Annotated in this window: 124 protein-coding genes and 1 pseudogene (2 of these 125 only partly in view); 64 read left to right on the top strand and 61 right to left on the bottom strand. The window is 65.7% G+C overall.

Annotated features, from left to right (window positions below):
• Window positions 1–496, top strand: partial view of an alpha/beta fold hydrolase gene (locus tag F4554_RS26885; RefSeq protein WP_179790161.1) — the 3' end only. Its footprint begins 542 nt before the window's first position; the window shows 496 of its 1038 coding nt (coding positions 543–1038); its start codon lies off the left edge, out of view; the stop codon is at window positions 494–496.
• A gap of 15 nt (window positions 497–511) precedes the next feature.
• Here the strand turns inward: F4554_RS26885 and F4554_RS26890 are convergent, their stop codons facing one another.
• A complete protein-coding gene (locus F4554_RS26890) occupies window positions 512–1234 on the bottom strand; it encodes a VOC family protein (RefSeq protein ID WP_179790162.1) in 723 nt (240 codons plus the stop codon).
• 56 nt (window positions 1235–1290) lie between these two features.
• Window positions 1291–1698 carry a VOC family protein gene (locus F4554_RS26895; protein WP_337796217.1) on the bottom strand — a complete coding sequence of 136 codons (408 nt, stop codon included), beginning with the start codon at window positions 1696–1698 and terminating at the stop codon, window positions 1291–1293.
• 93 nt (window positions 1699–1791) lie between these two features.
• On the opposite strand from F4554_RS26895, the gene F4554_RS26900 reads away from it, so the two are divergent.
• Window positions 1792–2319, top strand: a complete 528-nt coding sequence (locus F4554_RS26900; RefSeq protein WP_179790164.1) for an alpha/beta hydrolase — start codon at window positions 1792–1794, stop codon at window positions 2317–2319.
• Window positions 2320–2369: 50 nt separating this feature from the next.
• Here F4554_RS26900 and F4554_RS34170 read toward each other — a convergent pair whose 3' ends face one another.
• The 5 genes from F4554_RS34170 to F4554_RS26925 all read right to left on the bottom strand — a co-directional run bounded on the left by F4554_RS34170 (window position 2370) and on the right by F4554_RS26925 (window position 6091).
• Window positions 2370–2477 carry an SHOCT domain-containing protein gene (locus F4554_RS34170; protein WP_179791800.1) on the bottom strand — a complete coding sequence of 36 codons (108 nt, stop codon included), beginning with the start codon at window positions 2475–2477 and terminating at the stop codon, window positions 2370–2372.
• On the bottom strand, window positions 2474–4195 hold the full coding sequence (locus tag F4554_RS26910) for an eCIS core domain-containing protein (RefSeq protein ID WP_179790165.1): 1722 nt from the start codon (window positions 4193–4195) through the stop codon (window positions 2474–2476). The genes F4554_RS34170 and F4554_RS26910 overlap by 4 nt, the downstream gene beginning before the upstream one ends.
• A 112-nt stretch (window positions 4196–4307) precedes the next feature.
• Window positions 4308–4988 (bottom strand): DNA alkylation repair protein, encoded by a 681-nt coding sequence (locus F4554_RS26915; protein ID WP_179790166.1) that lies wholly within the window; start codon window positions 4986–4988, stop codon window positions 4308–4310.
• 34 nt (window positions 4989–5022) lie between these two features.
• The gene (locus F4554_RS26920; RefSeq protein ID WP_179790167.1) at window positions 5023–5511 is read right to left on the bottom strand and encodes an NUDIX hydrolase; all 489 of its coding nucleotides are present in this window, start codon (window positions 5509–5511) and stop codon (window positions 5023–5025) included.
• A gap of 76 nt (window positions 5512–5587) precedes the next feature.
• Complete coding sequence (locus F4554_RS26925; protein WP_179790168.1) at window positions 5588–6091, bottom strand: NUDIX hydrolase; 504 nt, start codon at window positions 6089–6091, stop codon at window positions 5588–5590.
• An 81-nt stretch (window positions 6092–6172) separates the two neighbouring features.
• On the opposite strand from F4554_RS26925, the gene F4554_RS26930 reads away from it, so the two are divergent.
• The gene (locus tag F4554_RS26930) at window positions 6173–6814 is read left to right on the top strand and encodes a GNAT family N-acetyltransferase (protein WP_179790169.1); all 642 of its coding nucleotides are present in this window, start codon (window positions 6173–6175) and stop codon (window positions 6812–6814) included.
• Window positions 6815–6818: 4 nt separating this feature from the next.
• On the opposite strand, the gene F4554_RS26935 is transcribed toward F4554_RS26930, so the two are convergent.
• The 5 genes from F4554_RS26935 to F4554_RS26955 form a co-directional block, all read right to left on the bottom strand.
• Window positions 6819–7655 carry an alpha/beta hydrolase-fold protein gene (locus F4554_RS26935; RefSeq protein ID WP_179790170.1) on the bottom strand — a complete coding sequence of 279 codons (837 nt, stop codon included), beginning with the start codon at window positions 7653–7655 and terminating at the stop codon, window positions 6819–6821.
• A 60-nt stretch (window positions 7656–7715) separates the two neighbouring features.
• Window positions 7716–8561, bottom strand: a complete 846-nt coding sequence (locus F4554_RS26940; RefSeq protein ID WP_202889480.1) for an AAC(3) family N-acetyltransferase — start codon at window positions 8559–8561, stop codon at window positions 7716–7718.
• Window positions 8562–8616: 55 nt separating this feature from the next.
• Window positions 8617–8952, bottom strand: coding sequence for a hypothetical protein (locus tag F4554_RS26945; protein ID WP_179790172.1), 336 nt, complete (start codon window positions 8950–8952; stop codon window positions 8617–8619).
• Between the two features lie 159 nt (window positions 8953–9111).
• Complete coding sequence (locus F4554_RS26950; RefSeq protein WP_179790173.1) at window positions 9112–9471, bottom strand: HIT domain-containing protein; 360 nt, start codon at window positions 9469–9471, stop codon at window positions 9112–9114.
• Between the two features lie 163 nt (window positions 9472–9634).
• On the bottom strand, window positions 9635–9793 hold the full coding sequence (locus F4554_RS26955; RefSeq protein WP_179790174.1) for a hypothetical protein: 159 nt from the start codon (window positions 9791–9793) through the stop codon (window positions 9635–9637).
• Here F4554_RS26955 and F4554_RS26960 point away from each other — a divergent pair.
• The gene (locus tag F4554_RS26960; protein ID WP_179785441.1) at window positions 9792–11186 is read left to right on the top strand and encodes a hypothetical protein; all 1395 of its coding nucleotides are present in this window, start codon (window positions 9792–9794) and stop codon (window positions 11184–11186) included. The two genes, F4554_RS26955 and F4554_RS26960, sit on opposite strands and share 2 nt — an antisense overlap.
• Before the next feature lie 152 nt (window positions 11187–11338).
• Here F4554_RS26960 and F4554_RS26965 read toward each other — a convergent pair whose 3' ends face one another.
• Window positions 11339–11779, bottom strand: a complete 441-nt coding sequence (locus F4554_RS26965; protein ID WP_179790175.1) for a hypothetical protein — start codon at window positions 11777–11779, stop codon at window positions 11339–11341.
• 89 nt (window positions 11780–11868) lie between these two features.
• On the bottom strand, window positions 11869–12696 hold the full coding sequence (locus F4554_RS26970) for a serine hydrolase (RefSeq protein WP_179790176.1): 828 nt from the start codon (window positions 12694–12696) through the stop codon (window positions 11869–11871).
• Between the two features lie 256 nt (window positions 12697–12952).
• On the opposite strand from F4554_RS26970, the gene F4554_RS26975 reads away from it, so the two are divergent.
• On the top strand, window positions 12953–13216 hold the full coding sequence (locus F4554_RS26975) for a hypothetical protein (RefSeq protein WP_337796218.1): 264 nt from the start codon (window positions 12953–12955) through the stop codon (window positions 13214–13216).
• A 44-nt stretch (window positions 13217–13260) separates the two neighbouring features.
• On the opposite strand, the gene F4554_RS26980 is transcribed toward F4554_RS26975, so the two are convergent.
• Window positions 13261–13791, bottom strand: coding sequence for a hypothetical protein (locus F4554_RS26980; RefSeq protein ID WP_179790177.1), 531 nt, complete (start codon window positions 13789–13791; stop codon window positions 13261–13263).
• A gap of 86 nt (window positions 13792–13877) precedes the next feature.
• Between F4554_RS26980 and F4554_RS26985 the strand changes: the two genes are divergently transcribed.
• From F4554_RS26985 to F4554_RS27020, 9 genes and pseudogenes are all read left to right on the top strand, one after another.
• Window positions 13878–14357: a hypothetical protein gene (locus F4554_RS26985; protein ID WP_179790178.1), complete on the top strand. Its 480-nt coding sequence runs from the start codon at window positions 13878–13880 to the stop codon at window positions 14355–14357.
• Window positions 14358–14428: 71 nt separating this feature from the next.
• Entirely contained in the window at window positions 14429–15925 is a 1497-nt protein-coding gene (locus tag F4554_RS26990) for an IMP dehydrogenase (protein ID WP_179790179.1), read from the top strand.
• A gap of 54 nt (window positions 15926–15979) precedes the next feature.
• Window positions 15980–16492 (top strand): HAD family hydrolase, encoded by a 513-nt coding sequence (locus F4554_RS26995; protein ID WP_179790180.1) that lies wholly within the window; start codon window positions 15980–15982, stop codon window positions 16490–16492.
• A 13-nt stretch (window positions 16493–16505) separates the two neighbouring features.
• Window positions 16506–17144 (top strand): hypothetical protein, encoded by a 639-nt coding sequence (locus tag F4554_RS27000; protein ID WP_179790182.1) that lies wholly within the window; start codon window positions 16506–16508, stop codon window positions 17142–17144.
• A 351-nt stretch (window positions 17145–17495) separates the two neighbouring features.
• Window positions 17496–18086, top strand: coding sequence for a GNAT family N-acetyltransferase (locus tag F4554_RS27005; RefSeq protein ID WP_238341418.1), 591 nt, complete (start codon window positions 17496–17498; stop codon window positions 18084–18086).
• A 222-nt stretch (window positions 18087–18308) separates the two neighbouring features.
• A complete protein-coding gene (locus F4554_RS27010; protein WP_179790190.1) occupies window positions 18309–19214 on the top strand; it encodes a formylglycine-generating enzyme family protein in 906 nt (301 codons plus the stop codon).
• Window positions 19215–19346: 132 nt separating this feature from the next.
• Window positions 19347–19832 (top strand): annotated as a pseudogene (locus tag F4554_RS34175) (aminoglycoside phosphotransferase family protein); the annotation flags it as partial.
• A gap of 68 nt (window positions 19833–19900) precedes the next feature.
• The gene (locus tag F4554_RS33295; RefSeq protein WP_272955915.1) at window positions 19901–20269 is read left to right on the top strand and encodes an aminoglycoside phosphotransferase family protein; all 369 of its coding nucleotides are present in this window, start codon (window positions 19901–19903) and stop codon (window positions 20267–20269) included.
• Between the two features lie 114 nt (window positions 20270–20383).
• Complete coding sequence (locus tag F4554_RS27020; protein WP_179790194.1) at window positions 20384–20956, top strand: GNAT family N-acetyltransferase; 573 nt, start codon at window positions 20384–20386, stop codon at window positions 20954–20956.
• A gap of 55 nt (window positions 20957–21011) precedes the next feature.
• On the opposite strand, the gene F4554_RS27025 is transcribed toward F4554_RS27020, so the two are convergent.
• Window positions 21012–21689: an HAD family hydrolase gene (locus F4554_RS27025; protein ID WP_179790196.1), complete on the bottom strand. Its 678-nt coding sequence runs from the start codon at window positions 21687–21689 to the stop codon at window positions 21012–21014.
• Between the two features lie 176 nt (window positions 21690–21865).
• On the opposite strand from F4554_RS27025, the gene F4554_RS27030 reads away from it, so the two are divergent.
• From F4554_RS27030 to F4554_RS27040, 3 genes are all read left to right on the top strand, one after another.
• Window positions 21866–22651 (top strand): class I SAM-dependent methyltransferase, encoded by a 786-nt coding sequence (locus F4554_RS27030; protein WP_179790198.1) that lies wholly within the window; start codon window positions 21866–21868, stop codon window positions 22649–22651.
• Between the two features lie 428 nt (window positions 22652–23079).
• Window positions 23080–23985, top strand: coding sequence for a hypothetical protein (locus F4554_RS27035; protein ID WP_179790200.1), 906 nt, complete (start codon window positions 23080–23082; stop codon window positions 23983–23985).
• 68 nt (window positions 23986–24053) lie between these two features.
• Complete coding sequence (locus tag F4554_RS27040; protein WP_337796311.1) at window positions 24054–24359, top strand: tyrosine-type recombinase/integrase; 306 nt, start codon at window positions 24054–24056, stop codon at window positions 24357–24359.
• Window positions 24360–24612: 253 nt separating this feature from the next.
• On the opposite strand, the gene F4554_RS27045 is transcribed toward F4554_RS27040, so the two are convergent.
• Window positions 24613–26739, bottom strand: a complete 2127-nt coding sequence (locus tag F4554_RS27045; RefSeq protein WP_179790202.1) for an ABC transporter substrate-binding protein — start codon at window positions 26737–26739, stop codon at window positions 24613–24615.
• A gap of 412 nt (window positions 26740–27151) precedes the next feature.
• Here F4554_RS27045 and F4554_RS27050 point away from each other — a divergent pair, with 412 nt between their 5' ends.
• The gene (locus F4554_RS27050) at window positions 27152–27436 is read left to right on the top strand and encodes a tyrosine-type recombinase/integrase (protein WP_179791804.1); all 285 of its coding nucleotides are present in this window, start codon (window positions 27152–27154) and stop codon (window positions 27434–27436) included.
• A gap of 972 nt (window positions 27437–28408) precedes the next feature.
• Here the strand turns inward: F4554_RS27050 and F4554_RS27055 are convergent.
• On the bottom strand, window positions 28409–29017 hold the full coding sequence (locus F4554_RS27055) for a hypothetical protein (RefSeq protein WP_179790204.1): 609 nt from the start codon (window positions 29015–29017) through the stop codon (window positions 28409–28411).
• Between the two features lie 1769 nt (window positions 29018–30786).
• Here F4554_RS27055 and F4554_RS27060 point away from each other — a divergent pair.
• From F4554_RS27060 to F4554_RS27075, 4 genes are all read left to right on the top strand, one after another.
• A complete protein-coding gene (locus F4554_RS27060; protein ID WP_179790206.1) occupies window positions 30787–31122 on the top strand; it encodes a hypothetical protein in 336 nt (111 codons plus the stop codon).
• A 217-nt stretch (window positions 31123–31339) separates the two neighbouring features.
• Window positions 31340–31750, top strand: a complete 411-nt coding sequence (locus F4554_RS27065; RefSeq protein ID WP_179790208.1) for a hypothetical protein — start codon at window positions 31340–31342, stop codon at window positions 31748–31750.
• A 329-nt stretch (window positions 31751–32079) separates the two neighbouring features.
• Window positions 32080–32427, top strand: a complete 348-nt coding sequence (locus tag F4554_RS27070; RefSeq protein ID WP_179790210.1) for a hypothetical protein — start codon at window positions 32080–32082, stop codon at window positions 32425–32427.
• A gap of 168 nt (window positions 32428–32595) precedes the next feature.
• Window positions 32596–33072 carry a hypothetical protein gene (locus tag F4554_RS27075; protein WP_179790212.1) on the top strand — a complete coding sequence of 159 codons (477 nt, stop codon included), beginning with the start codon at window positions 32596–32598 and terminating at the stop codon, window positions 33070–33072.
• Between the two features lie 223 nt (window positions 33073–33295).
• On the opposite strand, the gene F4554_RS27080 is transcribed toward F4554_RS27075, so the two are convergent.
• The 4 genes from F4554_RS27080 to F4554_RS27095 all read right to left on the bottom strand — a co-directional run bounded on the left by F4554_RS27080 (window position 33296) and on the right by F4554_RS27095 (window position 35502).
• Window positions 33296–33955: a hypothetical protein gene (locus F4554_RS27080; protein ID WP_179790214.1), complete on the bottom strand. Its 660-nt coding sequence runs from the start codon at window positions 33953–33955 to the stop codon at window positions 33296–33298.
• Between the two features lie 312 nt (window positions 33956–34267).
• Entirely contained in the window at window positions 34268–34591 is a 324-nt protein-coding gene (locus F4554_RS27085; protein ID WP_179790216.1) for a hypothetical protein, read from the bottom strand.
• A gap of 67 nt (window positions 34592–34658) precedes the next feature.
• Window positions 34659–35180: a hypothetical protein gene (locus F4554_RS27090; protein ID WP_179790218.1), complete on the bottom strand. Its 522-nt coding sequence runs from the start codon at window positions 35178–35180 to the stop codon at window positions 34659–34661.
• A 172-nt stretch (window positions 35181–35352) separates the two neighbouring features.
• Window positions 35353–35502: a hypothetical protein gene (locus tag F4554_RS27095; protein WP_179790220.1), complete on the bottom strand. Its 150-nt coding sequence runs from the start codon at window positions 35500–35502 to the stop codon at window positions 35353–35355.
• 139 nt (window positions 35503–35641) lie between these two features.
• Between F4554_RS27095 and F4554_RS27100 the strand changes: the two genes are divergently transcribed.
• The gene (locus F4554_RS27100) at window positions 35642–36010 is read left to right on the top strand and encodes a hypothetical protein (protein ID WP_179790222.1); all 369 of its coding nucleotides are present in this window, start codon (window positions 35642–35644) and stop codon (window positions 36008–36010) included.
• A gap of 161 nt (window positions 36011–36171) precedes the next feature.
• Here the strand turns inward: F4554_RS27100 and F4554_RS27105 are convergent, their stop codons facing one another.
• Window positions 36172–36393: a hypothetical protein gene (locus tag F4554_RS27105; RefSeq protein WP_179790224.1), complete on the bottom strand. Its 222-nt coding sequence runs from the start codon at window positions 36391–36393 to the stop codon at window positions 36172–36174.
• Between the two features lie 948 nt (window positions 36394–37341).
• Here F4554_RS27105 and F4554_RS27110 point away from each other — a divergent pair.
• The gene (locus F4554_RS27110) at window positions 37342–37686 is read left to right on the top strand and encodes a hypothetical protein (protein WP_179790225.1); all 345 of its coding nucleotides are present in this window, start codon (window positions 37342–37344) and stop codon (window positions 37684–37686) included.
• Between the two features lie 40 nt (window positions 37687–37726).
• Here F4554_RS27110 and F4554_RS27115 read toward each other — a convergent pair whose 3' ends face one another.
• Window positions 37727–38578, bottom strand: coding sequence for a hypothetical protein (locus tag F4554_RS27115; RefSeq protein WP_179790227.1), 852 nt, complete (start codon window positions 38576–38578; stop codon window positions 37727–37729).
• 328 nt (window positions 38579–38906) lie between these two features.
• Here F4554_RS27115 and F4554_RS27120 point away from each other — a divergent pair, with 328 nt between their 5' ends.
• Window positions 38907–39230, top strand: coding sequence for a hypothetical protein (locus F4554_RS27120; protein WP_179790229.1), 324 nt, complete (start codon window positions 38907–38909; stop codon window positions 39228–39230).
• A gap of 36 nt (window positions 39231–39266) precedes the next feature.
• The gene (locus F4554_RS27125) at window positions 39267–39698 is read left to right on the top strand and encodes a hypothetical protein (protein ID WP_179790231.1); all 432 of its coding nucleotides are present in this window, start codon (window positions 39267–39269) and stop codon (window positions 39696–39698) included.
• Between the two features lie 482 nt (window positions 39699–40180).
• Here the strand turns inward: F4554_RS27125 and F4554_RS27130 are convergent, their stop codons facing one another.
• Entirely contained in the window at window positions 40181–40345 is a 165-nt protein-coding gene (locus F4554_RS27130; protein WP_179790232.1) for a hypothetical protein, read from the bottom strand.
• A 648-nt stretch (window positions 40346–40993) separates the two neighbouring features.
• Between F4554_RS27130 and F4554_RS27135 the strand changes: the two genes are divergently transcribed.
• Window positions 40994–41596: a PH domain-containing protein gene (locus F4554_RS27135; protein WP_179790234.1), complete on the top strand. Its 603-nt coding sequence runs from the start codon at window positions 40994–40996 to the stop codon at window positions 41594–41596.
• A 145-nt stretch (window positions 41597–41741) separates the two neighbouring features.
• The gene (locus F4554_RS27140; protein ID WP_179790235.1) at window positions 41742–42230 is read left to right on the top strand and encodes a DUF3592 domain-containing protein; all 489 of its coding nucleotides are present in this window, start codon (window positions 41742–41744) and stop codon (window positions 42228–42230) included.
• A gap of 691 nt (window positions 42231–42921) precedes the next feature.
• Here F4554_RS27140 and F4554_RS27145 read toward each other — a convergent pair.
• The gene (locus F4554_RS27145) at window positions 42922–43386 is read right to left on the bottom strand and encodes a hypothetical protein (protein WP_179790237.1); all 465 of its coding nucleotides are present in this window, start codon (window positions 43384–43386) and stop codon (window positions 42922–42924) included.
• A gap of 465 nt (window positions 43387–43851) precedes the next feature.
• Between F4554_RS27145 and F4554_RS27150 the strand changes: the two genes are divergently transcribed.
• A complete protein-coding gene (locus F4554_RS27150; RefSeq protein ID WP_179790239.1) occupies window positions 43852–44097 on the top strand; it encodes a hypothetical protein in 246 nt (81 codons plus the stop codon).
• A 301-nt stretch (window positions 44098–44398) separates the two neighbouring features.
• On the opposite strand, the gene F4554_RS27155 is transcribed toward F4554_RS27150, so the two are convergent.
• Complete coding sequence (locus F4554_RS27155; protein WP_179790240.1) at window positions 44399–44587, bottom strand: hypothetical protein; 189 nt, start codon at window positions 44585–44587, stop codon at window positions 44399–44401.
• A gap of 204 nt (window positions 44588–44791) precedes the next feature.
• Here F4554_RS27155 and F4554_RS27160 point away from each other — a divergent pair, with 204 nt between their 5' ends.
• Together F4554_RS27160 and F4554_RS27165 are read left to right on the top strand one after the other, a co-directional pair.
• Window positions 44792–44980 (top strand): hypothetical protein, encoded by a 189-nt coding sequence (locus F4554_RS27160; protein ID WP_179790242.1) that lies wholly within the window; start codon window positions 44792–44794, stop codon window positions 44978–44980.
• Between the two features lie 333 nt (window positions 44981–45313).
• Window positions 45314–45838, top strand: coding sequence for a phosphotransferase-like protein (locus F4554_RS27165; RefSeq protein WP_179790244.1), 525 nt, complete (start codon window positions 45314–45316; stop codon window positions 45836–45838).
• A gap of 225 nt (window positions 45839–46063) precedes the next feature.
• Here F4554_RS27165 and F4554_RS27170 read toward each other — a convergent pair whose 3' ends face one another.
• From F4554_RS27170 to F4554_RS27190, 5 genes are all read right to left on the bottom strand, one after another.
• Window positions 46064–46573 (bottom strand): NUDIX domain-containing protein, encoded by a 510-nt coding sequence (locus F4554_RS27170; RefSeq protein WP_179790246.1) that lies wholly within the window; start codon window positions 46571–46573, stop codon window positions 46064–46066.
• 160 nt (window positions 46574–46733) lie between these two features.
• Complete coding sequence (locus F4554_RS27175; RefSeq protein WP_179790248.1) at window positions 46734–47096, bottom strand: hypothetical protein; 363 nt, start codon at window positions 47094–47096, stop codon at window positions 46734–46736.
• Between the two features lie 97 nt (window positions 47097–47193).
• A complete protein-coding gene (locus F4554_RS27180) occupies window positions 47194–48099 on the bottom strand; it encodes a phosphotransferase family protein (RefSeq protein WP_337796312.1) in 906 nt (301 codons plus the stop codon).
• Between the two features lie 718 nt (window positions 48100–48817).
• On the bottom strand, window positions 48818–49633 hold the full coding sequence (locus F4554_RS27185) for a phosphotransferase (protein WP_179790252.1): 816 nt from the start codon (window positions 49631–49633) through the stop codon (window positions 48818–48820).
• 353 nt (window positions 49634–49986) lie between these two features.
• A complete protein-coding gene (locus F4554_RS27190; protein ID WP_179790254.1) occupies window positions 49987–50862 on the bottom strand; it encodes an alpha/beta fold hydrolase in 876 nt (291 codons plus the stop codon).
• Window positions 50863–51548: 686 nt separating this feature from the next.
• Here F4554_RS27190 and F4554_RS27195 point away from each other — a divergent pair.
• On the top strand, window positions 51549–52115 hold the full coding sequence (locus tag F4554_RS27195) for a DinB family protein (RefSeq protein WP_179790256.1): 567 nt from the start codon (window positions 51549–51551) through the stop codon (window positions 52113–52115).
• 13 nt (window positions 52116–52128) lie between these two features.
• On the opposite strand, the gene F4554_RS27200 is transcribed toward F4554_RS27195, so the two are convergent.
• The 3 genes from F4554_RS27200 to F4554_RS27210 form a co-directional block, all read right to left on the bottom strand.
• The gene (locus F4554_RS27200) at window positions 52129–52977 is read right to left on the bottom strand and encodes a helix-turn-helix domain-containing protein (RefSeq protein WP_179790258.1); all 849 of its coding nucleotides are present in this window, start codon (window positions 52975–52977) and stop codon (window positions 52129–52131) included.
• Window positions 52978–53253: 276 nt separating this feature from the next.
• A complete protein-coding gene (locus F4554_RS27205; RefSeq protein ID WP_179790260.1) occupies window positions 53254–53757 on the bottom strand; it encodes a hypothetical protein in 504 nt (167 codons plus the stop codon).
• Between the two features lie 66 nt (window positions 53758–53823).
• Complete coding sequence (locus tag F4554_RS27210; RefSeq protein WP_179790262.1) at window positions 53824–54054, bottom strand: hypothetical protein; 231 nt, start codon at window positions 54052–54054, stop codon at window positions 53824–53826.
• A 705-nt stretch (window positions 54055–54759) separates the two neighbouring features.
• On the opposite strand from F4554_RS27210, the gene F4554_RS27215 reads away from it, so the two are divergent.
• The gene (locus tag F4554_RS27215) at window positions 54760–55602 is read left to right on the top strand and encodes a phosphotransferase (protein ID WP_179790264.1); all 843 of its coding nucleotides are present in this window, start codon (window positions 54760–54762) and stop codon (window positions 55600–55602) included.
• Window positions 55603–56681: 1079 nt separating this feature from the next.
• Here the strand turns inward: F4554_RS27215 and F4554_RS27220 are convergent.
• Window positions 56682–57164: a hypothetical protein gene (locus F4554_RS27220; protein WP_179790266.1), complete on the bottom strand. Its 483-nt coding sequence runs from the start codon at window positions 57162–57164 to the stop codon at window positions 56682–56684.
• Between the two features lie 345 nt (window positions 57165–57509).
• Between F4554_RS27220 and F4554_RS27225 the strand changes: the two genes are divergently transcribed.
• The 3 genes from F4554_RS27225 (at window position 57510) to F4554_RS27235 (ending at window position 59671) form a co-directional block, all read left to right on the top strand.
• Complete coding sequence (locus F4554_RS27225) at window positions 57510–57881, top strand: helix-turn-helix domain-containing protein (RefSeq protein WP_179790268.1); 372 nt, start codon at window positions 57510–57512, stop codon at window positions 57879–57881.
• 186 nt (window positions 57882–58067) lie between these two features.
• Window positions 58068–58553 carry a GNAT family N-acetyltransferase gene (locus F4554_RS27230; protein ID WP_179790270.1) on the top strand — a complete coding sequence of 162 codons (486 nt, stop codon included), beginning with the start codon at window positions 58068–58070 and terminating at the stop codon, window positions 58551–58553.
• 200 nt (window positions 58554–58753) lie between these two features.
• On the top strand, window positions 58754–59671 hold the full coding sequence (locus tag F4554_RS27235) for an aminoglycoside phosphotransferase family protein (protein WP_179790272.1): 918 nt from the start codon (window positions 58754–58756) through the stop codon (window positions 59669–59671).
• An 87-nt stretch (window positions 59672–59758) separates the two neighbouring features.
• Here F4554_RS27235 and F4554_RS27240 read toward each other — a convergent pair whose 3' ends face one another.
• The 3 genes from F4554_RS27240 to F4554_RS27250 form a co-directional block, all read right to left on the bottom strand.
• Entirely contained in the window at window positions 59759–60682 is a 924-nt protein-coding gene (locus tag F4554_RS27240; protein ID WP_238342429.1) for a phosphotransferase enzyme family protein, read from the bottom strand.
• Between the two features lie 908 nt (window positions 60683–61590).
• On the bottom strand, window positions 61591–62649 hold the full coding sequence (locus tag F4554_RS27245; protein WP_179790276.1) for a dienelactone hydrolase family protein: 1059 nt from the start codon (window positions 62647–62649) through the stop codon (window positions 61591–61593).
• 521 nt (window positions 62650–63170) lie between these two features.
• Complete coding sequence (locus F4554_RS27250) at window positions 63171–63401, bottom strand: hypothetical protein (RefSeq protein ID WP_179790278.1); 231 nt, start codon at window positions 63399–63401, stop codon at window positions 63171–63173.
• 40 nt (window positions 63402–63441) lie between these two features.
• Between F4554_RS27250 and F4554_RS27255 the strand changes: the two genes are divergently transcribed.
• Together F4554_RS27255 and F4554_RS27260 are read left to right on the top strand one after the other, a co-directional pair.
• Entirely contained in the window at window positions 63442–63756 is a 315-nt protein-coding gene (locus tag F4554_RS27255) for a transposase (protein ID WP_179790280.1), read from the top strand.
• Window positions 63753–64643 (top strand): IS3 family transposase, encoded by an 891-nt coding sequence (locus tag F4554_RS27260; protein WP_179790281.1) that lies wholly within the window; start codon window positions 63753–63755, stop codon window positions 64641–64643. Before F4554_RS27255 ends, F4554_RS27260 begins: the two co-directional genes overlap by 4 nt.
• Before the next feature lie 581 nt (window positions 64644–65224).
• Here the strand turns inward: F4554_RS27260 and F4554_RS27265 are convergent.
• Window positions 65225–66520 carry an alpha/beta hydrolase family protein gene (locus F4554_RS27265; protein ID WP_179790283.1) on the bottom strand — a complete coding sequence of 432 codons (1296 nt, stop codon included), beginning with the start codon at window positions 66518–66520 and terminating at the stop codon, window positions 65225–65227.
• A 10-nt stretch (window positions 66521–66530) separates the two neighbouring features.
• On the opposite strand from F4554_RS27265, the gene F4554_RS27270 reads away from it, so the two are divergent.
• The 4 genes from F4554_RS27270 to F4554_RS27285 all read left to right on the top strand — a co-directional run bounded on the left by F4554_RS27270 (window position 66531) and on the right by F4554_RS27285 (window position 70071).
• Complete coding sequence (locus tag F4554_RS27270) at window positions 66531–66845, top strand: hypothetical protein (protein ID WP_179790285.1); 315 nt, start codon at window positions 66531–66533, stop codon at window positions 66843–66845.
• A 730-nt stretch (window positions 66846–67575) separates the two neighbouring features.
• Entirely contained in the window at window positions 67576–68508 is a 933-nt protein-coding gene (locus F4554_RS27275) for an ATP-binding cassette domain-containing protein (protein ID WP_179790287.1), read from the top strand.
• Between the two features lies 1 nt (window position 68509).
• Complete coding sequence (locus tag F4554_RS27280; RefSeq protein ID WP_179790288.1) at window positions 68510–69283, top strand: ABC transporter permease; 774 nt, start codon at window positions 68510–68512, stop codon at window positions 69281–69283.
• A complete protein-coding gene (locus F4554_RS27285) occupies window positions 69280–70071 on the top strand; it encodes an ABC transporter permease (RefSeq protein ID WP_179790289.1) in 792 nt (263 codons plus the stop codon). The genes F4554_RS27280 and F4554_RS27285 overlap by 4 nt, the downstream gene beginning before the upstream one ends.
• 206 nt (window positions 70072–70277) lie before the next feature.
• On the opposite strand, the gene F4554_RS27290 is transcribed toward F4554_RS27285, so the two are convergent.
• On the bottom strand, window positions 70278–70922 hold the full coding sequence (locus F4554_RS27290; RefSeq protein WP_202889483.1) for a phosphotransferase: 645 nt from the start codon (window positions 70920–70922) through the stop codon (window positions 70278–70280).
• 615 nt (window positions 70923–71537) lie between these two features.
• On the opposite strand from F4554_RS27290, the gene F4554_RS27295 reads away from it, so the two are divergent.
• Together F4554_RS27295 and F4554_RS27300 are read left to right on the top strand one after the other, a co-directional pair.
• Window positions 71538–72455, top strand: a complete 918-nt coding sequence (locus tag F4554_RS27295) for a phosphotransferase family protein (protein ID WP_179790291.1) — start codon at window positions 71538–71540, stop codon at window positions 72453–72455.
• A 331-nt stretch (window positions 72456–72786) separates the two neighbouring features.
• Window positions 72787–73698, top strand: coding sequence for an aminoglycoside phosphotransferase family protein (locus tag F4554_RS27300; RefSeq protein WP_179790292.1), 912 nt, complete (start codon window positions 72787–72789; stop codon window positions 73696–73698).
• A gap of 626 nt (window positions 73699–74324) precedes the next feature.
• Here the strand turns inward: F4554_RS27300 and F4554_RS27305 are convergent.
• A complete protein-coding gene (locus tag F4554_RS27305) occupies window positions 74325–74855 on the bottom strand; it encodes a hypothetical protein (protein WP_179790293.1) in 531 nt (176 codons plus the stop codon).
• A gap of 389 nt (window positions 74856–75244) precedes the next feature.
• Here F4554_RS27305 and F4554_RS27310 point away from each other — a divergent pair, with 389 nt between their 5' ends.
• Window positions 75245–75580: a hypothetical protein gene (locus F4554_RS27310; RefSeq protein ID WP_179790206.1), complete on the top strand. Its 336-nt coding sequence runs from the start codon at window positions 75245–75247 to the stop codon at window positions 75578–75580.
• A 626-nt stretch (window positions 75581–76206) separates the two neighbouring features.
• On the opposite strand, the gene F4554_RS27315 is transcribed toward F4554_RS27310, so the two are convergent.
• From F4554_RS27315 to F4554_RS27330, 4 genes are all read right to left on the bottom strand, one after another.
• Window positions 76207–76866, bottom strand: coding sequence for a hypothetical protein (locus tag F4554_RS27315; protein WP_179790214.1), 660 nt, complete (start codon window positions 76864–76866; stop codon window positions 76207–76209).
• Between the two features lie 518 nt (window positions 76867–77384).
• Window positions 77385–78014, bottom strand: coding sequence for a phosphotransferase-like protein (locus F4554_RS27320; RefSeq protein WP_179790294.1), 630 nt, complete (start codon window positions 78012–78014; stop codon window positions 77385–77387).
• A 70-nt stretch (window positions 78015–78084) separates the two neighbouring features.
• Complete coding sequence (locus F4554_RS27325; RefSeq protein WP_179790295.1) at window positions 78085–78543, bottom strand: hypothetical protein; 459 nt, start codon at window positions 78541–78543, stop codon at window positions 78085–78087.
• A gap of 644 nt (window positions 78544–79187) precedes the next feature.
• Entirely contained in the window at window positions 79188–79469 is a 282-nt protein-coding gene (locus tag F4554_RS27330) for a hypothetical protein (protein ID WP_179790296.1), read from the bottom strand.
• A gap of 351 nt (window positions 79470–79820) precedes the next feature.
• Here F4554_RS27330 and F4554_RS27335 point away from each other — a divergent pair, with 351 nt between their 5' ends.
• Window positions 79821–80258, top strand: coding sequence for a DUF3592 domain-containing protein (locus F4554_RS27335; RefSeq protein ID WP_179790297.1), 438 nt, complete (start codon window positions 79821–79823; stop codon window positions 80256–80258).
• Window positions 80259–80615: 357 nt separating this feature from the next.
• Window positions 80616–80813: a hypothetical protein gene (locus F4554_RS27340; RefSeq protein WP_179790299.1), complete on the top strand. Its 198-nt coding sequence runs from the start codon at window positions 80616–80618 to the stop codon at window positions 80811–80813.
• A gap of 1393 nt (window positions 80814–82206) precedes the next feature.
• On the opposite strand, the gene F4554_RS27345 is transcribed toward F4554_RS27340, so the two are convergent.
• The 3 genes from F4554_RS27345 to F4554_RS27355 form a co-directional block, all read right to left on the bottom strand.
• Window positions 82207–82770: a hypothetical protein gene (locus tag F4554_RS27345; protein ID WP_179790301.1), complete on the bottom strand. Its 564-nt coding sequence runs from the start codon at window positions 82768–82770 to the stop codon at window positions 82207–82209.
• Between the two features lie 154 nt (window positions 82771–82924).
• On the bottom strand, window positions 82925–83314 hold the full coding sequence (locus F4554_RS27350; protein WP_179790303.1) for a hypothetical protein: 390 nt from the start codon (window positions 83312–83314) through the stop codon (window positions 82925–82927).
• A 270-nt stretch (window positions 83315–83584) separates the two neighbouring features.
• Window positions 83585–83824, bottom strand: coding sequence for a hypothetical protein (locus F4554_RS27355; RefSeq protein WP_179790305.1), 240 nt, complete (start codon window positions 83822–83824; stop codon window positions 83585–83587).
• 225 nt (window positions 83825–84049) lie between these two features.
• Here F4554_RS27355 and F4554_RS27360 point away from each other — a divergent pair, with 225 nt between their 5' ends.
• Window positions 84050–84331 (top strand): hypothetical protein, encoded by a 282-nt coding sequence (locus F4554_RS27360; RefSeq protein WP_179790306.1) that lies wholly within the window; start codon window positions 84050–84052, stop codon window positions 84329–84331.
• A gap of 83 nt (window positions 84332–84414) precedes the next feature.
• Here the strand turns inward: F4554_RS27360 and F4554_RS27365 are convergent, their stop codons facing one another.
• Window positions 84415–84639: a hypothetical protein gene (locus F4554_RS27365; protein WP_179790308.1), complete on the bottom strand. Its 225-nt coding sequence runs from the start codon at window positions 84637–84639 to the stop codon at window positions 84415–84417.
• 571 nt (window positions 84640–85210) lie between these two features.
• Between F4554_RS27365 and F4554_RS27370 the strand changes: the two genes are divergently transcribed.
• The 6 genes from F4554_RS27370 to F4554_RS33300 all read left to right on the top strand — a co-directional run bounded on the left by F4554_RS27370 (window position 85211) and on the right by F4554_RS33300 (window position 90501).
• Window positions 85211–85810 carry an aminoglycoside adenylyltransferase domain-containing protein gene (locus F4554_RS27370; RefSeq protein ID WP_179790310.1) on the top strand — a complete coding sequence of 200 codons (600 nt, stop codon included), beginning with the start codon at window positions 85211–85213 and terminating at the stop codon, window positions 85808–85810.
• 331 nt (window positions 85811–86141) lie between these two features.
• Window positions 86142–86819, top strand: a complete 678-nt coding sequence (locus tag F4554_RS27375; RefSeq protein ID WP_179790312.1) for a class I SAM-dependent methyltransferase — start codon at window positions 86142–86144, stop codon at window positions 86817–86819.
• Between the two features lie 219 nt (window positions 86820–87038).
• Window positions 87039–87908: an alpha/beta fold hydrolase gene (locus F4554_RS27380; protein WP_179790314.1), complete on the top strand. Its 870-nt coding sequence runs from the start codon at window positions 87039–87041 to the stop codon at window positions 87906–87908.
• A 28-nt stretch (window positions 87909–87936) separates the two neighbouring features.
• Entirely contained in the window at window positions 87937–88635 is a 699-nt protein-coding gene (locus F4554_RS27385) for an alpha/beta fold hydrolase (protein WP_179790316.1), read from the top strand.
• A 699-nt stretch (window positions 88636–89334) separates the two neighbouring features.
• A complete protein-coding gene (locus F4554_RS27390) occupies window positions 89335–90222 on the top strand; it encodes a phosphotransferase (RefSeq protein WP_179790318.1) in 888 nt (295 codons plus the stop codon).
• A 144-nt stretch (window positions 90223–90366) separates the two neighbouring features.
• The gene (locus tag F4554_RS33300) at window positions 90367–90501 is read left to right on the top strand and encodes a hypothetical protein (RefSeq protein WP_272955916.1); all 135 of its coding nucleotides are present in this window, start codon (window positions 90367–90369) and stop codon (window positions 90499–90501) included.
• A 425-nt stretch (window positions 90502–90926) separates the two neighbouring features.
• On the opposite strand, the gene F4554_RS33865 is transcribed toward F4554_RS33300, so the two are convergent.
• The 4 genes from F4554_RS33865 to F4554_RS27415 form a co-directional block, all read right to left on the bottom strand.
• Window positions 90927–93242, bottom strand: a complete 2316-nt coding sequence (locus tag F4554_RS33865) for a prolyl oligopeptidase family serine peptidase (RefSeq protein ID WP_179790320.1) — start codon at window positions 93240–93242, stop codon at window positions 90927–90929.
• A 945-nt stretch (window positions 93243–94187) separates the two neighbouring features.
• The gene (locus tag F4554_RS27405; protein ID WP_179790322.1) at window positions 94188–94502 is read right to left on the bottom strand and encodes a hypothetical protein; all 315 of its coding nucleotides are present in this window, start codon (window positions 94500–94502) and stop codon (window positions 94188–94190) included.
• Window positions 94503–94815: 313 nt separating this feature from the next.
• Entirely contained in the window at window positions 94816–95706 is an 891-nt protein-coding gene (locus tag F4554_RS27410) for an IS3 family transposase (protein ID WP_179790281.1), read from the bottom strand.
• Window positions 95703–96017: a transposase gene (locus F4554_RS27415; protein WP_179790280.1), complete on the bottom strand. Its 315-nt coding sequence runs from the start codon at window positions 96015–96017 to the stop codon at window positions 95703–95705. Before F4554_RS27415 ends, F4554_RS27410 begins: the two co-directional genes overlap by 4 nt.
• A 466-nt stretch (window positions 96018–96483) precedes the next feature.
• On the opposite strand from F4554_RS27415, the gene F4554_RS27420 reads away from it, so the two are divergent.
• The 3 genes from F4554_RS27420 to F4554_RS27430 all read left to right on the top strand — a co-directional run bounded on the left by F4554_RS27420 (window position 96484) and on the right by F4554_RS27430 (window position 98510).
• Entirely contained in the window at window positions 96484–96852 is a 369-nt protein-coding gene (locus F4554_RS27420) for a hypothetical protein (protein ID WP_179790324.1), read from the top strand.
• A 99-nt stretch (window positions 96853–96951) separates the two neighbouring features.
• A complete protein-coding gene (locus F4554_RS27425) occupies window positions 96952–97620 on the top strand; it encodes a hypothetical protein (protein WP_179790326.1) in 669 nt (222 codons plus the stop codon).
• A gap of 344 nt (window positions 97621–97964) precedes the next feature.
• A complete protein-coding gene (locus F4554_RS27430; RefSeq protein ID WP_179790328.1) occupies window positions 97965–98510 on the top strand; it encodes a hypothetical protein in 546 nt (181 codons plus the stop codon).
• Window positions 98511–98588: 78 nt separating this feature from the next.
• Here F4554_RS27430 and F4554_RS27435 read toward each other — a convergent pair whose 3' ends face one another.
• Window positions 98589–99062 carry a hypothetical protein gene (locus F4554_RS27435; RefSeq protein ID WP_179790330.1) on the bottom strand — a complete coding sequence of 158 codons (474 nt, stop codon included), beginning with the start codon at window positions 99060–99062 and terminating at the stop codon, window positions 98589–98591.
• A gap of 178 nt (window positions 99063–99240) precedes the next feature.
• Between F4554_RS27435 and F4554_RS27440 the strand changes: the two genes are divergently transcribed.
• Window positions 99241–99726, top strand: a complete 486-nt coding sequence (locus F4554_RS27440; RefSeq protein ID WP_179790332.1) for a zinc finger domain-containing protein — start codon at window positions 99241–99243, stop codon at window positions 99724–99726.
• A gap of 61 nt (window positions 99727–99787) precedes the next feature.
• Here the strand turns inward: F4554_RS27440 and F4554_RS27445 are convergent, their stop codons facing one another.
• Window positions 99788–100258, bottom strand: coding sequence for a hypothetical protein (locus F4554_RS27445; protein WP_179790334.1), 471 nt, complete (start codon window positions 100256–100258; stop codon window positions 99788–99790).
• Window positions 100259–101180: 922 nt separating this feature from the next.
• On the opposite strand from F4554_RS27445, the gene F4554_RS27450 reads away from it, so the two are divergent.
• Window positions 101181–101744 carry a phosphoribosyltransferase family protein gene (locus tag F4554_RS27450; protein WP_179790335.1) on the top strand — a complete coding sequence of 188 codons (564 nt, stop codon included), beginning with the start codon at window positions 101181–101183 and terminating at the stop codon, window positions 101742–101744.
• Window positions 101745–102820: 1076 nt separating this feature from the next.
• Here F4554_RS27450 and F4554_RS27455 read toward each other — a convergent pair.
• Both F4554_RS27455 and F4554_RS27460 read right to left on the bottom strand, forming a co-directional pair.
• Complete coding sequence (locus tag F4554_RS27455; protein ID WP_179790337.1) at window positions 102821–103432, bottom strand: DUF5956 family protein; 612 nt, start codon at window positions 103430–103432, stop codon at window positions 102821–102823.
• Between the two features lie 775 nt (window positions 103433–104207).
• The gene (locus F4554_RS27460; protein ID WP_179790339.1) at window positions 104208–104732 is read right to left on the bottom strand and encodes a hypothetical protein; all 525 of its coding nucleotides are present in this window, start codon (window positions 104730–104732) and stop codon (window positions 104208–104210) included.
• Between the two features lie 179 nt (window positions 104733–104911).
• Between F4554_RS27460 and F4554_RS27465 the strand changes: the two genes are divergently transcribed.
• From F4554_RS27465 to F4554_RS27475, 3 genes are all read left to right on the top strand, one after another.
• Window positions 104912–105130, top strand: a complete 219-nt coding sequence (locus F4554_RS27465) for a hypothetical protein (RefSeq protein WP_179790340.1) — start codon at window positions 104912–104914, stop codon at window positions 105128–105130.
• Window positions 105131–105310: 180 nt separating this feature from the next.
• Window positions 105311–105910 (top strand): AAA family ATPase, encoded by a 600-nt coding sequence (locus F4554_RS27470; RefSeq protein WP_179790342.1) that lies wholly within the window; start codon window positions 105311–105313, stop codon window positions 105908–105910.
• 199 nt (window positions 105911–106109) lie between these two features.
• A complete protein-coding gene (locus F4554_RS27475) occupies window positions 106110–106904 on the top strand; it encodes a nitrilase-related carbon-nitrogen hydrolase (protein ID WP_179790344.1) in 795 nt (264 codons plus the stop codon).
• A gap of 347 nt (window positions 106905–107251) precedes the next feature.
• Here F4554_RS27475 and F4554_RS27480 read toward each other — a convergent pair whose 3' ends face one another.
• A complete protein-coding gene (locus tag F4554_RS27480) occupies window positions 107252–107662 on the bottom strand; it encodes a hypothetical protein (protein ID WP_179790346.1) in 411 nt (136 codons plus the stop codon).
• A gap of 741 nt (window positions 107663–108403) precedes the next feature.
• Between F4554_RS27480 and F4554_RS27485 the strand changes: the two genes are divergently transcribed.
• The gene (locus F4554_RS27485) at window positions 108404–108742 is read left to right on the top strand and encodes a hypothetical protein (RefSeq protein ID WP_179790348.1); all 339 of its coding nucleotides are present in this window, start codon (window positions 108404–108406) and stop codon (window positions 108740–108742) included.
• A gap of 382 nt (window positions 108743–109124) precedes the next feature.
• On the opposite strand, the gene F4554_RS27490 is transcribed toward F4554_RS27485, so the two are convergent.
• Both F4554_RS27490 and F4554_RS27495 read right to left on the bottom strand, forming a co-directional pair.
• A complete protein-coding gene (locus tag F4554_RS27490) occupies window positions 109125–109610 on the bottom strand; it encodes a hypothetical protein (RefSeq protein ID WP_179790350.1) in 486 nt (161 codons plus the stop codon).
• A 1071-nt stretch (window positions 109611–110681) separates the two neighbouring features.
• Window positions 110682–111398 (bottom strand): DUF3592 domain-containing protein, encoded by a 717-nt coding sequence (locus F4554_RS27495; protein ID WP_179790352.1) that lies wholly within the window; start codon window positions 111396–111398, stop codon window positions 110682–110684.
• A 141-nt stretch (window positions 111399–111539) separates the two neighbouring features.
• On the opposite strand from F4554_RS27495, the gene F4554_RS27500 reads away from it, so the two are divergent.
• Window positions 111540–111900, top strand: the 5' portion of a protein-coding gene (locus tag F4554_RS27500; protein WP_179790353.1) for a hypothetical protein. Its footprint extends 311 nt past the window's final position; the window shows 361 of its 672 coding nt (coding positions 1–361); the start codon lies at window positions 111540–111542; its stop codon lies off the right edge, out of view.

Genomic DNA, 111900 nt, shown 5'->3' on the forward strand with positions numbered 1-111900 from the left:
CCCCAAGTCGCTGAGGGACTGGATCACGTTCTACCGGCTCAAGCCGCAGTGGCTGTACTGCCGCAGCTACTGGTTCGGCCGGCACAAGCTGCAGGACCCGGGCAAGCTCATCGACCGGGTCTACCCACCGCGGATGACCACCCGGCTGCGGCCGGAGGATCGCGACTACCTCGTGTACGAGTTCTCCCGGCCGGGCGTCGCCGAGGCGGTCGCGCGTTACTTCCTCGCCCGCAACTGGGACTTGCCTGCGGCCACGGACCGGATCGCCGAGGACACCTTCCCGTTCCCGATCATGCAACTGCAGGCGACAGAGGACGACTCGCAGCCGCAGTGGCTCTTCCGCGACGCCGAGAGCAGGTTCCCGAACGTGAAGCTGGAGTGGGTGACCGGCGCCGGCCACTTCGACAACCTCGACCAGCCGGCCCAGGTGGCCGAGGCCATCAACCGCTTCGTGCACGAGACCAGCGCGCCCCAGCGCGTCGCGGCACACGCGTGAGGGGGCGACTCGGGCCTATCGCGGAGTCAGTACGCAGAACTCGTGGCCGTCGGGGTCGGCCAATACCACCCAGCTGACGTCGCCCTGACCGATGTCGACACGTGTCGCCCCGAGGGACACGAGCCGGTCGACCTCCGCCTGCTGGTCACCGTCGGCAGGCGGAGCAAGATCGAAGTGCAGGCGTTCCTTGCCGGTCTTGGGCATCAGTGGCGGGCCGCCCCAGGTGATCTTCGGGCCGCCGTGGGGTGACCGGATCGCGGTCTCCTGGTCCTGGTCCCAGACCAGCGGCCAGCCCAGTGCCGCGTTCCAGAAGTAGCCGACCTCCTGCGAACCGTCGCTCGCGAGTGCGCCGACGAACCCGCAGTCGGCAAGGAAGTTGTTGCCCGGCTCGATCACGTCGAACTCGTTGCCCTCGGGGTCCGCGAGCACGACGTGGGTGGCGTCCGGCCCCTGGCCGATGTCGAGGTGCCTGCCGCCGAGTTCGAGCGCCCTCGCCACTGTGCTCTGCTGGTCTTCCAGGGACGTACTGGTCAGATCGAAGTGCGTCCAGTTCGGGCCGGCCTTCTGCGCCTGGGACGGCAGAAACCGAAGCCTGAATCCGGTGTCGTCACTCGGCAGCAGTGCAACGCCGTCCTGCGGGTCGTCGACCAGCTCCCAGTCCAGGACACCGGCCCAGAACCTCGCCAGCCGAGGTGGGTCGTTCGCGTCGAAGCAGAGCGCGTCGAGCTGACAGGTCATCAGCGAAGGTTAGGCCCCGAACCTCCACCGTGCAACGAGAATTCTCCGGGCGGCTCTCACGAGGAGCCGTGGTCCTGCCAGTACGACTCGGGAGGCTGGAGGACGCAGAACTCGTTGCCGTCCGGGTCCGCAAGAACGTGCCAGCCCCATTCTTCTTCGACGATGGGCTCCTCCGTCAGGACGGCGGCACCGAGCGAACGAGCGCGGTCGACCTCGGCGTCGAGGTCCCTGGTCCTCAGGTCGAGGTGAACGCGGGTCTTCTCCCGCTTGCCCTCCAGCACGTGCTGCAGCAGGATCTCGCAGCCACCGGCCGGAGGCACCAGACTCTGGTAGGGCTCCACGGCCGCGCCGGCACGCGTGTATCCCAGCAGGCCGGTCCAGAAGTCCGCCGAACGTTCGAGATCCGAGCAGTCGATCACGACGACGAGTTCACCATGGAGGTACTGCTGCGGGTGTCGAGTCACGACGCCAACCATGGCAGGCCGACGAGGTGCGCTCAAGGACCGGCTCGCACGAGCTCGTACACATTGCTACGCGGCAGGAGTAGCTTGCGCTCCATGGCTGACGCAGTGGTCATTCCTGGTGGAGCGTTCGGACCGGCAGCCGGCTTGCTGATGTACGTGTCCCTCGTCGCCGAACGCCGGGGCGTGACGATCCATCGCCACTCGTGGTCGCAGGACCGACCGAATCCGTTCGAGCCGGCCGTGGAGGGCTGGGTGCGCGGAGAGCTCACGCCCCTGCTCGACGAGGTGGGCGGCACGCCACTGCTGATCGGGAAGTCGTACGGCACGAACGCAGCGCTGCTTGCCGCCGAGCGCTGCCTTCCGGCGGTGTGGCTGACGCCTTTGCTCACCGCACCCTGGGTGGTCGCAGCGCTGGGTGGTGCAACCGCACCTTTCCTGCTGGTCGGCGGGACGGCGGACAATCTGTGGGACGGCAAGGCAGCTCGCCGGCTGTCGCCGTACGTACTGGAGGTCGACGGCGCCAACCACGGCATGGTGACACCCGGCCCACTCACGGACTCGATCGCGGTGCTCGGCCAGATGGTCGTCGCGATGGAGGAGTTCCTCGACGCCATCGGCTGACCGGCTCGAACGGCAACCTGAGGTTCCAGCGAGCCACCCAGCCGACCGCGTCAGCCGATGATCTTCTCCTTGGCCTTCTGATACTCGGCCTCGGAGATGTCACCGTGGTCACGCAGTTGAGCGAGCTTGCCGAGTTCGTCTTCGGCGCCGATCGTCAGAACTTGCGGTCGGCCAACTCGCCCAACGACTTCCTGACGAGCCGTTCCAGCTCAGCCGGGCTCAGCTTCTCGTAGGCCGGGATCATGTCCTTCTCCAGCCACTTCCACCGGTCCTCGAACCTCGTGATGTCGCCTCCGGGTACGACATCCGCGAACGGCTTGCCGCCCGGGATCGGCGACTTCGCCTCCTCGGACATCGTCTCGGGGATCATGTCGTTGTCGGGGATGTCCTGGATCTGCTTGTAGTAGCCGCCCTTACCGCCACCCTGCAACACCTGGTACTGCTCGCGTTTGAGCAGCGCCTGGTTTCCCTTGCTGACCCGGCTCGGATCGCCCGAGTCGATCTCCTGCCAGGCAGCGAGTCCGTCCTTGTCCAGTTCACCGCGAGCCGCGGCCGCCGCCAGGGCCTTGATCCCACCCTCACGGTAGGCCTGGTGCTGCCACGCGAGGTCCATGAAGATCGCCTGCTGCATCTGCAGGAGAACGATGTCCATGCTCCCGGAGTAGACCTGGTAGGCCCCACCGGCCAACTCACCGATCGAGATTTCTCCGTCGTCGCGTTTGCCTGCTCTCGCCAGCGCCTCGCCGAACTCCTCCGCGGGCACGATCTGGTCGCGGAATCCGCGGAAGACCTCGCCGCCCGCGAGCTTCGCCATCGCTGCCCACTTCAGCCGGTGGTCGGCCAGATAGAGCGAGGAGTAGTACGCGTAGACCTTCTCGAACACCGGCTTGCTCCTCCGGAATCCCGTACGCGGTTTCCACTCCTCGGGCTTGATTCCGGCGGCGGCGAGAGCCTTGTTGGTCCACGTTTGCCTCGACTGGCTGACCCAGATCTTCTCGGCCTGTCCGGTCGGGTCCTGGTAGGGCCAGGCCTTCGAGAACTGCTCGAGGCTGTGATAGTCCTCCGGCCTGATGGGCACCGGGATCGGCTGATTCGTCCGTTCCAGGAGCTCTTCGGAGACCCAGCCGCTGAGTCCGGCAGCCGGCCGCGGTTGGTTCGTACGGCCGTCCAGTGCGGTGCCCGAAAGCACGCGCACTCTCATCCAGTGACCTTTCCGGTCCTCGACGAGCAGCCGCGCGTCCTGCCTGATCGAGCCCACGAGGTTGTAGAACCTGTTGTCCACACGTCGGCCGCTCGGTGAGGAGCGAAGGGCCACCTCGTCCATCTTCGGGGCTACGACATAGGGCGCCGGCGGCTTGAGCGTGCGCTCGTCCTCAGGATGCTTGACCGGCTCACGATCCAGCCACCTTGGTGCGCCGGCAACCGCGGCCTGGTCGATCGTGTGCGCGAGCTCGTGTGCGATCAGTCGCCTGCCACGGTCAGTGCCCGGTGCGTACTGCCCCGCCCCGAAGACAATGTCACGTCCGACGGTGTAGGCGTGAGCGCCGACGTCGTACGCCGATCGCTGCGCTGATCCTCCGTCATGAATCCGGACACGGGAGAAGTCGTGGCCGAGCCGCCGCTCCATGTCCTGTCTGACCTCGCCGTCGAGGGGCCGGCCGGGAGCGCGGATCTCGTCCGTGACACTCGAGGGAACCTCGGTGGGCTCTCGCGCTGGGCGACGTGCGCCGTCCGGGCTCCATCGTTCGTGGGCGGCGTTACTGCTCCCGCCTTCGACGTCGTTCGCTACCCGGCGGGCGAGCTGCTCATGGCTGTCCGTGGAGTTGCTGACCGTCAGCCGGGTCTGCTCCCGCCCCGAACGCGCCAGCTCGTGCATCCGTTCCTCCACCCTGCGCAACCAGGCTCGAGGCCCGCCTGAGGAACGTACGCAGGCAGCGTCACCGCTTCGTCACCGTGTCGAGGAGTTCGGGCCGGGGTCGCTCGACTACTCAACCCTGTCGGCGCACCATCTCGTTGATCCAGATGGGCGCGTACGGGGATGTGCAGTTCGGCGGCGTCGGGTAGTCCTTGAGCACCCCCAGTCGCTCGCCGATGTCGAGCGCACGGGCGCGGTGCTCAGGGTGGTCGATCCCGATCTGGGCGAGGCACGAGTTCATCGCCCACTGCAGACGATCGGGGGCGTCCTTCATCTCCGCCTCGATGACGTCGAGCAAGCCTTCGAGGTCCAGGCTCTCCGGCTTCTTCGTCACGCGTTCGGTGGTCAGGGCCCAACCGGCGCTCGCGACAACCGGATCCGGATCGGCGAACCAGTCCAGGCGCAGCTCTTCCGCGTGCGGGCTCTTCTTGACCACGTAGCTCATGAGCCAGTCGTGCACCTTGGGCGTACGCGCCGCACGCACCATGACGTCCAGCTCGTCCCGGCCGAACGCCTTCGGACGGCAGATCAGCAGCGCCAGCAGCCTTGCCGTGGTGTCGCCTGTTTCCCAGAGCCGGCACGCGAGTTCCTGCTGCGTCTTCAGTCGCTTCGCCAGTGCGCGCAGCTTGCCGAGGTTCACCCCGTGGTCGTCACCGTGCTTCTCGTTGACCGCGCGTACCTGGGGGTCCTCGAGCGCGGCCAACTCGGCCATCACCTCGGCCACCGTCGGGTCGGTCAGCGTCTTCCCGGCCACCTCAGCCTCCTGTCCATGCCGTACGGGATTCAAACTATGACGGACGGCGTGCGGGTCGATCCACGCCGACCTGGGTGGCGCCAGTGCCTCCGCTGCTGCCGGTGCGGCCGGCCAGAAGCCCCACGCCGTAACGCGCGTGCTCGGAAAGGTCGAGCGCATCGGCCGCGTCGCGGGTGAACCAGCGAGCGTCGTCGGTGGTGTCGTCCCGCTCCGGTCGTGCGGCGGCATCGTTCGCGGTCACCTGATAGAGCAACCTGACGCCGTGAATGCTGTCCTCGGCGGAGCCGTAGACGTTGGAGTGGACACCGATCAGGCGTCGCACCACGCCCTTCAGGCCGGTCTCCTCCGCAAGCTCACGCAGCACCGCATCCTCGGGGGCTTCTCCATGCCGGAGCCCACCGCCTGGCAAGGTCCACCAGCCAGGAGTTCGGGTCCGCTGCGACATCCGGCACAGCAGGACTCGTTCGGTCCCGTCCAGCACCAGCGCGTACGCACCGACGCGCTGTCGTTCCCTCAAGCCCATCGCCACACCCTAGGGTCTGTCCTGCAACAGAACCTAGCCACGAAGTTCGCGGTCGCTCCCTCGCTGCGGGCCGGCGTCATAGCAGACGGCGGGCGAACGCCTCCTGCAGCGCGGCGTACGTCAGCGGTGTGAACGCGTCGGCGTCCTGCTCCAGAAGCCGCCGAATCTCGTCGACCGGCATCCACTGGGCGTCGCGGGCGTCGTCCCCACAGGATCGGGGCTCGCCATTGCCGACGGACAGGAAGATCATCAGCATCGAGGGATACCCGCCGGCGATCATCTGTACGCACAGATCCGGTTGCGACACCTGCACGACCTGTCCGTGCAACTCGTGCTCGTCGATCCGCTTCCCCACGACGAGATCACTGATCCCCGTCTCCTCCTCCACCTCGCGGCGCAGGCAGTCCGTTGCCGGCTCCAGTGCCCGCCACTTGCCGCCGGGCAATTCCCAGCGGCCGAGATTGTCGGGGTCGCTGTGCGGCTTCCACCGCTTCTGGATCAGTACGGCGGGTGCGGCGTCGCGGCGGCGTACCAGGCCATACACGTTGGGCACGACGAGAGTCTCCGGGGCTTCGGCCATGCTCGACTGTAGCGATCGCCCTTCGGCCCTCTCGAGCAAACCTTTTGAGTGCTCTGTGCGATGTCGCTAGCCTCCGGCGACATGGCTGTGTTCACGGAGCGCCTGCGGCTTGAACCAGTCGGCTTGGCCAACGCCGACGACCTGTGGCTTGTCCATGGCGACGACGAGGTGTGGCCCTGGTACGGCAACCAGAAGCCGAGCCGCGAGCAGGTCGACCGGTGGGCCGGGTCCATGGGCGAGTCGTGGCGCATGCACGGCGTCGGCAAGTGGATCGCGTACGACCAGGTGAGTGGCGAGGTTGTCGGCCGCGGCGGACTGGGCCGCACACCGGTCGACGACGACTGGGGTCGGATCTATGAGTTCCTGCCGGCAGAGCCGTGGGTGGGCGTCGCGCACGAGGTACGCGGCCCATCCGTGGTGCACGCGAACTGGCTCGAGCTCGGATGGGCGTTACGACACGAGTTCTGGGGCCGGGGCTACGCGGCTGAGATAGGTCGTGCCGGCCTGGCGTACGCGTTCGACGTGCTCGGGATGCAGGCAGTGGTCTCGTGTACGGATCTCCCCAACGTGCGGTCGCGTGCTGTGATGGAACGGATCGGCATGCGGTACGCCGGTGAGCTCTGGAACGAGGAGTTCGAAGGAAAGCTCGGCAACCCCCCGTTGACAGTCTGCGTACTGCTGCGAACGCACTGGGTGCGTTCCTCCGCGACTCCCGCGGTCTGAGCAGCTATCGCCACAGCCAGCGAAGGGCGTCGGGCAGCAGGACACCACCGTGGTTCGGGCTGTGGCCACCGTCGCCCAGCACGAGGCGAAAGTCGTAGCCCGCTTCGGCGAGCGCGGCCGCGACGCGCAGGTTGGCCGCCAGCCAGTTTCCTTCGGGTTCGCTCCAGTGCAGGTCACGGTGACCTGCCTGCAGGAAGACCCGCAGCGGTTTGGGGGAAACGCTGGGGATGAGTTCGGGGTAGGGGTTGCCACCGGGCATCTGCACGAAGCTGGACAGGTAACCGATGACGCGGCGGAACCTGTCCGGACGAAGCCATGCGGCCGTGAAGGCGCAGTTGCCCCCGCTGCTGCCACCGCAGATGCCCCATCGGTCGGGCTCGTCGGCGATCGAGTACCGGTCGGTGACCTGCGGGATGATCTCTGTCAGGAGGAAGTTGACGTAGCGGTCATCGAACGCGTCGTACTCGGCGTTGCGGTTCTTCGGATTCGCGGCACCGATGAAGACGCCGGGATCCACAAACACTCCGATCGTCACCGGGATGTCGCCGCGGTGGATCAGGTTGTCCAGAACGATTCCGCCGCGTACCTCCCCGTCGGGGTCGAGGTACCACTGTCCGTCCTGGAACACCATCAGCGACGCAGGCTCGGAACGGTCGTACTCCGCGGGCACGTGAACCCAGAACTTCCGTGACGTGCCCGGATAGGCCGTGCTGTCGTTCCATTCGAACTCGATCGTCTCACCGGCAGGGACGTCCGGCCGGACAGTCGAGTCGGGTCCGTGGACGTAACGAACGTCCGACTGGTCGACAGGAAGCGGCTGGTAGGGCACCTCGGCAGTCACGGCCGGCACGCTACGGGAGGGCGGACGGAAGCCACAAGAGGTTTCCCAGGTCTCACGCGCTCAGCCGAACTCGCGCTCCAGCCACATTCGTACCGCGGCAACCGTTGGCCGGGACTCGAAAAGCCAGGTGGTCGCCGCGCCGATCTGCGTACAGCGGCCGGCGCCCGCAGCCACCGCCTGTTCGGCCATCGTACGAGGCGGCGAGTCGATGCCACGCCCGTCCTCGTAGTACGGGAACGCGCCGTAGAAGGTGTCGATCATGCGGTACTCACGAAGACCCACGCCCGCGACCGGGGCACGAAAGGTGTGGAACCGGCGGCTCGGCAGGTCGGTCAGCGCTTCCGCGTGATGGCAGAGCGTCAGCCGACTCAAAGGCGCACCGAGCAGCAGGACCTGGCCGTCGCGCTCACACAGTCGTTCCAGCGGACTGTCGATCCCGAACGGGTCATCGTCCCGCTGATCGGCGAGCAGAAGTGCTGCGCCAGGTCCAAGAGCGGCGAAGCTCACCTCGGGATGAGCACTGCGACGCGAACCCGGCCAGGTGCGGAGTCGTTCGGGAAAGCGGCCGAAGTCGCGGCGAGCACTCGAGACGGCTGGGTCGAAGGCCGGTTGGTGAGCACGATAGGCGGCTTGCCATTCGGGCCAGTCATCCCACATCGGCACGTGGTAGGGGCTGTCCTCCCATCCGGTGAACGCAAGAAGAGTGCCGGACGGGCCGACCGCTTCGCGCAGAGCCTCCACGACGGTGTCGATCCCGCCGACGACCCATCGGAACGCAGACATGCGCACATGCACCATGAGCACCGCACCGGGCTCGATCCCGAGCCGCAGCAGGCCCTCGACAAGCCTGGGCAGGGTCATCGGGGTGAACGTGAGGTCGCGCATCAGGCCCGTCGGCGCCGGCATGTCCGGCATTCTGGTCGCACGCCGCTGGACGCGCACCCGGTTTTCCGCTGATCGATCACGCTGCGCCAGGTGCACCTGGCGGAGCCGGCACGACCGGACGCGCCACGTGCGTGCGTAAGGCAGGCGACAACAACAGCGCCACGTGGGCCCCAAAGACCAAGAACAACGGAAAGTTGTATGAAGTGAGGTCGCTGCTGACGACGAGCACGAACAGCATCCATACGCTCAGGGCAACCAGGACACGCCAGGCAAGGCGGCTCTGGCGCCACACAAGCCAGGCGAGTCCCACGGAGATCAGCATCGCGGTCGGCTGCACCCCGAGTGGAGAGTCGGCATCCAACACGGCACCCAGGACGCGTGCGTAGACCAGCAGCAACAACAGAAGCAGCACCTAACCAGCCAGCAACCATCCCGGCGATGAACGCCACATCCGGCCCACGTCCATACCGACACCTTCCCAAGGACCCGAGGCCACCGACCGGCCCGTGCACCGACCAATCGGTGAGTGCCGCTGATCGTATCCGGGTGCAGGTCCTTGCGTGCGTGTTACCTACGTGCAGTACGCCTCGACCTCGATGGGCTGTCGGATCGACTCTCCGGCAGCGACGTGGAAGTGGAGATGCTTGGAGTCCTGGTAGCGACCGAGGTTGGTCAGCACCCGGCAGGCCCCGTGCTCGGCCTGGACTCGGCCGGCGACCTGACGAACCACAGCCGGCACGCTGTGGAGGAGATTCTCGTCTGCTTCGCCGAGATCAATCAGAGACGGGACGTGTCGCTTTGGCACCACGACGATGTGCACCGGCCAGAACGGCCTGGTGTGGTGGAATGCCAGAACCTCATCGGTCTCGGTGACAACCTCGACTGGCGTTCGGCCGCTCAACGCCTCGTCACAGTAGAAGTCCTCGCTCACAGCCGTCTCCTTACTCGTGCATCGTCTGGACTGCGAACTCACCGGTGCCCGAGGGCCGGAATCCGATTCGACGCAGGACCGATCATCAATGGAGATGACCACGCGAAGAGTGCCGGCCTCGAACTCGTGCGGCCACTCGCCGCGCTCAAGCCCCCTGCGCGTTCTATGCGCTGTGCGGTCGGGTGACGACGTACAGGATGACCGGAGCCAGAGCGAGAGCCACGACGACCAGGAGCCAGGTCGGCACCCGTCGATTCAGTAGTTTGCCGATGCCGAGAGCCACTACCACCAGGACGAGGGCCAGAGCGACCAGTGCGAGCATGCGCAGACAGTACTGCCAAGTACTGCTCTATGGCTTGTCAGGAAGCGCCGCGGTGGTGGCGTTCGCCGTGGGCGTCCAGCTCACCGATGGTCGGTTCTGCTACCTCGGCGGCTTGTTCGCGATCGTCGGCGGCTTGTTCGCGCTGGTTGGCCTCACGGTCGCGCTGGTCAGCTTCGCGGTCGCGCTGATCGGCGTCGCGCTCGCGATCGTCGGCGATCCGTTCCCGCTGGTGGGCTTCGCGGTCGCGCTGGTCGGCGATTCCTTCCCGTTCGTTGGCGATTCGTTCACGTTCGTCGCCTTCGCGGTCGCGTTCGTCGGCTTCGTGGTTGCGCTGGTTGCCGAGCTGATCGCGTTCGTCGGCCCTGCGCGTACGTTCGTCGGCCTTGATGAATCGGAGTTCCTCGAGCCGCCGGCGGGCCTCTGCCTCCATGCCGCGGATGTAGGTCCTGCGCCGTCGTTCCTTGCTTGCCTCATCGCGTCGTCCGGTCGCGTCGGAGCGTTCGTCGGAGGCTTGACGGCGGCCTGTGGCGGCTTCACCTTCCTGCGCCGCGAGGAGTTTTCTTCGCTCCAACGCTCCCCTGCGCAGCCGTGCGGCGAGCGCACGCGTCTGGGCGGCTCGCTGCCGAAAGCTCAGTGCGATCCGCTGCCTTCGGGGGATTTCGATCGGTTCGTACTGCCGACCGTCATCTGCGGTGGGCATATTTCCAACGTAGCGCGGCATGGCGCGGCGATACCGCGGCCATCGCTTGGATCCCGCTGGACGGTTCTTCGGCCCACGGTCACATCGGGAGGGTTCGGGTGGCTTCGTACCCGCCGCGTCTTCGATTGGGCCGACATGGGGGGTCGATCATCGGTCCGTGACGTGCCTAGACTTCAGGGCATGGGCGCGGACCTGTCCCCCAATGGTGGTCCTGAGTACGACGAGACCGTTCGTCAGTTGCGGGACCGCGAGGACAGGCTGCGTCAGGCCGCCGCGAGGCTTCGCGATCAGTCTGCGCAGGAGTTCGATCGGTGCATCCAGGAGTGGCACTCCCCTGACCTGTGGCGTGATCGTGCCGCGACGTTGCGGCGACAGGACCGTGCCATCGCGGGAAGCGAACGTGAAGTTGCCTCGACGCTGCGTGCCCAGGCGGCGCAGGAGCGCATAAGGGTCGGCGAGGCTGTTCCTGTCGAGTTGGGGGCACGAGAACTGGCCGCGAAGGACCGTCAGCGGGTGGCCGACGACCGCGAAGCTGTCGCCGACGAGCGAGAACATATCGCCGACCGCCGGGAGGCCGACGCCGACGAGCGAGAAGCGGCGCTGAACCTACGTGAAGCAGATCTTGATCGGCGCGAGAAGTCGAGCCCAGAACAAGCGGGGACTCAGCCGCGGTCCACCTCGTCGGGGTCGTGAGCCATCCGGTAGAAATCGCGCTTGGTCACCTGGATGTCGTGGCCGTTGTCGGCTTGGACGAAACCAGTCCGGGCTTGATGCGCTCGATGGTGTCCAGCCGAAACTCGACCGGAGCGGTCGACCAACTGTTGTCGTTCGTACCGCCGGCAACGTCATAGACAATCCGACCCGATCCCGTGGTACGTGACGCCATGGCGCTCGCAGGCCTCCGCCAGGGCATTGTCCGCTGCCTTCAGGTCGACCCGGCCGAGGACCATGCTGTCGGCGAGGTGGCGGAAACCTCGCGGTGCTGGATCGGCTCGCGAGTCGATCAGCACATACGGGAGCGGCCCACCCTGCTTGCCGCTGCCGACTGTCCAGGGGATCTGGCGCACCCGCGACCAGCGCTTGAACAGCAGGTGCTTCAGGTCCTTCCAGGCGACGACCTCACGACGCCGGTCCTTGTACATCCAGACGAGGTGATCGCCGTCGTCGACGAGCTGTCCGGTGGCGCACACCTTCGCCCACCACAAGGCGCGCAGAACGCCGAGAACTATGCAGCCGACACCGAACAGCACAGGGTCGTCGGCGGATGCCAACGCGCCCGCCACCATGACAACGCCCAGCGAGCACGGCATCACGGCGCCTCGCCATGATCTGCGGGCAGAGGCCGCGACGTCTGCAGCTTCGGACGCCGGTCCGGTCAGCCGAGTCTCGGGACGATCTCCGACCAGATCGCGTCCAGGATGTCGGTGGTCTCGCCCTGGTAGTGAGAAGTGACCGTGACGCATGCGGCGTGACGGGGAAACACCACGCAGAACTGTCCGTAGATCCCGTCCATCCGCCAGGCTCCGTCGCGGTCGCAAAGCCACACGTGGCGACCGTAGGTGGCGTTCTGCGGATGAGGTCTGGCCCCACCCGTGGCCAGGTGCCCGTCGGTGCTGACCGTGTCGGTCGAGAGCGAAGCGACGTACTCGGCGGAGACGACCTGCCGGCCCTGGTAGCGGCCTCCGTTCAGCAGGGTCTGCCCGAGGCGGGCGATCTCGGCCGTACGCAGGAACAGCCCGACCGCTCCGAGGGAGTAACCGAGAGGACATCGGTGCCACTGAGGGTTGGCGATCCCCAGCGGTGTGAAGAGCCGTGGGACCAGGTAGTCGCGCAGGTCCAGGCCCGAACAGGCGTGGATGATCCTGCTCAGTACGTAGGTGCTCCCGCCCCGATACTGGAACAGCGTTCCCGGCGTGGCGACCGGTACCGCCGAGAGGAAATCCGCCGCCGGGTCGCCCGGGTGGTCGGCGTCCTCGCTGGGCCATCGCCAACCCTGGCCGGACGTCATGGTCAGCAGGTGGCGGATCGTGACCGCCTCGACCCCGTCGCCGGCCGCGGAGGCGAGTCCCGGCAGGTGCCGCAGCACCGGGTCGTCCACCTCGAGCAACCCCTCGTCGGAGGCGATCCCCACCGCGACCGAGGTGAACGTCTTCGACACCGAGAACACGTCGCGGCGGATGTCCGCGGCCCAGTGTCGCTCCACCGGGTCGCGCCCTTCTTGATGCACATGCACGCCGTCGACGCCCAGGCCCCGCACAGCAGCAACGTGCCCGAACCGCGCAACACCGTCCAATACCGCTGCCGCTGGTGGCGTCATGGCGCCCGACCCTAGCTCACACGATTCGCGGCGAGTCGCCGCTTCTCCCAGCCGTAGCTCCATCTCTTAATTGATCTTGGGCCTTGGGACGCAAGATCGGTCGACGCTGGCGGCGGAACCGGTCGCCCGCCACTATGAGTGCGTGAACACCTCTGCGCGGGGCGCCCTGGGCTGGCTGGGGCTGGTCTGCCTCGTCCCGTTGCTGTTTCTCTACGTCGTCAGCGGACTCGTCGCGCCGTGGTGGGCGGTGGCGAGCTTCGTCGTGGTCTGGTGCCTGTTGCTCCTCATCGCCTTACGTTCGTTCCGCCGCCGGCCCCTGTTGGCCCTCGCCCTGCCCTTCCTGGGGCTGGTGTGGTGGTACGCGGTCCTGTGGTTCGGGGACGTGTTCCTGAACTGGACCGCGTGACCATCGATCCGGATGGCGAACGCGCGAACGACTGCGACGAGGGTTCAGTGCAGCCAGCGGACCTGGTTGAGGTCGGCGGTGAGCTGGACGTTCTTCCAGGTGTCGACGTCCCAGTGGGCATTGCCCGTGGCGTAGATGGCGACTCGGGTGTGCTGGTAGTGCCGCTGCAGGTGCCGGGAGTCGGCGATGGAGGGGCACAGCTCATCCTTCAGGTCGGTCAGCTGGACGCACATGACGACGACGGGGAGATCCGCCTGTGCACGGTTCCTGGCCGGGTAGAAGACGACAGAGCGGGAGTCGGCGCGATCGTGGCCCGACACCGTCGTCTGGTCGTCGGCGATCTGCGCGGTCGCGTAGTGGTACGCCGTCGGGTAGTCGTATCCGGCGGGCAGGTCGACCGGCAGGACCATCTGTACGCCGCGGACCACGCTCAGTTGCATTCGTACGTACGCCTGAGTGGAAGGCCCAGGCGGCTCGGGTGGGGCCGCCGGCGTGGTGGCGTGCCAGAAGACGAGGACCGCGGCCATCAGGCCGAGCGCGATCACCGAAGGCATCCACTTGGGAGCCGGCTTCATGGCGGGATCATGACAGAGCCGCCACCGTTGCAGCAGCTACGCGGCGACGATGCTTAGAGCTATTGCCCCGAGGCGAGGTGACGAACATGGCCGTGCCGTCACTGTTCGGCGACATCGCACTACGTCTCGTTGCGGATCTGCAGGATGCCGTAGGGTCGTGGGCCGTCGAGGTCATCGCGGAGACCCCTGATGACCGCTTCGGTTCGCCGATCTGGTTCCCGTCCTTCAACGCCGCACCACCACCGGCCGGGCAGACGTACGTCACACCCTGGCCGTTCCCGGCGACGATATCGATACTCCATGGTGGCCGGGAGGAACTACGGCTGGCGTTCTGGTCCGTCGGGGGCGAGCCCCTGTCATCCCAGGTCGCAGAAGCCCTCGACCACCTCCAGGACGTGGTGGCCGAGGAGACGACCGAGCAGTGGCCGCTGTGCCCGGATCACCGCCATGCCCTGATCCCAGTGCCCGACGGCGACCTGGTGGGTTGGGCGTGCCCGTCGTCGCGCCAGGCCCTGGTCCCGCTGGGCGGCCTGGCGCGGCTCAGGGGTAAGTACCCAGGGCAGTGATCATGACGCGGCGCGGGGCATTGGTGGGAGGATCCTCGCACCAGCACTTGCCGTTGGATCGGGAGGATTGCATGGCACAGGTCGTTGCCGGGGTTTCGAGGACGTTCAACGAGTACCTACTTCTGCCGAACCGGACCGGTGTCGGCTGCGCACCTGAAGCCGTCGATCTGCGTACGCCGTTGGTGCGGCACCGGGAAGGTGCGGAGTCGGCGATCGAGCTTGGTTCTCCGTTCACGTCGGCGATCATGCAGGCGGTCAGCTCTCCCGACCTGGCGATCGCGCTCGCACGCAACGGCGGCCTGAGCTTCCTCCACCACAACTGCCCCATCGACGAGCAGGCCGCGGACGTCCGGAAGGTCAAGAACTTCAAGGCGGGCTTCGTCACCAGTGACACGAACGTACGGCCACAGGACACACTGCAACACCTGGTTGACGTCATGCGCCACACCGGCCACGGCACCGCGGCAGTTACCCACGACGGAAGCGCTGGTGGCCGGCTGCTCGGCCTGGTGACATCCCGCGACTTCCATCCTCATCGGCATGATCTCGATGCCCCCGTTGCCGACCGGATGACCGCCATCGCGGACCTACCACGCTCCGGTTCCGACCTCACCCTCTCCGAGGCCAACTCACGTCTGTGGGAAGAGCGCCTCGACTGCCTTCCGGTAGTCGATGCCAATGGTCACCTGCGGTCCTTGGTGTTCCGTTCCGACTACGAGGACAACAAGCGCTACCCGAACCAACTCGTGGACCTGGACAAGCGCCTGCGCGTTGGTGCGGGCGTGAACACCTACGACTACGAAGAACGCATTCCCGCGCTCCTGGACGCCGGGGCAGATGTCTTGTGCTTCGACAGCTCCGACGGCTACAGCGACTGGCAGGCACAGGCCCTCACCTGGGCGAAGAAGCACTACCCGGAGATCCCCGTCGGTGGCGGGAATGTCGTCGACGGGGAAGCGTTCGACTTCCTCGCGGAAGCGGGCGCGGACTTCATCAAGGTCGGCGTGGGTGGTGGCTCCATCTGCATTACTCGCGACCAGAAGGGAATCGGCCGGGGCCAGGCCAGCGCCGTACTCGATGTCGCCGCGGCCCGCGACGCCTTCCGCGAGCGCACCGGCGAGTATGTGCCGATCTGCTCCGACGGCGGACTCGTGCACGATTACCACATGGCGCTGGCGCTCGCGATGGGGTCGGACTTCGTGATGATGGGGCGCTACTTCGCCCGCTTCGACCAGGCTCCCGGGGCGAAGCTCCCCACCAAGGACGGCTTTGTGAAGGAGTACTGGGGCGAAGGTTCCAACCGCGCCCGCAACTGGCAGCGCTACGGACAGGGCGGACAGGGACTCATCTTCGAAGAAGGCGTCGACGGCTACGTCCCGTACGCCGGCGACCTCAGCGACGGCCTGACTGTCACGATCGCCAAGATCAAGGCAACCATGGTGTCCTGCGGCGCCACGACCCTGCCGGAATTCCAGGCCACCGCTCGACTGACTCTCGTATCCGAACAGAGCTTCCAGGAAAACCACGCCAGCGTCGCCGTGCGCGACACCCCAGCCGTTGCTGTCTGATTCGGAGACACAAGTTGCCGCGGTTACCCGGAAAAGGATCAATACCTCCGGGACATGAACCAGGGACTGGGCACTTGGGCCCGAGCCAAGGCGGCGGGTATTGATGAACGGACCATCAGCAGGCTGCGTCAGGTTCGTAACGATTATTATCAGGAATACCTTAGAACAGAAGCCATCGAGATCGAAGGCGTCGCCGAAACTCTTGCCGAACTGTCAAAATACGTCCGCATGGCCATCGTGACGACCGCAAGACGTGTGGATTTTGAACTTATCCATGAGAAGCGCCGAGTCAGACAGTTCATGGATTTCGTGCTTGTCCGCGAGGACTACAACCTCGCCAAGCCGCACCCGGAACCATACCTGACCGGCTTGAAGCGCCTCGGAGCCACCAAAGAAGAGACACTGGTCGTAGAAGATTCATCCAGAGGGCTGAACTCAGCCGTGGCGGCCGGCATCGACTGTGTCATTGTCTACAACGAGTTCACAAAGGCACATGATTTTTCACAGGCCAGCTTTCGAATCGAGACTCTGATTGAATTGAAGGACATCATCCTCGATGCAACCTGAAGGAGCCTGACCGGTGTCGTACGAGGAACTGGAGCGACGGCAGGCCGCGTTGCGAAGCGACGCCGCGACGATCCTCGCCGAGCTCGACACGTCCGGAGTCTTCGAGCGTCTCGGCACGATTCTGCCGACGGGGAGTTACGTATCCGGCCTGATGACCTGGCCCGAGATCGACATCATGCTCGCCGTCGGGTCCAGGTTCGCACCGGCGGACGTGCTCGACCTGCTCAGGCGGATCGTCGAGATCCCCGGCGTGGTGGACATGCACTACACCGACGAACGCGGATCACGTGCACCGACCGATGCGGTCCGCGACGAGCGATATCACGTGACCATCGGTATGGAGCGGCCCGGGACGGTCGGGCCGGCGAAGGGCACCGCGAGCGCCATCGTCAGCTGGCGGATCGATCTCTCGCTCTGGCTCCACGACGACCACGCCAGTGTCACGGCCTGGCACGAGGAGCTCCGCGACTCGATCACGGACGACCAGCGACGTGCAGTCCTTCGAATCAAGGACGTCTGGCACCGCACGCCACGCTATCCCGACGAGGTGAGTGGCCTCGACATCTACACGGCAGTGCTCGACGCGGGCGTGCGGACCCCTGAGCAGTTCGGTGGCTGGCTGGCAGAGCGTGACGGCCGGCAGGAACCCTGAGGCTGCGTCCGAGTCTTCGGCCACTACGGCTCGAGGACAGTGCTCGCCCGCGCGGTGACAGCCGCGGCACAGTTGGTGGTTTTACGCTTCGTTAACGCTGGTCCTGCAGGCTCCGCACCAGACATCCGGGGGACGGGGCGGTTGAGCGGGGGGCTCGGCCGAGTCGGTGTTGGGGGACGGCGCGGCCGGGGTAGGGAGGCCCCGGCCGCGCTACTTCGCGTTGTGACGCCACAGCCAGGTTCGCGACTTTGCGGCTCGCCAGAAGTTCTTCACTGGGCGGCGCGGAGCGCGACATGAGGGGCATTGGATGAGCTGCTGCATACCCTCCTGACTTGCTGGGAGGATGGCAGCATGGCCGACAAGGCGATGCCTTCCTACACGACCCGCCTGCTGGATGTTGACACCTGGGACGACTTCGCCAGGCTCGTAGAGGCAAACAACGGCGTCTGGGGTGGTTGCTGGTGTATGGGTTTTCACCCCGAGGGGGTTGGCAATGACCGCACAGCCTCCCAGAACCGCCAGGCCAAGGTCGAGCACGTGCGCAAGAAGACAGTCCACCAGGTCCTCGTTTACGACGGCGACGAGTGTGTGGGCTGGTGCCAGTACGGCCCGCCTGCGGAGCTTCCGAACATCAAGAACCCGAAGACCTATAACCAGGGACTCGTCCAGCTTCCGGACTGGCGGATCGGCTGTATCTTCACCGGCAAGGGCCACCGCCGCGAAGGGGTCGCTCGGGCAGCAGTAGCCGCCGCCCTGACCGCCATCAAGGAAGCCGGCGGCGGGGTCGTCGAGGCCTACCCGGAGCAGGTCGATGGCCGCGAACCCCAGCGCGGCGCCTACTTCCACACCGGCCCCGAAAACCTCTTCGAGGAATTCGGGTTCAGGCGCGACCGTAGGATCGCCAAGTGGCGTTGGGTGATGCAACGCCACGTACAGCCTTAGCTAAATTGGCCGAAGGCTGTCCGGCCGCGACTTCTTGACGTATGTGCTGGCAGGGGTTGGAGTTCCCAATCTCGCGTGATGGACCAGCTGTGGCCGAGATGCTGGCCGCCGCACAACTGTCGGTGGACCATGGTCGTCGTGCCGGATCGCGTACCGGATCGTCCAGGGACCACCGCCAGGGCCTCGTTGGACGAGGCGACCAATCCAGTCGATGGTGCTGCGATGTCGTTCGTTCCTGCCGGGTCGTTCGCTATGGGCTCGGAGCGATCGGCGGTGCTCCAGCTGTGGGAACGATACGGCTGGGACCATCGGTGGTTCGACGGACAGGTCGGCGGCACAGACTGGATCGGCGAGTTGCTTCCCCACGAGGTGGAACTCGACGGCTTCTGGATGTACCGCGACCCTGTGACAATCGGCCAGTTCCACCGGTTCATGCTTGCCACCGGATACCCCGCCCCGGTCGATATCGACGTCCACGGCCCGTGGAACAGCGCCTGGGCTGACGGGGCACCGATCCCCGGCAGCGAGAATCTGCCGGTGAGCTCGGTCAGCTGGGACGACGCCGCCGCCTACTGCGCCTGGGCAGGGGTTCGGCTTCCGACAGAGGCGGAGTGGGAGTACGCGGCCCGTGGACCCGCTGGCTCGACCTTCCCCTGGGGCGAGGACTGGCGGCCGGACGCCTGCCGTTCGGGCGAGGACACGGCCGGCCGACCATTCACCAACTACGACGAGTGGCGCCGCTGGCTCAACGGTGGCTCAAGCCGACGCCAAACCGGAGGCCGATTCGACCGGGCCTGCTGGCTCGGCGAACACGTCGCCCAACTCGAAGGCCCAACTCCCGCCGGCCGATATCCGGGTGATCGAAGTTGGTGCGGTGTGTACGGCCTCGCAGGCCAAGTGCGGGAATGGTGTGCCGACTGGTACGACCCCAACTACTACGCAGACAGCCCGCGCCAGAATCCGCGCGGCCCCGACGGCCCTCGCGGAACTGGCCCCTGCCGGTCGCTACGAGGCGGCGCCTGGCTCTCCACAGCCCACACCAGCCGCGGCGCGCAGCGCCTGTGCTACCCACCGGACTCCCGAGACACCAACGACCACGGCTTCCGCCCCGTGGCACAGCCCAGTTAGCGCACGGACATCTCGGGTCTGCCTCGCCAGCCATACTCATCCCGGCTGAAAAGCGAAGCTCGGCGGTCTTGGCTCGGGAAGCTAATCCTGCCCCTTGGACGGCGTGGCGCATGGGTGATCGAATCGGGTGCCATGAGTCAACCTGACGCCAGAGCCTTGACCGTCCCTACGGCGTTTCGTGATGTGCTGCTTCGGGACCTGGGTCAGCGGGCCCGCGAGTGGTTGGACCGTCTGCCCGACCTTGTCAGTGACCTGTTGGAGCGCTGGTCGTGCGTCATCGCTGGGCCGGCCATGTCCGGGTGGGAAGCCGTCGTGGTGCCTGTTCGTCGGCTCGATGGTGCTGGCGCGATGTTGAAGATATTGCCTCCGTATGAGCTTCAGGTGTTCGAGGCCCTCACCCTCGCGACCTGGGGCGGGCGAGGAGCAGCGCTGTTACTGGAGCGCGACGACACCAACCGTGCGATGTTGCTCGAGCAACTCCGTCCGGAATCCGTGGCGACTGTGCCCGACGCGGATGAAGCGATGACCATCATTGGCCGGCTGGCCCGACGCCTCGCCGTCCCGGCACCCCCTGGTCCGCTCCGGTTGGGGCCGGTGTCCGAGCAGTGGGCGACCGAACTCCCCGACATGTCGGCAGCCGCCGGACATCCACTCCCCGCACGAGCCGTCGACGCCGCCGTGGCGACATGTCGGAGCTGGGACCTGACCGGCCCGACACCATGCAGCACGGCGACCTCAATCAGTCCAACGTTCTCCGCGGAACACGTGAGGACTGGCAGGCCATCGACCCCCACGGTTACGTCGGCGAGATCGCGTTCGAATGCCTCACCCACCTCCGCGACCGGTGGACCGAACTGAAGCGTTTGCCCGACCCTGACCGAGCCCTCCGCAGGCGGATCGAAATCTTCGCCGACGCCGCCGAGATCGACCGCGAGAGGGCGATGCGCTGGACGCACACCAGAGCCGTCCAAGCCATCCTCCGAGCGGGACCACATGACGGTCCCAGAGACGACAGCGACGTGCACGAGTGGATGGCAGCCTCGCTGACCGACTGACCCGTACGGGAAAGGATCGGCAGGGTTTGCCCCGGCCGAGAAAACCCATTGCGAGTGGCCGGCACCGAATGTCAGATTGACCGGCCGCCAATCACCGGAGGGAATATGACGCCCATGTCGCTGCCCACCCCGACGCTGCACACCGCTCGTCTTCGGCTGCGGCCCTTCGACGACGCGGATGCGAACGACCTCTTCGCGCTGCACAGCAGCGCGTACGTGCTGCGCTACTGGGACGCGCCGCCGTGGAGCGATCGCGGGCGCGCCGAGCGGTTCATCACGACTTGCCGGCAGATGGCAGAGGAGGGCACCGGGGCGCGGCTGGCCGTGGATCGTGTCTCTGACGGGGCGTTCATCGGCTGGTCCAGCCTGAACCGGTGGAATCCGGACTACCGCAGCGCGTCGCTGGGCTACTGCTTCGACGATGCAGCGTGGGGCCACGGCTACGCGACCGAGGCCGCGCGCGCCTTGCTGCGGTGGGCATTCGACACGCTGGACCTGAATCGCGTCCAGGCTGAGACCGATACGCGCAACGTGGCATCTGCCCGCGTGCTAGAGAAGCTCGGGTTCGTGCGTGAAGGGACGTTGCGGGAAGACTGCGTCGTGAACGGCGAGGTCTCTGACTCGTGGGTCTACGGGCTGATCAGGCGAGAGTGGCGGCCGTCGGCCGAGCCGGTTCCCGCCCGCTGAGTGTCGCCCCCTCGCGAGACGTCGCCCCGGCATCCGGGCGACAGGAGATGATCGGTCAGCCAGTGCCGATCAATGCCGGGAGTCCATGCAGGTTGGGGAGGATCGCGTCGGGGCGGGCGTCTGCAGGGGGCTCCTGGCGGTCGCGGTTGAGCCAGATCCCTTCCCAGCCAGCCTGCTGCGCGCCAATGACGTCGTTGGGGATCGAGTCGCCCACCATGACGTACCGATCGCCGGGGATCGCTGCCCGAGCGATGGCGTAGATACGTGGGTCCGGCTTTTCGACCCCGTGGTCCTGAGAGAACACCGTGGCCGAGAAGAGGTGCTCCAGGCCGACCCGGGCAGGGTAGGAGTTGCCGTTGGACAGTAGTCCCACGCTGTGGTTGAGGATCAGGGTCTCGAGGGTCGGCAGAACGTCGTCGTACAGATCGACATTGGCGAACCGCCGCTGCAGGTAGTAGTCGTTGAGGTGCTCAGCGAGCCCTGCGTCGTCGATGCCCAGCCGATGCAAGCTGTGCGTGAAGGCGGCCAGTCGGATGGATTCCAGGTTGGTGACCGTACCTCTGAGCTGCTCGGCCACGAGCTCACGGTCCGCCACGAAGGTGTCTACGGATAGGTCGCCCTCGGCGGCAGGAACCAGCCTGCGCAGCTCCTCGATCGTCGCGGCCAGTGTCCGACGCATCAACGTGCGGAAGTCCCACAGGGTCTGGTCGCCATCGAAGAAGATCACCGCCATGGCCACACATGCTTCCACGCCATGAGCAAAGGCGACTCGAGGACGTCGCGCATCGGCTGGTGGAGACCTGCCGCACATCAACCCTGTCCGTCAAAGCGGGGCAACCCCACCGGATAGGCGGCGGTTCTCCTTGGGGCGAACAGGTGGAGGGCTCGGTCATCCGGCAGTATTCGCTCATGGTTCAGGAGAACTCATTTATGGGCACTGCTGGCGCGGTCGGCGGCGACTCGAGCCGTCCGTGGCAGACGCTCTCGTCGGGCTTCGAGCAGGCGCGCGCCCGTGAGGACTCGCTGGATCGGCTCGTCGAGTGGCCGGCGCAGCGCTCTTTCCTCGGCGACGTCACCGGACTCGCCGTCTTGGACGCGGGCTGCGGCAACGGGGCGAAGATCGCTCAGTTGGCTGGAGACAGGGCCGCCGCGTCGGTCGGCGTCGACATCAGCGGGAACTTCATCGCGCCGCCGCAGGGCGTCGAGCTTATCGAGGGCGATCTCTCCGATCTGGCGGCGGTGCCGGGCCTCGCTGGCCGGCTGTTCGACCGGATCCTGTTCCTGCAGTCCTTCGGGTACGCCGCGGACCCGGTCCGGGCATTGCAGACCGCGCGCGAGATGTTGGCCGAGGACGGCTTCATCCTGCTCACCCGGACCCAGCCGATCCGGTACGCGATCGAACGAGCGGAGCAGAACGGGACCTCGCTGGGGGAGGAGTACTTCGCCACCGAATCGTTCGCCTACCGGCACCGCAACTGGGATGAGGGGGTCACCCTCACCAAGCGGCCGTACACAATGTCGGACCTGCTGAACACTTTCAGTGCGGCTGGGCTGTGGATCGAAGCTGCGGTCGAGCCGCAGATGCCTGCCGAAGCCGCCGAGCGCTATCCCCACAAGCAGGCAGTGCTGAACAAGTATCTCGGCATCCTGATGTTCAAACTGCGACCCCTGCCAGGGCTGCAGCCGAGTCGTTGAGCGCCGCCTACGGGCTGCTGATGCGCCGGCCTGCGTAGCGAGCCCACGGTTCGGCGGCCTTGTCTGCGTTTGACACACATAAAAGTGTCTATCGGCGGCAAGATCGATAACGGCCGATCGGGCGTACGCCACGGCATCCGAGGTCGGGACGAGCCGATCCCGGTCATTAGCGTTGCTGTACTCCACTGCTGTAGGCCTCTGGCCTGGATCACAGATGGTGCAACGCCGACCGGCTGAGGGGGCGCCTGCCGTAACCGCTCCGGCCGCTCTGCTCAGGTATTTGACGTGCGGGGGGTCTCGTCAGCTGGCACACATCTGACATGCGGGGGCCGGGCTCTGTCCCGTACGCAGGCCCTTACTCATCTTGCACGCCTGCCGGGGTGGAATTACGTGGCACTCGCTGCCGGCCCTCTCCTACCATGCGGCGCGTGGAGATCTTGGGTATTGAGGTCGAGTCGTCACTGGCGCGCCGCTGGGCCGACTGGCTGGCCCCGGCCCGCCAGCCGTTCTTCATGACCGCCGCCGAAGCGGCCGAACTCGGACTCACCTCAAAGGGTGGTCTCGTAGACTCCCTCTCCCCGGAACTTCGCGACACCTACGAGACGTGGAACCTCGCCAAGGATCTGGACGTCGTGTGGCTTGACGAACACGCGTTCCACGCTCAGCCGCAAGAGGTTCGCGCCAAGCTCGTACTCGCCCAGGTCAGACACGGGCGAGGAGCAGTGCCCTCCGTCACCGATTGGGCGGACATCCTTGATGAGCAGGTGCTGCGCAAGCAGGCCGACGGGAATCGGTTCGTCTGGTGGCCAACCCTTGTGCAGCATCACCTCCAGACCGTCTTCCAGCGCGTCTTCGGCGAGTGGCAGCTTCCCTGCCAGCGCAGGGACGTACCGGAGGAGATCTGGCGTGCGGCCGCATCCGTACTTCCGCATGCCCGAGAACTCAGCGGAACCTACGCCCCCGGGAGCAGAGGAAGCGCCTTCGCCCGGGGAAGCGCAGCAAACTGCTTCGCCACCGTCATGGCGGCAGCAGGTGCGCCCGACCCCGACGATCAACTGTTCGAGGATTGGCTAGCCGCCAACTGCACGGCCGGTGGCACCGACGACCAGCCAGGCACCGTCCTGGTATCGCGCGACGCGGAAGATAACATCACGCATGCGGCGGTCACTCTTGGCGGCGGCTGGGTACTGCACAAGCCAGGGCAGGAATGGCTCAGCCCTCACCAGGTTCTAACGGTCGATGACCTCAACAGCCTCGCTCCACCGGGGCTCACTCTTCACCGGTACACCCTGCTGAACGCCAACACCCGCAACTCACTGGACCAGCCAGCCTGAGACGCGCCGAGCGCCAGGAGAAGGATCGGCAGGGTTTGCTCGGTGTCCAGTCGAACTGGAAGCGGTCTGTGGGCTGGCGCCGGGCGGCTGCATCAGTGGGTGCACCGACGCTGCGGATCCACGACCTGCGGCACACCGCGGCCTCCATCTGGCTGGCCCAGGGAGCCGATCCGAAGGTGGTTCAGCGGGTGCTGGGGCATGCCACGAACCACGGCCACGGCGCCAGTGACCTGCTCTCAGGCGCCGTGCCAGTGGTGAGCGTCGGCCAGCGTCTCACGCACCGCTGCGCGGGACCTCGTCAAGGATTGCGTCCCAGCCCGAGCGTGGCTACGACCGCTCTCCCACCTGCCGCGGCCTGGTGTCCAGATAACTGAGCGGACATCAACGGTGGACCTCGACCGTCGCCAGCCCGACTGGTACCTGTACGGCTACTGACTCCCAACGTTGCCGAAGATGAACGAGTGCAGCGGTCACGGTCCGACGGGCGACCATGGGGAACGTGCCTGTGATGAGTCGGGTGTTAGTCGACACGCTTCGGACCGCACATCGTGGACAGATCCCAGAGAAGCTCCTCTTGAGAAATCGGCGTCGTCCGGTAACGACCGGCAGGGTCGACTGCCTTCCTGGTCAGCTGTGCTGGTCCGGGTTGGCCCAGAAGTATGCCTCCGGGTCGTAGACCGCAGGTGACGGATGCTGCCACGGATTGACGAAGCCCCCGAGGGCGAGGTTTTCCTTCCGCGGGACGTTGCGCAGGTCCTTGTGCGCAAGGACCAACTGGGGTGTGTTGGCCACCGTACCCATGAAGAACGGCCCGTCCGTGACGTGGATCTTGTCGATCTCCCAGGCCAGTTGCCGACGCTTCACCGCGTCAGGTTCCAGCTTGCTCTGGTCGTAGAGCTTCCACATCTTCGCGATCGGGCCCTTCGGGTCCGGCTCCATCCGCGGTGGAGTGCGCTTGAACGGGTCGACGTTCTGCTGTTGGTGCTCCTGAGGCGTTCCCCGTAGGGCGAAGTACTGCCCTTCGAGCGGCGCCCACCGAGTCGGCTCGATCGGCAGGAGCCAGGCCGGCTGGGCGAAGTGGTCCGGGCCGTTGCCGACCTCCCAGGCGGCCTGGGAGTCCAGCGAGCCGGAGGCCCACTCGTCACCGAAGGCGTCGGGCGGAATCGGGTTCAGTGTCACCGTCAGCCCGATGGCTTCCCAGTCTCGCTTGAGGAAGTTGTTCTTCTGCTGGTGGTCCTTGGTGGTGTCGGCCGGGTAGTCGATGCGGATCTTCAACTTGGATCCGTCGGGCATCTCTCGCTTGCCGTCGGAATCCTTGTCGACGACACCGATCTGGTCGAGCAGCTTCTTCGCCTTCTCCGGGTCGTACTTGACGAAGGAGTCCCGCCAGTTGTGGTAGACCTGTTTGCCTTGGTCGTTGACCTGGTACTCGATCGCCTTGGGGCTCAGGGTTCCGGTCGTCTGCTCGCCGGTGTTGAAGTAGATCGACTTCTGCATCTCGTCCCGCTTGGCGGCCAACGAGAGGGCCTGGCGGAACTTCGGCTCGCGGATCAGCGCCCGCATCGGCGCTTCCTTGTGGTCGTAGTTGAAGAAGAACATCGACCCGGTTCCGCTGCCGCCGTCCCACAACAAGACGTCGAGGCTGCTGCGCTGTTCGGACTTCTTGAACCCGGAGACGTCGGCAAGGGTGAGCCCGTTGAACGGCCCGTGGACGTAGTCGAGCTTGCCCTCCTGCATCTGCAGGCGTGCCACCTCGGGATCGTCCACCACGGAGAACGTCAACGTGTCGATGTTGGGAAGTTGGCGACCGTCCTTGTCGACGCACCAGTAGTAAGGGTTGCGCTCCCAGATCGCCTGATGACCGTCCCGGTAGGACTTGAGACGCCAACCGGTCATCGTCGGAGACTGCGGGTTGGAGGAGTAGTCCCGCTTCTTCTCGAACTCACCGTCGGCGGTGGCCCAGTTCTTCGACACCGCCTTGTTGTAACGAGGGTGGAACTGCTTCAGGTAGTGCTTGGGTTCCATCCAGGTCGTGCCGTTGCCCCGGTTGACGTAGCCGGCCAGTCGCGCGGCGGTCAGAGGAGCGGGCGCGTCGAACTTCATCACCAACGTGCGCTCGTCAGGGGCCGTGAGCTTCATGATCGTGCCCTTGCCGGACTTTGCCTCGTCGGGAGGAATATCGGGGTGCTCCTGGTTGAGCACCATGTCCTCCCACCAGAACATGATGTCCGCGGTGGTCCACGGCTGGCCGTCCGACCACTTCAGGCCCGACCGGAAGTGCAGCGTCCACTCGGAGGCGTCGGCGTTGGACTCCCAGCTCGCGACCAGGCCGGGCACGATGTCCAGGCCGTCGTTGACGAACCGGAGCAGGGAGTGACCGTACATGTACTGCCGGATCTGCAGGTCGTTCGCGGTGGGCACCGCGAGCAGCAGGTTGCCGCCGTACTTCCCAGGCTCCAGCCAACGATGAGGTACGACGTACGGCTCCTGCGGAAGTCGCTTTTCCAGCGCCGGAAGGTCACCGGACTTGACGCGCGCCGCGAGCGTCGGTGACTCCTGGAACTTCGCGGGCGCCGGTAGCGGCTTGGTCTCCGAACCCTTGCCCGAGCCTCCCCTCCTCGCCTTTGCGTCAGGCTTGGCGCCGCTGCCGCCGGACCCACTACTCGACGAACAGGCGCCGAGCGTCACCGCACCGGCAGTGAGTGCCGATCCGTAGAGGAACGTCCTCCGGTCCAGTCCACCGCTTCTTGCCATGTTCGACACTTCCTTCTGCTCGAGTCGACCCGACACCATCTCCACTTCGGCCTGAAATATCGAGCCGCAACGCCTACCTGGCGGGGGATCCGGTCCAGGATCGGCCACTGCCACCGCTTCCCTGTCCGGCATGCGGACACCCGCAGCGGCGTATCAAGGACGTTGTGAGCATGATCGTCTGGCTCAACGGATCCTTCAGTCGCGGCAAGAGCCGCTGGCTGGTAGCACAGACAGCGATATAAGTCATGCGTTGTGTAGGTGCACACTCGTGATCCTGCAGACTGGCGGCTATCAGGCCTCGTTGCCGTGGTTGCGTACGCTGCGGCGCAGGACGGACCTGCCGTCTACGCACGCGAGCCGGAAGGGCGCAGAGCGCAAGGGAAGCGCCTGATGCGCTCGCGATTACCGCGACCTGGTGTTCGCGCAGCCCAACGGCCGGCCGATCGACCTGCGGGATGACTGGGAGGAGTGGAAGACGCTGCTGAAGATGGCCGGGGTCGGTGATGCTCGGGTCCACGACGGTCGGCACACCGCGGGCACGCTGCTCCTGGAGCAGGGCGTCGACATCCGGGTGGTTCAGGAGATCCTCGGGCACTCTGATCTGAGGGTCACCCAGGGCTACACGCACGTCGGATCGGTGCTCGCCCAGGACGCGGCGGCCCGGATCGGACGGGTCCTTTTCGGAGGTGCCCGGTGAGTCCAATTGAGACCACAACTGAGACCACGAGGTCACTACAGCTTGATCGGCATACTGCCGGGGATGAGGTTTCCGCAGGTCAGAGGTGATTTTGGATGGAGCCGCCTGTGGGAATCGAACCCACGACCTACGCATTACGAGAACCGCCGCCAACACCCAATTGGCCCTCCACCAGCAACTTCACCCCCACTTACTCCCCCACCAACCCCACCGTTTGCCAACGGCTGACACCATTTCATGCCACAAGCCATGCCACGAACCCAGGCCACGGCGCCAGTGTTCTGCTCCCAAGCGCCACCTCAGTGGTGAGCGTCGGCCAGCGTCTCACGCACCGCTGCGCGGCCTCGTCAAGTATTCGCGACCCAGCTCACGTGTGGCTACGACCGCTCCCGCTGGCCGCGGTCTGGCGTCGGTGCCTAAGCGGACATCGCTTGAGCATGGGTCAAGAAAACTGGCCACTCGCACGATTGCCCGGTAACTGGAGGGCGCCATACCGGTCACGTCCGAGCGGTGCAGGAACCGTTCGCAGTCTCGCTGGCGGTCCGCAGCCTGTAACCAGCACCCATTCAGCGCCCCGACCGCCTTCCTTTGGCGTCGAGTTGTTTGGAGGTGGCTGGGGTGGGAGGACTCGAACCTCTTATCATCAGCTCCAAAGGGCGATGAGCAGCTTCAATATGCAGCTGGCCTGCGACAACGTTGGCCGAGCCAGTGTCTGAAGTGTCCTCGATTGCACTTCAAGACTCCGTTTCATGGGCAGACTCATGGGCACTGGCCCCGCCACCACCCGCCCGGGGATCCGACCGGCCTGCGGCCTGATCCGGGTCGTAACACCTAGATCGCGACCCGATCGAACGTCGGCTTCCGAGGCCATCACCAGGCTCGCGAAGTAATGCCGTAATCGCTCATCGGGCGCAGTAGCTCGCGGTGCCGAGCCTCGTCCAGGCGACGCCCGCGCTGGGGACCCCGGAGTGATCAATGGGTTGCCACAGACCCAACATAGAGCGCCGGGTCGTGCTCGAAGTCCGGGGCAACCTCTGCCGTCACGTTCGCCGCCTGGGTCTTCGGGATGAAGTAGGCGTAGGTCGTGCGCACGCTGCGGCCGGGTCGCAGCTTCGTCAGGGAGATCCCGCAGTCGGAGTCGATGCAGCTGGGGTCCAGCTGGTCCTCCCCGGCGAGCACGTTCATGTCGGTCATGCTTGGGTCGAACGTTTCCGACGACGTGTTGCGCACCTGGATGGTGAACTTGATCGGCAAATCGCCCGCCTTGAGCGCCGCCTTGATTTCGTCGTCATACTCGGCCGTCTCAGCCCAGGACTCGCCGTCCCCGGCGTCCTTCATGATCGTCGGCTTGAACACCGTCATCTCGATCCCGTCCGCATAGACCGTGCGGGCGCCCCATGCGTACTCATCGGGCGCCGTCGGCGTCGGCGTCGGCGTCTCGGTAGGAATGGGTGACCTGCTGGTCGCCATAGCCCGGACCCCGCCCCTTTCGGCCACCTGCTTCACCGGCGGAGTGGCGACGCAGCCTGCCAGCAAGGCGAGGGCCACTGCGCTCAGTGCGATGGACTTGGTTCGGTTCATGATCTCTCCATTGCCAACCGCACGGCGGACCCCGAGAACGACGTCGGGGACTGGAGGACGATCCGCTCAGATCGCAGGCGACGCTTCGACATGCGGGCCTCCGGGACGTTGAGTTTCTCCCCGTGGGCGGAAGTGTGGGGCACCAGGCAGCTTGATCGGAAGGGCCCAGCCAACTGAACCCCCGAGAATGGTTGTCGACCCGCTCCATGTCTGTCGGGCATTGAAATTCCAGTCCGCAGCCAGTCCGCAAGAAGTCCGCAGGACGCCCAACAGCTGCCGTTGTCAGCCAGCTACAACAAGCGGTAAAGACGCAGGTCAGACGCGGTGCTCGGGACGTCTGCCCAGACCAGGGAACCCGCGGCCCGAGTTCGAGCTGTATTACGACATCTGATAGACGCAGGTCCCAGGCCTGCGAGATCACCGCGGAAACGGTGGCTGACCTGCGGAAACGCCTTCTGGCGCTTCTCACGGTCTGCCGCCGTTTTCCATGATCATGTGTACCGAATGTGTACCGGGCTCCGGCGATGCCCGCTGTACGGTGCTGCCAGTACCTGTCGTTGACCGTGGATCATTCCTGGCTTGGGCATGCGGAGGGCACGCAGGTGCCCGGCTTGAGGGAGTCGGAGTTGTCCGGGACCATGCTCGGCATGGTTGGCACCGCGGAGCTTCGAACGCTGTATTTGGATCCGTCCACGGCTTGGGTTGCGTGGATGCTTGATCCGAACTCGTCGACAGTTCCGAACGGCCTCGCGGCAGCCGACCATCGGATCAGCCGACACCCGCTGCGACGTCGACGCGCTCATCGCCGACGTTCCGCAGCCCATTGGTACTGCAGCGATTGCTATTCCTGGTGCTTGGGCTCATGACGGCTTATGAGGCGATCTGGATTCTGGTCGCCATGATTGCGTGGGCGCTCGTACTTACATTTAGCTATCGAAGGTCAGATCCTGCTAGTAGAAATAGGGGGCTTCTTGCCGCCATCTCCTGGCTGGCCTTGATCATTCCCATGGCGTATTACAGATTGGACGGAGATGTCCGCCTCGTTGCGGGATCGTCAATAGGTGGCGCCCTGCTACTTCTTCTCTTTACTCGTGGACGACTAGAGGCCGCGCTCCTTGGCCGTGGTCGCAAAGATAACGGGTCCCATGAGGAGGCGGATGACGTTGCGCCGGGTCACGGTATCGTGATTTGGCTTATTGTTGCAGCAATCTTCGTAGGCTTGTTCGTAAGCACGTATCTCTAATTTGAGTGCATGACACGCGACCTGCAGTATTTCGAGAGAGATCTCTTTCTCGGGCTGATCACGGGCGGGTTCTCCTATTTAAATTCCTAGGCCCTGGCGATGTGCTTGATCTCCTTGATGATGTCGCTATGCCAATTCGAGAAATCGGACGTCTGGTCTCAGCACATTCGTGAGTTCCTCGGCCGACCATAGTGTTCCCTCCACAGGGGCACGCGACCTTGTTATCTGTAGGAACGGGCACCGTGATCACGACCGGCGCGTCCGCGCTCGGGAGGTCGTCGGCCTGGTGCTCGTCGTCGTCCGGTGTTGCAGGTCATTGGGGTCGGACTGGGGTCAGTCGGACGCCGCTGACAGCCATGCGCATCGTTTCGACTGGATGTAGCCTCCGGCCATGACAGCCGCTGACTCGCCGCCGCCGTGGGCGGGAGATGCGATCGGGCAGCGGTTGCGCAGCTTCGCCGACCACCTCGAACGTGATCTTGGACCATCGGTGACGATGATCCGCAGGTGGGACGGTGGTGAGTTGGTGACCGAGCTGATCCCAACCAGCCACGACGCCATGCCCGTGGTCTGGACAGACTTCGGCTCCGGGCTGCAGCTTGAACTTGGCAACGGTCCAGGTGGCTCATTCGGAGTGTTCGACCGTGACGACCAAGGTGCGGAGTTCGTCGAATCGACTGTCCGCGCGATTGTCGACGGCCACGTCACTGAAGTATTCGGCCCGGACCGATCGCGGGTCGAGGTGACCTACCTGGACGGATCAACGTTCCACCACACGGGCTACGACGGCTTCCTCGCCGGCATACCCCGATGGGGATGGCGAGACCGAGGTCGTAAGGTCTCCTACCCGCCCTACAGGTGAGGCAGCAGCGCATCGCGCCTGTCCCAGCTTGGAAGGGCTGGCGCGGGGCCCTGGCCGCAGCTCCTGTCTTGCTTGGTGGATAGCCCTGCACGCCCGTTCAGACCATTGCGGCCCGCAGCTAATGGCACGATAGTTGCACGGCGACGGCGACGGCGACCGGCGACGGCGACCGGCGACCGGCCGAATGGTGAGCTGCTGCGAGCGTGATGCTGTGGTTGTGGACGAGTCTGCTGTGCTCTTCGAGGGCTGCCGGCCATGGACCGAGCCCGGCGCCTCGGCCTACGAGCCGGAGCTTCTGGACGGCAGGATGCTCCACTTCCATGAGATGGATCTGCAGCGCATCGAGATCGAGCCGGAGCAGCGGCGACTGACCTTGTGGCTTCGCTGGCATCCAGATTGGCTGCCCGAAGAAATTCGCGACTCTCCAGTCGCGCGTATCGAGCCGCATGGGGCTCGGGTGGTGGACTGGCAAGAAGAACCGGTCGAAGATCTTCCACCCGGGGTAGGACGAGAGGTGTGCGGCGTGGACTTCTACCCGCCGAACCTTCTGCACTTCCAGTCGTTCAACGTCGCGTTCACCGCACGTGTCCGCCGGGTCAGCCTCGCCGTTCTGCCGACGGAAAGGTGACGAGGGCGCGGAGCGATACGGTCAGCTTGGGAATCGTAGGGATCGGACCTCCTATTCGGTGTGTCAGTGTGGATCAGCGGCCTGGCGTGACCTGGAGGATCCGGTCCTGGCCCGCTGTAATGGCACGTGGATGGCACGGCCGGAGCCAGTTCGCGCTGCCAGGCTCCTCGAACTGGTGTCCCCGGCGCCTCGTGTTGACTTCGATGGGGTCACGCTGGGTCTGTTGGACTCAACGGGCTTGGCGTAGGACTGTTTCGTGTGTCCAGTGTTGACCGTCGCAGTACCGTGTCTGCACATCGCGGCGGCTCGGGAGAGGGGTGCGATTGCGCATGCGAGCAGAGACCGACCTTTCCAGATCTGCGCTCGTCCCGGTCCTGCTGTGCGTAGTCGCGGTTGGAAACGCCGTCGTCTGGTGGACGGTCACCACCTACCCGCGTGCGATGGCCCGGTTCGAGGAGGAACCAGTCCCGCCGCTGACGCCGGCCGATCTCCTAGTACTTGGGATCGCGGGGCTCCTCTCCCTGCTCATGGCAGCCGGAGCGATTGCAAGCCTCATCTCCCGCACTGCCGATCGTGGACGTTGGATCGGTGCGCTCTCCCGCGCCGGTCTCATCGCCTGTCCTCTAGCTGGCGTGTTCTACGTGTCGTATGTGGGTTACCTCTGGCTCCTCGCTTGAAGCCTGCCGAGATGGCCGTCACTCCACGGGTTGTCGGCCTGGTGCTGATCATCGCCCGGTGTGCAGCTCGGACCAACATCACCCTTGGCTTGGGTGGCACGCGGAGGGCACGGAGACTGGGAGCTTGGCAATCTGAGTGGCATTGATACCGCGCTTATCATCGTGACCATGACCGGTCCGCGTCATGGCCAGGCAGCGGCAGGTGTAGCCGCAATCGCCGCGCTGCTTGGCGTGATGTCCGCGCCGGGTTGCGAGCCGCTGTACGGCTGCGATGAGCGCGAAAATCGCTTTGGCTACAGGCTCGACGCACTCCCCGTGCTGGAGCTGCACCCTCCTGGCGCAACACTCGAAGATGAGTACTCCGGCTGTGACGATGACGACCTGTATGCCACAGCGGGTCGCAAGTACCACACAACCGGGACTGCCGCCGAAACGAAGGCGTTCTACCGTCACGCGCTCCCAGCGGCCGGCTGGAGGCTAGACACCCACCTGCTAGCAAAAACCAACCGGATGTGCTTCACCAAATCCGTGGACGGCACCGCTGCGATCTTCGCTCTGGAGTGGCTAAGCGAAGAGCCCCAGAACTTCTACGCGAACGTAAAGGCGAGCCTTAGAGACACGCTGACTTGCGCTGACGACGCCTGACGCACTGGCGTTCCGGTGCACTGTAGTGACCTTCCTATCCGTAGGCCGCCAAAGGTCGACCTGGACAGTCCACGATCATCCAGTCCGCGCGCGACGGGACGTGCTCGGTGCGTCCGGTCGGCCGGCGTCCATCGTCGCCCGACGTGGCAGCACGTTGGCGTCAGGCTGGATCAGATTTATGGTCTGTCCCACGACCTGCCAGAGTCTCCATTCGGCCCGAGCGCTACTTGTCGAAGGATCCGTCGTTGACAGCTCGGACGAGTTCGGCGATGCGTTGATCGGGCGCTTGGCTTGGAGCCAGTCTTTCCTTGTAGACAATCCGAATCCGACCTGCTTTCCACCAGTGGTTCCGGTATCGAAGCACACCGACTTTCCATCCCTTGACGCGGTTCCAGAACAGCGCGTTCATGATCGGAGTCAAGATCGCCGGGTTGTCTGCACCGACTCCGTTGACGAGTGGTTCCCCGACCTTGACGGCCCTCACGTAGAAGATCCATTCGCCTCGATAGATGCGCACGTCGTGATCCCGCGGCGTGAACGGAAGTGTTTCCCACCACTGGCCGGTGGTTGCGACTTCGGGGCGCCCTTGAGTGTGGCCCGCGTCTGTACCGCCCATTTGGCGTTCCATCTCTCGTTTGCGCGCGGCTTCCTCGGCCTCCAGGTCGGCAACTACCTCTGGTTCGTAGAGCCGCCGGACTTCGCGGCCGGCCATCCGGGTTCCTTGGATGGCAACCAGTGCACCGATCGCCCCGACAAGCAGTTGGGTCGCCGTTCCGTCCATGGGATCGGCCGGGCCGTACTGGAAGGCGGTCCACGCGCCCACGCCGGCAAGCACGATGCCCCACACGAGCTTCTTGATCGCCTTGCTGCGCGTACCGTTCACGCGCGGAAGCTACCGCGGCTCTGACATGGCTGAATAGAGGTTGGGGTAGATCGCCCCACTTTGCGTGTCTCGGCTGACCTACGCCGATCCCGTAGGGCATCAGGAGCGTGGGGAGGGTTGAGGCATGCCCAGCCCATATGGGGCTGCGAAGGTCACCAGACTCCCCCGTCATCCTCGCAACCAGCCAGATTGAAGGTCGCAGCGCAGCGGGTCAAGGGTCGGCGGAGCCGATCATGAAGTGACGCCGAAGGCGCCATTGACGCGTGGAGTGGAGACCGGAGACTGGCCTGCGAGGAGGACGGGGCGGGAACGTTACTCGTTGGCCCGGTGGTCGCCACCTCTGGTGTTGCGGTTGGACGAGATGAGGGCAAGGGCGACGCTGATGGTCCAGGTCAGGAGACCTACGCCCATGCCGACGGCGGCGCTGTCCCCGACGCCGGGTCCGGCGGCGCCAATCGTCGCTCCGACCACGCCACCCGCAATGACGGCGACGAGGGCGAGCCCCCATGCACCTCCGCCCTGCCCGATCTCGCCAAGCCGTTGGCGTAGCGAACGTTGACGGTCGCCGAGGAGCAGGACCTGGGCGCTGATAACGGTCGCGCCGAGCCACATGATCGGAAGGAAGTACCAGGGCACCGCCTGAATCTACGGGCCGCAACAGCTGCGCGCTGTCCTTACGCCTGGTGAGCCCGAGGACGGCGCGCTAGCGCCCCCCCAGGGCGGCCGTGCGGCTGCGCCGCGTTAGCGGTGCCTTGACTCTCAACACGGACGACGTCCGCTGCAGAACGACGTAGGTCGACCGGTGTCCGCGGGAGGGGCGTACCAGCGGATCGGTGCGCACCATGAGCTCGATCGTGGCGACCGACGCATCGGCGGCAAGTGCGGGCACCGGACCGCTCCTGGCCGCCGACATGTGCAGCAGAGTGACCGCGGTCAGCACGGCCGCACCCAGGCACGCCACCGCCGCCGGCAGTCCGATCCCACCTGTGCGCGGGTCTTCACGGCCCTCACGGCACAGCAGGACGACTCCCGCCAGCGCCGCCACGACCGCCCCGCCGGCGGCGGGCACGATGGGCAGGATCGGGACCACAAGAGTGCACAGCCACCCGGCGACCGCGACCGGAACCAGCCGTGCGTCGACACGAGTGCGAACGGCAGCACGAGCGGACGCGCCGTCGCCGTCGACGTGCACCGACTCGCGCAGGAACCCGACGAGGCTGTCCACCGTGATCACCCTCACGGTGCCGTGACCCGGTCGCGTAGCTCGGCGAAGATGCGCTCGCCCATAGATCGGGAGGCCGTACCGGTTTATCCGCGTGGAGACCACGAAGGTGGGCGCCCGAGCCGATTCCCTGCCCATTGGTGACTGCGTCCCGGGCGCCCGATGCGATTGTCGGTCAGCCCTCCGACAACTCGGCGAGGTACCGCTCCAACGCCGTAAGCACGAGCGCGGACATCGTGAGCCGCTGTGACCGTGCGTACGCCTCCGCTCGCTGCCACAACTCGGTGTCAGCGTCGCGCACGTAGACCGCCTTTGCCTGACCCATGAAGACATCCCACTGCCTTCATAGACCTTCATAGGTCTTCGCAGTACGGTCAGAGGTCACAAGACAACGGGACCGCCGCGAGCCTCAGGCCGATGCTCAACGACGGTCCCTCGGACCGACCTACTCAGGAGGCCAGACCGTGAGCACCATTCTGCCGTCAGGCGACGCCAACCCGCGTCGGGGCGGCGTCGACTTCGCTCAGCCGTCCGAGCTACTCGACCGCGCCGCCGCCGCGATCGACGCGAGCCTCTACGTCCGCCGCGTGAGCTTCGGGATCACCGACGAGCAGCGCCGCCGCGCCGCCGAGATGCTGGCGGCGTTCTGGGCGACCGCCGAGGAGTTCGACGTCACCCGCGACGATCTGCGCGGCGCCCTCGACCTGCCAACCGCCTGCATCGCCCTGGCGGCCACCGTGCAGCGTCGGGCGGCCAACCGGGCGGAGATCGCCCGCCGGGGTGGTGGGGACGACCCGGACGCGATACTCGACCGCCTTATCTGCGGGCGCTGACCGCCTGGTCCATCACTGCTGTCTCGCCAAACAACGCAGAACACCCCCGCCGGGAGTCGTCCGGGCGGGGGTGTTCGTCTGTCTTGTAGGGCCAGCCGGTGACGTACGGGGTGGCGGGCACCCCCGGCCGCTCGACGCCTCCCTCGTCGTCGGGCGGCAGCTTACGTGCCGGCCCGTACCTCGGCTCCGGTGATGACTTCCCAGCGGTCCCGGGTGGCGTCAGTGCCCCATCCCAGCGGGCGCACCTCAGCCGACACGGCCGCGACGTGGAACTCCGGCGGCGCGGCGGTGTAGTCCACCCCCACGATCACGTCAGCACCGCGCCGCAAGGCTTCGTCCGGCGCCCACGACCTGCCCGGCGTGCCGCGTGCACCAACCCGCACCACTAGCTCATTGACCTCTATCCGGTACCGGCCGTGTTCCGGCACGAGAGTCGGCCGCTCCCCTAGTTCGGTCAGAATGTGTCGCGCCACGTCGTACGCGGCAAGGTCGTTGAGTCGTTCCCCGCGTGGTAGCCGCATGGCTTGCCCCTCGTCTCGGCGGTGTGTGCCGACCATTCTCACCCCCGCCCCGTCATCGCGCGCCCCTCCCGAGCGACGGCAGTCCTCCGCCGACGACTCGACGAACCAACCGAGGTTGCTTCGGTCCCACGCGCTCGTCGTGCTTCGGGATCAGGCCCGACTTGAGCACGTGCAGCTTGCGCCCGCACAAGTAGCACCGAATCACGGCGCCCGGAGGTTTGTTTGCGGGCTCGTGCGACCCGGAGCATGTGAGCGAGATCAGCGTGTTGCGGGCAGCCATCCGACGGGTGCCATGAACCTTGCGGGACTTGCCGTCCTCGACACACGCGTGGCGCGCCGGGGCCTTGCAAGTCGGGCACTCGACCTCGATCGGTCCGACCTTGCGCCACGTCATGACCGCGACCACTTCCACGCGTGACGGAACCCGAGTACGGCAGCCACGAGCACGGCCACATCGTCGTTGAGTCGTTCCGCGCGTGGTAGCCGCATGGCTCGCCCCTCGTCTCGGCGGTGTGTGCCAACCATTCTCAACCTCGCCCCGAGGCACGACACAAGTAATCTGGTAGGCCGCTCCCTTCCGATTCGAGCGCTCACGCTCCGACGTAGCTACGTCACGCACCCTTGGCACTGGCGGGCACCGTGCAGCGTCCAGCGGCCAACCGGGCAGAGATCGCCCGCCGTGGTGGTGGGGACGACCCGGTCGCGATACTCGACCGCCTGATCTGCGGGCACTGACAGCACACAGCGAACCGCCCGGTCCCTCGAGGTAGGGACCGGGCGGTTCTGGATATGGGGAGAGAGGAGGTTTACATGATCGAGGTTCTGGAGCAGGACACGAGCAAGTTCGACACCGAGGGCGAGGCGAAGCTCTACCTCGTGCGGTTCTGGTGGGACGCAATGAAGCACAGCCGCGGAATCCCGAACGAGGTCTGGGGCGGGACCAACATGCTCGTCCAGGCCACGTCAGGCGACGTGTCCGAGGTCTACGCCTGGGCAGTCCACGAGAGCAACAACCCGGAGTGGACGGAACGGAAGGGCCCGGTGCGGTTCTTCCAGCTGTACGCAGTGGTGGAGGGCGAGCGCTACCCCTGGCTGCTTCGCCTCGCCGGTCCGGACGACCCGACGATGGGCACTGATGAGACGGACACTGCCTGAGCGGCCCCTCGGCAGGTGGAGGGACCGGGCTCTGCTTTTGTCAGCCGCGACGGCCGACGGAGAACCGCACCGACCAGTCCTCCATCCCATCCGGGGACGAGAACGGAAGCGTCACCGCCCCACCAGGCGAAACACCCGGGAACACCGCCGCGACCGTCGACGACGACCGGGCCGCGATCTCGTCCGGCGCCTTCCCATCAGCCGCCGTCCGCTGCGCACCGTCCGGCGCCCGGTACGTCGCAGACGACGGGAACACGTTGATCGCGCCCCGGCTGGTGGTCACCTTCACTACCACCCACAGCGCGTTCTGGCTCGTCGTCTTGTAAGCCGACCGGAACTGGAACGTGACACCGTGGGCGGTCACCGTCGACCCGTTCCCCATCGTCAACCGAGGCCCGATCTGCATCCTGTTCACCGTCAGGTCTGCCAACTTCCCGCCGTGGACGACGAACCCGGCGAAGTGGTTGCAGACGTCTCTGCCGTCGTCGCCGGTCTCGCAGTCCCGGTAGCCGTCGCCGTCGCGGGTGAGGGTGCCCGGGTAGTCGGTGATGCCGGCGTCGAGGTCGGCGGTTACGAGGTCGGCCTGCTGCCGGAGGTATGCGTCCGCGACCGATCCTGGGACGGCGAGTTTCCGGGCCGCGAGCATCCTGTCCGGGTCGTAAGAGGCCAGGGCTTCGAGGTACGGCTTGGGGTCGTACTTCGGCGTCGTGGCCTTCGGAGTAGGGGTAGTTGGGGTGGGCGTCGGGGTAGCGGTGGGCTTCGGCTTGGCCTTCTGCGTCGTGGCCGCGGTCGGGGACTTCTGGTCTGTCGCGTCAACCGACACCCCCGCGCATGACGTGAGCGCCAGCCCGGCGAGCGTCGCCAGGGTCACTACAACCCGCTTCGTGGTCATCCCAATCCCCCATCTGTAGCGGCGCGTCCGGCCGTCGCATCCACTGCTGGGTGCAGTTTGCCCCGGCACGACCCGCCGCCGCGGGCAGATGATCCAACTCCTCAGCGCGGTGCATCCAGTACATGTCGGCTAGCCTCTGCCCACCCCGTAACAGCAGACCGACCCTGGCCGGGCGTTGGCAGGGGGCAACCGGTCGGGAACGGCTTACGGGCAAGGCGAACCGGGCGTCATAGACGGAGGTCGCGAACCATGCGCTGGGCGCGGGCCCCCGAGGATGCGGTTCCTCGGGGGTCTTCGTCGTCTCACGCTCACCAACGGAGGACGAAACGTGATCAAGATCAGCGACGACTCGGTGCTGCTGTGCCCGCTGTGCGGGAAGGACACGACCCACCTCGACGAGGTGCGCGTGTCGGCACGGCCCGAGGACGACGAACCTAACGAGATCGCGGTCGACACCGGCACCGGGCGGGTGCGTACGCACGAGGACATCCCCGCCCCTATGGGCGACCGCGTACACGAAGGACGCCGCGACCGGATCGCCCTCGTCGGTTGGTGCGAACAGTGCGGTGACACCTTCGCGCTCGTGTTCACGCAGCACAAAGGCGCCACGTTCGTCGAAGCGGTGCGTTCAGGAGTGACCGCCGGTAGCTAGTGACCAGATGTCGGCGAAGGCGTACATCGTTCAGCCGTGACCGTCACGGCCGACACGACGCACCTTCCTGCGGTGCGCTACCGGCCTGGCTCCGTGCGGCCTGCCACGCCTCGACCTGCTATCGCGACCATGGCGACGACGGTGAGGATCACCTACCGGGGCGGCGTCCGCGGCGCCCACATCCTGGTCGGTGAGCTACGCGGCGCCGGTATCGCCGTCGACTGGCAGCCGCCGCAAGAGCGGCGCGACCTGCCGGGCATGGCCGAGGCAGTTGTCGCGTCGATCGTGGCGGCCGGGGCGTACGACACGATCCGGACGGTAGTCGCTGCCGTCAAGGAACGGCAGGCGGCGAGACGAACGGATCGACGTGGAAGGTGCAGGCACCGACGACGGCGGCTTCTACTGATCGGCCCCGCCGAATGGGGCCGTAACCCATCGTTGGGTTGGCTCGTTGAAAGTGGTGTGTGAGCCGGGGACCGTGCTCGGCGGAAACTCAGTGCGCGCTGCCCGCAGGGCCAGGCCGCCCGAGCCCACACACTTGCCCTGGCCGGGCCTGTGCGTCCCCACCCCCCTAACGGGACGTCCTCCCCAAACACCCCCCTTGGAACAGGCCCGGCCGGGGCCTTGCGTGCTCGGGGCCCAGGCCTGCGCAGAGGCCCATTCCTGGCCGCGTTGGGCCCTTTCCGGCTCGATCGCGCAGAAACGCGAGCACCCCGGACGGGGGGAGGGGTCCGGGGCGCTCCGTGCGTTAGCGGTCCATGGGGGCCAGGGGGTGACCGCTCCCAACAGCCTAGGTCAGCAATCGATCTCTGGCAGGGCTAACGGGCAGCTTGCCCCGACAACCTCACGCGACGACTGTCCCTTGCCGCGGTACCCGACCTCGCACGAGCCAGACGCGGCCCGGGCAGGTGCGAGGCCACACGTTCCTTGTCATGGGTGGGGTTCCCCCTTCACGGCCCGATCAGGCCGAGGTCTTGGAGCCGGTGCCAGTCGGCGGACCGGGAGCCGGGCGAGGAGACGATGCCGTTGTCGACTCCCCATCGCTCGGCAGCGTCGGCGCGGATGTTGAACGGGTGCGGCTGGAAGGTGTCGGTCCACTCGGAAGGGAACGGCACCTCCCAACCATGGTTGGTGCGGTCTCCCGCTGACCAGGCACTTTGGCATCGCCGCAGGTCGGGGGCCCTCGTTGGGTCCGGTTGGCGGCCGTTCCGCCGTGTTGACGCTTGTGATCGTCTCCCAATTCTCTCCCAGTAGCGTTGGCAACGGCCCATCCTTTGACATGCTGAGGTATGGACGAGGCGCCGGTGTATGTCCGCTCTCCCGGAGGCTGGTCGCCTCCGGTTGGGCGGCGGGGAGGCTGGGATTGGCTTCCTGCCGGCGGAGCAGCAGTCGATCTGGAGGATGGGCCGTGGTGGCTACGGCGGGCCGCGCATCTGCCGGTGATCCAGCGGTGGACTGAAGGGTGGATGTGGCGCCACGGCCGTTATATCGTCGAGGCTCCGCCCGGATACACGCCGAGACCGGAGGAACTCGCTCACCCGTGGGGAGAGCTGCGCCGCAACGGTTGATGGTTGGCAAGGTCCCTGGCCCGGCGTACGCCGGCACTCGGTGGGTCACGCTGGGGTCAAGGTCGACGACGCCGTATGAACCCACTGGACTCTTTGGCTGCTGCGTGGCACGCACAGGCGGCCCGTGCTCGGCCACCGATCCGAACGCGATCTTTTGCGTCTGGCTTGTCTCGTCTTCGTGGGACGCTGTGGTGTGTGAGTCACGTGAAGCGGGACCAGGCCGAGTTCCTCGCTGGCGTGATCCGGGTTCAGCGGCGCGGCACGGTCGTGTTCGCGGCACTGATGGTGGCAGGCATGCTGGCACTGTTCGGTTGGGACGTCCTGTTCGATCCCGGCGTCGACCACAGCCTGGCGGGCCGGTTGTTCGGGGCTGGTGTCCTGGTGACGTTCACCTGGTTCATCTGGCGGGTCGGTGGCTATCCGAGGATCGAGGTCACCCCCACTCACCTGGTGGTGCGCAACCCGATACTCACCCACGAGATACCCTGGCGCGCCATCGACGCCATCGAGACCTTCCACGGCCTGACCCTCGCGTTGTGGGATCGCCGCGAAATACGGGTACTGGCGTTGTCTGGCTCTATGCTGGCCGACCTGTTCGGTGACCGGACGCTTCATCGCGCTGAAGGACTGATCGCGGTCGGCCGCAGGAACGCACCGGCCGGACCGGGCGCCCTGATGGAGCTGCCCCGTCGCAGGATCCAACTTCGGTGGTTGCTGCTACCGCTCGTCCTTGTCGTCGTGACCATCGTGGTCTGGGCGGCCTGGCAGGCCGACCCACTTGGCGGCGCACCAACCTGAGCCGCCCGCGGCTCGCCTTGAGAGGCCGCTGATGACCGCTGGAGGCCGTGCCTAATAGCACGCTAATCGCCGTCGACGTGGCGCATACTCCCGTTAGGGGTAGCGCCGTCGGATCAGCGGCGGAACACGGAGAGGAACACGTGGGATGGGGAGCGGAGGTCAACGGGATCTGCGCGACGTCCTCATAGATCTACTGCTGGCCGCCGTCTTCGGCGCGCTTGCCATCGTCCTCGCCTATGACAGCTACGTCCTGGCGACGCGTGGCCAGATCGCGGAGGGGGTGGTCCTCAACAGGACGGATGCTCCCTACTGGGCGGCGAAAGGGAGTGACGGTCCGCGCATCACGGTGCGCTTCACCACCAAAGACGGCCACCAGGTGGAGGACTGGACCAACAACTTCGTCGACGACCCTCCCGTAGGAAAGGGCGACCCGATCCGCGTGGTCTACGACCCCGACGACCCTTCCATGTTCCAGGACGTCCGGTGGGGTAGCGACTACATCGGTTCGGCGTTCTTCGGTGGTGGCGCCGTTGTCCTAGCGGCCATCGGCCTGTGGGATTTGCGCCCGGGCCGCACGGCGCGGCACCGATCCCAGGGCCGATCTCCTCGGGCGCATACTCGATCGCATGACTGATCGGCCATCTCGGTTTCGTGACGGCATGGGGCGCTGGTCGAGCCGTAGGTCCAAGCGACGGGCCCGGTGGCTGTGCGGAGTCATGTTCCTCGTGGGCTGGGTCGCATGGTGCGTCCTCGTACACAACTGGGCCGCGGCGCATGGCCACCGTGGCTTGCTGAAAGGTATTCGGCCTGGCTACCCCCTCCTGGCCGCGGTGTTCTACTGGCCCCCGGCGATCGTGCTCTGGCACCTGCTCTATTCCGCGGACACGCGTGCTCTTCCGTGGGGTAGAGCCGACGAGCACACGGACGACTAGGGTCGATGCTCCGCGGGAACTGTTTCGTCCCTCGCCGCCTGGCTCACCGTCATTGGTGGAGTGCTGCTGGTGGGCGCCGGCGGCACGTACCTGGTCTCTAACAGCAGGTGGCACAACTGGATCGGGGCGCACGATGACACCGATGGACCATGGAGCCAGGCATTCGGTTCCATCTCCGGCTTGGTCGGCGTAATCATCGGCCTGGCCGTTCTACTCGCCGCCGCCATCCTCTGGACGATCACTCTGACTGTGAAGTAAGCCTTTCCCTGGCCGCCTGCCCGATCGGCCGGTCTCCCACTCGCTTCCCGCCTTTGCATGTCGTCGGCCTGGTGCTCATCGTCTCCTCGTATCGCAGGCCGGTGGGTCAGCCTGGGGTGCGGTCGATGCCGCCGCTCACCAGTCCGACCAGATCCCGTGGTAGGTGACGCCGTGACGCTCACAGGCTCCTGCCAGGGCGTTGTCCGCAGCTTCCAGATCGGCCCGGCTCATGACCATGATGTCGGCGAAGTGGCGGAAGCCTCCAGGTGGCGGGTCAGCTCGCGAGTCGATCAGCACGTACGGGAACGGCCCAGCCTGTGTGCCGCCGATCGTCCAAGAGATCTGGCGACTCCGCGCCCAGCGTTGGAACAGCAGGTGCTTCAGGTGCTCCCAGGCGACGACCTCACGACGCTGACCTTTGTACATCCAGACGAGGTGGTCACCGTCGTCGACGAGCTGACTGGTGGTACACACCTTCGCCCACCACAAAGCCCGCAGAACGCCGAGCAGTATCCAGACGGCACCGAACACCACGGTTCCGAGGGCCGCCGGCAACGCGGCGCCCGCCACGACGAACGCGACACCGAACGAGCACGGCATGACGGCGCCTCGCCACCATCCACGGGCCGACGCCGCGACAACCACAACCAGGGAATCGTTCCCGGCCGGTCCGTCGTCCACAAGACGGACTATGCCGTACGCCTGTTCGCTGCGCACTGCAGACGTTCGTAGCCGTGCGAACCGCAACTGGTGACACGCGGGGTAGGCGACGGACCGGGCCTGGTGCCGCGCGGCGGGTGCTTTGCGTGGCGGCCCCAGCGCTCGTCTGCAGACGGCGACTACACTTCCCCGTCGTCCTCGCAACCAGCCAGATCGAAGGTCGCAGCGGAGGCGGTCAAGGGTCGGCGAAGCCGACCACGAAGTGACGCCGAAGGCGCCCTTGACGGCCGGAGTGGAGACCGGAGACCGGCCTGCGAGGAGGACGGGGCGGTCACTTGCCTGCCGCCGGTTCCACGTGCCACCTTCTCGGCTATGAGGCACCGCGCCCCCGGTGGAGACTCCCAGATGCTTGCGTGGTTCGTGGTCGCCGGCGAGCGGGTCCTCGATGGGCTGGGCGAGGCTGCGGTCATCCTTGCCGCATGCGGCCTGGTCGCGCTCGCCGGCCTAGGGCTCGTAGCAGCTCCAGCGCTCACGGCCGTGGTGGCCATGCCGGTGCTGCTTCTGGCCGGCTACGGCTGTATCGAGTGGCTTCGTGCGTCGCGACGGGCGTACGGGTCCGGCATCGTCGCCTGGCGAGTGCCACGGTTGTGACGGCCGTCGTTGTCGGCTGCCTGACCGTGTACGCGGTCACATACTGCCGCTGCTCCAGCTGGTGGTGACTGGTCCGCCCGGTGAGCCCGAGGACGGCGCCCCAGTTCCCTAAGTCAACCTCCGACGATCCAACGGCTCGGACATCAGCTTGGGAATCGTAAAGCTCGGAGCGCGGACCCGGCCTGGTGGCGTGGGTCGGCGGCCTGGAGTGACCTGGCGGATCCGGGCGTGGCCCGCCGTAATGGCACGTGGATGGCACGGCTGACCCGTCGACGCGAACTGTCGGCGGGGCGGTCGATGATCATTGTGTCCGGGCGAGGAGGATCGGTTGGAAGAAGCCACTGCTCTCCGGCGTCAACCACTCCACGTCGGTGAAGCCGGCATCCGCGACGAGGCTTGCCAGCTGTTGTTGGGTGAGTGCCCAGTAGGTCGTACGCCTGGTATGGACGCGCCATCCTTCCCCGTTGGGAAGTAGCTGGAAGTACTCCACGTCGTAGCGTTCGCCGTCCTCATGCCAGTCCCACAGCTGGAAGGTGATGGTCTGGCCCGCCTCGGTGCGTGACAGCTCCGCCGAGCGTGGACCGCCGGCGCCTCCGACAGCACGTGTCTTGACCGTGGATCACCGCTGCGGACCAAGATCGCCCTTGGCTTAGGGCACGCGGAGGGCACGACGACCGCCTGGCCGGTCGGCCAAGTGCTTCACGCCGACCGAAGCGCCACCAAGATCGACGATCGGGTCAACGAGCTGTGCGGCGACTCCGCCGTGCGCAACGCCAAGGGCATCTATGAGTACCTGCTCGGCGGCGAGAAGCAGACGCAACTGCTGGCGATCCGGCTGTTCGACGACAAGAACAAGCGCGTCGCCTACGAGCAGCAGACGTGAAGGCCAAGGTCGCCGGCGAGTCGAACTGCCCCTGTGCGCGATCGGTGGGGACAACAACAAGGCGCGGATCTACAAGCAGAAGGAGATGGACGCCGACCACGTGACCGCATGGTTCAAGGGCCGCTCGACGAGCCTGTCCAATCTGACCATGCTCTGCGTGATACACAACCGCGCCAAGGCAACAGGTAGTTCGGCGGTGTAAGGGGACGAGGAGGAACCATGGGGACCGGGTGGGTGATCGCTCGCCGCCGCCGGGATTGCCGACGCACACGCGGTTGAGGTGTGCTCACGGGCGCCGGGACCCCGTGGATCGTGCGGCGCTAGGGTGAGCAAATGGCGCCGATTGTGATCATGCTGTCGGGTTCATCCTCGGCGGGGAAGACAAGCTTGGCGAAGGCGTTGCAGCGGCGGATGGCAGTGCCCGCGATCCTCGTCGAGGCGGATCGAGTGTTCCCAGATGTTCCGGGCCAACATCCCAACTGGCCGCCGAACGGTGCGGACCATCAGAGCTTGGTGCTGACCTTCCATCGCTCGATCGCGGTTTGGGCGTCGGCGGGGTTGAACCTCATTGTGGATGGCTCACTGCCGTATGAGGACCGCAGCTTACGAGACGCCTGCCTTAAGGTCTTCGAGCCGTTCGACTTACGCCTGGTGGGCGTCCGATGTGGCGTCGATGCGCTGTCAGAGCGTGAGGCTGGTCGCCCCGAGGAACGACCCGCCGGATGGGCTGTTCGCCAGGCGGCCGACATTGACGTGGGGATGAAGTATGCGGCCGAGGTCGACACGACAGCCAGGACCCCGGAGGCGTGCGCCCTGGAATTGGCCACCCAGCTTGGCTTCGGCGTGGTCGGCTCCTGAGATCGCGTCCCGCTCGTCCAGCCGTGCCGGCCCACACCAGCCGCGTCCCCTCGTAGGCGCAGGTTGTAGGTCGGAGTGGAGCGGGCCAAGTGCGGAGCGAAGCGGAGGCCAAAAGGTCACGGAGTGCAGCGGATTGCTCTTGACGCGCGGAGTGGAGGCCGGAGACTGGTCCATAGGGGGACGCGCCGAACTGAGGTGTAACTGAGGACGCAGCGCGTATGAGATCTACTCGGGCAGCGTTGGGGTCGGCGGCTCCCAACGGAAGGTTGGAGTCAGCGACGAAAAGCCGATGAGGTCGCACGTCCAATGGAGGTTGCACTCGCCAGACGTTAGGAATCGCGCGACTGGTTTAGTCTTGGGTGGATAGGTTGAGCGGCCGAGCAGTTCCACCGCTTCCGCGGGATCAAACCAGCGTGCTTCCGTAACGGTCTCACCGTCTTGGGTCCGCGGTCGAAGTGCCGCGTCGGTCGTTGTCCCGGTGTAGTTCCAGCTTCGATTCATCGTCACGCCGTCCTGTTCGACGTCGGAGATCGCGATGATCTCGAGTTGCGCCGGATCGACCACGCAACCGGATTCTTCGGCGAGTTCCCGGGCGGCAGCGGTGGCGGGGTCCTCGCCATCCTCAATGTGGCCGCTGGGAAAGGTCCAGCGAGGTTCTCCCGTGAAGTAGTCAGGTTCGTTGACCAGAAGCACGGAACTCCCTCGGAACACGACGACGCCGGCGATTCCCTGCATGCTCGTAGCTAACCATTCGAGCGCGCGCTACTGCAAAGTCCCTGACGGCGGCACCGTCGCCTCGTGTTGCACCTCGTTGAGGTCACGCTGGGGTCAGCCTGAACCGCGTCGGTGCCATGCCGGGGTCTCCTTGCGACCAGTGAGCCTCTGCACCGATCGACTACAACCCGCCGATCGGTGCGATCAGCACCCCGTCTGCCGGGCAGACCCACACCGCCTGCCGGTCGCGTATGGACACGATGAGCGGATGGCGATCGGGGTGATGCGGGCACGGCGGCCAGTTCGTGGGCGCCCACCGACCTTCGATCGCGATTTCCTGAATCTGATCGGCGACCGCAGCGACGCGCTCGAACTCGGGTACCGAACCATCCGCCCAGATTCCGGTCGCACCGAAACCGCCAGGATCGAACACCGTCGCCTCGCCGCTCCCTGTCCAGCCGTCCACGATCCGCGGCAAGCTGATGCCGGCGCTCTGCAGATCGCGTTGCACCGGCTCCAGCGCCTGCCGGAGCACCTCGTCCATGCAGTCAGCATCCCAGGTCGGCCGACGCCAAGAGGAGGCTCTCGGTGTCGCCCTCAGACTCGACTGGTCCTGTCGCAACACTGAGCGCGGTACAACGCTAAGAGAGGTGTGACTCCGCCACCGCCAGGCGGCGTTCAACGTCTTGTCGTGTGTGCCGGCGGATCGCCCAGTCGACCGCGGCGAGGGACTTGTGGGCCCAGTAGATCCGGAACGACTCCGGATCGAGTACCTCGGCCAGCAGTGCGTCCAGCCAGGAAATGAGGGCCGCGTCCCACCCCTCCCAGCCGGCGTTGAACCTCAACACGACGAGCGCGAACCTCCTATCGCCCCGCGCGAGCTCGTCCCAATCCACCAAGCCGCACAGTCGGTAACCGTCGACAAGCGCGTTGCCTGGATGGAGGTCGGGGTGCACCAGATCTGCCCCAGCGACGACGGCCGGCGAGTCACGTCCAACCTCGCGGATCCACGACAGTAGCCGTCGGCTGCGCCTGTCGTAGCCTGCGAGGGACTCGTGTAGGCAGTAGCCCGGCCCGCTCTCCTGCAGGTACAGCCGCGGCGCCGGCACGTCAAGGCGGTCGGCGAGCAGTCCCGCGAACCGCTCATTGAGTGCAACCAAGGCTTCCAACAGCCCACGATCAACCACCAGAGGCGGCGTGCCTGGAAGGCGCTCCTGCACGATCGCAACCGACCCGCCAAGGTCTAGCACCCGCTCATACAACGGGACAGGCAGGCCGTGGCCTCGGGCCATCTCAAGCACATCCGCCGTCCGCTGCACCTCGGAGAAACTCCGGTGCGTGATCGACTTGAGCACCCCTTCCCGCCCATCAGGCCAACGGACCAAGGTGGCACCTATCTCCCCTCCGCTTCCGCGGCCAAGCGGTTCTAGACGCACACCATGCGCGGCTACCCGCTCAAGCAGATCAAGCGCCTCGGATCCAGGAGAGGTCACCTGGCACACGCTACGGCGTCCCGACGGCATGCGGACGACCCCGGCGGCCCGCATCGGGGCGCATGCCAGCCCGTCGAGCGCCTTGTCGGTCTGGGCCGGATGGATCGTGGTGGTGGACGAGGCGGCTCGAACCCCTCTAACCCCTGCCTTGCAAAGGCCATTCACCCACTCACGCTCCGCCAAGCGTGGATCGCCGCCGCCTCCGACGGCACGTGTCGTGTCCGTCGATCACCGCTACGAACCGAGATCAACCTTGGCTTGGGGCACCCGGAGGGCACGGAGGCACCGAAGGTTGGTAGTCGTTGGTCCGACGTTTCCCATCGATGATCTGCGAGGGTGATTGAAGAGGCATCATCGGATGGATGGATGGATGGAAGGAAGGAAGGAGGATGAGGTGACGACCGAGCGTGCACGGGCCCGGGAAGAGCTCGCCGGCCGGGTGCGGTTTCTGAGCGCGATCTTGGCTGCGGCAGAGCGGAAGCACGAGCTCCTCGATGTGTGTCGACGATCACGTAATTCCCCACCCTGACGATCAGTGGTGACCCCATAGGGACGACGTACCGATTCTCCAGTGGGACGACGTACGGAGACCGCATCGACGGACTCGGGCAGTCCGTTAGGGGATCCCGTTGCGGACACCAAGCGACCCCATCAGCCGTCCCCGCCCCTGCAGGCGACTCCGGAAATTGACAGCCCCCTGCCCGAGCAGGCCAGACGTGTCCGGTGACAGTCGTTGTTGTCGATCGGCCGGGTAGGTGTGGCACGAAGGCCGTCAGGTCGGCATGTGGTCGAGCGCGGTTTGGAGAAAGGCGTCACGGCGCGCTGTGACCTCGGCGGTGTCCAGCTCGGTTGGCGTGTTGAGCGCGGCGACGGCGTCCCAGTAGGCAACGTTGACGGCGTTCCGGCCGGCTTGGCGTTGCCACCCGTTCAGCACGTGGGCGGGGGCATCGGGGCCGTACTGGAGGGCCATCTGCTTGCGCAGCTCACCGAGGTCTACGCCCGGATCCCCGGCGCCGGCGGTCTTCCAGTCGATCAGCGCGAGGCAGACGTCGCCGTCCCAGAGCATGTTGCCGCCCCACACGTCACCGTGGACGAACACCGACTCCTGCGCGGGAGTGCCCATCGCTCTGAGCTGCTTGTCGGCCTCCTGTAGCAACTCCGTCGTGGGCATCTGGCCGGCTCGCCGGTCACCAGCGAAGTCGTCCACGGCGATCGGGCGCGGGCGATACGGCAGATGGTGTGCAGGGGTGAGGGGTACCGCGTGAATCTTGGCGATCGCGGCACCTGCGGCTTCCAGGCGTGCCTGCGACACGCGCTCGGGCGGCTCGCTGCTACCGGGCAGCAGTGTCTCCAGTGTGGCCGGCTGTCCGGTGTGCTCGCCGTCGAGATCACTGGCGATCAGCCTAGGTGCGTCAAGGCCGTGTTCGTCTGCTAGCTGCAGGGCGCGTGCTCCGGTGGCCAGCATGTTCGCGCCGATCCAGCCGGGGACCGGCACGCGCAGAACCATTTCGGTTGTCGTCGAGTTGTCTTCGATGCGCAGCCGGAACGTGCCTGAACCCCGATGCGCAGACTCGTGCAGGCTGTCCACCTCGGCTACGGTCGCATGTTCACCGACGACACCAGCTGCCCACGCAAGGACAGCATCGAAACGCCCTCGACTCATCAAGCCTCTACCTCCTCGTGTTCCTCACTGGCACGTCGAACGCGGTGTGCCTGCCCGGCGCGTACCCGTTGGACAACGGTGTCACTCGGCGTGTCTCCCGTTCTGCCGGCGTGTCTCCCGTGCACTGGTTTGGCTCCATGCCGCTTTTGACCCGGCAGCCTCGCCGCTGTGTTCGGAGCTCACATAGCACCCTGTGTCACGTTTCGGAGGTGTCCGGTAACGATCCTCAACCGAACGCCGACGTACGCGTACACGTTGCGGGCTCCGCCACGAATGTTCTACGAGTCTGGATCACGCCGGGCCGCGAGGAACGCTGCGATCTCGTCGATGTAGCGTTCGGTTTCCTCCACGTTGGGGAAGTGGGCGCTGTCGTCGAAGACGCGGAGGCGTGCGTGTGGGAGCCGGGTGGTGAGGTCGCGGCAAGCGTCGACTCCGGCGTTGCGATCCCAGAAGCCAACAAGGACTAGAACCGGGATATGGAGTGCGGCCAGGTCGTCGACGAGGGGTACTACCCGCGGAGGTTGCTTGCCTAGGTCGGCGGCCATCTCACCGGTGTTGATGAGGCCGCTTTCCTCCCAGAGGTCTCGGACTTGCTTGGCCGATGCGGGCTGGTGGAACAGGAAGCGATCGGTGGTCTCTCGGTCGACGACATCCCAGGCGGCATGCGGACCTGACTGTTCGACTGCGGAACGGATCGCGGTGCGCATCTCGTCGTCGGTAGCGACCGCCTCGAAGCCAGACCCCCACGTCGACGGAGTGAGCGGGCCGGCGAGTGCGGTGCCTTGAAGGATCAGCCGGTCGACTCGTTCGGGGTAGGCGACGGTGTACTCGGCTGCCAGGTCACCGCCGAACGAGATACCGAGCAGCGCGATCCGAGGAAGGTCCAAATGCCGACGCAGCTGCTCAAGATCGTCGACAAGGATCGGTATCGAGTATCCACGGTCCGATGGTTGATCGCTGCGACCGGACCCGCGCTGCTCGTAGTAGACAACCGGACCAAGCTGCTCAAGCGCAGGGCCGGTCAGCCGCTCGAAGTCATAGATGAACCCGCCAGGACCGCCATGAACCACGACGAGTGGCGTCCCCACGTGCGGGTCACCAACCACACGTACCCAGTGACGCACTCCGTTGATCACAACGTGCGACTCGGCCATCGTCGCAGTGTGGCCCAGACGGCAAGGAGCCACAAGCCGGCCCGGTGGCGGCCGGAGACAGGCGTCCGAGGAGTCGGGCCTCATCGTGTCAGGCATCGGAGGGACCCGCTCGCGTCGTCCGGATGCGTCCGCAGGTACCCAGCCAACTCCGCCAACCCCATCGCCGGCACCAGACCCGCCGACGACACCAGATTCGGCTCATCGAACACCGCGGCCGTCGCCGCGAACGTATGACAGAGTTGCATCCCAGAGATGCCCTTCGTGATGGGCCACGATCGTTCCTTCGACAAGACCGATCATCCCAACACGCAAGGGCATTCTCGCGTCACGACCCGCTCACCACACCCCACCCATCGGTGGATCCGGGCTTAGGGACCCGGCCCGAGGGAGGTGGGTAAAGCCTGACGGTCCGGCGACCCACCTCAACCACGGCATTTGCCCGCCCGGTGAGCCTGAGGACTGCGCCCTGGCGCCGCCCGCAGGGCGGCCGGGCGGTTGCGCCGCGTCAGCGGCGCCTTGACTCGTAGAGAGCCAGAATCGGCAATGCAGAGCCCGCAGGCCTGTCCTGTCCCGGTAGGTGCTTGACACTGCGGATCACATCGGCTGCTTATTGCGTGGTGAAACCACGCGGTGGCGCTGGCTGAATCCAGTTGAGGGCTCCAGACATATGCTGCGAAGGTTCGACCATGGCTACGAATCGCGGTGTTGCTTGGCCGAACACGCTCCTGGACCAGCTCGACTTCTTCTGGGCTCGGCAGGCTCGTCCACGACTCGAAGGACTGAGTGACGAGGAGTACTTCTGGGAGCCAGTGCACGACTGTTGGAGTCTCCGCCCTGGCCCAACCGCCACGGGCAGGCTCGGTGGCCTGACCATGGATTTGGAGCGGGATAGTGAGTCCGTACCGGATCCAGTCACGACGATTGCCTGGCGACTGGCGCACGTCACCGTCCACATTCTGAAGGCTCGGACCTACAGCGTCTTCGACGACCCTGACAGCGACCCCGGTGGCCACAGCTTTGCCGGCACCGCCGCGGTCGCACTCGGCCAGTTGGACGATGCGTACCTGCGGTGGAAGGCTGGATTTGCCGGCCTGACTGACGGACGGCTAGCAGAGCCGATCGGTCCCGAAGAGCGCTACTTCGAGGGCCAGCCGATGGCGACGCTCATCCTCCACGTGAACCGAGAAGTCCTGAGCCACATCGCAGAAATCGCGCTGCTGCGCGACCTGTACGCCAGGCACGCGAGCGCCTAATCGATTCCACTCGCTAGTCAGGCAGAGCTGCCACCGCACGCACGAGTTGGTCGCGGGCTCTCTCTCCCTCTAGAGCGTCGTCCCAGAGACTGTCGAGAGCGCTGGCAAGTCGAGAACTCGGTTCGGACTCGTAAGTTGTTTCCCCTACGAACGTCTCGATGACGGCCAGGTCGTCGAACAGCTGGAAGCTGTTCTGCGGGATGGTCGCGAGCGGCGTGCCGAGCGGCAAGATCCCGAAGCGGACATTCGGCATGCCGATGACTGTGTGGAGTCGGTCGAGCTGGGCACGCATCACCGACGGCGGGCAGACCAGCCAGCGGAGTACGGGCTCGGCGAGCAAGAACTCGAACTGGCGGGCCGGGTCGTAGAGGTGTTGCTGCCGCGCCATCCGTGTCGCAACGGCTGCGGTGAGATCTTCTGGGGCGTCGACGACCCCTCGGCCGGCGTCGGCGATGACGACATGAGCGTAGTCAGCGATCTGCAGCAGGCCTGGGACATAGACGGTTTCGAAGTGCTTGACCACTCGTGAGTCGGCGACGATCTGGTTGTAGTTCGCTTGGACTGCGGCCTGTCCCGCACGGAAGCGGCGACGCCAGTCCAGGCGACCGGCCCTCGCCGTGGCTGCGAGATCTAGCAGTGCAGAGACTTCAACCGCAGGGGCACCGGTCGTCTCGAGCCAGCCGCGTATGTCGTCGTCGCTGGGCATCTGCTTGCCGTTCTCGATGCGGCTGACTTTCGAGGGTTGCCATCCGAAGACTGCGGCAAGTTCCTTGCCCTGCAGCCCCGCCTGCATGCGCGCGGCACGCAGACGGGGCGCCAGCCCGTCCGGTTGGGTGAGCCAGTGTTCGACCGGGCGGACCATTGGACCTCCTATGCGGCGGAGTTGACGTCCTGGATGGTTTCCAGGACGGCGTAGTGAGCTGCTACATCACGCCAGGCGCAGGCCTGGGCTACTGCGACGGCGTCCGTCACCATCTCGGTGGACACCCGGCGAAGACCACCAGATGACACGCATCGGTGGCGGCGAGCCCCGCGACCTGGTGGTAGCTCGAGCATGGGTGCCAGCAACTTGTCGCCTGCAGGTACGCGCCAGTCGCTGTGGGCGGAGTAGATCGCGCAGGCTCGACGGACATCCACGTCACTCGGACTGCTGGTCGGGCTTTCCTTCGGGGTCCGCAGCCCCCAGTCCGAGTCTTTCGTTCAGGGGGAAGTCGCGAGGTAACTCTTCCTGTCGCCTTAGCCAGTCCGCGCGGATTAGCTCGATCGCGAATCCCCACGTACCTACTGCGCTCAAGGTCAACAGACTCAGGGTGATCGCATCCCGAGTGGGACTCTTGGGAAGCTCCACGAACGTGCCGTACGTGATCCAGGCAGCTGCGAGTGGCGGGAATATGAGTCCCGAGCCCCACGTCAGTCGCCACCACAGCGGACGCCTGATCCACCGCAGGTAGTCCGCGATCTGCTTCTCGACATGGGCCTCGAACTCCTCGCGGCTAGACTCCGGAACCCGCTGAAGCATCTCCAGCTCCTGTGACAGCCGACGCCGTACTAAGGCTTGATGGCCGCCAACCGTCCAGGCCCAGCCGACCACGGCGATCAGGAGGGGGACGATCAGGGCAACCCATTGGATCGTGGAACTCATTCGGTGATCCTCGTCCAGTCGCTGAGCCGACTCAACGCTTGGTCCGGGAGAGTGGATCCGAAGCGATCAGTCAGACGACACCAGCGGGATCACCTGACGACCTGTCACCCGCTGGCCTAGCCGCAGCGCGGCCGCCTTCGGGCGCGTGCGCTGCATGCGGAGGCCAGCATGGGAGACAGGAGCCGGGCATTCGAGTTTGCGTGCTTCATTCGTATGACGTTTCCCACTGCGATGCGGATCGCTGATGTTGCCGGCGGGCACGGCGAACTGGCGTACTGGCTCCAGGAACTCGGTCACGTTCCGGTCGTCATAGAGCCGCGAGATGTCCGGCTGCCTCGCTGGATCCAGCGAGACCTGCGAAAGCGATCAGTGCGTGAGAGACGACTGACCACGATCGACCGCATCGCGCGGCCGGTCCAGGAGGTTGACCTAAGCCCGTTCGATCTGGTCGTTGCACTCCACCCCGACGAGGCGACCGAACCCGCGGTACGCGCAGCCGTCAGACACAACCTCGACTTCGCGGTCGTACCCTGCTGTGTCTTCGCCGAGGACGGCGCCAAATACACCTCCCAGGCGTGGCTGGACTACCTCGCATCGATCGCACCAAGAGTGAGTACCAGCCATCTCTCGATCTCCGGCGCAAACACCGTGCTATGGCGCCGTCGATGTTCACCCAGCCAAGCATCCGCGGCTAACTGACGAGCAGATCAGGTCGAAGTTGCTGGAAACCCCATAGACAAATGAGGTCACCTGCGACAGCATCCGGAGCGATCTGGATCCTGTCCCGTCGATCGACATGCATGCATCGAAGAAGACCTGCCGCAGGCTCGCGCCCTCGGACAGGTCGGCCTATTCAATCGGTCGGGATCGCCCGCAGACCGGCGGTGGTCCGCGTCCAGGCCGTGATCAGCGCTGCGCTCGCCCACCTCGTGCGTCAGTGCACCCCATGGCTGCTCGATCCATACCCCGCCCCTGTTCGACAGGCGTTGATGGGAGTTCGGTGTGAGTGTTGATGCCATCGCAAGCGTGCTGGGTGTGACGGTTGTCCGGCGCCTTGCCGGCGGGGAGTGGGGCGCCTTCCTCGTCACGACAGCGCAGGGCTCCAGCGCTGTGCTGAAGCCGCTGCCCCGCCACGAGCTCGTCGCGGAGGATCGAGTGCGTCAGGCTGTGGAGTTTGCGCGGGCGTTGCGCGCCGATGGCTATCCGATCCCTGCCTACCTGCAGGTCGGAGTTGTCGACGGCCAGGTGTTCACACTTCAGGAAGCGATCGAGGGTGAGGTGCCAGCCAGGCTGCGGCTTGCCCACGTGAGACGGCTCATCGAGTTGAGCCGGCGTCACGTCGGCCTGGCGCCACCGGATGAGTCCTGGGGCGAACAACTCGTTGCAGAGATTCGACCTGACGCGAGCCAGACGCAGACATCAATCCGCAACTGTGGCGACCCACGGGTGATCAGCATCCTGGACGAGGCTCTCGCTGTTGGTGAGCGGACCGATCCAACGGTCTTTCGTTGCGACGACATTGTGCACAACGACTTCCATCACGCCAACCTTCTTGTCCGCGGGGACGAAGTTGTCGCCGTGTTCGACTGGGAAGGCGCTCAGGCAGGCGACTGCCGTGCCGACCTCACAACGCTGGCCTGGTACCTCGACCCATCCCGCGATCACGTCGAACCCGCGGCACGGGCCCTGCTCAGGGCCGAGATCGACACGATCCAGCCCGAGGTTCGGGCCGCTTTGGCGGCGCGGTTCGCCATCAGCAAGCTGGCTTTCGCCGTGAACGCCAGGCCGCAAGTGCTCCCCCAGATCCTCCGACTCGCCCAGACATGGCTCCGTCCCCAGTGGTAGTAGAGGCCCTGGCCCTGCAGGTGCCACGGCTCCACAGCCACAGGTAGGACAGCTTGCCCACGCCCGCCACGAACATCTCCGCCCGACCATCGCGTCCGTACGCCACCGAAGACCGGCGGGTGCGCTCCAAGGTCTTCCAGTCCACGCGGGACGAAGGGCTTCCTCGGCGTCACTTGCTTGGCCGACGCGGGTTGGCTCCCCACCACGCGGTCGCGCCGGGCAGGGACGACCACGACGACGGGCAGCCAATGGCCGGTCATCGCCCGGCGACAACCGTGGGCACCAGCACGACGAGTAGGAGCGCGATGCCGACCGGACGGAGCCGGCGGCGCAGGCGCAGAACCGCCCCTCGCCTGATACCTCGATGCGCGGAACCGGTCCAACCAGATCCACAATGCCTGCGCGTGCCGGTCCACGAAAAACACCAACAGCAGCGTGCAGTTCGGTCGTCCCACTATACGAGAGCGGCTTGAAATCCTGTCGATCAACGTGGCTCCAGTTCAAGGTGAGCGACGCACGATTTCATGCCACGCCACGACCAACCCGGCCGTCACCAGAGAGAGTTCATGCCATCTGACCAGCGGAAACGGGCGGAGCCGCCTGTGGGAATCGAACCCACGACCTACGCATTACGAGAACCGCCGCCAACACCCAATCAGCCCTCCACCAGCAACTTCACCCCCACTTACTCCCCCACCAACCCCACCGTTTGCCAACGGCTGACACCATTTCATGCCACAAGCCATGCCACGAACCAAGGCCACGCGACAGTGATCCGCTCCCAAGCGCCGCCTCAGTGGTGAGCGTCGGCCAGCGTCTCACGCACCGCTGCGAGGACATCGTCTAGTATTCGCGACCCAGCTCACGTGTGGCTACGACCGCTCCCGCTGGCCGCGGTCTGGTGCCCAGGTGCCTAAGCGAAGCGGATCGCTTGAGGATGGGTCAAGGAAACTGGCCACTCACGCGATTGCCCGGTAACTGCGCCCGAACGAGTGGGAACTGGGACCACTACTGAGACCACGCGGGGCATACGCCGACCCAGCTTGTCCCCGGCGATGGCGTTGTCTTCGAGGCCTTGGCTACAGGTGTGTCCGTGCGGCTCGCCAGAGGTCGCGGACGCCGGCGTACCAGCCGAGGAGGTAGGCGCCTCGAAGTACGAGTGGTTGTTGGTTGACCTCCGGCTGCCTCTCCTCGGGCAACACGTCGTCCCATCCCTCGAGGTCGCCGGGATCGAAGTCGGCGAGGGTCATGCCTTCCAGGCCGGACCAGTTCTCCTCGAATGCTCGCAGCTCGTTCAGGCTCGCAGAGTTCTGCGCCCAGGCTTCGCCGTCCCTACGCCCTCGCCCGTACCAGTTGTCCTTCTCGGTCTGCTGTTGGCGCAGCCGCTCGACCAGGCGTTCCACCTTCGACTCTTCGACTTCCAGCGGGCGGGTTTGCTGCTCGATCATGTCCAGCTCTCTTTCCAGTGCGATGGCGCAGACCCGGGAGGCGTTGATGCGGTCCCGGTGCTGGTCCAGGCGCTCGTCCAGATCGTCGGGGATGCTGATGTTCCGTCGGGCCATGACCCCTCATTCGCTCACGAGGCTCCGAGCGTAACCTGGGTGTGTATATTGCGCAATGACCGCTGGAATACACATTATGGCCGCCCACCGGCCGGCGACCTGAGGTCCGCAAGCGCGGCGACGCCGGCTCGTAGCCTGACCCGGGTCCGAGAGCTCCTCGATGCCATCCACGGGCGCGGTGGTCGGTCGCCAGCCACATCCCCTCTTCGAATAAATGTTCGAAACGGGGGTACGCTGCCTCTCGGGCGGGAGGGCTGACACCGACACCGGGCAGGGGATCGGCGGGATGCCCTCCTCGCCCGCCAACTGAGTTATGGAGTTGGTGCAGAAGTATCATCCCTCCCCATGACCGAGACCGAGATGTCGCCCGATCCCCGGGACCGTGCCATCGCTCAGTTCCTCATGACGATGTCCGCGGCGGCGGCCGAGCTGGCGGCCGCGTTCACCACCCGGCCGACACAGCCACCGGACTACCGAGAGGTGCTGATCGGCTCGATGCAGCGCCAGGTGGCCGGCCTGCTCGACGTCAACGGCAAGGACGGCGTATCACCCCGCCAGATCACCGAACTGCTCGGCCGCACCGACGACGGCAACGTACGCAACACCCTCACCCGGTTGCGCGAACTTGGAGTCGCCGAGATCGTGCCGGGCTCGTCATGGCCACAACTGTGGCGACACACGGCGCCCTACCGGAAAGGCGCGAGCGAGGCCCAGTAGTTAGCGGTTCGCGATCGACACAGTTGAGTCAGCATCCCCATCAAGCCATCAACGGGCACAGTAGTCGAAGAAGGGTGTTTACGCAGGTCAGCGGGTTGCTAGTGATCACGGTCGGGCGCTGCTGGCTGGCTCGGTTGTTGTACTTCTGTGCTGTACGTGTTGGTGAGGCCTACAACTCCTGCTCCCATGGGTGAGGTGACCATTCGACCAGCACGACTCCCGGACGATCTGGCACAGATCAGTGCGCTGTACGGCGAAGAGGCCCTGCTGCATACCGAGAATTGGCCGGATGACTATCGCACCGACATGGGCGCGTCACTGGAAGAGGAGCTGTCATCCGCTTCTAAGGACCCCGCCACGTATCTACTCGTCGCCGAGGACGATTCGAGGGTCGTCGGAGTTGCGGCTGCGCACCTGCGACCGAAGCCCACCGAGGGCATTACCCGCTTCGACGGGTCGATCATGCACGTCGCTGATCTAGTCGTGACAGCGAACTACCGCCGTCGAGGCGTTGGCCTGCAGCTGATGCAGCAGTTGGAGACGTGGGCCCGCGACCAGGGCGCCGCGACGGTCACCCTCAACGTCCACGATCAGAACTCCGCAGCGCGCGAGCTGTACCGTCGCCGGGGCTTCCGGGCCGTCCATGTCCAGATGCGCAAAGAGCTCACATAGCTGCACGAACCTCCGAGAGGCGGAGGGTTTGGCCGGTGGCCTGGGTTGGTCCGGGGAGAGTGACCGAGACCTCAGAGTGATGCCAGACTGCGGTCCCACGCTACGAGCACAGTTGTTGATCAGCGCCCGGGGTGCAGCCCAATGGGTCTCGTCAACCCCGGCGCGTAGCGAGAGCTGCAGCGGCGCCGTCCTATGCGACGATGGCGATCGTGTCTGACGATCAAACGCCTGTCTCAGCTCGTCGGTCTGCGGCGAAGGACCTTGTTGGTGAGGTCAACGCGCAGACCGGCAGCGACCTACGGCTGATCGGACTACCTGACCAGGGCACGGTGAGCAGTGCCGCCTACGTGCGCTGGCCCGACGGGCACACCGGCGTACTCACCCGATCGATCCTCAGTCCCGACACCTTGCACTTGATCGCCGATGTCCTTGCCTCAGTGTCCGCACGCGGTGTCCCGGTACCGCGGTATGAGCTGATCACCGCGCTCTCTCAAGGCTCAGCAATCGTCCAGGAACAGCTGCCTGGTTCACCGCCACGGCACATCGATCCGTCGATCATCGAGGCGATGGTTGATGTCAACGAGTCGTTCGCCGGGCTGCTCGCTGACTGGCCACAGGTGGAACTTCGATCGCTGTACCTAGCTGAGAGTGGCGAGGGCTGGTGCCTGCACGAAACGCTGGAGCGCTACGACGATCGCAGCAGAACACTGCTGGGCTGGATCCATGATGTCGCAACCGCAGGCCCGGACCAGCTGACAGGTGACGACCTCGTGCACTGGGACTTCGTACCGGGCAACGTCTTGTTCGACCCGACAGGGGCCGTAACGGGCGTCGTCGATTGGTTCACGATCGCCCGCGGCGACCGCCATTTCGGACTGCTGAAACCGCGCTTCTACCTTGGATGGCTCGCTGCTGTCGCCCCAGCGGGTGGCCGTCCAACTGTGACCGCCGCGGCGCTCAGTCGCCTGGACGATCTGCTGGATCAACTGCTGAAACCCGCCACGTACGACGCCTACTGGGCGCACTGGAGCCTGGCTCTCATCGACTGGGCGATCCGCCACGGCACGCAATCCGAGATCGACTGCTACCTCGACCTCGCCACCACCCGCATCCGCTAACCCCGCTCCGGTCTCGGAAAGGCCGTTGGCCGCTATGATCCGGTGCCGGCACTTCCCAATCGGTTCGGTCAAGGCGCCAGGCCATGGTCAACCCGGGAGGTTGGGGTACTCGGCTCCTACACCCATGAGTGGTGATCGACGTCGCAGCACGCCGACCTGCCAGTCGAAGCCATGCGGTGTGATCGCGCCTGTGGTCATCGCATGGATTTCTTCGGCCACGCCGAGGAACACCCACGACCACAACGTGGGGGTGAGCAGCGCCCAGTCGAGTTCGTCGAGTGGCCGCACCTCGTCGTAGCCACGGACGATCTCGTCACGTTTCGCACGCCAGGCCAGCGCGAAGTCGGAGACGCGATGGTTGAGGTGTGTGCTTTCGAAGTCGATGACGCCGGTCAGATTCCCATCCTGGTAGAGCAGGTTGGGGAGGCCGAAGTCGCTGTGGATGACGATGAGCCGGCGGCCGCGAAGGTCGAGTGAGTCAAAGTATTCGTTGGCGCGATCGGCGTGCCAGCGCAGGATGTGGGCCTGCTCGGGGAACAGCCGTTCGTAGTCACGAAGCCGGCGCGTCAGCACGGGGTCGGCCACGAGGGCCTCGGCGAGCTGGCACCCTGGTCGTTGCCCCAAATCGACGAGCGTCTCCAGATCGGCATGCAGCCTCGCAAGCAGTCGCCCGACCGCACGTAGCTCCGAGGTCGATTCCGTTACTGCCGGCGACGCCCCGGGCAACCACATGAACAGGCCCCAGGTGCGTCCATCCACCACCAGCAGGTCATCAACCGCGACCGGTACGGGCCAGCCCAGCGCATCAAGCCGCTGCAACACTTGTAACTCGTACCCGATGTCGCCTATCGGCTTCTCCTGATAGCGCCGCAGCACCAGCGGCCGGCCATCTCGAGACACTCGCCAGTGCAGATTCGCGCGCCCGCCCAGGTAGCTGTCCACCCGCAAGGCCCACCGGTTCACCACCTCAGCCGGCGGCGACGGGCAATCGTTCTCCTCCGGCGGCTGCATCACCCCGCCATCGTGCCGCAACATCGGCCACCATGCGGCCCGGGCGTGCCCCGGATCGTAGGCTCGGTGGCTTCGGAGCATTGCGTGGAGGACGTTGATACGTCGTCTGGCGAGGGCTTGCGGGCCGGCTCCTCCTCCCGCAGCACGGAATAGACAGCCTGCGGATCCTGGAAGAAAGCGACATCCAGCGGTAGCGGCACACTGCTCGCGGGGCTCGCTCCAGTGCTTGCTCTGGTGGTCGGCTCCATACCCGACGACACTCGCACCAGTTGTTCGAGCACTTGTGCTGGGGCTTCTACCACAGCGCGATCGCCATCCACGGTAGGTCGGTTCGCCTGGCGTCCTGACCGTGTACGACGCGTCACAGCTTTCGACCGTGACCCACCGGTACGAAGGCCGCACGGACACGAAGCGGGACGGCATCGCGGGCATCGCGTTCAAGGATCCCGAGGCCGAACCCGCCGCACTCAAGGCGATCATCAGACTGACGGCCTAGCGGCGCGTAGATCCGAGGACCAACCGACGGCGCTTGAGAGCAGCGCGGAAGAACTCTATTGCCGTCAGGGAGGATCATTCGTCACCATCCCAGAGGGGTACTCGAGCGAGATCCCACCGTGTCCCATGTGACGGCCCGCTATACCAACGATCCGCTCCAGGGACCCACTTCCGGCGCGCCAAAGCGGCCTCTTACCCGAGGACGGCGAGAGGACGCGAACGCGCTCCGGTCCCTTCTCAACGACACCACCTCCCACGTCGGGGAACCGATAGCGACTTCGGATGACTGCACGGCGCCGGCGGCAGGAACCCCCAGCCTCTAAGGCCGGTCGTGGTATCCGTCGTTGACCGCTGCGGACCGTGATTGGCCCCGGCTTGGGGCATGCGGAGGGCACGGTCGAAGTCGTCGGGCTTCAGTCTGTGAGCTTGGCAAGGACGCTGAGGAGGAGGTCGTTGTCCATCTCATGGCCGCTGTTCGGAGTGGTGTGGAGTGACACGCCATCCGGGGCTCCGGAAGCTGCGTAGATGCGGCGTAGGCGCTGGAATGACTCCGGAACGGTTTCGTTGAACGACGCCGAGCCGTTGTCGGGTCCGGGGACGTCGAGTTCGCCGAAGTGCAAAGCGAGTCGCCGTGGCGCGTTGAGGCCGGCGATGTCGGCGCGGTCGAGCCAGCCGAGGACGCCTGGGACGCAGTGAGCTGGGGCGTTGCCGCACTGGGCGAAGACTGCGGTGAACGATCCGAGCGTTCCACGGGCGAAGATCGACCGCACGCGTCGGCTGAACACAGGGTAGGTGCAGGCGAGGTCACCTCCCCACGAGATGCCTACCGCGTCGAACTGCCGCACATGGCAGGTAACGGCGAGCCATTCTTCCCAGCGCAGGAGGTCCTCGATCGTGTCCCCCATGAGGGTGCGGCCGTTCTGGAAGCCGTCTGTGAGCAGCGTGTAGGTCATCTGCTGGCCCCAGCGCCAGTAAGTGAGGCTCTCGCCTTCGCGGTGTTGGGCCAGGTCCTGGAGCGCACCGAACCCACGAAGCTCGGGCAGCAAAACGGTGTGACCGGCTTGAGCCAGGATGTGGGCGAAGTTGTGGTGGTAGTCCTCGCGGACGCCGGGAATCCCGCGACATTCATCAACCTGTCCGTGACCGTGCAGCGCGATCACCGCCGACCGAGCGGCGGGTAAGGACGAGCCGATCGGGCGGAGGAGGTACGCCGGGATACTCAGGTCAACGCTTACCTCCATGACAACCGCGACCACCTCAACGCCGTCGTGTTCCGTCTGGCGCATCTCCATGACTCGCCCCAGCTCCGGATACCCGTCGACACCTAGCAGCTCGGCCAGCTTCCGCCTGGCACGCGGCTGCCAGTCGGCCAGCGCCAGCCCGGCTCGGTCGAAGGAGAGCCACGCAAGCGGCGTGACAGTTCGGTGCCGAAGGACCAGTTCGTCTTGCCCGACGAGAAAGGCGTACTCCATGCAGCCCAGCTTTAGGTAGCAGCAACGCGGACGCCACCCTGCTTCACCCTGGGCGGCGTGCGCCCGCGCCGACCGAACGTCCCTCGACGAGTAGCAGCATGTGCTCCGTGTGGCCCGGTGGCGGCGAAGGGCCTGCCCGGCGAAACTTGCCGGTGGGTGCAGTGTCGCTCTGACCAGGCGGAGCGCCGATCTGCCGAGGAAATCGATGGCCAGGCAAGCACGGCGTCGAACTCGTGCAACATCCAGCTGGAACTGCTGAAAATCCTGTCGACATGCGAGGCCTACCTGCGGCAGAATCCGGCACGCTCATTCACACGACACCAGCGGGATCACCGGACGAACTTGTCACCCGCTGGCCTAGCCGTAGCGCGGCCGCCCTCGGGTGGCCTGCGCTGCATGCGGAGGCCAGCATGGGAGACAGGAACCGGGCGTTCGAGTTTGCGTGCTTCATCCATGCGACATTCCCCGGCGCAGTGCGTATCGCTGATGTTGCCGGTGGGCATGGCGAACTGGCCTACTGGCTACAGGAACTCGGCCGGGTCCCGGTCGTCATTGAACCGCGGGAAGCCCGGCTGCCCCGCTGGATCCAGCGAGACCTGCGAAAGCGAGCAATCCGCCAGGGACGACTGACCACGATCGACCGCATCGCGCGGCCGGTGCAAGACGTCGACCTGGCGACTTTCGATCTCGTCGTTGCGCTCCATCCAGACCAGGCAACCGAACCCGTGGAGCTGACCCGGCTTGACGGACATCCAAGATCAGGGTTTCTGCCCTGGGGAAGGATGTCGGACCATGGAGAGCATGGGCAAGAAGAAGCCGCGCCCGCGTCGCTCGTTCACGCCGGAGTTCAAGGCCGAGATCGTGGAGTTGTGCCGGCAGGGTGACCGGACGGTCGGTCAGGTCGCTGCGGACTTCGATCTGACCGAGACCGCGGTGCGGGACTGGGTCAAGCAGGCCGAACGCGACACCGGGGATCGGGTCGACGGTGGGCTGACCAGCGTCGAGCGGGAGGAGCTTGCCCAGCTGCGTCGGGACAACCGGCGGCTGAAGGAGGATGTGGAGATCCTCAAGCGGGCAACGGCTTTCTTCGCGAAGGAGACCCGGTGAACGTCTACCCGTTCATCGAGGCGGAGAAGGCCGGCGACCACAACGTCAAGCGGGCGTGTGAGTTGCTGGAGGTCTCCCGTGCCGCCTACTACGCCCACCGCACCAGCCGGGTTTGTCCTCGTGCGCGCGAAGACGCCGAGCTGACCGAGCAGATCACGCAGCTGCACACCGCGTCCAAGGGCCGCTACGGAGCTCCCCGCATCCACGCCGAACTGCGCCGGTCCGGCAGGCGGCACGGCAGGAAGCGGGTGGCCCGGCTGATGCGACAGGCCGAGCTGGCCGGGCGGACACCGAAACGGTGGAAGAAGACCACGATCGCCGACCCGGACGCGGCCATCCGGGCGGACCTGATCCGCCGGGACTTCACCGCCGACGCCGCCTCCATCAACAGCCGCTGGTGTGGCGACATCACCTACGTGCCGACCTGGCAGGGCTGGCTGTACCTGGCCACCGTCATCGACATCTCCTCCCGCAAAGTGGTCGGCCAAGCGATCGCCGACCACCTGCGCACCAGCCTGGTCGCCGACGCCCTGACCAACGCCGTCGCGGCCCGCGACCCCGACGCCGGCGTGGTCTTCCACTCCGACAGGGGCTGCCAGTACACCTCGGCCCAGTTCGCCGACCTGGCCGCCGACTACGACGTCAGGCTGTCGGTAGGCCGCACCGGTCAGTGCTGGGACAACGCCCTGGCCGAATCGTTCTTCGCCTCGCTCAAGGGCGAATGCCTCAACACCCAGCCCTGGCCAACCCGAGCACACGCCCGACACGCCATCGTCGACTACATCGCCTGGTACAACAACACCCGACTCCACTCCGCCCTCGGCTACCAAACACCCACCGAGTTCGAACACGCCAACCAAGACCAACTCACCGAGCAGACAGCTTGACCAAGCCATCAAACCTGTCCGTCAACGCGGGGCAACTCCACCCGCCGTCCGCGCAGCCGTCAAACACAACCTCGACTTCGCGGTCGTTCCCTGCTGTGTCTTCGCCGACGACGGAGTCACATACTCATCCCAAACGTGGCTTGACTACCTCGCCTCGATCGCACCCGGAGCCGTTACCAGCCATCTCCCGATCTCCGGCGCCAACACCGTCCTATGGCGCCACAAAGGTTCACCTGGCCAGCCGGAAGGCAAAGACATCCACCTCACCGAGGGCAACCCCCCATGAATGAAGGCAGCGAAGCCAACCCACGACTGCAGATTCACGACCATGCGCGTCCCGTCCCCACCAGCACGGCACCGGGCACACGATCACGAGCTGGTGGTCCGCGAGCGGGTGTCGTCCGCGAGCAGGAGATACGGCGCCGGACACGGTGTAGGGTTGAAGTCTCCTGGAGGCCTTGTGCGTGGCTTGAATGGCCCCCTCGTGGCCCGCGCAGCCACACTCCTTCCCGACCTCTTCGGCGTATCCGCGTGCGCTGTTAGTGCCATGACCTGCGCGCGGCCCGCTGGGCCGGGCTGGGTCAGCCGGCTTGCTCGCTGACTGACCGGAACCAGGATGCTGCCCGGTCGAGCAGATCGGCCTCGTTCGGGCCTGTCAGCAGGTGCCCCTCGCCGGGGTAGACGACGTATTCGCTGAGCACTCCATGTTGACGCAATGCGGCGTGCCAGGCCTCGCCATGTGGGACAGCGAGACCGTGCTCGCCGTAGACCAGAAGCATCGGCACCGTGACTCGGTTCGCACGCTCGACTGGTGAGGTCGCCGCCCAAGCGTCTGGGCGTTCGTCTGGTGATCCGCCGCGCCATCGGTTCTGCATCTGCAGGCTGGTGCCCGTGAGGAGCCGCAAGTCGGCAAGGCCTTCCCAACACACGGCGGCCCGGAACGGATGCGCGTTCGTCACGATGCGGTTGACCAGGTAACCGCCGTAGCTGTGCCCGATCACGTAGGCCTGTTCCAAGTCGACCAGCCCGGTTTCACCCGCCGCAGAGACCGCGGCGCAGATCTCGGCGACCTCGAGATCTGCGTTGGGGAGCCCGTCGCCTCGAAATGCTTGCCACATGGCGTCCGGGCCCAGGATGCCGCTCGCGCGGAACTCGGGCATGAGAGCGGCGAAGCCACGTGCACACCACTGCGGGAGGTGGCCTACGTCGCCTGCCTGGAACGCGGCCACCGGACCGCCGTGGAGCTCGACCACCAGCGGCCACGGCCCGTTCCCCCGTCCGACCGGGACGGCGAGGACCCCCTCAAGTGTCCCCGCCTGCGACGGCCATCGAAGGAGCCGGTACGTCGCCCGCTCGTCCCTGTGGCTGTCGGTGTTTTGGTTCACCTGAACGGCCCGGCCATCGCGGTCGATCCGCAGCCGGGTCCTGAAACCGTCTAGTTCAACGCGGACTGCCTCCACATACCGACCGGCCGCGCCGGGGGCTACGTCGACGTAGGAGGCGTCATCGTCGGGATTCACCCACCACCAGTGACCGGAGTCTGGTTCCACCGCGACGACTGAGCGGCGGATCCCCCGGAATGCGGCCACCGTAAGAACGCTTCCGTCTGGCGACCAGGTAAGCGGCCCCGCCAACCGAAGATCGGGCGGCAGCACAGCGACCCAACCGTGACAATCACGAACAAGCAGCCGGAACCACCACGGGAACTGCGGGTCACAGTCACTGTTAAGCAGAGCCACGCGACCGGCGCCACTCCTCGTCACACATGTCGTGTAGCCGACGAAGTCTGCCAGATCGACATCGGCATCCGGATCAGCTCCCACCAACGCATCCTCACACGACCGGCGCTTCCTCGGATCAGGCTGCTCGGTTGTCATCGACATGAGCATGGGCTGGGAGTTCCAGTGGCAGCGCCTGGACGCCATCGCCGGGAAGCTGCCAGAGGTGTCCTTCCTCCCGATCATTCTGCGCTGTCATCGCGACATCACCGTTGATCGCATCACCCGCCGACACGAAGACAGCGATGGCACACGATCAACCGCTGCCCAGATCCTGGCCGGTCACCCACACGTGTGGGACTACCTCGAGCAGCTGCAACGTCCAGACGTCCGATTCGTCGATGCGGCGCAAGGAGCCGAACTCGTCTACACCCATACGCTGAAGCACCTAGAGGACCTCGCGAGGCACGCTGGGGTCAAGTGAGTGTGACATTCCGAGTGGTTTCTCAACGGCGGGAAACAGTCAGTGTGATGGCCCCGACTGGGCAGTGATCTCGGACTGGATGTGCGTAAGCATGGCATCGGGTGGGATGCATGGCATCGGCTTCGTGGCTCTGAGCCCAGCGAGCGCCCCGCCGGCGACGATGTAGTCGCCCTCCCTCGCGACGATTGAGCCGTCTGGACCGAGTAGCTCCACCATGCCGCCGTCGCCTACTCGGGCCGTGAAACCAGCGGGCCACACGACCCAGAGGCGACGAGAACCAGAGGCAAGGTAGGGGCAGCCGGAGTCGTCTGCCGCGAGGACGCCGCTGATTCGCGCCGCCCTGCCTGGATCGCCGGGCTCCCACGCTGAGGTGGCTATCGCGATAGGCCTGCCTACCGCGGGCCGGCCAGTCTTCGGTGAACCCTCCATACCCCCGAATTTAGGCGACGAGCCATCCCGCGGTGTCCGTAGCCCGGCTCGCGTCACGGCTACAAGCAGCGAAAGCAGGACCCCCGCTTGGAAGATCAGCGCGTAACGCGTCGTTCGGCTACTTCCGCAGCCGGTGGTAGTGTGCTGCCTGCGAAGCTCTGCTGAAGGAGGTGGTGAGCATGACCCTCGCGATGTCGCATGTCCGCTGCGGGTGGTCTGTCATCGCCGGAGCTTCGCGTTGATCTGATTTTCGACACGCATCCTCTGTCGCGGCGCGCCCGCCGTCACATAGGAGTTCGTCGTGCCGGAAGGCAGTGACCTTGTAGTTGCGCGTAACCTCACCAAGCGGTTCGGCTCACGCGTGGCCGTTGACCGCCTCACCTTCTCCGTCAGCCCGGGTGAGTTCCTGGGCATTCTGGGCCCCAACGGTGCCGGCAAGACCTCCACCATGCGGATGGTTGGCTGCGCCTCACCGATCAGCGCGGGGATCCTCCGGGTACTGGGCCGCGATCCCGACACCGATGGGCCGGCCATCCGGGCCAAGCTTGGCATCGTTCCCCAGGCAGACATTCTGGACGGCAATCTGAGCGTCGCTGAGAACGTCTACATCTACGCCAGATACTTCGACATACCTCGGCGAGACGCCCGGCGGAAGACCGCTGAGCTGTTGGAGTTCGTTGCCCTGGCCGAGCGAGCCAAAGACCTTGTCGACGATCTGTCCGGCGGTATGAAACGTCGCGTCGTTATCGCCCGAGCGTTGGTAAGCGACCCGCAGCTGATGCTGTTGGACGAACCCACCACCGGCCTTGATCCGCAGGCGCGGCACCTTGTCTGGGGACGTCTTCGGGAGCTGCGTCGGCTCGGCGTCACGCAGATCCTCACCACACACTTCATGGACGAAGCCCAACAGCTGTGCGACCGGATCATGGTGATGGATCAGGGCCGAGTAATCGCCGAAGGCTCGCCTCGGTCCTTGATCGATCGATATTGCAGCCGCGACGTGGTGGAAGTACACGCCGCGGGCTGCTACCTCGCCGAGAACGAAGTGCGCCTGGAGCAGCTGGGCGACAGGTCGGAACGACTGCCGGATCGGCTGCTCCTGTATACCGACGACGGTGACGCGTTAGCCCGGCTCGTCCCGAGCCTTGCCCCTAACGCGGAAGCCGTCCTGGTTCGGCGGGGAACCCTGGAGGACGTGTTCCTCCACCTGACCGGCCGCGGGCTCGGTGAGTGAGATGGCCGCCGGCACACGAACACTGCGTCTTGTCGAACATCATCTACTGACGCAACGACGACGCTGGAAGTCGGTCGCCCTGACCGCTGTCGGTCCTGTGTCCTTCCTGATAGCTGTCGGTGTCGGGCTTGGGCACGTGATCGACCGCCACGGCGCCATGGCCGGGTCGGGTACCTACCTGCAGTACCTCGCCCCCGGGCTGCTGGCCGCGACCGCGATGCAGACCGCCGCGAATCAGAACGCATATCCCGTCGCAGGGGCCGCCCGAATCGGTTCCACCTTCGACCTCATGCTGATGACGCCACTGCGTGTCTGGAACATATGCATTGGTCAACTGATCTGGACCGCACTCAACCTCCTGGTGGTGCTGGTCCCGATGTGGGCATGCACCGTGGTGCTCGGCGCCATGACCGGAGTCAGGAGCCTGCTCGCGCTCGCGGCCGCATTGATGTGCGGCCTAGCGTTCGGCCCCGCCGTCGCAGCACTGTGCGCCTGGCTACGCGGCTACGCCGGCATCCCCGTCCTGTTGAACCTCATCATCACCCCGCTGTACTTCCTCGGCGGCGTGTTCTTCCCCCTCCACCGGCTCCCACCCGGCCTTCAAGCGGCCGCGCAGCTGACACCCCTCCACCACGGCGTGGAGCTGACCCGCGAGCTGGCCGCCGGGCCGCTACAGGTAACCGATGCCGGCCTGCACACCGCCGTGTTGGCCGCCTACCTGGTTGCGGGCACATGGCTCGCTCACCGCGCGTTCGAACGGAGACTGCTCCGATGACCACACTCGCCTCACGAACAAGCCTTCCCACCTACCGCAGCCTCCGAGTCGCGGAGCGCAAGTACGTCATCTATCGCCGCGAGTGGTGGGCCATGCTCCTCGGCACATTCCAGCCCGTGCTGTACCTCGCCGGCATCGGACTCGGTGTCGGCACCCTCGTCGGAACTATCGACTTCGGTGACCAACAGGTGTCCTACCTCGCCTACGTCGCGCCAGGGCTCATGGCGGCAGCGGCCATGAACGGCTCCCTCGACGAGGTGATCTCCTCGCTGCTCTGGGACCTACGCCAAACCAAGATTCACGACGTCACACTCAGTACACCGATCCAACCTGTCGACCTGGCCGCAGGCGAGGTGCTCGCAGCCGTCCTCCGGGCAACGACCTACTCCGCTTCGTTCCTTGCAATCAGCTGGATCCTCGGCGCGGTGCCCTCACTGTGGGGCCTGCTCGCCGTGCCCGCAGCAACATTCGTCGGAGCCGTCTTCGCCTGCGTCGGCTGCGCCATCACCACCTACCTCCGCACACACGCAGACATCGGCACAGTCGAAGTCGTCCTGCTGCCGATCCTGCTCTTCTCAGCCACCCTGTTCCCACCCTCCGCCTATCCCGCTCCGCTACACGTACTTGCCGAAATAAGCCCACTCACCCGCGGAGCGGACCTCCTACGCTGCCTCACCACCGGAGAACTCCACTGGACCATCGCCGCCGACATCGCATACCTGCTAGGCATCGCCACAACCTCGTTCACCATCGCCGTACACCGACTCGACAGACAGCTCCGCCACTAGAACAGGAGGGTGCCAAGCTCGTGGCTTCTGGTGGTTCCTCCTTTAATCGACCTGTGCGGGCTTGCAGTTCGTAGAAATCGGCGCAGGGGCACTGTCGGTCGAGAGTTCGGTGTGGCTGCCTGTCTCGGCGATGATGCCGTCGGCGTCCTTGATCATCCTCGTCAGCCGCAAGGAACTAATACGCGGGCTGACGAGCAATCGTGTTACTAGGTACGTCCCACAACTTCATCGAAGGCGTAGGTGCGTTCCATGTGAACGGCCCAGCGTTCGGCGACGTCGGCTGGGAAGGACGGCCGTCGGGAGGCTTCTAGAGGTGGTCGGCACCTGTCGATCATTGCCTGGTGTCGATCCCGCCAGGCTGGTAGTGAGCCGTACGCCTCGTAGAGAGCTTCGAGTACTTGGTCGTCTGGTGAGTACCAGATCCGCATGTTCCACTCCAGCCAGGCCAGATCCTCCACGGGTGAGCCACGGTGCGCGAGCTCCCAGTCGATGACGGCCTGCAACTCGCCGGTCTCGGCATCCACGATTAGGTTGTACGGAGCGAAGTCGCCGTGGACAAGAACCGGCCCCTCGCCCGGAACGCCTTCGACCGGTGCGTCACTCCCAAGATCGTGCAGACCACGCAACACAATGCCGCACTGCTGCATCAACCGCGTATGCCGCAGGTTCCGGTCGGGTCCGTCTTGTGCAACCCACTCCTGGCCGAGGATGCCCGGTACGAAGGTCATCCGGATGGAGGCTGGGTCAGCTGTCGGTAGCACCTGCGGCACCGGGACCACATGCTGAACTGAACGGAGGGCCGCGAACTCGTTGCGGCGGCGGTCGAACGCATCAGCGGAGAACGTCTTCACGACTCCTTCACCGTCCCAGGCAACGTGGTTGGAGTAACCATGCGCAGGCTCCCAGGCAAGACCTTCAACCGGTGCGCCTGTCGACTCCCTCTTGCGGGGCCGGCTCGGCTCGTCGGGACAATCCATACACCGATCCTGGCAGACACTGCGCCGAGGGCCTCACCGTCCATCCGGCGGCCCCACCCTGCCTCGCAAAGGAACGTTGGCGCTTCAGGCTGCGCTGGGCGTCGATCGCCGCCGCGTCCGCGTCCGCTCGTGCGAGCGTAGTTGACCGCTGAGGACCGTGGTCGGCCCTGGCTTGGGGAGCGCGCACGGCACGCAGTCGATTGGTTCTGCTGATCCAGGATCGAAGTCCCGTGCGAGGCGGACAGAACTGGGCTGTACCGGCACAGATCACCCCTGCTAGTGTGCAGATCACAACTTCAATTTCCCTTTGGGGGAACGTGCTGAGCCGCTCCGCAGGAGCCCGGCGCGCTAGCTCAAGGAAGCTTTGGCTTAGAGCACCCGAAGCCATGTACCAGCCTGTCCATTCGGATCAGCTGGCGTGGCTTCGGGTGCTCCTTTCGTATCGAGCCGAAGCGCCTTACCGCTCTCGGCTCGAGAGAGGCGACAGCGATGACCGAGAAGTACACGAAAGAGGGCTTGAGCCCAAGGACGCTGGCGGCCGTCGAGTTGGTCGTTCGACTGCTTGGTGTCGAGCCGTTGGACATCCGACAAACGTCCAGCCCAGATGCGTGGTTCGTCGAACTTCCCGGCGACCGCGGTGTGGTGGTCAAGACGCCAGGATGGCTCAACAGACCCGGGTCTCCGCGGGTCGAAGCATGGATCTACAGCGAGTGCGAACGACGCAACATCCGCGCACCCAAGGTGCTCGCAGTCTCTGAGGATCCCGAGTGCCTGATCCTGGAGCGACTCCAGGGTCATTCACTCACGACACACCCCGCCTCGATGACCGCGAGCGACCGCGCATCGTGGGCGCGCGCCGGTGAAGATCTACGGAAATTGCACGAGGTGCCGATGCCAGGCTTCGGCCCGCTCGTCCCAGGTCCTGACAAGCCGAGCGGAGAGGCCGCGACATGGTGCCCCTACGCCGACTACGCCCGCGCCGAAGGCATCCCCTGGCTCGTAGACGCCGGCCACCTCACCGCGGCCGCAGCCGACAGCCTTGCCCGCCGGTTCGACGAAGCCGCATCCGCCCTCAGCCAAGTCACAGAAGGACGACTGCTCCACGGCGACGTGGAGAGCGGCCACATCTTCGTGGCTGATGACCAGTTCCAAGGAATGATCGACTTCGGCCAGGCCCAAGCAGGAGACCCCCGCTGGGATCTCGCTCGAGTACCCCTCTGGGATGGTGACGAAGCGCTGGACGCACTCCTAGCCGGCTACGGCAGCGACGCCGTAACAAGGGAAGACCGAGACCTCCTACTGCCGCTGTACCTGTTCTCCCTCGTGGTCCATCACGCCGTCGGACACGGCAGACCTGACCACATCCAGAACCTCCTTGACCGGTCCCGATACCACGACCTGCTCTAAGTGTCTGCGCCAGAGCGGATGTGAGGTGCCGCCGCGCGCAGTCGACGCTAAGCCATGGTGGGCTCATCTCTTCGAGCAGGACGATGTGTGCGCCTGAAAAGCGGAGGTCGGCGGTTCGACCCCGCCCCTGCCCACCAGTCCGACCAGGACATATGGCGGAACGTAACTGCCCGCCAGTAGCCGTTGATCACCCTCTTTGACCGCCCGCTGTTGCACGTGGATTGCACGAGACAGCGGGCGGTTCCGTGTTCGCCGGGCGTTCGACCTTCGGTGTGGCCGCCTAGTCCCAAACCCTTGGAACGGCTGCTGGCGTCGCTGTTACCGTGCCGCGATGACGACAGAGGACGCACACCGACTACCGCCAGGCCTCGACACGGCAATCCTCGATCGACTACCTGCCGCCGATCTCAAGCGCGCGTCCCTGCTTGGTGAAGGGATCGCTACGCGGGCCTATCGGGTTGAGGACCCGTCTGGCGCATGGGTCGTGCGGGTCTCCAGCGAATACCCCGAGCCCTGGACGTGGCGAGGCGGGCGAGGCTATGAGGTCCCGCTACTGCGAGCGTTGGCCGATCGGGGACTGCCAGTGCCGCGAGACCAGTTCGCCGTCCCAGCGGACTGCGGGCTTCCCGTCGCGATCGTCGAACGCAAGGTGAGCGGCGAGCCGCTGACGTCGCGTCCTCGGGGTAGGCGGCGAGATCAGCTAGCCCGACAGCTTGCCGGATTCCTTGCTGATCTTCATAGCTTCCCGGTCTCAGAAGCACGCTCCTTCGGCCTGACAAGTTCGCCTGCGGCGGTGGATGCACGGCAGCACTTCGATGTTGCGCGGTCCTTCCTCACCGACAAGGTTCGTCGGTGGCTCGACGAGGAGATCAGCTGGCTTGAGCAGCAGAGTCTTCCTCTGGCCGTCGTACATCGCGACATCCGCGCTCAGCACCTGTACATCGACTCCAACGGCGATCTGGTCGGAGTGATCGACTTCGGAGACACCACCATCGATGACCCGGCACTCGACTTCGCCAAGATCGCCGGCGACTTCGGAGACCCGTTCCTCGACCTCGTGCTTGCGCACTATCGCGGACCGGTCTCTGAGGGTCTACTCGCCAGGGCGCGGATCTACCGCCGGCTCGACACACTCTGGGAAGTCGCCGAAGACGCCTGGGGGGACCGCCCTACGGCCATACGCCGGTTGAGATCCCTCGCAGCCGCCGCGTCACGCAGCTCCGGATCCACTGGCCGCTCTTGACGGAGGTGAGTGACGAAAGTCGTCGACCTCTTTATCCGTAGAGGCAGGCACCTCGAACGCGACCAGGTGGTTCGCGCTCCCAAGGTCGTCGACCAGGTGCTCGTCGTCGCCTCGTGTTGCAACTCGTTGGGGTCACGCTGGGGTCAGCCTGAACCGCGTCGGCACCGGAGCGGGTCACCCTGCGGTCAGGGAGCCTCGGTGGCGCAAGAATGCGCGCATGGGCATGAGTAGAGACGCACGTGAGGACCTCTGGATCTGGAGCAACCTTGTGGAAGCTGTTCGGGCACTCGATGCAGTCACCGACTGTCTGCCTCCAGACGAGGACGACCGGGCATGGGCATTGTTTCGCGAGGTGGATCAGCTTCGGGCCGACGTAGAGCGCCGCATTTTCTCGCAACTCGGGTTGCCAGGCGCTCGGCCATATCGGGACTTCCGGCGCTAGCACCGACCTGGCAACTGCGGTCGAGCGGCTGCACTTTCACCACTGCCTTGCAAAGGCATATTCGGTGTCCACGCTCGATTGAGCGTCGACCGATCCGGCGTCCTGGCCGCGCTGACCTGACCGCTGCTAACCGTGACGGGCCATGATCGTCCGCTCCATCTGGCACGCGACTGGCACGACCGACCTAGCTCGCCGCCGCCCCGCCGACTCGGACTTGTTCAACGCAGGCCAGCCTGACAACCGCCTGAAGCTGGCCGACCGTGCGTCCCCAGCCTGCACCCCACTCGTCGTCCAGGCTGAACAGCTCGCCGAGAGGAAGACTGATGATCGACTCCTTGTAGTACGGCTCGGCGATTTCGATCACCTTGTCAACCACCCACCGTGCGCTCGCCCGGCCCTCGAGGTGCAGTTTGGCGATGGCAGCGAACGCGTCGATGGCGGCGGCCAGCTCGCGCTCCTCCGACGTTACTTCGGCGCTCGGCGTGGTAATCCCGCACTCGGCGAGGGCCGGTCTGAGCAGATCGCGGACGTCATGTGGGTCGTCGCCGTGCAGACCGGCAAGCTCGATCAGAGCGTCACCGTCATACCCCGCGGCGAGCCAGTGCGCTGCCCAAAGCGGAACCCGCTCGGTTGGCAGGGTGTCGAGGATCAGCCAGGCGGCGACTAGCTGCGGTGCCGGCACCTCCGCAGCTGCCTCTGGCGGCCAGTCGTGCATCGCGGCATCATGCCAAGATGCCAGGCCCCAGGGCTACTCCTCCTGAGGTCTCCCGGGCCAAGCCTGAACATGCTGGTGACCATCAGATCCGTAGGAACGGGCACCGTGATCACGACCGGCGCGTCCGCGCTCGGGAGGTCGTCGGCCTGGTGCTCGTCGTCGTCCGGTGTTGCAGGTCATTGGGGTCGGACTGGGGTCAGTCGGACGCCGCTGACAGCCATGCGCATCGTTTCGACTGGATGTAGCCTCCGGCCATGACAGCCGCTGACTCGCCGCCGCCGTGGGCGGGAGATGCGATCGGGCAGCGGTTGCGCAGCTTCGCCGACCACCTCGAACGTGATCTTGGACCATCGGTGACGATGATCCGCAGGTGGGACGGTGGTGAGTTGGTGACCGAGCTGATCCCAACCAGCCACGACGCCATGCCCGTGGTCTGGACAGACTTCGGCTCCGGGCTGCAGCTTGAACTTGGCAACGGTCCAGGTGGCTCATTCGGAGTGTTCGACCGTGACGACCAAGGTGCGGAGTTCGTCGAATCGACTGTCCGCGCGATTGTCGACGGCCACGTCACTGAAGTATTCGGCCCGGACCGATCGCGGGTCGAGGTGACCTACCTGGACGGATCAACGTTCCACCACACGGGCTACGACGGCTTCCTCGCCGGCATACCCCGATGGGGATGGCGAGACCGAGGTCGTAAGGTCTCCTACCCGCCCTACAGGTGAGGCAGCAGCGCATCGCGCCTGTCCCAGCTTGGAAGGGCTGGCGCGGGGCCCTGGCCGCAGCTCCTGTCTTGCTTGGTGGATAGCCCTGCACGCCCGTTCATGACCATTGCGGCCCGCAGCTAATGGCACGATAGTTGCACGGCGACGGCGACGGCGACCGGCGACGGCGACCGGCGACCGGCCGAATGGTGAGCTGCTGCGAGCGTGATGCTGTGGTTGTGGACGAGTCTGCTGTGCTCTTCGAGGGCTGCCGGCCATGGACCGAGCCCGGCGCCTCGGCCTACGAGCCGGAGCTTCTGGACGGCAGGATGCTCCACTTCCATGAAGCGAAGAGCCCCAGGACTTCTACGCTAACGTAAAGGCGAGCCTTAGAGACACGCTGACTTGCGCTGACGACGCCTGACGCACTGGCGTTCCGGTGCACTGTAGTGACCTTCCTATCCGTAGGCCGCCAAAGGTCGACCTGGACAGTCCACGATCATCCAGTCCACGCGCGACGGGACGTGCTCGGTGCGTCCGGTCGGCCGGCGTCCATCGTCGCCCGACGTGGCAGCACGTTGGCGTCAGGCTGGATCAGATTTATGGTCTGTCCCACGACCTGCCAGAGTCTCCATTCGGCCCGAGCGCTACTTGTCGAAGGATCCGTCGTTGACAGCTCGGACGAGTTCGGCGATGCGTTGATCGGGCGCTTGGCTTGGAGCCAGTCTTTCCTTGTAGACAATCCGAATCCGACCTGCTTTCCACCAGTGGTTCCGGTATCGAAGCACACCGACTTTCCATCCCTTGACGCGGTTCCAGAACAGCGCGTTCATGATCGGAGTCAAGATCGCCGGGTTGTCTGCACCGACTCCGTTGACGAGTGGTTCCCCGACCTTGACGGCCCTCACGTAGAAGATCCATTCGCCTCGATAGATGCGCACGTCGTGATCCCGCGGCGTGAACGGAAGTGTTTCCCACCACTGGCCGGTGGTTGCGACTTCGGGGCGCCCTTGAGTGTGGCCCGCGTCTGTACCGCCCATTTGGCGTTCCATCTCTCGTTTGCGCGCGGCTTCCTCGGCCTCCAGGTCGGCAACTACCTCTGGTTCGTAGAGCCGCCGGACTTCGCGGCCGGCCATCCGGGTTCCTTGGATGGCAACCAGTGCACCGATCGCCCCGACAAGCAGTTGGGTCGCCGTTCCGTCCATGGGATCGGCCGGGCCGTACTGGAAGGCGGTCCACGCGCCCACGCCGGCAAGCACGATGCCCCACACGAGCTTCTTGATCGCCTTGCTGCGCGTACCGTTCACGCGCGGAAGCTACCGCGGCTCTGACATGGCTGAATAGAGGTTGGGGTAGATCGCACCACTTTGCGTGTCTCGGCTGACCTACGCCGATCCCGTAGGGCATCAGGAGCGTGGGGAGAGTTGAGGCATCTCGCCGTCGCTCGAGGAGGGGTCGTCGGCTAGCGAGGGCCTACCCTCACCACATGCCCAAGTCTTCCCAGGTGACCCGGCGCTGGTGCCGCGGCAAGGTTGGGCTCGAACATGTCCCGGTAGTGGCCCTGCCGTCTGCAGGCTCAGTCCGGTGTTTCGCCGAACTCAACACCCGCCCCCGCAAGACTCTCGACTGGGACACTCCCGCCGAACGCCTCGCCAAGCTACTGTCACAACCCATCAAACCAAGCGGCGTTGCAACGACCGATTGACGCCCCTCGGCTAATGGCCCTTGGATGGCCCGGCGATACGCGGGTTAGGAAACCATCCTCACTCATCCGGATCCGTCCGCCGGTGGCTCGTATACGCGGCCAGGACGGCTCGACGGCAGTTCAGTCGGCCTCGAACGCCCGCCAGTCCATGGCCTGCGCGTAGTGCCGGAGCCGAGCATGGAGGCGGTCAAAGGCGCCGGTCGATCCGACGACAAGGGCCCGCCGCAGGAGCGCGACCTGCTCCGGAATAGTCAGCGTGTCGGTGTCGACTACCGCGTCGAAAGAATCCTCCTCGACATTCCCGTAGTCACGCTGTACCAGGCCCCTCATGTCGTCGGGACGCGATGCCTCGCGGCTCTCGGCCGACTCGATCGAGCAGCGTAGACAGACGACGAGAACATCCAAGGCCGCTAGGCGCTCGAACAGATCGACCAGGGTCATGCTCGCGCCCGGGTCCTTCCGTGCGACCAGCTCGATCACGATGTTGTTCCCGGCTTCCGCCACCGCCGCCACAGCGGCATTGCCTCCAGCCACTATCCGCCTCAGAGCTCTTTGTTCCGTCCATGTGCGCCGGGGAGGCAGTCTGGGAGTGAACATATCCAGATCGATGCCGAGCCACGGCTCGTCTAGATCGGCTTGGAACGCCCGAGCCAGCGTCGACTTGCCCGAGCACGGGATGCCGTTGAGCACGATCACCCGGCCCCGCACGTCTGGCTCAGGTTGGCCGCAGTTAGAGGACATGAAGGGCATCTTCGTACGGTGTCGGGCTGTCGGACCAGGCCTAGACCAGGGCCGTGAGGTCGAAGACCCCGAGCGGACATTATCGGCGTCTCCTCGGCGGCTGGGAGATGACTGCATCGGGTTCGGCGCCACACTCAGTCAGCCGCCGGCGGAACTCGGCTTCCTCTGCGGGGGTCAGTGCCAACCACAACCCGCAGCCGGTGTCGCTCGCACTGTAGATCTCCTCGTCGGCCTCGCTCCAACCCTCCAAAGCGATCGTGAACGGCGACACAGCCACCACCAGCTCGAACTGCTCGTCATCGTCAACGTCTACCTCGATGTCTATTTGGCCGCAGTGACGACGCTCGGCGAGCTGCCCCAACGCACGTACGGCGCCCTGTACCTGCACGGGCCAGGGCAGGTCAGAGATGACGTCGACCCACACCCGACGAAGCACCCCCCGAAGAACCCGCAGTCCCTCCTCATGGGCGGCGATCACCGCGACCTCATCCGCGCCATCGTCGAGAACGAACGGGCGACGACAGACTGATGGGGACATGCCACCTCCCGGGTCGAGGACGAGCTGTCGATTTAGCGGCCTCGTCGAGTCCACCGGCGTAGTTCGCCGATGCTGCGAAGGTTGTGCGTGTTGACGTACGGGAGTTGGCGACTGTCGACCATGAGCGTGGTGATCGGCGTCCAGCGCGGTCTTCCACTCTCGGTCTGCCAGCGTATGGCTGGGAAGTCCGTGACCTCCACGATGTGCGAGCGGGCGATGGTCCTCGTCCACAGGAAACCACGGACCGTCACCCTGCCGTGCTCACAAAGTACGCCGCTTCGGTAACCCCTAACAGCCAGCACAAGACCGGCTGACCCGCACGCGGCGGTCAGGACCAGCCCCAACAGACTGGGCCCGAACTCCGAGAAGACTCCCCCGGCCGCAACGACCACGCACAAGCCCAGCGCGCCGTTGGCCAGCCTAGTCGCTACCAGCGGGCGGAGGACAAGCGCCATGCCGCGCACGATATCTCCCAAGCACCAGGCGCGGGCACTGTGATCACGAGCTGCTCGTGCGCACTCCGAAGGTCGTCGGCCTTGTGCTCATCGTCGCCCGGTGTTGCAGGTCGTTGGGGTCAGACTGGGGTCAGAGCGTCTTGGCCACACTCATGACCCATCCCTCGCCGGCGGCGCTGTCCCTGAGCCTCATGGTCGGTCGAGGAGCAGATCATGCACACGCTCCGCCAGCTCATGCCACGGCACGTCGTACTCCCAGGTGTCGGTAACGATCCTGGCCGTCTCGGAATGCTCGGCGCACATGACCACCAAGCCAGCGTCTGTCGCCAACTCGACGAAGACGTCCATCAGGCCGGGCCCCAGAGACACCGCACGCACCTCGACTTGGAAGTCGACACCTTCAGACTCCAAACGCCGTGACACCTCTTCTACGAACGCCTCCACCCTGCTGGAACCAACGTCCGTCGGCACCCCGTAATGATGCCCGACAGCCGACTCAATTGGGACCGCTTGTGCTGCGCACCTCGACCAAGATCCCGCTCGGTGTCGCTGAACACGCGAGCGTATTGCCCCACCAGCTTGGAAGGCTGGCGCGGGGTCCTCCTCGCGACGGTTGTCTCGCCTGGCGGCTCGCCTTGAGATGCCGCTGATGACCGCTGGAGGCCGTGCCAAATTGCACGCTCATCACAGACCTGCGACGTGGCGCATACTCCCGTTAGGGGTAGTGACGGTGGATCTGCGGCGGGACATGCACGGAGAGGACTACGTGGGATGGGGAGCGGAGGTCCACGGGCTCCACGCTCGGTCGTTCCAGCTTTAGTGTTGGCTGCCGTCTTCGCCGCGCTTGCGATCGTCCTCGCCTATGACAGCTACGTCCTGGCTACGCGTGGCCAGGTCGCGGAGGGGGTGGTCCTCGCCAGGACGGATGCTCCGTATTGGGCGGGGAAGGGGAGTGACGGTCCGCGCATCACGGTGCGCTTCACCACCAAGGACGGCCACCAGGTGGAGGACTGGACCGGCGAATTCGTGGACGACCCTCCCGTAGGAAGGGGCGACCCGATCCGCGTGGTCTACGACCGCGACTACCCGTCCATGTTCCAGGATGTTCGGTGGGGTAGCGACTACCTCGGTACGGCGTTCTTCGGTGGTGGCGCCGTTGTCTCAGCGGCATTCGGCCTGTGGGAGTTTCGCCCTGACCGTACGGCGCGGCACCGATCCCAGGGCCGATCTCCTCGGGCGCATACTCGATCGCATGACTGATCGGTCATCTCGGTTTCGTGACGGCATGGGGCGCTGGTCGCGCCGTAGATCCAAGCCACGGGCCCGGGGGCTGTGGGGAGTCATGTTCGTCGTGGGCTGGGTCGCATGGTGCGTGCTCGTACACAACTGGGCCGCGGCGCATGGCCATCGTGGCTTGCTGACAGGTATCCGGCCCGGCTACCCCCTCCTGGCCGCGGTGTTCTACTGGCCCCCGCGGTCGTGCTCTGGCACCTGATCTATCCCGCGGACTCGCGTGCTCTTCCGTGGGGTAGAGCCGACGAGCACACGGAAGACTAGGGTCGATGCTCCGCGGGAACCGTTTCGTCCCTCGCCGCCTGGCTCACCGTCATTGGTGGAGTGCTGCTGGTGGGCGCCGGCGGCACGTACCTGATCTCCAACAGCAGGTGCCGCGACTGGATCGGGGCGCACGATGACACCGATGGACCATGGAGCCAGGCATTCGGTTCCATCTCCGGCTTGGTCGGCGTAATCATCGGCCTGGCGCTTCTACTCGCCGCCGCCATCCTCTGGACGATCACTCTGACTGTGAAGTAAGCCTTTCCCTGGCCGCCTGCCCGACCGACCGGTGTCCACTCTTCCCGCCTTTGCATGTCGTCGGCTGGGTGCTCATCGTCTCCTCGTATCGCAGGCCGGTGGGTCAGCCTGGGGTGCGGTCGATGCCGCCGCTCACCAGTCCGACCAGATCCCGTGGTAGGTGACTCCGTGACGCTCACAGACCTCTGCCAGGGCGTTGTCCGCAGCTTCCAGCTCGGCCCGGCTGATGACCATGATTTCGGCGAACTGGCGGAAGCCTCTAGTGGCGGGTCAGCTCGCGAGTCGATCAGCACGTACGGGAACGGCCCACCTCCGTTGGGATCGACTGCCCAGACGAGCTGGCGCGCCCAGCGTTGGAACAGCAGGTGCTTCAGGTGCTCCCAGGCGACGACCTCACGACGCTCGCCTTGGTACATCCAGACCAGGTGGTCACCGTCGTCGACGAGCTGGCTGGTGGTACACACCTTCGCCCACCACAAAGCCCGCAGAACGCCGACCAGGATCCAGGCGACACCGGACAGCACGATGCCGAGGGTCGCCAACGCGATGCCCGCCACCACGAACACAACACCAAAGGAGCAGGGCATGACGGCGCCTCGCCACGATCCGCGGACCGACGCCGCGACGATCACAACGGGGAGATCGTTCCTGGCCGGTCCGTCGTGCACAAGACGGACTATGCCGTACGCCTGTTCGCTGCGTACTGCAGACGTTCGTAGCCGTGCGAAGCGCATCTCGTGACGCGTGGTGGTCGACGGACCGGGCCTGGGTGCCGCGCGGCGGGTGCTTTGCGTGGCGGCCCCAGCGCTCGTCTGCAGACGGCGACCACACTTCCCCGTCGTCCTCGCAACCAGCCAGATTGAAGGGGTCGCAGCGGAGGCGGTCAAGGGTCGGCGGAGCCGATCACGAAGTGACGCCGAAGGCGCCCTGGACGGCTGGAGTGGAGGCCGGAGACTGGCCTTCGAGGAGGACGGGGCGTGCACTTGCCTGCGGCCGGTACACGTGTCAACGTCTCGGCTATGAGGCACCGCGCTCCCGGTGGAGATTCCCGGCTGTCGGCGTGGTTCGTGTTCGCTGGCGAGCGGGTCCTGGACGGGCTGGGCGAGGCGGCGGTCAGACTTGCCGCATGTGGCCTGGTCGCACTTGTGGGCCTTGGCCTCGTAGCGGCTCCAGCGCTGACGGTCGCGGTGGCTGTGCCGGTGCTGCTTCTGGCTGGCTACGGCCGCGTCGAGTGGCTTCGTGCGTCGCGACGGGAAGTGCGGGTTCGGCATCGTCGCCTGGCGACGGCTTCGGTTGTGACAGCTGCCGTTGTCGGCTGCCTGGCCCTATATGCGGTCACAAACTGTCGCTGCTCGAGCTGGTTGTGATGTCTCGGGTGATGCGCGACAGGTCTCTAGGGTTCGCACATCAGCGAGGCTTGCTCGAATTGGTGCTGGCTGACGACGCGCATGAAGTTGTCGTTCTCGTCGCGGTCTTGTTGTTCAAGGGTGCCGGTCGGTTCGGCCGCCGGTACCTCGCGGGTGGTGTCGTAGATGCGCACCTGTCCCGGCTTCATCGCTTGCAGGTCTTCGGTGGTGAAGGTGACGTAACCGCTTGTCCCTGACCCGTCCTTAGCTCCCGCTGAGAGGCTGTAGATGACGCCTGGTTCCAGCTGCGGCGCGGGCCCTTTGGCGACCCAGCCGTGATCGGGCCGGTCGAACGACCACGACGTTGAGCCGGTTACCGCAGGCCGCGCGCCCCATGCGCCGACGCTTGGGGTGCTGTCTTTGAGGGGCTCGGCGTCCAAGCGGGCCAGGTCCATGTGTTCGCCTGGGCACACCCGCAGATAGGCGACGGGCTTTCCAGCGGCATCCACCCCGACACCTATGGTTCCGGTCCCTGGTGGGCCGCAGCCGGAGACCAGGACAGCGACCGTGACGGCTGCCCCACCGACGATGAGCATGCGCGTACCGGACACGAACGCAATGTACAGCTGACCGATCGTGCGGCCGGGGTTGGAGCGGCGAAGGTGACGCCGCATCGTGACCAGGCCCTCAGCATGCCTGGACTAAGGTCGATCAGCGGCGTGTCCGGGCGTGGTTGGGGGCCGATTGTCGATGGAGGGGCGAGCGTCAGTGGGCGACGATTCCCAGCAGCAGGCTTAGTGCCGTTGCCACGGCGGGTGCCAGGTAGGTCGCGGTGACTGCCCTCGGGTGCGCCTTCCGGATCGGAATGCCGCTGTGTGGGGAGCGGGCGAGTGTGGCTCGGATCAGTCCCAAGGCGAGCATGTAGATCGGGAGGATCAGAATCAGAGTCAGCGTCAGAGTCCACATCAGCGGCAACCATCCAGACGCGGCTCCGGTCCGGTCCAGTACCGCGGAAACGGTGAGGACGGGCAGGGCGACCGCCCCCGCTCGAACCGGTTGAAGCCAGGCGACCAGCTCCAGCACATCTGCCGCATCCCGTGGGGGGAGTTCGCTGAGGCTGCGACCGTCGAGCTGGTCATCGATCGGTTCGATCATCCACCCCGGTTTCCTCGGCCAAAGTGCGAACCCGAGTCCGCGGTCCGTCCACATGGCTTCATTGTTGCTGACCCGCGGCTCATCCACACCGAGCCTGACGATTCGCGCGGATCGCGGCAGACGCGGTTACCGGTGACCTGACAATCACTGACCGTAGGAGTACCGCAGGTCGGCGAAGAGCAGGTGGTTGAGTCGATGGCGAAGGTGACCGGTCTTGCTCTGGTCAGGAGCCTCATCAGCTGGCAGTTGAGGGCCCGGGTCCGGTAGCGGCTACCACCACCCGCGCGCGAAGCGCCACGCCGCTTCTTTGGAGGATCCAGCAACTCGGGCCTCGATGTACCTCAGGGAAGCCTCCACGGAGACGTCCTCCCCGTGGTCGTCCATGACGCGCACCCCATCGATGCTGTCAGCTACTTCGCACACCATGTCGCCCTCGGACCACCCCACGTCGACGAGGAACGACTCTGGAGTGCTCACCTCGGGGTCAATTCGTCTCACCTCGGTAGTCACGCCCGGCACCCCGCGAAGGCGGTCCCTCACCATCCGAGCAAAGGCCTCCCCCGACGAGCCGGGCCACGGAGAGTTCCGCATGAGGACAGAGTAAGCGCAGCGAACGGCGAACTGTGATCACCCGCGCACTTGGCATGGTCGTGCTCCACCTTCGGCGGCAAATCCGTGCGTTCACAGTGACCCGCGTCGGGGCACGTCGGGCGCCGCTGGCTCTACGTTGGTCACATGCCGAACGGGAAGCCTGGGGATCATCCGCTGACGGACATCCTGGTCCACAACAACGAGGTCTTCGGGACACCGGTCGACGGCCTGGTCCGCGAGCTCGATGGCCTGGGCCTGTGGGCGAGCGCGATCGCGTCTGAGTGGCTGTACGAGCGCTACTGGGACTACCGGGAGACCCGGCAAAGGGGTGGCGAGAGCGAGGTGCGGCGCGTTCTTGAACGTTTGGAATCCTCGCTCGCGGGGGAAGTCCAGCGGCTCAAAGGTAGCCAGCCGCCTTCCTCGTGAGCAGTCATGACTGTTGGTCAGTCCCCGCGCACAATGCAGCGGGGTGGGGCGTTCGACTGTCCAATCGCGCCCCGCCGACCGCGTCAGCAACTCTCCTGAATCATGAGCAATACTCGACGGTCGGGGTCTCGGAAGTCGCCCATCTCGAACCGGCTGTAGGCCGGCGCGTTACCTTGCAGGAACCCCTCCACGCGGGCCAGGAGGGCTTCCCTATCGGCCCCCACCACCTCATCAACGTCTCGCGAATAGGCGAGCACGACACGGACGTCGGGGCGTCTCATCAACTTGCGGGCCTCCTTGGCGTCCAACGCGCTCCCCCGCATTCGCCAAGCCGTGCCGTCTGCGTCCACCCACGCGCGGTCGTAGACCGGACGTGGCCATACATTGGACAGGCCGTCCGGGCCCACCGAACTCTGGGTCACCTTCGCGGCGAATCCGTCAGCAGATCTCGACCTTCTCCCTCGCACGATGGCATCCTCCCACGGGCGAGACGCCCACGGCTTCGCGTGGCGGGCGCACTCAAATCGGCATGATCGCGGATGGCGGCATGTGCGGACGTCGGCCTGTTCCCTGTTCGCGTGCATCCGAAGTAGATCGTGCGACGTGGCTAGGACGAGATCTCCATGCGCTACCGAACGGACGACGCGGACGAGGCCCGAGCACCGTCCGCGGTCCACGTGGACCTCACCGCACTTGGTCCGGAGACCTGCCGGTGACGCCCAACGACGCTAACTCGAACGTCGGCTTGCCGAGGTCGGCGAACCGGCCAAGTCGGCATCTGTTCGGCTGGCCCGTGGCCTCTGCGATCTCCTCGGCGAGAACCTCGTTGCAATGTGGCTCTACGGGGGCCAGCTGGCTCCTGGCGGGTCGCCGTGCGACGTGGACCTGCACATCGTCGTCCGGCACGCCCCGGAAAGTCATGACCTCGAGCAAGTCAAGACAATGCACACCGCCATCTGCGCTGACCTCGCCATCCCACAGCTCGACGCCTGGTACGTCCTGCTGGACGAGGCCCGCTCCACACGGCGACCTCGGGACCTCAACCGGCCAGTCGAGGAGAACGACGAGAACTGGGCGATCAAACGGGCACAATGGTTCGCCGGCGCCTACGTCCTGATTCATGGTCTTCGGCCGGAGCAGATCGTTCCTCTCCCGGACTGGGCTGAGATCGAGGCCGAGTTGCTCGCCCAACTCAATGACGCAATCGTCCTTGATGACCACCGCCATCCCGCCGGGCTGACCCTGCGGCTCTGCCGCGTTCTGCTCAGCCTCACCACCGGGGACGTCGTCCACTTCAAGCTCGACGCCGCTGCCTGGGTACTGGACAAGCTCTCGCCCAAATCGCAGGCTCATGTCGCTGCGGCCGTACGGGTCTACCGCAGCGACCCCACTCCCGGCGATCGCTCCCTACTTGCCGAAGGAATGTCAGCCTTCCGTCGCGAGATCCGCTCAGTGGTCGAGCGCATCCCAGGGCGGTGAACTTGAGACCGAACAAACAGACTCCGCCCGACGGCGACCGACCAACGCTACGTGCATTGGAACGTCGCGGAATCGACCCCGCGGAGGATGGGATCCGCCCGAGGTCCAGGACGACCGCTGGCTACGGCCCACCTCCTGACATCGCCGACTCTTCCATTGCCACGCCTGAGGCGTCACGCCATCCTGGGTCGGGACGGGTCGCCGGCGGTTGTTGGCATAGCTGTACTTCACTGCTGTACGACCGGCGTCCGGCCGACCGGCGGCCTCCTTGCAGCCGCTCTCGCGGGAAGCTACGCGACGGCGCTCTACGATCTCGATAGCGTGGAGCGACATGGCTGGGGACCCGTACCGAGATGAAGCGTTTGTCGAGCGGTACGACATCGACAACGCCGCCAGCGACGACCACACGTACTACCGGGCGCTCGCCGCCACGATCCAAGCAAAGAAGATCATCGACCTAGGCTGCGGCACCGGGCTCCTCACTCGCACGCTCGCAACGCCAGGCCGCGAGGTCATCGGCGTCGACCCGAGCCCAACGATGCTGAACTACGCACGCCGCCAGCCCGGCGCCGAAGCCATTACCTGGATCCACGGCGACGCAACTACGCTCGCCGACGCCGCCGACGCGGACCTGGCCGTGAGCAGCGGAAACACGATGATGCACATCACCCCCGGGGACTACCCCGCCGTCCTGGGCTGCCTGGGGGCCGCACTCAGGCCCGGAGGGGTGATCAGCTTCGAAACCCGCAACCCCGAGGCCAAGGAGTGGGAGCGCTGGGACCCGGCTCAGATCTCTACCGAGCGCGACACCTCGCTCGGTCACCTCCGTGAGTGCCTCGTGTGGCGTTCCAGCCGCACCACGACCGTGCTGTACTTCCGCACCGCCGACGACATCGCCGCCGACCTCGAACGTGCCGGATTCAGCGATGTCGACGTGTGGGGCGGCTGGCAGAACGAGCCGGTCACGGCCGACTCCCGACTCCTCGTCTTCCGTGCCACAAGGCGATAGTCCCGCCACGCAAGTGTCCAGGCACGCGGGCGGCACCGAGAACGTCAGCTTGGGAAACGTGCGTCTACGTCCTGTGGACGGTCTCACGCCCGGATGGCCGGTCGTGAGTTGCCTGGAGTAGCCGCCCGACACCTCGGCTAATGGCCCGTGGGTGGCCCGCAACCTCCTGGTCGGTAGGTTCGGCGCAAGCGGCAGGATTGTGAACAGGACGGTCTGACGATGGACAGCGATGCCTCGCTTGGGGAATGTCGCCGTGCGCGGGACATGGTGGTTCGTAGCGGCGCCGTGGGGCTCGCTGTCCGGATGTGGGGCGGAGGTGCGAGGTGTGTCGTCCTGGTTCACGGCTATGGAACGAACTCGCTGTCGTGGCTTCGGCTGGTTTCTGGCCTTGAAGACGACTTCACCGTCGTTGCCTACGACCGTCGGGGACACGGGCGTTCCTCGGGTGCGGATAGCTACGCCATCGAAAACTTGGCTGGCGATGTCCGAGCGGTCGTGGATGGACTTGGCTTGGTCAGGCCAGTACTGGTCGGCCACTCGGTTGGCGCATGGGACGCGCTGGCGTTCGCGGCCGATGAACCGAACGTGGCCGGCGTGCTGTGCCTGGATCAGGCAATCGCCGTTGACGACGCGGCCTGGTCGACGACCTACCGCCCAGTCTGTGTCGAAGAGCGGTTGGCACAGCTTCGTGCGGACCCATTGTTGGCCCGGGGATATACGCAGGCTGAGGTTGACGAGCTGATCCTGGATGCGAAGCGGGCGCCGGGGCTGCAGCCTTGGAGTGCCTACGGCCCGATGGTTCGCCGAGGCATTCGCCGAGGAGGTGACGGACTGTTCTGGGTCAGACCTACCGTCGGTGATCGCCTGATGATCGAACGGGGCTGGGCAACGGTGGTGGCCGAGCCGTATGAAGCGATCTCATGCCCGGTCACCCTCGCGCTTGCAGCTCGCAACCCAGGTCCGTTTCACGATGCGCTTCGCCGACTCGCCGTCCGGCGGAAGCTCAGTGCAGTCTTGCTCGATTCCGATCACGACATACACGTGGAACGTCCAGGTGATGTCGCCGATCTGGTGCGAACACTAGGTTGATCGAGTATGCCGGTAAGTTCTGATGACTATGGAGGAAGCGGCGCGCGTTGGCAGAACAGAGTTCGCCGGTCACGGGATCTCGTACCGCGTCGTCGGGTCCGGCCCGGCTCTTGTTCTAGTGAAGCCACACGGCTTACCGAGGATTTACGACCTGATGGCGCCGTTGTCCGATCGGTACACCGTCATCCAAATCGAGCCGTTGGGCTTCGGCTGGAGCGACCGGCCGTCCGACTATCCGCTGGCCGGCGTACACGAACAGGTCCTCGCCGTCCTCAACCAGGAGGGCGTGGACAGCTTCGTCGTTTGGGGCTACTCCCAGGGTGGTGCCATGGCCCTGGCGATTGCGCAAGCCACTCCTCGCGTGACAGGGATGGTCGCGGGTGGGTGGTCACCGATGGGCGCTCCAACCGACGCCTGGATGCGCCGGGCGGACCGCGAGCAGCAGATCCCGATCGCGTCCCGAGCGTTCTGGCGCTGGTACCGGCGGTTCGACTGGTTGGACGAGCTGGCGGCGATGCAGTGTCCAAAGCTCGTGTACGCCGGCTCCGGAGATCGTCCTCGGGTGAGCGGACCACGTGGCATACCGCGCGCCCGCGACGCCCTAACTCAGCGCGGCGTCACCCTCATGGAGTTCGGCGGGCTCGACCACCGGACCTGCAACACCGAACCGGCTCTGTCAAATAGCGTCGTTCCAGCCGTCCTCGATTGGCTCGACAATTGCCGCTGAAGGCATCGGGGACAGGGAACAGGGCGGGGTCCTGCTTTTGAGTCCACATGTCTGAGAGAGGCTCCTCTGCCGTCGGTCGAACAGCTTGACCGCACCCGGGTTCTGCACAGGGCTGCCAGGCTCGACGCGTCGACCGCGAGGCTTGGCCTTGCAGCCCTGTGCAGGTTCCGGGTACGCCGCTTGCGGTGGCCGTCCGATGGCAGAGGAGTCGGCTCCCCTGCCGGAGAGAGGACCGGGAGGTTCGGAGGGCGGAGCCCTCTGAGGTCTTCGTTGAGTGTGTCACCACCGGCTTCCGCCCGGCGAGCCCGAGGACGGCGCCCCGGCGCCGCCCGCAGGGCGGCCGGGCGGTTGCGCCGCGTCAGCGGCGCCTTGATGTAGGAAAGCCGGAATCAGCAATGCAGAGTTACGGAGGCGTGTCCTGTCCCGGTAGGTGCTTGACGAGGCAGGTTCAGACGGTGCTTGACGCTGTGCCATCATGCTTGCCAGTCGGGGCCACTCAATGCTCTACATCGTCCCGCCCGCCAGGGCGAGCGTGCGCCCACGGATCGGGCCGAGGATGGCGGGAGCGTGGGACCCAGCGTCCGGGATCAATGCTGTCAGATGGCTTCGGAGGGCGGGTTCGAGCCATTGTCGTAGGCTCACCGATCCGGCTGGCGAATGGTCTCGTAGCAGTTCCTGTTGGTAGAGGGAGCATGGTCTGTGAGCGGTTCGATGGATGCGGAGCAACTGGTCGGGGTGGCTAACGATCAGCGGGGCTACGGGCTGACGCTGGTTGGCGAAGCCGAGCAGGGCGAGACCTCCGGCGCGGCCTACGTGCGCTGGCCCGACGGTCGCGAAGGAGTGATCACCAGGACGAACGCGCCACTGGCGCAGATGCAACAGACCGCTCGCGTAGTGGAGTCCTTGCGTCGTAGAGGACTACCGGTACCGCGGCAGGAGCCAATCCGCCTCGACGACGAATTCTGGACCGTCCTGATCCTGCAGGAACGCCTGCCCGGCAGCCCACCGAAGGTCGCCAATGGTCCGGTTATCGAGGCCATGCTGGCTATGAACGAACACTTCATAGGCGCACTCGCCGATCGCCCTGACGTACCCCTCCGACAACTGTGGCTGCAGCGCAGCAACCCCGACTACCCGCGACACGACCTCTTAGCCGGCTACGACAACAGGACCCGGCGGATGCTCGACCTGATCCGTGACGTCGGCAACGACGGACCCGACGAACTGACCGGCGACGATCTTGTCCATCCTGACTACACGCCGCCTAACGTCCTCTTCGACAAGACCGGTCAGATCAGCGGCATCGTCGACTGGAACGGCGGAGTCGCTCGCGGCGACCGATGCTTCGCCCTCGTCGGACTCCGCGCCGACCTCACCCTGGGCGCCTGGATGCAGGCGAACCACCCGCAGGTCCACCAAGAAGCCATCGATCGCCTCGACAACTACCTCACCCGTGTACTCGACCCGACACTGATGCGGCGCTATTGGGCACACTGCACACTCCATCGCCTCCACTGGACGATCACCTTCAACAATACCGAGGCAATCGACATGGCCCTGCGCCTGGGCAACCTCTACCTCCGCTGAATCGGAAGCCACCAACGCAGGCGGAGTCGCGGTGCATCTGCCCTCCCAACCCGGGCCGAACCCGCCCCGTTTGCGATCTTGTAGTTGGTCACTGCCCATTAGCCGTTGCTGTACATGGCTGCTGTACCGATAACGTCCGGCGACATGCCTACGGACCCGTATCGGGATGAGCAACTCGTCGAGCTGTATGACATCGACAATGCTCCCGGCGACGACCACACCTACTACCGGTCACTCGCCGACGCGATCGAAGCCAAGAAGATCATCGACCTCGGCTGAGGCACGGGGCTTCTCACCGCGCACTCGCAACGCCGGGCCGTGTGGTGATCGGCGTCGACCCGAGCGCCACAATGCTGGGCTACGCACGCCGCCAGCGGGGAGCCGAAGCCGTCACCTGGATCCACGGCGACGCCACCCTGCTCGACGGCCGCGGCGACGCGGCGCAGGCCGTGCCGCCTTGCGAGCAGGCGGCTCACTGTCGTCTTGCCGGCAGCAGCTGGACCACCGATCCAAAGACCATGCGACAGGTCTTCCACTGGCTCCTCCAAACGCGCCGTCTACCTGAGTGTGACCCGGCGGCGAGGCTCACGCATCACGTGGACACGACGATGGGTCGGTCGGCGTCGCTGATCACGTGGTGCCCGGTGTCCGGAGATCACTGGCACAAGGCATGCGCTACGTAACGGCGCTTGGATCAGTGTGTCTTAGCCGCTGAGGTGTCGGTCGAGGAAGTCGAGTACGCGATGGAGGGCGTCGACGGCGTTGACTCGTGACCATTCGTAGGGCACGTGTCCTTCGCCGTCGTAGATGGCCAGTTCGACGTCCTGGCCGAGGCGCTTCAATGCGTTGTAGAGCATTCCGGCGTCATCGACGTGGCACATGTCGTCGTCAGCGCCGTGGATCAGCAACAGGGGCGTCTGGATGCGGTCGGCTTGGTGGTAGGGCGAGTTGTCGTGATAGCGCTGTGGCGCTTTCCACGGGTGGGCGCCCATGCGGGCCTGACCGGTTTCGAAGTACCAGTACATCGAGGTGGTTGTGCCGGTTGTGAGCCTGCTGTAGCTACTGGTCAGGTCGTACATGCCCTGGAGTGCGACGGCGGCGGCGAAGGCGTTGGTGGCGCTGATGGTCGCGGCCGTTCCGTATCCGCCGTAGGAGTGTCCCGACAAGGCAACCCGTTCGAGATCGATGTAACCGAGCTCCGCCGCGTGGTAGAGCTGCGGAACGAGGACGGCGGCGAGTTCTGCCCGCGGGTTGCCTGCTTGGCCGTCGGGGCCGATGGGCGCCTCCGCGAGCAGGACGGCGTAGCCGCGGTCGAAGAACGGGGTGAGCGGCAGGCACGATGGCATTCCGCCGCCGAACTGGTTTGAGCGGTGGGAGACACGGCCTCCCGGGTAGCAAAACATGATGGCGGGCAGGTGATCTCCCCGGCGGACCCCGGCCGGCAGGAGTACGGCGGTCGTGGCATCGGCGAAGGTGCCGTCGTGTTGTGGGACACGGGTCTGGAATGTGTCGACTTCGCCTAGTCGTACGCCGGACAGGAGGGGGTTGACGGTCGTCAGCTGCCGCTCCCGGTGGCCCTCACTGTCCAGGATCCACAGGTCTCGTGGATGCCGGAAGTCTTCGTAGGCCGCTACCAGACTGCGGTGGTCGGGGGTGGCACCAACGGTGTCCAGCTTGGCGGGTCCCTGCCACGATCTGGTGATCGTGGCGGTTGTGGTGTCGACGCGGAGCAGGACAGGCTCAGTCGTCGATGGGTTCCGCATCTGAACAGCGATTGCACCTGGCTGGGGCTCCCATGCGACAGCGTGACTTTGCCGAACCACGTATGGATCTGCCAGGTCGGTCGGCGGGGCGATGACAGTATGCGGGCTGCCGTCGAGCGGGACCACCCCAAGCTGGTGGGGAACCGGATTATGGTCTGTGGTTGCCTGTTCGCCCTTCCCAATCCCGATGATCAGCGACGTGCACGTTCGGGTAAGAAGTAGTGGCGTGACAGTCAAGGTGTCCAGCGAAGGCGCCAACCGTCGCGGCTGGCCGGGCTTGTCGTCGATCTCGACGGTCCACAGGCGGCCCTGGTCGATCCAGAACAGTTGATCCCGTGTCGGGTGCCAGATGTAGGTATCGAGGTAGTAGCCGGGTGGGGACTCCGACTGGGCGATGTGGCTGGCAACGACCGCGGCGTGACCGCCTGCCGTCGACATCAGTAGCAGGTCATGGAAGCACCCCGACGTGGGCGCATCTTCGGACTGATCCTGCAGGGCAACGGACAGATACGACACCCACCTGCCGCTGGGTGACACCTGCGCGGCACTCGGCCTTGGCGTGGCATCCGCGGCCACCAGCACCCGAACGCTCCCGTCGGCGATGTTGATCGCGGCGATCGTAGCGTTGTTCTCACGGAGGTAATGCTCGTTGAGCTCGACAATGGAACCGGTGTCGTCGGGCTCGTCCCTGCTGCGGTAGACCCGTGCCGTCGGCCGACCTTCAGCCGGGGAGGCGGCTTCCTCCCCGTCGGTGCCCTCCTCATCCGGGGCCACCGGCACGAGAACCTCGCTGCCGTCCGGCACCCACTGAGGCTCATCCCCAACCCACAGTTTGGCCTTGACACCTACCTTGCTCACCAGCCGGCTCGTCCCGCTCGCCACGTCATGCACCCACAGGTTCGGGCTGCCCCCGGCATCGGAGTAGAACGCCACCGTCTGCCCGTCCGGCGACCACGACGGGTGCCAGGAGTTAGCGCCATCCGGGCCGACCTGCACCGTGCCCCCACCATCGAGGTCGACGTAGTGAACCATCTGCCCGACCGCACAGGCCGGAGTCCCGGACGGCAGGAAACGAGGCTGCCCTGCCGGCGCCGTCTCTGGCGGAGTGTGCACCTGGAACACCACTCGCCGACCTAACCGATCCAGCGAGAACCGTCCCTCGCCGGCCGTTGCCAATTCCGGCCGCCCAAACGCCACCTCCGGCGACATCGAGCCGGTCACTTCCGCCGCCGTACTCGACTCCCTGGGCACCGTCACGTCTCCTCCCACCCCGTTACATGATCGGCAGTCAATGCTGCCAGCGCAGGAATCCACCCCACCACCGGTCGCCGAGATCGGCCGTCCAATCGAGCCACCTCGGTTGGGCAACGGCTCCTCCCGCCCTCACCGTCCGCTCGTCAACGTCGAGGCTTGGACCTCTGCCGTGCGCACCGCCTGAGCTGGCGGCGCTGGATGGGGCGTCGACCAGGCGGGGTAGCCCAGCCTCGGCAGCGATCCTCCCCCGGCGTCACCCGCATGGCAGACGCGGGCCCGAGAAGCGCGGGCGGCGAAGCGGATCGCTTGAGGATGGGTCAAGGGAACTGGCCACTCGCGCGATTGCCCGGTAACTGGAGGGCGCCACACCGGTCACGCCCGGCCGGTGCAGGAACCGCTCGCAGTCTCGCTGGCGCTCCGCAGCTTGTAACCGGCACCCATTCAGCGCCCCGACCGCCTTCCTTTCGCGTCGGGTTGCTCGGAGGCGGCGGGGTGGGAGGACTCGAACCTCTTCATCATCAGATCCAAAAGGCGATGCGCAGCTTCAACATGCCGCTGACCTGCGACAACGTTGGCCGAACGAGTGTCTGAAGTGTCCTCCGTGGCCCTTCAAGACTCCGTTTCATGGGCAGACTCATGGGCAGCGGCCCCGCCACCATCCCGCCCTGGGAACACGCCCGGCCGCCTGATCCGGAGGCCCGCAACACCTGGATCGCTCGTCCATGAGGTCGTTAGTCTCGTGTTTGTCGTCGCCTGGTGTCGCGGCTAGCTGGGTGCGCGTGAGGCGAATCGGAGCGACGCATTACGAGGCAGCACGGAGGCTGTTTGGGCGTGGTTGGCTGGCATCGTTCAGGCGTGGGTCGGGGCGCTTGAGTGGGTGCTGAACGGGCTCGAACGAGTGGGAATTGAGACCACAACTGAGACCACGCCGGGCCAAGCTGAGGCCAGCTACTCGAGCGGCCGGCACGCCTCGATCAAGGCGCCCAGCGATAGCTCGCAAGGGTTGAGGTCGGTCTCCGGCGACAGTGGTGCGGTCGCTGCACTGATGTACTCGGCCAGCGTGTTGCGCAGCGCTTCCGGTTCGACGTTGCAGGTGCTCGCTACTTCGATCCTGCCGTCAGCAGTCGCGCACAGCTGGAGCCGGCGGCCGGCCGCATCCCACAGCTGGTACTCGTCGTCCAGGACGGCGACCCACTCGACATATCCGGTGAGCTCGGCCTCTGAGTCGAACACACCAACCCAACTGCCGCGGTCGACGGCCACGAGTGGAAGGTTCAAGGCACTCACCTCCTACGCTGCTGACGATGGCTTGATCATGGCACCCACAAGGGTGGCTCGGACCCAAGACAGCACACGCGCAGGGGTCGGGCGCAGCATCCCGGACCGCTTGTGGACCGACCCGCTCCATGCCATCAACGGGCGCGATGGTCGACGAGTGGTGTTTGCGCAGCTCAGCGGGTTGCTAGTGATCATGGCCGGATCGGTCTGGCCGGCCTGGTTGCTGTACTTGTCTGCTGTACTGGGGCACTGCGCCGTTGGAGTTGCCCCGCGTTGACGGACAGGTTTGATGGCTTGGTCAAGCTGTCTGCTCGGTGAGTTGGTCTTGGTTGGCGTGTTCGAACTCGGTGGGTGTTTGGTAGCCGAGGGCGGAGTGGAGTCGGGTGTTGTTGTACCAGGCGATGTAGTCGACGATGGCGTGTCGGGCGTGTGCTCGGGTTGGCCAGGGCTGGGTGTTGAGGCATTCGCCCTTGAGCGAGGCGAAGAACGATTCGGCCAGGGCGTTGTCCCAGCACTGACCGGTGCGGCCTACCGACAGCCTGACGTCGTAGTCGGCGGCCAGGTCGGCGAACTGGGCCGAGGTGTACTGGCAGCCCCTGTCGGAGTGGAAGACCACGCCGGCGTCGGGGTCGCGGGCCGCGACGGCGTTGGTCAGGGCGTCGGCGACCAGGCTGGTGCGCAGGTGGTCGGCGATCGCTTGGCCGACCACTTTGCGGGAGGAGATGTCGATGACGGTGGCCAGGTACAGCCAGCCCTGCCAGGTCGGCACGTAGGTGATGTCGCCACACCAGCGGCTGTTGATGGAGGCGGCGTCGGCGGTGAAGTCCCGGCGGATCAGGTCCGCCCGGATGGCCGCGTCCGGGTCGGCGATCGTGGTCTTCTTCCACCGTTTCGGTGTCCGCCCGGCCAGCTCGGCCTGTCGCATCAGCCGGGCCACCCGCTTCCTGCCGTGCCGCCTGCCGGACCGGCGCAGTTCGGCGTGGATGCGGGGAGCTCCGTAGCGGCCCTTGGACGCGGTGTGCAGCTGCGTGATCTGCTCGGTCAGCTCGGCGTCTTCGCGCGCACGAGGACAAACCCGGCTGGTGCGGTGGGCGTAGTAGGCGGCACGGGAGACCTCCAGCAACTCACACGCCCGCTTGACGTTGTGGTCGCCGGCCTTCTCCGCCTCGATGAACGGGTAGACGTTCACCGGGTCTCCTTCGCGAAGAAAGCCGTTGCCCGCTTGAGGATCTCCACATCCTCCTTCAGCCGCCGGTTGTCCCGACGCAGCTGGGCAAGCTCCTCCCGCTCGACGCTGGTCAGCCCACCGTCGACCCGATCCCCGGTGTCGCGTTCGGCCTGCTTGACCCAGTCCCGCACCGCGGTCTCGGTCAGATCGAAGTCCGCAGCGACCTGACCGACCGTCCGGTCACCCTGCCGGCACAACTCCACGATCTCGGCCTTGAACTCCGGCGTGAACGAGCGACGCGGGCGCGGCTTCTTCTTGCCCATGCTCTCCATGGTCCGACATCCTTCCCCAGGGCAGAAACCCTGATCTTGGATGTCCGTCAAGCCGGGTCAGCTCCAGGTGGCGACAACAACAGCCAGATGAGCAGGGCTGTCATGCCTCCGAGCATCAGCCCCGTCAGAGTGCGAAGCACGGGTCGTCTGTAGATCACTGGGGCGACCGGATAGGCCGCGATAGCCGCGCGGGTGCGGGAGCGCATTGCGAACACGAACGTCGTTCCTATCGTCTCGTCATGCTTGGATCTACGAAGGACAGTCTGCGGGGTGCGCACCTGGCCAGATGGCGAACCGCGCCGTGTTGAAACAACCGGATCTGCCGCGATGCGCGCGCTCTTGCCGTTGATGGTGCATGGCTGCGTATGCGCACGGCTTGACACTGAGGGGCCGGTAATCCGGGGCGGCGCCGTGCTGAGGTCATTAGGCTGGAAGAATGTTCTCCGGACCACCTGAGGATCCAGCCGTGGCTGGCGTCGAGGAGATCCTTGATGTGGCCGCGTCCATCGGTTCAGGTGCGGGTCGACCGCTCGAGGCCCGACCGATCGCCACCCATGCCTTGTGGATCTGCGCGTGCGTCACATCATCCGGGGATGCGCCAACTTGGCTGATCTATGACACCGACGAGGGCCGAATCGTTTGGCGCAGGGTCCAGGACCGCGTCGCACCGCTTGATCTTGTCGACGCACGACTGAGTGCAGGCGGACATGCCGACCCAGCTGAAGTCCTGCGCTGGCTGGAGCGCAAGGCACCTGACCCCTGGGCCCGCGGCGGCGCCGGCTCGGGCGATGCAGCCGTGATGGAGGAGTTAGGGCGCAAGCTTCGCTGCCCGTGACCCAAGGCTTCCTAGCCGGTCACGCGCCAGTTCACCAAGTGAACGTCCGCATCTGCCGCGGAGAGTGATGCGCGCCCATGCCGATGGCAGACTGTCCGGATGGTCGCCGCCGTCTACTACTTCGCCACTCCGGACGATCACGCGAAACTGCTCGACTACATCGGTGAGCCGGTGAAGGCGAGCCTTCACCCGTGGCCACTGGTTGACTCTCCGCCCACTGTGCTGACACGGGACCAGGCGTTGACCATGCCCCAAGTGATGGTCGTGCATCGTGATTTCGGCCCACCGTCGGTCATTCGACCGGGCGACCCTGCGATGACTGAGCCCACCAAGGCCAGCCTCTTCAATCGAGTCAACTGGGACCGCTTACGGCCCGCTGCCCGGCAGGGCTTGGTGGACTCCAACGCTTCGCCGGTCCTCTTCTGGTCGCCCGGTCGAATGACCGACTCGGACATCGGGGTCAGCAAGATCGGTTCGCAGGCCGATGCGATGGGCGCAATCTCGGCTGACTACGAGCGCTGGACGAACAGGGTCATGGGCTGGATTCGCCGCAAGGGTACGAAGGTCTGGGGGCTGGAGCAGAGCGCAGTGCGGGCAGACCTCGATCTGCAGCTCTCCTTCGTAAACACCGTCTATGCCTTGCCGCACGCACTTACAGCGCTCAAGGCGCCGCTGACGCGGCGCAACCGCCCGGCCGCCCTGCGGGCGGCGCAGGGGCGCCGTCCTCGGGCTCACCGGGCGACACAACGGTCAGGGAGCCGTGGCTGAGGTGGTCGCCGGACCGACAGGCTTTACCCACCTCCCTCGGGTCGGGTCCCTAAGACCGGGGGACCGCCTCGGGCCACAACGGGCAGGCCAAGAACCCGCCCGAGCCGCGGAAGCGTACGGCCCCCCGGTCTCCGCGACCCGAGTCAGGACACCAGCCAAACCCTGCCGCTCCTTGAGTCTGGCCGCCGGCTTCCTGCGTGGCTACACTCCAGCAACTCGCATCACGAGGGGGAGCCGTGGCGCCTGTGACTACCGCTAGAGATCATTCGGCTAGCGTCTCGGACCAACGGGCGCGCAGGTCACGCAGGCGCGCGACCTGGATCGTGCGGGGCATCGTCCTGGTCGTGATCGTCGTCGTCGCGGTGTGGCTTGTGTACTCGTCGCTGTACTCGCCATTGTCCACGGGAAGCTTCTTGGCTCCGGAAACTCGCTCGGTCAAAGCGTTGACCGACGGCGTGGCACCGACCCGCTACATCGTGGTCGCACCAGCTGGGCAGCGCGGCAGGATCGCCTACGACCTGGCGAACGATGGCAGGTTTCCCGTTCGTATCGACGGACTGGCATCTGACCACGCCTACGGCATCACGGCTGTGGGCTGGGTGCCGGTCCCCGGCAACGGTGAGCTGATGGGCGGCCACGCGAGCGATGTCCGGCCGTTCCCCGTCACGATCAAGCCAGGCGAGTGGGTCGTGGTCTGGGTGACGGTGACAAAGCCGCACTGTCAGGCGGGGCAGATCACCACCATCGAAGAAGTTCCACTGAGGTGGTCGGCGCTCGGACGTCACCACGTCTACAAGCTCACGCTCGCCGACACTGCCGGGGGCATACGCGAGATAGCGCTCTGCCATCCCCGAGAGGCGCTTAAGCACCTCGAGTTCCCGGAAAGCTAGATCGCCCCTGCTCCAACGCGACGCCGATTCGCGCTCAGCACGCGGACCGCGAGGTTCCTTTGCAAGGCAGTGGGTCGGCTACCGGTACGGCCGGTACGTCACCTTGTGACTTTGGCGACGCCATCCAGGCACCGGGACGCAACCGCGTGGGCCTTCGTAGCCCGTCTCGTGAGTGGTTGACCCATCGGCGTAGATCACCTCGACTCGAGATCGGCTCGGGCCGAACACCTCGCTGACCCGGCCGGCGACCACGGCGCGGACGGTTGACTCTATGAACTCCACGGCCTGGTCGTCTCGTTCGTCGATCTCCCAGAAGCCGCCCGGACCTTGACCAGCTTCCAGCTGGAGGCCCGAACCGAAGTCGATCCAGGTCGCTGGCAGCGCGTCCGCACGAACAGGGATCAGGTCGGTCACCATGCCGGCATCCTCAACCCACCGGCGGCGGACGGTGGCGGCGGACCCGAGTTCGCGTTCAAGCTGCTCCCCGAAGGCACGCAGTCGCAGTCCGATTGCGTCGTCCATCCACGAGGCCGTCGCCTCTCCGGTTCCCATGCCCGGACGATAGTCCGTCGGCGTACAGCAGCGAGTACAGCAACGCCAACGACCAGAGCCGACCCGTTCCGGTCCGACCCGAGGTCTCGGGGATGGCGATCATGGCCGGTCGACGTGCACGATTGCGGTCCCCGCGCACGGGGAGTCCGGCTGGACGGAACCATCGAGGACGGTGCCCATGCCCAGCGAACCATCCCAGCCCGTCTGGTGGCGACGGCGACCTACCGCCGTCACGGCTCTGCCGCCCGGTTGGGAACTAGTCACTGCTCGGCTCGTCGACGGCGAGGACGAGATCATGCATGGCGCGCAGCTCGTCGACGGTGAGGACGAAACCCTTCTTGGCGCGCAGCTCGTCGACGGCGGGGGGTCCATCCTTGCGGCAATCGCACCGATGATCAGGATCGACAAGAACGACCCGACCTACGCCGCCATTGAAGACAACGACGTTGGCGTGATGGTCCGTGACGACCTTCTGCCAGACGACATCCCCAACCTCAAAGAAGTCTTCGCGGCGCTCGGGATCGACCCTCCACCAGGATCCACAACCGCCGCCCTTCTTTGGCCATGCCCGTACTGCCACGTGGGCATCGGCAAGTGGTGCGAGACGACGAGCAGACGCCGCTCAGACAAGTTGCACCGTGCACGGTTCGATAAGAACGGCTGATGCATCGGGCCGATAGCCGGGGCAAGTGAGGTATGCCTGCCCCTACGGATCACAGGGTCGGTCAAGTCATCGTCGATGTGGCGTCCGACGGTAGGACAGCGAGGACAACTCGCCGGACCTCAGCGGTAAACCCGATGTTGTAGGACTCGCAATGGACGAGATTGGGAGGCTGGAAGTCCAGGGCGCGGACCTCTCGGCCGACGCCGGCCGGAACATCCTCGACCGGCTCCTCATCCCAGGCCACAACTCGCGCCCCGTGCACGTCGAGGCGCGCTACTGGAGTGTCGCGGAACTCCGTCGGCAGCCAGTCCGAATCCCACCGGAACCAGAGGGTGAGTCGCCGTAGCTCCGGCTCGACCTCGATCCTCAACAGATCCATGTCATGGAAGTGCAGCACCTTGCCGTCAAGAAGGTCCGGCTCGTAGGCAGAGGCCCCGGGTTCCGTCCACGGCCGGCAGCCCTCGAAAATCACAGCAGGCTCATCCACGACCACAGCATCCACATGCGCAGCCGCCATCGCCACACGGGCCACCGGGCAACCCGCGTGCAACCACCAGCGAGACACCATCCCGGATGATCTTGGACTATCGGTGGACGCGCGAGCCGTCCTGGCCGCGTAAACGAGTCACCTGCGGTCAGGTCTGGACGAGTGAGGATGGGTTCCTAATTCGTGTGTCTCGGCGGGGGGTCGTCCAGGAATCGCATGCGGGGCGTGGAGTCTCGCGCTTGGCGCAAGCCGATGTGCGTTTGTACAGCTGGCGATAGGAGCAGTACGACCTGGGCGATCGGCCTCAGCAGAACCAGGGCGATGACCGCCATCTCGGCCGGCGTCATCGGGGGACCAATGGGACCACTGATTGAGGCGCCACCAATGTGGAGGAGGGCAGTGACGATCGGAAGAATGATCACAAGCGGCAGGGCATGGAGCACTAGCAGGCCCACCCACGCGCCTCGGCTGCGATGCCACACCAGCCACGCGAACCAGGTTCGGAAGATTGCCGCAGAGATCATTCCCCAGACGTGTCCGCCCATCGCGGCCTCGCGAGTGCCAAGGAGTATCCACTCCAGGAGCACATAGGCCACCAGCAAACGCCCCGGCGAGCCATTCCAGGTCCGGCGTACGTTCATAGCGACGCCCCTTCTACGGCAAGCCACCATGGTCACGCCCCCGCAGGTGCGCATCAGGATACGGCTTCGCCGGAGTCCCGTCGGCCATCCTCGGCCCATAACTCGAGGGTCTCGGGCGGCTACACCGGGCCCATCACGGCCAGCGGTCATCCCTGCGACGTTGCTAACGCGCTTGCTAACGCGGGCCCTAGACCATCATGGTCACTGGGGACCGACCTGCCCTGAGCTGAGCCTGCACCGAGCGGCCATGGACCCACCTGGACGGCCTTCCCAGCATTCCCAAGCTGAGGATCGATCACTACGGATCATGGGGCATCCTCACAGTCATGGCGGATGGCGTCCTCACGGGTACAGAGCTGCGCGAGCGTCTCCAGCGCACGTTCGAGTGGCTCGGTGATCGCACCGACTACACGAGTTGGGCGAACGTGACCAGCTGGTGGCGCGACCCTGAGCTGTTGCGGGCGCTCGGTCCTGCCCTGGCCGACCAGTTCAACGACACGGATCCAACCGTGGTCCTCGGGCTGCAGTCTCGGGGCTGTCTCCTCGGCGCCCTGGTCGCCTGCCACCTTGGTGTGGGGCTGGTCGAGGTCCGCAAGAACGAGGAGCCCGCCGCCCACAGTGAGCGGCTGTGGCAGCGCACGACACCACCGGACTACGAGGACCGGCACCTGACCTTGGGGTTCCGGCGCGACCTGATGGCCAGCAGCGATCGCGTCCTGCTCGTCGACGACTGGATCGCCACCGGCTCCCAAGCACTCGCCTGCCACCAGCTCGTCGGTGACGCCGGAGCGACCTGGCTCGGCACCTCGGTCATCGTCGACTGCCTCGAACGACCCGAGCTACGCCGCCCACTCAACCTGCGCGCCATCCTTCACGCCCGCGACCTCTAACAGAGCGTCCCGCCCGGCGATGCCCCTGACGTGGCCCCGAACGGCCGTCACCAACCCTCAACAACCCACACCCACCAGGAACAGTCCACAGTCAGCGAGCCGGAATCTGTGAAATGACCTTCCTACAAATACCCACTCGTAATGCGTAGCTCCACGGCTTCGACTTCACTCAGTTCCATGGTTCTGCTCGGGGGTTCTCGTCTAGTCGGCGAGCAGCAGCATTACAGATGAGTTGGCCGACCTCCTGGTGACCCGGCATCGTCCAGCCGATGCCCCAAGTTGTCAGGTAGGCCTCATAGCACTCTTTGGCCACCTCCCGCCAGGTACCCGTCTTACGCCACCGCCTGATCGTTTCGGCTTGCTCCGCGTTCATCCGTTCAGACACTCTCTGTACGAATTCGGCATTAGAGAGGTCTTCCCACCACACGGCGATTTCGGGGCGTGCTTGCCTCGCAGCTGCCACATCCCTCGCCGCCTCAGCCGCAGCCTCGTTGATCTGTCGCCGCAGGTCGTCCCCACTTTGCTCAGGGTCCATGAGCACATGATCGCTCCTTTTGGAGGATCGCCGCCAGCCCCTCGTACGGCAGCGAAGCACGGCCACGCCACCGGCCGGTGGTGACGAATGCCGACCGGAGATATGGCGAGGCGCACCACTGAGCGATCGCCACCGATCGGTGCGCCGTTAGTTCCCATCGAGGAGGTCTGGCGTGCCATCCACATGCCATTAGCCGGGGCCAGAGGGTGCCGGCGAGGTCACTGCAGGCCACCAACCGCCGTCAGCAGGCCCCGTACGCGCTCCAATCTCTACGATTCCCAAGCTGCCAGTCTCCGTGCCCTCCGCGTGCCCCAAGCCAAGGTTGATCTTGGTCCGTGGCGGTGATCCACGGTCAAGACACGTGCTGTCGGACGCGTCGGCAATCCACGCTCAGCGGACCGTGAACGGTGAAATGGCCTTTGCAAGGCGGGGGTCAGGCTCGGCTAGCGCGGGGATCCGTTCGTCCCTAGTTCCGTCCTGGGTTGTGCGCAGGCAGACCCTGCTCTTCCCAGGGGGTGGCGGTGGTGCGCCGGCCTGGGGCTCACCGGGCGGGATCCTCAGCGAGGACCTCGCGAGCCGCTTCCACGAAGTACGGTTTGCCGTCCCACGGATCGGCCTCACCGTCTTGTCTGGCTCGCTGGTGCGCCCGCTCGACCACTCGCTGGACGAGCTGCTCAACGCTTGCGCCCTCAACGGGTGAGCGGAGCAGCCAGATCCTTCCCAATCTCGACGGAACGGGGATGCCAGTCCCTTCGAGATGGAAGGGGTAGTCCTCCCGGGACTCCGCGTCCCTCCAGCGGTCCTTCTCGGTGAGTGGCGCTACCGCAGGTGGACCGGGGTAGGTACACAGCCACACCGACGGCACCCGGTTCCGAACCCAGCCCCGATGTTCCGTCGGCCACACGGCGGGCAGAAACGCCAGGAACGACTCTTCCGGCGCCAAGACCCAGCCGTCCTGGCGCAAGAGCTCTACCTCCGGAAGGTCCCTTGCCGACGGCGACTCCCACGACTCCGGGTCCTCTCCCAGGTCGGTAAGCCGCACCGGGGTATCCAGCTTCGCCAAGCGGTCGATGCGCTCTGGCAGGGCAGGCAGATCCTCCTCGGCGATCAGCGGCGGTTCCTGCGATCCCCATGGGTCAACGGCTACCGTCACGCAAGCGATCCTAGACCGCAGCGACCCACGGTGGTTGGCTTCCCGGCCTCCTCGCAGGCCAGTCTCTAGCCTCCACTCCATGCGTCAGCTGGCAGTGCCGCGGTATGCCGGGACACCGACCTTGCCACCATCAACCGTCGCGGCGCAGCTCTCCCCAAGGGTGGGCGATCTCGTCGGGTCTCGGCGTGTACCCGGGCGGAGGTTCGACGATGAAACGGCCATGGCACATCCATCCTTCAGTCCACCGCTGGATCACTGGCAGATGCGCGGCCCGCCGGAGCCACCACGGCCCATCCTCCAGGTCGACTGCGGCTCCGCCGGGCGGAAGCCAATCGCTGCCTCCTCTCCGCCCAACTGGAGGCGACCATCCTCCGGGAGATCGGACATACACCGGCTCCTCGTCCATACCTCAGCATGTCAAGGATCGGCCGTTGGCAACGCTACTGGGAGAATTGGGAGACGATCACGAGCGCGAACGCGCGAGAACGCTCCGCAAGGAGAGTTAACGAGGGCCGCTGACCTGCGAAGACGCCAAACTGCCTGGTCAGCGGGAGACTGCACCAACCATGGCATGGAGGAGATCAATACTTTGCCGTGGCTGGCGCTGATCTTGCACTTGCACGCGGCGATACCCTCGCATCTGTGTCGGGTGACCTGTCGGCCCTTGCGCCTCTTACAGGCAGCTCGATCGCGACCAGTTCGTCTCCGCTCCTACCATCGTCGGCCAGGTGCTCATCGTCGGTCGGCGTTGCAGGTCGTTGGGGTCATATTGTTGTCAATCCAACGGGTTGGATCTGGGCTCCTGAGGGGCACGTCTCGGCGTTCGGCGGGCCGTCCCCCACTCGATGCGAACCCGGTCGCCGAGGCGAGCTGTTAGTGCGCGGGCCACGTCTTCGTCTTCCTGCGGCAACGTGACAATGAAGCGTGAGTCGGCTCCGAGCTCAAAGGCGATTGGCACTTGAGCGGCCCGCGGATGCCAGGCGCGTTCCCTGAGGACCGCTTGTGCTTCGAGCAGTTCTGCCACGGTGTGGGCGCCTGACTCCACGCGCAGGCGGATGCCTCCGACTCCGGGTGCGGAGGACAGTCGCTCGGTGAGCTGCAGCATGTCGACGACCTCGGGATCGACGACCACGACCACGGCCTGCGTTGCATGGTCCAGACGCCTGCCGATGTATCCGCGCGACAACGGGCCAGCTTCGTCCTCTTTGCTGGCCTCTCCGAACTCCCGCGCCACAGCTTCACCGATCGCCTGCATGCTCGCTTGAGCCGTCGGTGTGGTCCACCATGCCTCGCTCGTCACCGTCCGTCCCTCCTGCGAGCGTCCGCCGTGCCGCAGGGCTCGGCCCGCACTGGCGTGAGGCCCCAGGGATCCACGTCGTCCTCACAACCAGCCAGATCGTAGTTTCTCAGCGGAGCCGGTCAGCGGGAGTGCAAGCCAAAGATCACCGGCTGCACCGGCTGGGGCGTAGCCTTTTGCTCGTGCTCTCAGTCGTGGCGCTCATCATCGCCGGCGTGGTCCTGCTCGCCTTCGACAAGACCATCTACGGGGTGATCCTCCTGGCGCTCGGCCTGGGGGTACCCATCCTCCTCCCGCTGCTGTTCGGCGCCTTTCGAATTCCCGGAACGAGCCGGCAATCAGGAGGGACCGGACGGGCGCATCGAGTCTTCGAGGGCGAGAGTCGAAAAGCAGACGAGTAGGCGCGACATCGGAGCGGCTCATCCCCTCGATGTGAACTAGCGGCAGCCAGGTCGACGGCGGTCGCTCAAGGGTGCGTCTCGCCATCTCGGGTCGGCACGAGTCGACAGTGGTCGTTGGCGTGGCTGTACTTCGCTGCTGTACGTACCCCCAACGTCACAGGGCAGCTCCGGGAGGGCGCAGTGCACGAGCACAGGGCAGCGATTCCGGTGGAGGGTCCGGCCCTGGTCGCGATCGGTGGCTTCCCTGGTGCCGGCAAGAGCCAGGTCGCGGAGTGGCTGAGCCGTGAACTGTCGCTGCCGCTCCTTAACTCGGATGCGGCCGGAGGGACGATCCGAGACGTGCTGTCAGGGAAGGTTGAGAGCTCCGACGCCTTCCGAGCTGGCTATGAGTTGCTCTTCACGCTCGCCGAGACGTTTCTCGGATCAGGCTGCTCGGTCGTCATCGACATGAGTATGGGCTGGGAGTTCCAGTGGCAGCGCCTGGACGCCATCGTCGGGAAGCTGCCAGAGGTGTCCTTCCTCCCGATCATTCTGCGCTGCCCTCGCCGCGTCGCCGTCGAACGCATCACCCGCCGACACGAGGACAGCGGCGGCACACGATCAACAGCCGCCCAGATCCTGACCGGTCACCCACACGTGTGGGACTACCTCGAGCAGCTGGACCGTCCAGACGTCCGATTCATCGATGCGACGCAAGAAGCCGAACTCGTCTACACCCAAACGCTGAAGCACATAGAGGAGCTCGCGAGGCCACAGCGACGGTCAGCTTGCGAATCGTAAAGATCAGAGCGCGTACGCGAACGGATGTCGCGGATGGTCGGCCTGGAGCGGCCTCGCTAGCACCCCCTGGCCTCGCCTAATGGCACGTGGATGGCACGGCTGAGCCCCTCGATGCGAACTGTGTTGGGCGCGCATGACCAAGGGGCCGGGCCTGATGTCCTGGTCGGTGCAGTATCCGGCTTAGCAGCTGGAAGGATGCGTGGACGACGTGTCCTCGACGATCTGGTCTGGGAGTCCCGTGCAAGCTGCGCTCGCTGTCCACCGCGTGGTCGCCGACTCGGCGGCGAACATGACCAGCATCATGAAGATGACGGAGGAGGCTGCTGACAAGGGCGCGGGCTTGGTCGTCTTCTCCGAGACGGCTTTGACGGGCTTCGTCGGAAAGGACGACCCGGCACACGACCGTCTCCTCGCGCAACCCGTACCGGGTCCAGCCACGGCGCAACTGGGCGCCCTGTCGCGCGAGTGCGACGTGTGGATTGCGATCGGTCTGTACGAGCGCCTGGGAGGGGCCGGGAATGAGCGCCTTTACGACAGCGCGATCCTTGTTGGCCCTGACGGAGGGATTCACCTCCACTACCGGCGGATCAGCCCTCAGTGGCATGGCGGTGACCCGCAGGTCTACTGCCAAGGGACCGACGTGCCGATGGCATCCACCCCCTTCGGAACCTGCGCCTTCCTGATTTGCGGCGACCTGTTCGATGATGAACTCCTCCAACGGGTACGTCGCCTTGAGCTGAACTGGCTGCTGTTCCCCTTCGCGCGTAGCTACGACTCAGAGGTAGCCGACGCGGGCCAGCGGGAACGTGAGGAACGACTGATATGCGCACGTCGGGCCGCACGTGCGGGGGTCGGCGCCTTGATGGTGAACTACCTGGCAGAACCCGACACTCCCCACGGCTGCTTCGGTGGTGCCATCGCAGTCGCTCCTGACGGCGCGATCATCAGTGACCTTCCGCCCGGCCACGAGGGTCTCCTCATGATCGACCTCTGATTGACCTACGCGTGGCGGCGCCCAGCGGCTCGAGACGAGCCGTCAAGAGCGTCCTGACCCCTGCCTTGCAAAGGCCATTTCACCGTTCACGCTCCGCTGAGCGTGGATCGCCGACGCGTCCGACAGCACGTGTCTTGACCGTGGATCACCGCCACGGACCAAGATCAACCTTGGCTTAGGGCACGCGGATGGCACGGAGACTGGCAGCTTGGGAATCGTAAAGATTCGGGCGCGTATGCGGTCTGTTGGCGTGGACCAGCGGTCTGGAGTGACCTCGCCGACCCCGAGTTGGCCTCGCTTAATGGCACGCGGATGGCACGCGAGAGAGCGCTCGGCTTGGGAGGGGGTTAGTCGAGACATTCGATCCAGACGACGGCCCATCGGCTGCCGGCGCCTTCCGGGTCGCCGCGATTCTCGATGATCCCTAGACGGACGTGCTGGAAGGAGTTGGGGCGCGACTTCAGGCAGCTCGTCCCTCCCGCGTCGTGCCATGGCCCGCCTTTGCTGCTCCACGTGGCGCCGCCAATCACGAAGCCTTCGTTGTTGAACTTCTTCACGCTCGCCTTGTGGAGGCTGATCGCGGTGACCTCGGAGTTGGTCAGGGCTTGGCCCTCGACCACCCAGGGAGTGGCTTGGTGCTGGCCCAGAAGCCACCACCAAGCGCCGGCGGCGAGGAGGGCAACGGCTACGAGGATTGCCAGCGCTCGCCGACTTGAGGCCTTCGGCGCGTGGTTGGTGGTGGCGGGAATCGGCGCCATCGTCTCCCCCTGGTGACGTCAGTTGCTGGAGTTTGACGAGTAGGTAGTCCCGTGGCCCAGGGTTTAGGTGCGGTAGAGGGTATGCGTTTCGGATCCAAACCCGGCGCCTCGCTGGCACCCAGGACTTCCGCGCGGACGTAAGGGCGAAGCCTTAGAGACAAGCTGACGTGCGGTGAACGTCGCCGGAGCGCTGGCGTTCCAGTGCTCTGCAGTGACCTTCCTATCCGTAGGCCGCCGAAGATCGGCCGAGGCAGTCCAAGGTCGTCCAGTCCACCGGAACGGCGGGGCTCGCCTGGTGCGTCCGGTCGGCTGGCGTCCATGATCGTCCAGCGCACGTGTTAGCAATTGTGTTAGCAACCGGCGACGCACCGCCGCAGGTCAGCGGCCCTGGTTGTCGCCCGCTGCCGAGCGTCCCGCCGTGTTGACGCTCGTGATCGCCTCCCAATCCTCTCCCAGCGCGACGTGATGCATGACCAAACGCTGTAGTCTCCTGCCACTCGCTGGGAGGGTGCGATGAACCGCCGACCTCTGCGGATCCTTGGCTGGGCCGTCATGGTGACTGGTCTGCTCACGGTCCCTGGTGTTCGTATCCTCATGGGCCTTGGGGCGAGTTCGATTGCACTCTCCCTTGGCTTGGTCGTAGCGCTAGCAGCAGGGCTATGTGGCGTTGTCAGCTCGGGACCGGTGTCGACGGAGAATCGAAAGTTCGTCTGGCTCCTGCCCAGTTCGATACTTTCGACCGTGAACCTACTTGGCAGTCCAAGCCTTCCGCTCGACGAACGCGAGAAGATCGTCGGCGCGACCTGTCTGGTCGCGGGAATGCTCGGTGGAGCACTCTGGCAAGTGCTCCATCCGCGTGATCTCGTCGTCCGGCTGAGGGTTGTTCCGCTGCTGATGATCGCAGCCGTGATCCTGCTCCTGCTGACCGACGGGCAGGTCAATCCGGATCCGTACCCGACCTTCGCATGGCCCGGCATCCTCGGAGGTTTGGTAGCGGCGGGCTGGTGGCAACGCAAACATGCGTCCACGTCCGAACAGTCCAAGCCCCGCGACCAACCAGCGCAGCCAGTCCAACGCTGAGGGTCTGCGACCCCTTGACCCCCAGATTGCCCGGGTAGGAGAAGTGTCAGGTCAGGTTGCGTGCGCTGGTGCACATCGCGTGCGGTGCAACTCCCTGGATGGGTTCGTGATCTTGACGTTGGTCCGTATCTGGTCCGTCGTTCCATCCTCACCTCCTTGGCCGACACACGGGTTAGGAACCCATCCCCGTTCGTCCAGGACGATCCGGAGGTTCCTCGTTCACGCTGCTAGGACCTCGTAGTTGCACGCGGGTTGCACGACGCGCCAGAACTGGCTGATCCTTATCCGTAGAGACTGGCAGGTTGATCGCGAACTGCTGCTTTGTACGCTGGTGCTCGTCGCCCAGGTGCTCATCGTCGCCCGATGTGGCAGGTCGTTGGCGTCACGCTGGGGTCAGACTGAACGTCCACCAAGGGCGCCTTCTCGGCGGCTGGGGGATTACGGCGTTGGGATCGGCGCCGCGGGTGAGGAGCCGCTCGCGGAGTTCGCTGTGTTCCCTCGGTGTCAGCGCCATCCACAGGCTAGTTCCTGTGTCGCTCGCGCTGTAGATCTGCTCGTCGGACTCGGCCCAGCCCTCCGCACTGATCGTGAACGGTGACAGGGCCACTACCAGGTCGAACTGGTCGTCATCGCCAACATCCACCTCGATGCCGGTGTCACCGGTGTGACGAAGGGCGGCCAGGTCGAGTAGAGCGCGCAGGGGGTCTTGCGCCTGCTGAGGCCACGGTCTGTCGGAGATGGCGTCTATCCAGACGCGCCGAAGCACTCCGCGCACGACGCGCAGGCCTTCCTGGTGAGCGGCGATCACGGTGGCCTCATCGGCGTCGTCGTCAAGAACGAACGCGGACCGACCGGCCGACATTGCCACAGCGCCTCCCTGAGCAGGGTCTTTGACTCGATTCTGGCGGATGAACGTATGGGCGTCGCTGAAGCGCCGTGCGAGTCGGGCGGAAGTGGCAACAAATGCTGAGATCGACTGGGAGGTCTGCCATTGGTCTGTCCTGCGCCGGCGGTGACCAGTGGCACCCGGGACTATCAGCTTGGGAAACGTACATCTACGGGTTCTGCCGGGAGTCGGCACGACAGATTGACCGCATCGGTGATCAGCGTGGAAGAGCGCCCAACTTTGTCCCGGGCCGCTATAAGATCAGCGGCACTCGCCGGCCCTCCTGGCTAGCGAATGCCGGGGCCGGTGGTCGGATCCGGGTCCTGGGGGGAAGTGGTCGGCATGAGCGTGGGCCAGGCACTGAGGGTTGATGGTTCCCGCCTGAGAGGTTTGCGGCCGGTTACCGCGACGATTGTGCTGGTCTTGGCGGCTGGCGCTCTTGTGGTGGCGGCTGGCTGTCTGCTGCTCCCGAGCTACGTCGAGACGGGGCCCGACCAGGACTTGGCCTTTGCGTGTGGCTCCGCCTTGTTGCCTAACGTGGAGCCTCCTCAGGAGCCAGGTATCACCGCCTGCGCGATGGAGACTGAGGGGAAGCGGTCCGACGCGCTGCCATGGGCTGCCGTCGGATCTGCCGCGGCGGTCCTGGGATTGGTCCTGCTGCTCCAGGGACGAGGACGCGGGCGATCGGACGAGCCCGCGAGTTGATGGCGTTCCCGACCCCAAGCTCTACCAGCCTGAAAAGCGGAAGGTCGGCGGTTCGACCCCGCCCCTGCCCACCAGCCTGACCAGGCCAGATTGCGGAACGTAACTGCCCGCCAGTAGCCGTTGATCACCCTCTTTGACCGCCCGCTGTTGCACGTGGATTGCACGGACAGCGGGCGGTTCTACGTTTGAGCGGCGACGATGCTTACACCTATTGCCCAAGGTGAGGTAACGACATGGCCGTCGTCACTCCGAAGAAGGCGACCTGCGCCAGACGAGTGTCGCGCCAATCACCGGCGAACCCTATGCCACCAGGATCGCAGCCAATCGCCATTCCTGCGACGGCGGCTACTACTGATCGCGTGCCCTGCGAGTCGCGGCAGCGTTGAGAGCGAGGGCGGGGAGCGAGATCGCGCCGCCGATGATGCCGACCGGGATCAGCACGTCGGCGGCGGAGGGCCAACGTCCGACCACTCGTGCGTGTCGAGGATTGGCCGGGTCGTAGGCGACGTTCACTCGGTGACCGCGCCGGTCATCGAGCGCGTCGAAGACGACCTGCTCGAACTGCTCCGGCGACCCGCTGCCGACCGGCACGAACCGTACCGTCAGCGTCGACCCGTCGGGGGCGTCGTCCTGGACGCGTACGAGGACTCCGACAGCCCGCGCTCCGCTACGTTCTAGGGCTTGGGCCCGTACCAGGCCAAGCCAACCGCCGAGCCCGGCGAGCACAGCCGTGGCCGCCACGACGGCCCAGACCCGCATTCGATCCTGGGGACGAACCTGGCTGTCCTCGGGTGAGGCGTTGGTATCCGCGCCGCTCCTTCGACGTGCCCACGTGATGGCGACCGGCCAGTACAAGACAGTGACCGGACCAACAATCAAGGGGTGGTCAGCAACGGCTTCGACCCCAGCCAGGAATCCGGCTGCGATCAGCCCAACGAACACGCAGACGAAGCCCGGAGCCACCCACATACGGGTTCGCGGCGGAACACCCTTGAGCACTTTCTCGTAAGGGTCGTCGGTCTCGTGCTCGTCAAGTCCGCCGCGATCACCTACACCACCAGCCATAGGCCGATCTTGTCAGCCAGAGGGGAAGGGCCGACAGGGTTTACTCGGTGTCCTGCATCGGGTCAAAGCCCGACGCTCCTTCATCGGTCTGATTGGCGGGCTTGGAGGTACGGTTCGTCCGGGCCGGTAGGAGGTGGGAGTGTGACGTCGCGACTGCGTGTTGTCGGCTGGAGCGAAGGTGATCCTCAGCTGAGCGCCAGGTTCGATTCCATCCAGCTCGCGTTCGTCCGCACCGTCGAGGTCGTGGACGAGCAGCTCGTCTGGGCGGACGGCCTGGACGAGGCCGTTGAGGTGGTGCTGATCTTCGGCGACTCGAGGCTGGAGTCTCGGGCAGACCAGTCCATGGTGGTTCTGGAGAGGCGGCGGTCGCGGAAGAGGCAGGTGCTCGAGCTTTACGTGGGTATCCCGGTGGCCAAGGTCCCGCAGAACACGCCGAGCGTGCACATCGCCTGTCTGCGGCTGATGCTGGAGTTGGCCGAGTTCCTTGCCGCCGAACTGAAGG

Source organism: Actinopolymorpha rutila, from assembly GCF_013407855.1.
GTDB classification, from domain to species: domain Bacteria; phylum Actinomycetota; class Actinomycetes; order Propionibacteriales; family Actinopolymorphaceae; genus Actinopolymorpha; species Actinopolymorpha rutila.

Excerpts from the sequence above, each read along its gene's own strand:
- F4554_RS26890 (WP_179790162.1), bottom strand. The coding sequence starts at position 1,234 with ATGACCTGTCAGCTCGACGCGCTCTGCTTCGACGCGAACGACCCACCT.
- F4554_RS26900 (WP_179790164.1), top strand. The coding sequence starts at position 1,792 with ATGGCTGACGCAGTGGTCATTCCTGGTGGAGCGTTCGGACCGGCAGCC.
- F4554_RS26910 (WP_179790165.1), bottom strand. The coding sequence starts at position 4,195 with ATGCACGAGCTGGCGCGTTCGGGGCGGGAGCAGACCCGGCTGACGGTC.
- F4554_RS26920 (WP_179790167.1), bottom strand. The coding sequence starts at position 5,511 with ATGGGCTTGAGGGAACGACAGCGCGTCGGTGCGTACGCGCTGGTGCTG.
- F4554_RS26925 (WP_179790168.1), bottom strand. The coding sequence starts at position 6,091 with ATGGCCGAAGCCCCGGAGACTCTCGTCGTGCCCAACGTGTATGGCCTG.
- F4554_RS26930 (WP_179790169.1), top strand. The coding sequence starts at position 6,173 with ATGGCTGTGTTCACGGAGCGCCTGCGGCTTGAACCAGTCGGCTTGGCC.
- F4554_RS26940 (WP_202889480.1), bottom strand. The coding sequence starts at position 8,561 with ATGCCGGCGCCGACGGGCCTGATGCGCGACCTCACGTTCACCCCGATG.
- F4554_RS26960 (WP_179785441.1), top strand. The coding sequence starts at position 9,792 with ATGCGCAGACAGTACTGCCAAGTACTGCTCTATGGCTTGTCAGGAAGC.
- F4554_RS26955 (WP_179790174.1), bottom strand. The coding sequence starts at position 9,793 with ATGCTCGCACTGGTCGCTCTGGCCCTCGTCCTGGTGGTAGTGGCTCTC.
- F4554_RS26965 (WP_179790175.1), bottom strand. The coding sequence starts at position 11,779 with ATGGTGGCGGGCGCGTTGGCATCCGCCGACGACCCTGTGCTGTTCGGT.
- F4554_RS26980 (WP_179790177.1), bottom strand. The coding sequence starts at position 13,791 with ATGAAGCCGGCTCCCAAGTGGATGCCTTCGGTGATCGCGCTCGGCCTG.
- F4554_RS26985 (WP_179790178.1), top strand. The coding sequence starts at position 13,878 with ATGGCCGTGCCGTCACTGTTCGGCGACATCGCACTACGTCTCGTTGCG.
- F4554_RS26990 (WP_179790179.1), top strand. The coding sequence starts at position 14,429 with ATGGCACAGGTCGTTGCCGGGGTTTCGAGGACGTTCAACGAGTACCTA.
- F4554_RS26995 (WP_179790180.1), top strand. The coding sequence starts at position 15,980 with ATGAACCAGGGACTGGGCACTTGGGCCCGAGCCAAGGCGGCGGGTATT.
- F4554_RS27005 (WP_238341418.1), top strand. The coding sequence starts at position 17,496 with ATGGCCGACAAGGCGATGCCTTCCTACACGACCCGCCTGCTGGATGTT.
- F4554_RS27010 (WP_179790190.1), top strand. The coding sequence starts at position 18,309 with ATGTCGTTCGTTCCTGCCGGGTCGTTCGCTATGGGCTCGGAGCGATCG.
- F4554_RS33295 (WP_272955915.1), top strand. The coding sequence starts at position 19,901 with ATGTCGGAGCTGGGACCTGACCGGCCCGACACCATGCAGCACGGCGAC.
- F4554_RS27020 (WP_179790194.1), top strand. The coding sequence starts at position 20,384 with ATGTCGCTGCCCACCCCGACGCTGCACACCGCTCGTCTTCGGCTGCGG.
- F4554_RS27025 (WP_179790196.1), bottom strand. The coding sequence starts at position 21,689 with ATGGCGGTGATCTTCTTCGATGGCGACCAGACCCTGTGGGACTTCCGC.
- F4554_RS27030 (WP_179790198.1), top strand. The coding sequence starts at position 21,866 with ATGGTTCAGGAGAACTCATTTATGGGCACTGCTGGCGCGGTCGGCGGC.
- F4554_RS27045 (WP_179790202.1), bottom strand. The coding sequence starts at position 26,739 with ATGGCAAGAAGCGGTGGACTGGACCGGAGGACGTTCCTCTACGGATCG.
- F4554_RS27055 (WP_179790204.1), bottom strand. The coding sequence starts at position 29,017 with ATGAACCGAACCAAGTCCATCGCACTGAGCGCAGTGGCCCTCGCCTTG.
- F4554_RS27070 (WP_179790210.1), top strand. The coding sequence starts at position 32,080 with ATGCGAGCAGAGACCGACCTTTCCAGATCTGCGCTCGTCCCGGTCCTG.
- F4554_RS27075 (WP_179790212.1), top strand. The coding sequence starts at position 32,596 with ATGACCGGTCCGCGTCATGGCCAGGCAGCGGCAGGTGTAGCCGCAATC.
- F4554_RS27095 (WP_179790220.1), bottom strand. The coding sequence starts at position 35,502 with ATGGGTCAGGCAAAGGCGGTCTACGTGCGCGACGCTGACACCGAGTTG.
- F4554_RS27110 (WP_179790225.1), top strand. The coding sequence starts at position 37,342 with ATGATCGAGGTTCTGGAGCAGGACACGAGCAAGTTCGACACCGAGGGC.
- F4554_RS27115 (WP_179790227.1), bottom strand. The coding sequence starts at position 38,578 with ATGACCACGAAGCGGGTTGTAGTGACCCTGGCGACGCTCGCCGGGCTG.
- F4554_RS27140 (WP_179790235.1), top strand. The coding sequence starts at position 41,742 with ATGGGGAGCGGAGGTCAACGGGATCTGCGCGACGTCCTCATAGATCTA.
- F4554_RS27145 (WP_179790237.1), bottom strand. The coding sequence starts at position 43,386 with ATGCCGTGCTCGTTCGGTGTCGCGTTCGTCGTGGCGGGCGCCGCGTTG.
- F4554_RS27150 (WP_179790239.1), top strand. The coding sequence starts at position 43,852 with ATGCTTGCGTGGTTCGTGGTCGCCGGCGAGCGGGTCCTCGATGGGCTG.
- F4554_RS27165 (WP_179790244.1), top strand. The coding sequence starts at position 45,314 with ATGGCGCCGATTGTGATCATGCTGTCGGGTTCATCCTCGGCGGGGAAG.
- F4554_RS27170 (WP_179790246.1), bottom strand. The coding sequence starts at position 46,573 with ATGCAGGGAATCGCCGGCGTCGTCGTGTTCCGAGGGAGTTCCGTGCTT.
- F4554_RS27175 (WP_179790248.1), bottom strand. The coding sequence starts at position 47,096 with ATGGACGAGGTGCTCCGGCAGGCGCTGGAGCCGGTGCAACGCGATCTG.
- F4554_RS27180 (WP_337796312.1), bottom strand. The coding sequence starts at position 48,099 with ATGCGGGCCGCCGGGGTCGTCCGCATGCCGTCGGGACGCCGTAGCGTG.
- F4554_RS27190 (WP_179790254.1), bottom strand. The coding sequence starts at position 50,862 with ATGGCCGAGTCGCACGTTGTGATCAACGGAGTGCGTCACTGGGTACGT.
- F4554_RS27195 (WP_179790256.1), top strand. The coding sequence starts at position 51,549 with ATGGCTACGAATCGCGGTGTTGCTTGGCCGAACACGCTCCTGGACCAG.
- F4554_RS27200 (WP_179790258.1), bottom strand. The coding sequence starts at position 52,977 with ATGGTCCGCCCGGTCGAACACTGGCTCACCCAACCGGACGGGCTGGCG.
- F4554_RS27205 (WP_179790260.1), bottom strand. The coding sequence starts at position 53,757 with ATGAGTTCCACGATCCAATGGGTTGCCCTGATCGTCCCCCTCCTGATC.
- F4554_RS27220 (WP_179790266.1), bottom strand. The coding sequence starts at position 57,164 with ATGGCCCGACGGAACATCAGCATCCCCGACGATCTGGACGAGCGCCTG.
- F4554_RS27225 (WP_179790268.1), top strand. The coding sequence starts at position 57,510 with ATGACCGAGACCGAGATGTCGCCCGATCCCCGGGACCGTGCCATCGCT.
- F4554_RS27230 (WP_179790270.1), top strand. The coding sequence starts at position 58,068 with ATGGGTGAGGTGACCATTCGACCAGCACGACTCCCGGACGATCTGGCA.
- F4554_RS27235 (WP_179790272.1), top strand. The coding sequence starts at position 58,754 with ATGGCGATCGTGTCTGACGATCAAACGCCTGTCTCAGCTCGTCGGTCT.
- F4554_RS27240 (WP_238342429.1), bottom strand. The coding sequence starts at position 60,682 with ATGCAGCCGCCGGAGGAGAACGATTGCCCGTCGCCGCCGGCTGAGGTG.
- F4554_RS27245 (WP_179790276.1), bottom strand. The coding sequence starts at position 62,649 with ATGGAGTACGCCTTTCTCGTCGGGCAAGACGAACTGGTCCTTCGGCAC.
- F4554_RS27250 (WP_179790278.1), bottom strand. The coding sequence starts at position 63,401 with ATGTCCGTCAAGCCGGGTCAGCTCCACGGGTTCGGTTGCCTGGTCTGG.
- F4554_RS27255 (WP_179790280.1), top strand. The coding sequence starts at position 63,442 with ATGGAGAGCATGGGCAAGAAGAAGCCGCGCCCGCGTCGCTCGTTCACG.
- F4554_RS27265 (WP_179790283.1), bottom strand. The coding sequence starts at position 66,520 with ATGACAACCGAGCAGCCTGATCCGAGGAAGCGCCGGTCGTGTGAGGAT.
- F4554_RS27270 (WP_179790285.1), top strand. The coding sequence starts at position 66,531 with ATGGGCTGGGAGTTCCAGTGGCAGCGCCTGGACGCCATCGCCGGGAAG.
- F4554_RS27280 (WP_179790288.1), top strand. The coding sequence starts at position 68,510 with ATGGCCGCCGGCACACGAACACTGCGTCTTGTCGAACATCATCTACTG.
- F4554_RS27285 (WP_179790289.1), top strand. The coding sequence starts at position 69,280 with ATGACCACACTCGCCTCACGAACAAGCCTTCCCACCTACCGCAGCCTC.
- F4554_RS27295 (WP_179790291.1), top strand. The coding sequence starts at position 71,538 with ATGACCGAGAAGTACACGAAAGAGGGCTTGAGCCCAAGGACGCTGGCG.
- F4554_RS27300 (WP_179790292.1), top strand. The coding sequence starts at position 72,787 with ATGACGACAGAGGACGCACACCGACTACCGCCAGGCCTCGACACGGCA.
- F4554_RS27305 (WP_179790293.1), bottom strand. The coding sequence starts at position 74,855 with ATGCACGACTGGCCGCCAGAGGCAGCTGCGGAGGTGCCGGCACCGCAG.
- F4554_RS27320 (WP_179790294.1), bottom strand. The coding sequence starts at position 78,014 with ATGCCCTTCATGTCCTCTAACTGCGGCCAACCTGAGCCAGACGTGCGG.
- F4554_RS27325 (WP_179790295.1), bottom strand. The coding sequence starts at position 78,543 with ATGTCCCCATCAGTCTGTCGTCGCCCGTTCGTTCTCGACGATGGCGCG.
- F4554_RS27350 (WP_179790303.1), bottom strand. The coding sequence starts at position 83,314 with ATGATCGAACCGATCGATGACCAGCTCGACGGTCGCAGCCTCAGCGAA.
- F4554_RS27360 (WP_179790306.1), top strand. The coding sequence starts at position 84,050 with ATGCCGAACGGGAAGCCTGGGGATCATCCGCTGACGGACATCCTGGTC.
- F4554_RS27375 (WP_179790312.1), top strand. The coding sequence starts at position 86,142 with ATGGCTGGGGACCCGTACCGAGATGAAGCGTTTGTCGAGCGGTACGAC.
- F4554_RS27380 (WP_179790314.1), top strand. The coding sequence starts at position 87,039 with ATGGACAGCGATGCCTCGCTTGGGGAATGTCGCCGTGCGCGGGACATG.
- F4554_RS27385 (WP_179790316.1), top strand. The coding sequence starts at position 87,937 with ATGGAGGAAGCGGCGCGCGTTGGCAGAACAGAGTTCGCCGGTCACGGG.
- F4554_RS33300 (WP_272955916.1), top strand. The coding sequence starts at position 90,367 with ATGCCTACGGACCCGTATCGGGATGAGCAACTCGTCGAGCTGTATGAC.
- F4554_RS27415 (WP_179790280.1), bottom strand. The coding sequence starts at position 96,017 with ATGGAGAGCATGGGCAAGAAGAAGCCGCGCCCGCGTCGCTCGTTCACG.
- F4554_RS27425 (WP_179790326.1), top strand. The coding sequence starts at position 96,952 with ATGGTCGCCGCCGTCTACTACTTCGCCACTCCGGACGATCACGCGAAA.
- F4554_RS27435 (WP_179790330.1), bottom strand. The coding sequence starts at position 99,062 with ATGGGAACCGGAGAGGCGACGGCCTCGTGGATGGACGACGCAATCGGA.
- F4554_RS27440 (WP_179790332.1), top strand. The coding sequence starts at position 99,241 with ATGCCCAGCGAACCATCCCAGCCCGTCTGGTGGCGACGGCGACCTACC.
- F4554_RS27450 (WP_179790335.1), top strand. The coding sequence starts at position 101,181 with ATGGCGGATGGCGTCCTCACGGGTACAGAGCTGCGCGAGCGTCTCCAG.
- F4554_RS27480 (WP_179790346.1), bottom strand. The coding sequence starts at position 107,662 with ATGGCGCCGATTCCCGCCACCACCAACCACGCGCCGAAGGCCTCAAGT.
- F4554_RS27495 (WP_179790352.1), bottom strand. The coding sequence starts at position 111,398 with ATGGCTGGTGGTGTAGGTGATCGCGGCGGACTTGACGAGCACGAGACC.